General features: G+C 73.2%; 107 protein-coding genes (1 of these 107 only partly in view). 63 read left to right on the forward strand and 44 right to left on the reverse strand.

Annotation, left to right across the window (positions count from 1 at the left end):
- The first annotated feature begins 36 nt into the window (after nt 1-36).
- The 6 genes from AC07AW_RS27135 (at nt 37) to AC07AW_RS27160 (ending at nt 5,088) form a co-directional block, all read left to right on the forward strand.
- The gene (locus AC07AW_RS27135) at nt 37-615 is read left to right on the forward strand and encodes an isochorismatase family protein (protein WP_478818061.1); all 579 of its coding nucleotides are present in this window, start codon (nt 37-39) and stop codon (nt 613-615) included.
- A 239-nt stretch (nt 616-854) separates the two neighbouring features.
- Complete coding sequence (locus AC07AW_RS27140; protein ID WP_478818062.1) at nt 855-1,889, forward strand: hypothetical protein; 1,035 nt, start codon at nt 855-857, stop codon at nt 1,887-1,889.
- Between the two features lie 178 nt (nt 1,890-2,067).
- On the forward strand, nt 2,068-2,454 hold the full coding sequence (locus AC07AW_RS27145) for an ArsR/SmtB family transcription factor (protein ID WP_478818063.1): 387 nt from the start codon (nt 2,068-2,070) through the stop codon (nt 2,452-2,454).
- Between the two features lie 74 nt (nt 2,455-2,528).
- Nucleotides 2,529-4,178, forward strand: coding sequence for a SulP family inorganic anion transporter (locus AC07AW_RS27150; protein ID WP_478818263.1), 1,650 nt, complete (start codon nt 2,529-2,531; stop codon nt 4,176-4,178).
- Between the two features lie 8 nt (nt 4,179-4,186).
- Nucleotides 4,187-4,573, forward strand: coding sequence for an STAS domain-containing protein (locus AC07AW_RS27155; protein WP_478818064.1), 387 nt, complete (start codon nt 4,187-4,189; stop codon nt 4,571-4,573).
- A 155-nt stretch (nt 4,574-4,728) separates the two neighbouring features.
- Complete coding sequence (locus AC07AW_RS27160; protein WP_478818065.1) at nt 4,729-5,088, forward strand: ArsR/SmtB family transcription factor; 360 nt, start codon at nt 4,729-4,731, stop codon at nt 5,086-5,088.
- 13 nt (nt 5,089-5,101) lie between these two features.
- On the opposite strand, the gene AC07AW_RS27165 is transcribed toward AC07AW_RS27160, so the two are convergent.
- From AC07AW_RS27165 to AC07AW_RS27175, 3 genes are all read right to left on the reverse strand, one after another.
- The gene (locus AC07AW_RS27165; RefSeq protein ID WP_478818066.1) at nt 5,102-5,632 is read right to left on the reverse strand and encodes a carboxymuconolactone decarboxylase family protein; all 531 of its coding nucleotides are present in this window, start codon (nt 5,630-5,632) and stop codon (nt 5,102-5,104) included.
- Nucleotides 5,633-5,726: 94 nt separating this feature from the next.
- Nucleotides 5,727-7,346 (reverse strand): FAD-dependent monooxygenase, encoded by a 1,620-nt coding sequence (locus AC07AW_RS27170; RefSeq protein ID WP_478818067.1) that lies wholly within the window; start codon nt 7,344-7,346, stop codon nt 5,727-5,729.
- 111 nt (nt 7,347-7,457) lie between these two features.
- On the reverse strand, nt 7,458-8,375 hold the full coding sequence (locus AC07AW_RS27175) for a helix-turn-helix domain-containing protein (RefSeq protein ID WP_478818068.1): 918 nt from the start codon (nt 8,373-8,375) through the stop codon (nt 7,458-7,460).
- Here AC07AW_RS27175 and AC07AW_RS27180 point away from each other — a divergent pair.
- Together AC07AW_RS27180 and AC07AW_RS27185 are read left to right on the forward strand one after the other, a co-directional pair.
- Nucleotides 8,374-8,859: a DUF2000 family protein gene (locus tag AC07AW_RS27180; RefSeq protein ID WP_478818069.1), complete on the forward strand. Its 486-nt coding sequence runs from the start codon at nt 8,374-8,376 to the stop codon at nt 8,857-8,859. The two genes, AC07AW_RS27175 and AC07AW_RS27180, sit on opposite strands and share 2 nt — an antisense overlap.
- Nucleotides 8,860-8,963: 104 nt before the next feature.
- Nucleotides 8,964-11,936, forward strand: a complete 2,973-nt coding sequence (locus tag AC07AW_RS27185; RefSeq protein ID WP_478818070.1) for a helix-turn-helix transcriptional regulator — start codon at nt 8,964-8,966, stop codon at nt 11,934-11,936.
- Here the strand turns inward: AC07AW_RS27185 and AC07AW_RS27190 are convergent.
- Both AC07AW_RS27190 and AC07AW_RS27195 read right to left on the reverse strand, forming a co-directional pair.
- Nucleotides 11,918-13,573, reverse strand: coding sequence for a serine/threonine-protein kinase (locus tag AC07AW_RS27190; protein WP_478818264.1), 1,656 nt, complete (start codon nt 13,571-13,573; stop codon nt 11,918-11,920). The two genes, AC07AW_RS27185 and AC07AW_RS27190, sit on opposite strands and share 19 nt — an antisense overlap.
- A 53-nt stretch (nt 13,574-13,626) precedes the next feature.
- Nucleotides 13,627-15,234, reverse strand: a complete 1,608-nt coding sequence (locus AC07AW_RS27195; RefSeq protein WP_478818071.1) for a hypothetical protein — start codon at nt 15,232-15,234, stop codon at nt 13,627-13,629.
- A 267-nt stretch (nt 15,235-15,501) separates the two neighbouring features.
- Between AC07AW_RS27195 and AC07AW_RS27200 the strand changes: the two genes are divergently transcribed.
- Nucleotides 15,502-17,562 (forward strand): SpoIIE family protein phosphatase, encoded by a 2,061-nt coding sequence (locus tag AC07AW_RS27200; RefSeq protein ID WP_478818072.1) that lies wholly within the window; start codon nt 15,502-15,504, stop codon nt 17,560-17,562.
- Nucleotides 17,563-17,568: 6 nt separating this feature from the next.
- Here AC07AW_RS27200 and AC07AW_RS27205 read toward each other — a convergent pair whose 3' ends face one another.
- The 3 genes from AC07AW_RS27205 to AC07AW_RS27215 form a co-directional block, all read right to left on the reverse strand.
- A complete protein-coding gene (locus tag AC07AW_RS27205) occupies nt 17,569-18,186 on the reverse strand; it encodes a DinB family protein (RefSeq protein ID WP_478818073.1) in 618 nt (205 codons plus the stop codon).
- Nucleotides 18,187-18,592: 406 nt separating this feature from the next.
- Nucleotides 18,593-18,985: a TOBE domain-containing protein gene (locus AC07AW_RS27210; protein ID WP_478818074.1), complete on the reverse strand. Its 393-nt coding sequence runs from the start codon at nt 18,983-18,985 to the stop codon at nt 18,593-18,595.
- A 104-nt stretch (nt 18,986-19,089) separates the two neighbouring features.
- Nucleotides 19,090-19,569: an Lrp/AsnC family transcriptional regulator gene (locus AC07AW_RS27215; RefSeq protein WP_361742527.1), complete on the reverse strand. Its 480-nt coding sequence runs from the start codon at nt 19,567-19,569 to the stop codon at nt 19,090-19,092.
- A gap of 158 nt (nt 19,570-19,727) precedes the next feature.
- On the opposite strand from AC07AW_RS27215, the gene AC07AW_RS27220 reads away from it, so the two are divergent.
- From AC07AW_RS27220 to AC07AW_RS27230, 3 genes are all read left to right on the forward strand, one after another.
- Nucleotides 19,728-21,809, forward strand: a complete 2,082-nt coding sequence (locus AC07AW_RS27220) for a SpoIIE family protein phosphatase (RefSeq protein ID WP_478818075.1) — start codon at nt 19,728-19,730, stop codon at nt 21,807-21,809.
- 276 nt (nt 21,810-22,085) lie between these two features.
- The gene (locus AC07AW_RS27225; RefSeq protein ID WP_478818265.1) at nt 22,086-23,579 is read left to right on the forward strand and encodes an FUSC family protein; all 1,494 of its coding nucleotides are present in this window, start codon (nt 22,086-22,088) and stop codon (nt 23,577-23,579) included.
- A gap of 243 nt (nt 23,580-23,822) precedes the next feature.
- Nucleotides 23,823-24,878 (forward strand): lactonase family protein, encoded by a 1,056-nt coding sequence (locus tag AC07AW_RS27230; protein ID WP_478818076.1) that lies wholly within the window; start codon nt 23,823-23,825, stop codon nt 24,876-24,878.
- Nucleotides 24,879-24,964: 86 nt separating this feature from the next.
- Here AC07AW_RS27230 and AC07AW_RS27235 read toward each other — a convergent pair whose 3' ends face one another.
- Nucleotides 24,965-25,888 (reverse strand): sirohydrochlorin chelatase, encoded by a 924-nt coding sequence (locus tag AC07AW_RS27235; protein ID WP_478818077.1) that lies wholly within the window; start codon nt 25,886-25,888, stop codon nt 24,965-24,967.
- A 179-nt stretch (nt 25,889-26,067) separates the two neighbouring features.
- Nucleotides 26,068-27,063 (reverse strand): N-acetylglucosamine kinase, encoded by a 996-nt coding sequence (locus tag AC07AW_RS27240; protein WP_478818078.1) that lies wholly within the window; start codon nt 27,061-27,063, stop codon nt 26,068-26,070.
- Nucleotides 27,064-27,151: 88 nt separating this feature from the next.
- Here AC07AW_RS27240 and AC07AW_RS27245 point away from each other — a divergent pair, with 88 nt between their 5' ends.
- Entirely contained in the window at nt 27,152-27,829 is a 678-nt protein-coding gene (locus AC07AW_RS27245) for a uracil-DNA glycosylase (RefSeq protein WP_478818079.1), read from the forward strand.
- 39 nt (nt 27,830-27,868) lie between these two features.
- Here the strand turns inward: AC07AW_RS27245 and AC07AW_RS27250 are convergent, their stop codons facing one another.
- The 3 genes from AC07AW_RS27250 to AC07AW_RS27260 form a co-directional block, all read right to left on the reverse strand.
- Nucleotides 27,869-28,411 carry an RICIN domain-containing protein gene (locus tag AC07AW_RS27250; RefSeq protein WP_478818080.1) on the reverse strand — a complete coding sequence of 181 codons (543 nt, stop codon included), beginning with the start codon at nt 28,409-28,411 and terminating at the stop codon, nt 27,869-27,871.
- A gap of 127 nt (nt 28,412-28,538) precedes the next feature.
- A complete protein-coding gene (locus AC07AW_RS27255) occupies nt 28,539-29,621 on the reverse strand; it encodes a WD40/YVTN/BNR-like repeat-containing protein (protein WP_478818081.1) in 1,083 nt (360 codons plus the stop codon).
- A 364-nt stretch (nt 29,622-29,985) separates the two neighbouring features.
- Nucleotides 29,986-31,065, reverse strand: a complete 1,080-nt coding sequence (locus AC07AW_RS27260) for an NADH:flavin oxidoreductase/NADH oxidase (protein ID WP_478818082.1) — start codon at nt 31,063-31,065, stop codon at nt 29,986-29,988.
- A 122-nt stretch (nt 31,066-31,187) separates the two neighbouring features.
- On the opposite strand from AC07AW_RS27260, the gene AC07AW_RS27265 reads away from it, so the two are divergent.
- Nucleotides 31,188-31,541 carry an ArsR/SmtB family transcription factor gene (locus AC07AW_RS27265; RefSeq protein WP_478818083.1) on the forward strand — a complete coding sequence of 118 codons (354 nt, stop codon included), beginning with the start codon at nt 31,188-31,190 and terminating at the stop codon, nt 31,539-31,541.
- A 42-nt stretch (nt 31,542-31,583) separates the two neighbouring features.
- On the opposite strand, the gene AC07AW_RS27270 is transcribed toward AC07AW_RS27265, so the two are convergent.
- Complete coding sequence (locus AC07AW_RS27270) at nt 31,584-32,231, reverse strand: DUF305 domain-containing protein (RefSeq protein ID WP_478818266.1); 648 nt, start codon at nt 32,229-32,231, stop codon at nt 31,584-31,586.
- Nucleotides 32,232-32,515: 284 nt separating this feature from the next.
- Between AC07AW_RS27270 and AC07AW_RS27275 the strand changes: the two genes are divergently transcribed.
- Nucleotides 32,516-33,946, forward strand: a complete 1,431-nt coding sequence (locus AC07AW_RS27275) for an LVIVD repeat-containing protein (RefSeq protein ID WP_478818267.1) — start codon at nt 32,516-32,518, stop codon at nt 33,944-33,946.
- A 14-nt stretch (nt 33,947-33,960) separates the two neighbouring features.
- Here the strand turns inward: AC07AW_RS27275 and AC07AW_RS27280 are convergent, their stop codons facing one another.
- The 4 genes from AC07AW_RS27280 to AC07AW_RS27295 all read right to left on the reverse strand — a co-directional run bounded on the left by AC07AW_RS27280 (nt 33,961) and on the right by AC07AW_RS27295 (nt 37,111).
- Nucleotides 33,961-34,584, reverse strand: coding sequence for a TetR/AcrR family transcriptional regulator (locus tag AC07AW_RS27280; RefSeq protein WP_478818084.1), 624 nt, complete (start codon nt 34,582-34,584; stop codon nt 33,961-33,963).
- A 129-nt stretch (nt 34,585-34,713) separates the two neighbouring features.
- Nucleotides 34,714-35,397, reverse strand: a complete 684-nt coding sequence (locus AC07AW_RS27285) for a phosphatase PAP2 family protein (RefSeq protein WP_478818085.1) — start codon at nt 35,395-35,397, stop codon at nt 34,714-34,716.
- A gap of 99 nt (nt 35,398-35,496) precedes the next feature.
- Nucleotides 35,497-36,432 (reverse strand): M56 family metallopeptidase, encoded by a 936-nt coding sequence (locus AC07AW_RS27290; protein ID WP_478818086.1) that lies wholly within the window; start codon nt 36,430-36,432, stop codon nt 35,497-35,499.
- A 118-nt stretch (nt 36,433-36,550) separates the two neighbouring features.
- Nucleotides 36,551-37,111 (reverse strand): DUF5134 domain-containing protein, encoded by a 561-nt coding sequence (locus AC07AW_RS27295; protein ID WP_478818087.1) that lies wholly within the window; start codon nt 37,109-37,111, stop codon nt 36,551-36,553.
- A 171-nt stretch (nt 37,112-37,282) separates the two neighbouring features.
- Here AC07AW_RS27295 and AC07AW_RS27300 point away from each other — a divergent pair, with 171 nt between their 5' ends.
- The 5 genes from AC07AW_RS27300 (at nt 37,283) to AC07AW_RS27320 (ending at nt 41,945) form a co-directional block, all read left to right on the forward strand.
- Complete coding sequence (locus AC07AW_RS27300) at nt 37,283-37,834, forward strand: GNAT family N-acetyltransferase (RefSeq protein ID WP_478818088.1); 552 nt, start codon at nt 37,283-37,285, stop codon at nt 37,832-37,834.
- Nucleotides 37,835-37,991: 157 nt separating this feature from the next.
- The gene (locus tag AC07AW_RS27305; RefSeq protein WP_478818089.1) at nt 37,992-39,398 is read left to right on the forward strand and encodes a DUF6421 family protein; all 1,407 of its coding nucleotides are present in this window, start codon (nt 37,992-37,994) and stop codon (nt 39,396-39,398) included.
- A 35-nt stretch (nt 39,399-39,433) separates the two neighbouring features.
- The gene (locus AC07AW_RS27310; RefSeq protein ID WP_478818268.1) at nt 39,434-40,195 is read left to right on the forward strand and encodes an SDR family NAD(P)-dependent oxidoreductase; all 762 of its coding nucleotides are present in this window, start codon (nt 39,434-39,436) and stop codon (nt 40,193-40,195) included.
- Complete coding sequence (locus AC07AW_RS27315) at nt 40,192-41,271, forward strand: threonine aldolase family protein (protein WP_478818090.1); 1,080 nt, start codon at nt 40,192-40,194, stop codon at nt 41,269-41,271. Before AC07AW_RS27310 ends, AC07AW_RS27315 begins: the two co-directional genes overlap by 4 nt.
- A gap of 74 nt (nt 41,272-41,345) precedes the next feature.
- Entirely contained in the window at nt 41,346-41,945 is a 600-nt protein-coding gene (locus tag AC07AW_RS27320) for a transglutaminase-like domain-containing protein (protein WP_478818091.1), read from the forward strand.
- A gap of 28 nt (nt 41,946-41,973) precedes the next feature.
- Here AC07AW_RS27320 and AC07AW_RS27325 read toward each other — a convergent pair whose 3' ends face one another.
- Nucleotides 41,974-42,696, reverse strand: coding sequence for a lysophospholipid acyltransferase family protein (locus AC07AW_RS27325; protein ID WP_478818092.1), 723 nt, complete (start codon nt 42,694-42,696; stop codon nt 41,974-41,976).
- 223 nt (nt 42,697-42,919) lie between these two features.
- Here AC07AW_RS27325 and AC07AW_RS27330 point away from each other — a divergent pair, with 223 nt between their 5' ends.
- The 6 genes from AC07AW_RS27330 to AC07AW_RS27355 all read left to right on the forward strand — a co-directional run bounded on the left by AC07AW_RS27330 (nt 42,920) and on the right by AC07AW_RS27355 (nt 49,365).
- Nucleotides 42,920-43,231, forward strand: a complete 312-nt coding sequence (locus AC07AW_RS27330; protein ID WP_030686007.1) for a TlpA family protein disulfide reductase — start codon at nt 42,920-42,922, stop codon at nt 43,229-43,231.
- A 197-nt stretch (nt 43,232-43,428) separates the two neighbouring features.
- Nucleotides 43,429-43,959: a flavin reductase family protein gene (locus AC07AW_RS27335; protein ID WP_478818093.1), complete on the forward strand. Its 531-nt coding sequence runs from the start codon at nt 43,429-43,431 to the stop codon at nt 43,957-43,959.
- A 200-nt stretch (nt 43,960-44,159) separates the two neighbouring features.
- The gene (locus tag AC07AW_RS27340) at nt 44,160-44,945 is read left to right on the forward strand and encodes an electron transfer flavoprotein subunit beta/FixA family protein (RefSeq protein ID WP_369142806.1); all 786 of its coding nucleotides are present in this window, start codon (nt 44,160-44,162) and stop codon (nt 44,943-44,945) included.
- A 56-nt stretch (nt 44,946-45,001) separates the two neighbouring features.
- Nucleotides 45,002-45,964, forward strand: a complete 963-nt coding sequence (locus AC07AW_RS27345; protein ID WP_478818094.1) for an electron transfer flavoprotein subunit alpha/FixB family protein — start codon at nt 45,002-45,004, stop codon at nt 45,962-45,964.
- Between the two features lie 156 nt (nt 45,965-46,120).
- On the forward strand, nt 46,121-47,413 hold the full coding sequence (locus AC07AW_RS27350) for a DUF6986 family protein (RefSeq protein ID WP_478818095.1): 1,293 nt from the start codon (nt 46,121-46,123) through the stop codon (nt 47,411-47,413).
- Between the two features lie 71 nt (nt 47,414-47,484).
- Nucleotides 47,485-49,365, forward strand: coding sequence for a serine/threonine-protein kinase (locus tag AC07AW_RS27355; RefSeq protein WP_478818096.1), 1,881 nt, complete (start codon nt 47,485-47,487; stop codon nt 49,363-49,365).
- 10 nt (nt 49,366-49,375) lie between these two features.
- Here AC07AW_RS27355 and AC07AW_RS27360 read toward each other — a convergent pair whose 3' ends face one another.
- Nucleotides 49,376-50,410, reverse strand: coding sequence for a LacI family DNA-binding transcriptional regulator (locus AC07AW_RS27360; RefSeq protein WP_478818097.1), 1,035 nt, complete (start codon nt 50,408-50,410; stop codon nt 49,376-49,378).
- A 208-nt stretch (nt 50,411-50,618) separates the two neighbouring features.
- On the opposite strand from AC07AW_RS27360, the gene AC07AW_RS27365 reads away from it, so the two are divergent.
- Nucleotides 50,619-51,575: an ROK family protein gene (locus AC07AW_RS27365; protein WP_478818098.1), complete on the forward strand. Its 957-nt coding sequence runs from the start codon at nt 50,619-50,621 to the stop codon at nt 51,573-51,575.
- A 7-nt stretch (nt 51,576-51,582) separates the two neighbouring features.
- Here AC07AW_RS27365 and AC07AW_RS27370 read toward each other — a convergent pair whose 3' ends face one another.
- Entirely contained in the window at nt 51,583-51,819 is a 237-nt protein-coding gene (locus AC07AW_RS27370; RefSeq protein WP_478818099.1) for a hypothetical protein, read from the reverse strand.
- A gap of 137 nt (nt 51,820-51,956) precedes the next feature.
- Here AC07AW_RS27370 and AC07AW_RS27375 point away from each other — a divergent pair, with 137 nt between their 5' ends.
- The gene (locus AC07AW_RS27375) at nt 51,957-52,991 is read left to right on the forward strand and encodes an NUDIX hydrolase (protein WP_478818100.1); all 1,035 of its coding nucleotides are present in this window, start codon (nt 51,957-51,959) and stop codon (nt 52,989-52,991) included.
- Between the two features lie 95 nt (nt 52,992-53,086).
- On the opposite strand, the gene AC07AW_RS27380 is transcribed toward AC07AW_RS27375, so the two are convergent.
- Together AC07AW_RS27380 and AC07AW_RS27385 are read right to left on the reverse strand one after the other, a co-directional pair.
- Nucleotides 53,087-53,788, reverse strand: coding sequence for an MBL fold metallo-hydrolase (locus AC07AW_RS27380; protein WP_478818101.1), 702 nt, complete (start codon nt 53,786-53,788; stop codon nt 53,087-53,089).
- A gap of 84 nt (nt 53,789-53,872) precedes the next feature.
- Nucleotides 53,873-55,237, reverse strand: a complete 1,365-nt coding sequence (locus AC07AW_RS27385) for a M20/M25/M40 family metallo-hydrolase (protein ID WP_478818102.1) — start codon at nt 55,235-55,237, stop codon at nt 53,873-53,875.
- Nucleotides 55,238-55,582: 345 nt separating this feature from the next.
- Between AC07AW_RS27385 and AC07AW_RS27390 the strand changes: the two genes are divergently transcribed.
- Nucleotides 55,583-56,836, forward strand: coding sequence for a geranylgeranyl reductase family protein (locus tag AC07AW_RS27390; RefSeq protein ID WP_478818269.1), 1,254 nt, complete (start codon nt 55,583-55,585; stop codon nt 56,834-56,836).
- Between the two features lie 41 nt (nt 56,837-56,877).
- Here the strand turns inward: AC07AW_RS27390 and AC07AW_RS27395 are convergent, their stop codons facing one another.
- On the reverse strand, nt 56,878-57,381 hold the full coding sequence (locus tag AC07AW_RS27395; protein WP_478818103.1) for a nitroreductase family deazaflavin-dependent oxidoreductase: 504 nt from the start codon (nt 57,379-57,381) through the stop codon (nt 56,878-56,880).
- A 130-nt stretch (nt 57,382-57,511) separates the two neighbouring features.
- On the opposite strand from AC07AW_RS27395, the gene AC07AW_RS27400 reads away from it, so the two are divergent.
- The 4 genes from AC07AW_RS27400 (at nt 57,512) to AC07AW_RS27415 (ending at nt 60,857) form a co-directional block, all read left to right on the forward strand.
- Complete coding sequence (locus AC07AW_RS27400) at nt 57,512-58,207, forward strand: TetR/AcrR family transcriptional regulator (RefSeq protein ID WP_478818104.1); 696 nt, start codon at nt 57,512-57,514, stop codon at nt 58,205-58,207.
- Nucleotides 58,208-58,414: 207 nt separating this feature from the next.
- Complete coding sequence (locus tag AC07AW_RS27405; protein WP_478818105.1) at nt 58,415-59,716, forward strand: sensor histidine kinase; 1,302 nt, start codon at nt 58,415-58,417, stop codon at nt 59,714-59,716.
- Nucleotides 59,713-60,378, forward strand: a complete 666-nt coding sequence (locus tag AC07AW_RS27410) for a response regulator transcription factor (RefSeq protein WP_478818106.1) — start codon at nt 59,713-59,715, stop codon at nt 60,376-60,378. The genes AC07AW_RS27405 and AC07AW_RS27410 overlap by 4 nt, the downstream gene beginning before the upstream one ends.
- An 83-nt stretch (nt 60,379-60,461) precedes the next feature.
- On the forward strand, nt 60,462-60,857 hold the full coding sequence (locus AC07AW_RS27415; protein ID WP_478818107.1) for a DUF3224 domain-containing protein: 396 nt from the start codon (nt 60,462-60,464) through the stop codon (nt 60,855-60,857).
- Between the two features lie 47 nt (nt 60,858-60,904).
- On the opposite strand, the gene AC07AW_RS27420 is transcribed toward AC07AW_RS27415, so the two are convergent.
- Together AC07AW_RS27420 and AC07AW_RS27425 are read right to left on the reverse strand one after the other, a co-directional pair.
- A complete protein-coding gene (locus AC07AW_RS27420; protein WP_478818270.1) occupies nt 60,905-61,651 on the reverse strand; it encodes a maleylpyruvate isomerase family mycothiol-dependent enzyme in 747 nt (248 codons plus the stop codon).
- A gap of 33 nt (nt 61,652-61,684) precedes the next feature.
- Entirely contained in the window at nt 61,685-62,932 is a 1,248-nt protein-coding gene (locus tag AC07AW_RS27425; RefSeq protein WP_478818108.1) for an MFS transporter, read from the reverse strand.
- Between the two features lie 136 nt (nt 62,933-63,068).
- Here AC07AW_RS27425 and AC07AW_RS27430 point away from each other — a divergent pair, with 136 nt between their 5' ends.
- Together AC07AW_RS27430 and AC07AW_RS27435 are read left to right on the forward strand one after the other, a co-directional pair.
- Nucleotides 63,069-64,295 (forward strand): ROK family protein, encoded by a 1,227-nt coding sequence (locus AC07AW_RS27430; RefSeq protein WP_478818109.1) that lies wholly within the window; start codon nt 63,069-63,071, stop codon nt 64,293-64,295.
- 116 nt (nt 64,296-64,411) lie between these two features.
- Nucleotides 64,412-65,326, forward strand: a complete 915-nt coding sequence (locus AC07AW_RS27435; protein WP_478818110.1) for an LLM class flavin-dependent oxidoreductase — start codon at nt 64,412-64,414, stop codon at nt 65,324-65,326.
- 24 nt (nt 65,327-65,350) lie between these two features.
- On the opposite strand, the gene AC07AW_RS27440 is transcribed toward AC07AW_RS27435, so the two are convergent.
- Nucleotides 65,351-65,833: an SRPBCC family protein gene (locus AC07AW_RS27440; RefSeq protein ID WP_478818111.1), complete on the reverse strand. Its 483-nt coding sequence runs from the start codon at nt 65,831-65,833 to the stop codon at nt 65,351-65,353.
- Between the two features lie 85 nt (nt 65,834-65,918).
- On the opposite strand from AC07AW_RS27440, the gene AC07AW_RS27445 reads away from it, so the two are divergent.
- Nucleotides 65,919-66,695: an SAM-dependent methyltransferase gene (locus AC07AW_RS27445; protein ID WP_478818112.1), complete on the forward strand. Its 777-nt coding sequence runs from the start codon at nt 65,919-65,921 to the stop codon at nt 66,693-66,695.
- A gap of 27 nt (nt 66,696-66,722) precedes the next feature.
- On the opposite strand, the gene AC07AW_RS27450 is transcribed toward AC07AW_RS27445, so the two are convergent.
- On the reverse strand, nt 66,723-67,280 hold the full coding sequence (locus AC07AW_RS27450; protein WP_478818271.1) for a DUF4865 family protein: 558 nt from the start codon (nt 67,278-67,280) through the stop codon (nt 66,723-66,725).
- A 52-nt stretch (nt 67,281-67,332) separates the two neighbouring features.
- On the opposite strand from AC07AW_RS27450, the gene AC07AW_RS27455 reads away from it, so the two are divergent.
- From AC07AW_RS27455 to AC07AW_RS27470, 4 genes are all read left to right on the forward strand, one after another.
- Nucleotides 67,333-67,680 carry a recombinase family protein gene (locus AC07AW_RS27455; RefSeq protein WP_478818278.1) on the forward strand — a complete coding sequence of 116 codons (348 nt, stop codon included), beginning with the start codon at nt 67,333-67,335 and terminating at the stop codon, nt 67,678-67,680.
- Between the two features lie 316 nt (nt 67,681-67,996).
- Nucleotides 67,997-68,368 carry a hypothetical protein gene (locus AC07AW_RS27460; RefSeq protein WP_478818113.1) on the forward strand — a complete coding sequence of 124 codons (372 nt, stop codon included), beginning with the start codon at nt 67,997-67,999 and terminating at the stop codon, nt 68,366-68,368.
- Nucleotides 68,369-68,464: 96 nt separating this feature from the next.
- Nucleotides 68,465-68,947 carry a hypothetical protein gene (locus AC07AW_RS27465; RefSeq protein WP_478818114.1) on the forward strand — a complete coding sequence of 161 codons (483 nt, stop codon included), beginning with the start codon at nt 68,465-68,467 and terminating at the stop codon, nt 68,945-68,947.
- A 14-nt stretch (nt 68,948-68,961) separates the two neighbouring features.
- Nucleotides 68,962-69,336: a hypothetical protein gene (locus AC07AW_RS27470; RefSeq protein ID WP_478818115.1), complete on the forward strand. Its 375-nt coding sequence runs from the start codon at nt 68,962-68,964 to the stop codon at nt 69,334-69,336.
- 54 nt (nt 69,337-69,390) lie between these two features.
- On the opposite strand, the gene AC07AW_RS27475 is transcribed toward AC07AW_RS27470, so the two are convergent.
- The gene (locus AC07AW_RS27475; RefSeq protein WP_478818116.1) at nt 69,391-69,603 is read right to left on the reverse strand and encodes a hypothetical protein; all 213 of its coding nucleotides are present in this window, start codon (nt 69,601-69,603) and stop codon (nt 69,391-69,393) included.
- A gap of 725 nt (nt 69,604-70,328) precedes the next feature.
- Between AC07AW_RS27475 and AC07AW_RS27480 the strand changes: the two genes are divergently transcribed.
- The 7 genes from AC07AW_RS27480 (at nt 70,329) to AC07AW_RS27510 (ending at nt 75,600) form a co-directional block, all read left to right on the forward strand.
- A complete protein-coding gene (locus AC07AW_RS27480; protein ID WP_478818117.1) occupies nt 70,329-70,466 on the forward strand; it encodes a hypothetical protein in 138 nt (45 codons plus the stop codon).
- A 370-nt stretch (nt 70,467-70,836) separates the two neighbouring features.
- Entirely contained in the window at nt 70,837-72,804 is a 1,968-nt protein-coding gene (locus AC07AW_RS27485; RefSeq protein WP_478818118.1) for a transglycosylase SLT domain-containing protein, read from the forward strand.
- Nucleotides 72,805-73,113: 309 nt separating this feature from the next.
- Nucleotides 73,114-73,356, forward strand: coding sequence for a hypothetical protein (locus AC07AW_RS27490; RefSeq protein WP_478818119.1), 243 nt, complete (start codon nt 73,114-73,116; stop codon nt 73,354-73,356).
- Nucleotides 73,328-73,852, forward strand: coding sequence for a DUF6879 family protein (locus tag AC07AW_RS27495; RefSeq protein ID WP_478818120.1), 525 nt, complete (start codon nt 73,328-73,330; stop codon nt 73,850-73,852). The genes AC07AW_RS27490 and AC07AW_RS27495 overlap by 29 nt, the downstream gene beginning before the upstream one ends.
- Nucleotides 73,853-73,855: 3 nt before the next feature.
- The gene (locus tag AC07AW_RS27500) at nt 73,856-74,701 is read left to right on the forward strand and encodes a helix-turn-helix domain-containing protein (protein ID WP_478818121.1); all 846 of its coding nucleotides are present in this window, start codon (nt 73,856-73,858) and stop codon (nt 74,699-74,701) included.
- Between the two features lie 300 nt (nt 74,702-75,001).
- Nucleotides 75,002-75,226: a DUF7848 domain-containing protein gene (locus AC07AW_RS27505; protein ID WP_478818122.1), complete on the forward strand. Its 225-nt coding sequence runs from the start codon at nt 75,002-75,004 to the stop codon at nt 75,224-75,226.
- A gap of 164 nt (nt 75,227-75,390) precedes the next feature.
- Nucleotides 75,391-75,600 carry a DUF397 domain-containing protein gene (locus AC07AW_RS27510; RefSeq protein ID WP_478818123.1) on the forward strand — a complete coding sequence of 70 codons (210 nt, stop codon included), beginning with the start codon at nt 75,391-75,393 and terminating at the stop codon, nt 75,598-75,600.
- Nucleotides 75,601-75,953: 353 nt separating this feature from the next.
- Here AC07AW_RS27510 and AC07AW_RS27515 read toward each other — a convergent pair whose 3' ends face one another.
- Entirely contained in the window at nt 75,954-76,544 is a 591-nt protein-coding gene (locus AC07AW_RS27515; protein ID WP_478818124.1) for a TetR/AcrR family transcriptional regulator, read from the reverse strand.
- Nucleotides 76,545-76,693: 149 nt separating this feature from the next.
- Here AC07AW_RS27515 and AC07AW_RS27520 point away from each other — a divergent pair, with 149 nt between their 5' ends.
- From AC07AW_RS27520 to AC07AW_RS27530, 3 genes are read left to right on the forward strand one after another with little or no spacing between them, the layout of a single operon-like run.
- Nucleotides 76,694-76,993: an SHOCT domain-containing protein gene (locus tag AC07AW_RS27520; protein WP_478818125.1), complete on the forward strand. Its 300-nt coding sequence runs from the start codon at nt 76,694-76,696 to the stop codon at nt 76,991-76,993.
- A complete protein-coding gene (locus AC07AW_RS27525) occupies nt 76,990-77,769 on the forward strand; it encodes an ABC transporter ATP-binding protein (protein ID WP_478818126.1) in 780 nt (259 codons plus the stop codon). The genes AC07AW_RS27520 and AC07AW_RS27525 overlap by 4 nt, the downstream gene beginning before the upstream one ends.
- Nucleotides 77,766-80,315, forward strand: a complete 2,550-nt coding sequence (locus AC07AW_RS27530; protein WP_478818127.1) for an ABC transporter permease — start codon at nt 77,766-77,768, stop codon at nt 80,313-80,315. Before AC07AW_RS27525 ends, AC07AW_RS27530 begins: the two co-directional genes overlap by 4 nt.
- A gap of 33 nt (nt 80,316-80,348) precedes the next feature.
- Here the strand turns inward: AC07AW_RS27530 and AC07AW_RS27535 are convergent, their stop codons facing one another.
- Nucleotides 80,349-80,942, reverse strand: a complete 594-nt coding sequence (locus tag AC07AW_RS27535) for an ATP-binding protein (protein WP_478818128.1) — start codon at nt 80,940-80,942, stop codon at nt 80,349-80,351.
- Between the two features lie 172 nt (nt 80,943-81,114).
- Nucleotides 81,115-81,438, reverse strand: a complete 324-nt coding sequence (locus AC07AW_RS27540) for a hypothetical protein (RefSeq protein ID WP_478818129.1) — start codon at nt 81,436-81,438, stop codon at nt 81,115-81,117.
- A gap of 185 nt (nt 81,439-81,623) precedes the next feature.
- Between AC07AW_RS27540 and cds1 the strand changes: the two genes are divergently transcribed.
- Entirely contained in the window at nt 81,624-82,754 is a 1,131-nt protein-coding gene (cds1, locus tag AC07AW_RS27545) for an L-cysteine desulfhydrase Cds1 (protein ID WP_478818130.1), read from the forward strand.
- Here cds1 and AC07AW_RS27550 read toward each other — a convergent pair.
- The 3 genes from AC07AW_RS27550 to AC07AW_RS27560 all read right to left on the reverse strand — a co-directional run bounded on the left by AC07AW_RS27550 (nt 82,714) and on the right by AC07AW_RS27560 (nt 84,829).
- Nucleotides 82,714-83,214: an SRPBCC family protein gene (locus AC07AW_RS27550; RefSeq protein ID WP_478818131.1), complete on the reverse strand. Its 501-nt coding sequence runs from the start codon at nt 83,212-83,214 to the stop codon at nt 82,714-82,716. The genes cds1 and AC07AW_RS27550 overlap by 41 nt on opposite strands.
- Before the next feature lie 350 nt (nt 83,215-83,564).
- Nucleotides 83,565-84,005 (reverse strand): SRPBCC family protein, encoded by a 441-nt coding sequence (locus AC07AW_RS27555; RefSeq protein WP_478818132.1) that lies wholly within the window; start codon nt 84,003-84,005, stop codon nt 83,565-83,567.
- On the reverse strand, nt 84,002-84,829 hold the full coding sequence (locus AC07AW_RS27560) for a DeoR/GlpR family DNA-binding transcription regulator (RefSeq protein WP_478818133.1): 828 nt from the start codon (nt 84,827-84,829) through the stop codon (nt 84,002-84,004). Before AC07AW_RS27560 ends, AC07AW_RS27555 begins: the two co-directional genes overlap by 4 nt.
- Before the next feature lie 134 nt (nt 84,830-84,963).
- Between AC07AW_RS27560 and AC07AW_RS27565 the strand changes: the two genes are divergently transcribed.
- Complete coding sequence (locus tag AC07AW_RS27565; RefSeq protein ID WP_478818134.1) at nt 84,964-87,375, forward strand: hypothetical protein; 2,412 nt, start codon at nt 84,964-84,966, stop codon at nt 87,373-87,375.
- On the opposite strand, the gene AC07AW_RS27570 is transcribed toward AC07AW_RS27565, so the two are convergent.
- The 5 genes from AC07AW_RS27570 to AC07AW_RS27590 form a co-directional block, all read right to left on the reverse strand.
- Nucleotides 87,345-89,750: a right-handed parallel beta-helix repeat-containing protein gene (locus AC07AW_RS27570; RefSeq protein ID WP_478818135.1), complete on the reverse strand. Its 2,406-nt coding sequence runs from the start codon at nt 89,748-89,750 to the stop codon at nt 87,345-87,347. The two genes, AC07AW_RS27565 and AC07AW_RS27570, sit on opposite strands and share 31 nt — an antisense overlap.
- A gap of 205 nt (nt 89,751-89,955) precedes the next feature.
- Nucleotides 89,956-90,564 (reverse strand): Rv1733c family protein, encoded by a 609-nt coding sequence (locus AC07AW_RS27575; protein ID WP_478818136.1) that lies wholly within the window; start codon nt 90,562-90,564, stop codon nt 89,956-89,958.
- 105 nt (nt 90,565-90,669) lie between these two features.
- Complete coding sequence (locus AC07AW_RS27580; protein ID WP_478818137.1) at nt 90,670-91,503, reverse strand: MOSC domain-containing protein; 834 nt, start codon at nt 91,501-91,503, stop codon at nt 90,670-90,672.
- A 53-nt stretch (nt 91,504-91,556) separates the two neighbouring features.
- The gene (locus AC07AW_RS27585) at nt 91,557-92,051 is read right to left on the reverse strand and encodes a DUF6643 family protein (RefSeq protein WP_478818138.1); all 495 of its coding nucleotides are present in this window, start codon (nt 92,049-92,051) and stop codon (nt 91,557-91,559) included.
- Between the two features lie 347 nt (nt 92,052-92,398).
- Entirely contained in the window at nt 92,399-93,862 is a 1,464-nt protein-coding gene (locus AC07AW_RS27590) for an MFS transporter (protein ID WP_478818139.1), read from the reverse strand.
- Nucleotides 93,863-93,927: 65 nt separating this feature from the next.
- Here AC07AW_RS27590 and AC07AW_RS27595 point away from each other — a divergent pair, with 65 nt between their 5' ends.
- The 4 genes from AC07AW_RS27595 to AC07AW_RS27610 all read left to right on the forward strand — a co-directional run bounded on the left by AC07AW_RS27595 (nt 93,928) and on the right by AC07AW_RS27610 (nt 97,550).
- Nucleotides 93,928-94,710 (forward strand): ArsR/SmtB family transcription factor, encoded by a 783-nt coding sequence (locus tag AC07AW_RS27595; RefSeq protein ID WP_478818140.1) that lies wholly within the window; start codon nt 93,928-93,930, stop codon nt 94,708-94,710.
- A gap of 154 nt (nt 94,711-94,864) precedes the next feature.
- On the forward strand, nt 94,865-95,578 hold the full coding sequence (locus tag AC07AW_RS27600) for a hypothetical protein (RefSeq protein ID WP_478818141.1): 714 nt from the start codon (nt 94,865-94,867) through the stop codon (nt 95,576-95,578).
- Nucleotides 95,575-96,873: a phytanoyl-CoA dioxygenase family protein gene (locus tag AC07AW_RS27605; protein WP_478818142.1), complete on the forward strand. Its 1,299-nt coding sequence runs from the start codon at nt 95,575-95,577 to the stop codon at nt 96,871-96,873. The genes AC07AW_RS27600 and AC07AW_RS27605 overlap by 4 nt, the downstream gene beginning before the upstream one ends.
- 41 nt (nt 96,874-96,914) lie before the next feature.
- The gene (locus AC07AW_RS27610; RefSeq protein WP_478818143.1) at nt 96,915-97,550 is read left to right on the forward strand and encodes an FkbM family methyltransferase; all 636 of its coding nucleotides are present in this window, start codon (nt 96,915-96,917) and stop codon (nt 97,548-97,550) included.
- A gap of 31 nt (nt 97,551-97,581) precedes the next feature.
- Here the strand turns inward: AC07AW_RS27610 and AC07AW_RS27615 are convergent, their stop codons facing one another.
- Nucleotides 97,582-98,760, reverse strand: coding sequence for a glycosyltransferase (locus AC07AW_RS27615; protein WP_478818144.1), 1,179 nt, complete (start codon nt 98,758-98,760; stop codon nt 97,582-97,584).
- Nucleotides 98,761-98,818: 58 nt separating this feature from the next.
- Between AC07AW_RS27615 and AC07AW_RS27620 the strand changes: the two genes are divergently transcribed.
- The 7 genes from AC07AW_RS27620 to AC07AW_RS27650 all read left to right on the forward strand — a co-directional run bounded on the left by AC07AW_RS27620 (nt 98,819) and on the right by AC07AW_RS27650 (nt 105,843).
- Nucleotides 98,819-99,613, forward strand: a complete 795-nt coding sequence (locus tag AC07AW_RS27620; protein ID WP_478818145.1) for a glutamate racemase — start codon at nt 98,819-98,821, stop codon at nt 99,611-99,613.
- Between the two features lie 74 nt (nt 99,614-99,687).
- Nucleotides 99,688-100,260 carry a hypothetical protein gene (locus AC07AW_RS27625; RefSeq protein WP_478818146.1) on the forward strand — a complete coding sequence of 191 codons (573 nt, stop codon included), beginning with the start codon at nt 99,688-99,690 and terminating at the stop codon, nt 100,258-100,260.
- 100 nt (nt 100,261-100,360) lie between these two features.
- The gene (gene lnt, locus AC07AW_RS27630) at nt 100,361-101,959 is read left to right on the forward strand and encodes an apolipoprotein N-acyltransferase (protein ID WP_478818147.1); all 1,599 of its coding nucleotides are present in this window, start codon (nt 100,361-100,363) and stop codon (nt 101,957-101,959) included.
- A 60-nt stretch (nt 101,960-102,019) separates the two neighbouring features.
- The gene (locus tag AC07AW_RS27635; protein ID WP_478818148.1) at nt 102,020-102,502 is read left to right on the forward strand and encodes an NUDIX hydrolase; all 483 of its coding nucleotides are present in this window, start codon (nt 102,020-102,022) and stop codon (nt 102,500-102,502) included.
- 55 nt (nt 102,503-102,557) lie between these two features.
- Nucleotides 102,558-103,397, forward strand: coding sequence for a 3-hydroxybutyrate dehydrogenase (locus AC07AW_RS27640; protein ID WP_478818149.1), 840 nt, complete (start codon nt 102,558-102,560; stop codon nt 103,395-103,397).
- A gap of 68 nt (nt 103,398-103,465) precedes the next feature.
- Nucleotides 103,466-105,358, forward strand: a complete 1,893-nt coding sequence (locus AC07AW_RS27645) for a helix-turn-helix domain-containing protein (RefSeq protein WP_478818150.1) — start codon at nt 103,466-103,468, stop codon at nt 105,356-105,358.
- Between the two features lie 317 nt (nt 105,359-105,675).
- Nucleotides 105,676-105,843, forward strand: coding sequence for a hypothetical protein (locus AC07AW_RS27650; RefSeq protein WP_189803978.1), 168 nt, complete (start codon nt 105,676-105,678; stop codon nt 105,841-105,843).
- A 74-nt stretch (nt 105,844-105,917) separates the two neighbouring features.
- Here AC07AW_RS27650 and AC07AW_RS27655 read toward each other — a convergent pair whose 3' ends face one another.
- From AC07AW_RS27655 to AC07AW_RS27665, 3 genes are all read right to left on the reverse strand, one after another.
- The gene (locus AC07AW_RS27655; protein WP_478818151.1) at nt 105,918-107,288 is read right to left on the reverse strand and encodes an MFS transporter; all 1,371 of its coding nucleotides are present in this window, start codon (nt 107,286-107,288) and stop codon (nt 105,918-105,920) included.
- Between the two features lie 318 nt (nt 107,289-107,606).
- Entirely contained in the window at nt 107,607-108,323 is a 717-nt protein-coding gene (locus AC07AW_RS27660) for a hypothetical protein (RefSeq protein WP_478818152.1), read from the reverse strand.
- Nucleotides 108,324-108,341: 18 nt separating this feature from the next.
- A protein-coding gene (locus tag AC07AW_RS27665; protein WP_478818153.1) for a ricin-type beta-trefoil lectin domain protein crosses the window boundary here: on the reverse strand, nt 108,342-111,702 show its 3' portion. Its footprint extends 3,851 nt past the window's final position; 3,361 of the gene's 7,212 nt are visible here — the last part of the coding sequence; its start codon lies beyond the right edge, outside the window; the stop codon is at nt 108,342-108,344.

Raw genomic sequence — 111,702 nt, forward strand, 5'->3', positions numbered from 1 at the left:
GTGGCGGGCACGGCCGGTGAGCGTGATGATGACCGGATGACCCAGCGCGCGCTGCCCGTGGATGCCCTGATCGTCGTCGACGTGCAGTCGGCCTTCGTCACCGGCGACGGGGCCGTGCCCGCCGCCGAACGGCTCGTCGACCGGACGACCGACCTGATCGCCCGGGCCCGGCGGGACGGGGCGTTCATCGCCCACCTGCAGAACGACGGGCCGCCCGGCGCCGAGGACGAACCGCACACGCCCGGCTGGGAACTCCACCACCCGGTGCGGCCCGGCCTCACCGAGGTGGTGATCCGCAAGCCCCACGACGACGGCTTCCAGGAGACCGCCCTCGGCGCGGTGCTGGGTGACGCGGGGGTGCGGGCGGTCGCCGTCTGCGGCGTGATGTCGGAGATGTGTGTGCAGGCCACGGCCCGTACGGCCCTGGCGCTCGGCTACCGGGTGGTCGTCCCGCACGACGCGCACGCCACCCAGGACATCCCGGCGGCGCCGGGCATCAGCGAGGCCGTACCGGCCGTGACCGTCTCCCGCGTCGCGGCGTACGCCCTCGGCAGCGACGCGGAGACGACCGTCCCGGCCGCCGACGTCACCTTCACGGCCCCGAAGGCGCCCTGAGGTCGCGTACGCCGCGTCGTCGTGCCGAGCGAACCCGTGCGACAGGCCGGGGGAGCGCGGAAGAGCCGGCGGCGCCCGCCGGCGCGCCCGGTCACCTCGGCGACGGCCGCCCGGCGTTGCCGGGGCCGGGAAGGCGCGGGGCCCGTGCGGTTGCCCGGTTCCGCCCTGGATGAACGGTCTTCCCGCGGCGGACGCTGAGCGCGCACGCGTGCTCGGCGAGAGGCAAGGGGGGACCCCGGATGAGGCATGTGCCGTTGTTCCGCTGGGTGGTGACGCTCGGTCTGATCCTGATGGGGTGCTCCGTCGTCCTGTACACGGTCGTGCCGGACCCTCCCGGCGGCGCCCTTGCCGCACTCGCCGACGGACTCGGGACGGGCGGGTTCCTCCTCGCGGGCGGTGGCCTCGCCGGCGGGGTGATGCGTGCACGGCTCCGGCCGGGCGGCCTGCATCGGCGCCCCGGCCGTGGGGCGGAGCTGATGAGGGACGTCGCCGCACTGGTGACTCCCGGCCACCGCCGGGTCTTCCGCCGGGCGACTCTGCTGAGGGAGACCGCCGCCCTCGTGGCCCGGGACTACCGGCAGGCCGTGGACGCGGTCCGTACGGCGTGGGCCCCTTCGCACCGGGCCCTCGTGGACGCGGAACTGGCCCTGATGCCGGTCACCCGGCTCAAGCGGGTGGCCGGCAGGGCCTTCCCCGCCGGCGAGCTGGCCGAGCACGGCGTGCACACCGTCCGGGACGTGCTCGACGCCCAGGAGTGGGGCCTCGAACACGCCGGGGTGAACCGGCGCGTCGCGCGGTCGGCGGTCGCCGCCGCGCGGAGGCTCGCCCAGGAACGGGCCAGGTCCGTGACGGTACGGATCGAGGCGGACGGGCCGGAGGCGGGCACCGCGGCGGTGCTCGGCGCCCTCAGGGTCCTGGTGGAGGCCGGGCCGCGGGCGAAGGGAGCGGCGGAGCGCGGAGCGGCCGTGGCCGCGCGCCTGGACACCCTGCTCGCCGAGGCGGCACCGGCCGTCCGGTTCGGACCCATGCTGACCGCGGGTCCGGGCCGGATCCGGCGCGCCAGGGCCGCCCTCGCCGAACTGCGCCGGCTGCTGGACCGCGCCGAGCGGGACGGTCTCGCCCAGTCGTTCGCGCAGGCCTCCGTCGACCTGCTGCGCGGGCCGGACGCCGATCCCGCCGGACTGGCCGCATGGGTCGACTTCACGTCACGGCCCGAGAGGTACCACGCCCTTCTCTCGAAGTTCGCGGACCGGAGCCTCTCCTGGGGCGACTGACCGGCATCCCGGGCCGAGTGACCTGCATCCCGGCCAGGACCACCCCTTGGCGCGGCTCAGCCCCAGGGCTGCGAAATCCGTGAATTGCATAATTCTGCAATTACATACATCCTGGTCCCGCTGCGCCCGCAGGTAGCCGCGGGCGCAGCACCCCGCCCACCTCGCCGGAGGAGAGCCCGTGCCGGTCCCGCTGTACCAGGCCAAGGCCGAGTTCTTCCGGATGCTGGGCCACCCGGTCCGCATCCGGGTCCTCGAACTGCTCCAGGACGGGCCGATGCCCGTACGCGAGCTGCTCGCGCGGATCGAGGTGGAGCCCTCGGCGCTTTCCCAGCAGCTCGCCGTGCTGCGCCGGTCCGGGATCGTGACGTCCACCCGTGAGGGTTCGACCGTCGTCTACACGCTTGCGGGCGGTGACGTGGCCCAGCTGATGCAGGCCGCCCGGCGGATCCTCACCGAGATGCTCGCCGGCCAGGGGCAGCTCCTCGCCGAACTCCTCGGGAGCGGGAGCGGGAGCGAGCCCAGAAGCGAGCCCAGGAGCGAGACCGGCGCGGGTGTGGGCCGGTGACCAAGACCAAGCCCGTGGCCGGAGCGTGGCGCCGGGTCCGTGCCCTGCTGCCCGTCCGCGCGGACCTCGTCGCGATGACCCGCACCCCGCGCCGGGACCTGGTCGCCGGACTGACCGTCGCCGTCGTCGCCCTGCCCCTCGCGCTCGGCTTCGGAGTCTCCTCGGGCCTGGGCGCCGAGGCGGGGCTCGTCACGGCCGTCGTCGCCGGGGCGCTCGCCGCGCTCTTCGGCGGCTCCAACCTCCAGGTCTCCGGGCCCACCGGCGCCATGACGGTGGTCCTCGTCCCGATCGTGGCCGCGTACGGCCCCGCCGGCGTGCTCACCGTCGGCCTGCTGGCCGGCCTCATGCTCATCGCGCTCGCCCTGGCCCGCGCCGGACGCGCCATGCGGTACGTCCCCGCCCCCGTGGTGGAGGGTTTCACCCTGGGCATCGCCTGCGTGATCTTCCTCCAGCAGGTGCCGAACGCCCTCGGCGTCGCCCGGCCCGAGGGCGAGCGGGTCCTCGCCGTCGCCTGGCGTGCCGTCGAGTCCTTCGCCGCCGCCCCGAACTGGACCGCGCTCGGACTCTCCGCGGGCGTCGCGGCGGTCATGCTGGCCGGCGCGCGACTCCGGCCCGGCCTGCCGTTCTCCATCCTCGCGGTGATCGCCGCCACCCTCGTCGCCCGCGTCTTCGACCTGCCGGACGCCACCCCCATCGGGGACCTCCCCTCCGGTCTCCCCGCACCCTCCCTCGCCTTCTTCGACCTCTCCGCGCTGTCCTCGCTGCTCGCCCCCGCCGTCGCGGTGGCCGCGCTCGCCGCGCTCGAATCGCTCCTCTCCGCCACGGTCGCCGACGGCATGACGGTGGGCCAGCAGCACGACCCCGACCGCGAACTGTTCGGCCAGGGCGTGGCCAACCTGGCCGCGCCCCTGTTCGGCGGCGTCCCGGCGACCGCCGCCATCGCCCGTACGGCGGTGAACGTGCGGACCGGCGCCGCCTCCCGGCTCGCCGCGCTCACCCACGCCGCCGTCCTCGCGGTCGTCGTCCTCGCCGCCGCGCCGCTCGTCTCGGAGATCCCGCTCGCGGCGCTCGCCGGGGTCCTGCTCGCCACCGCGATCCGGATGGTCGAGGTCGGCTCGCTGCGCGCGATGGCCCGGGCCACCCGCTCCGACGGCGCCGTCCTCGTCCTCACGGCCGTCGCCACGCTGGCCCTCGACCTCGTCTACGCGGTGATCATCGGCCTGGTGGTCGCGGGCGCCCTCGCCCTGCGCGCCGTCGCCCGGCAGGCCCGGCTCGACCGGGTGGACCTGCGGTCCGAGCTGCCGGGCGAGCACGGCGACGAGGAACACGCCCTGCTCGCCGAGCACATCGTCGCGTACCGCATCGACGGCCCGCTGTTCTTCGCCGCGGCCCACCGCTTCCTCCTGGAACTCTCGGAGGTGTCGGACGTCCGGGTCGTCGTCCTGCGCCTGTCCCGGGTCACCACGATGGACGTCACGGGCGCCCTCGTCCTCAAGGACGTCGTGGAGCGCCTCGACCGCCGCGGCGTCGCCGTGCTCGTCTCCGGCGTGCGGGACGGCCAGCGGCGGGTCCTCGACTCGGTGGGCGCGCTGGACGTCCCGCGCCGGGCCGGACACGAGTACGCCACGACCCGCGAGGCGATCGCCGGGGCGCGCGCCCACCTCCAGGGCGCCGGTCTGCTGCCCGCCCGCGCTTCCGCTGTGACCCCCGTACGAGAGGGATGACGACGCACATGACCATCGAATGGCGCTACACCGTCCAGCAGGAGCTCGGGGTGCTGTCCCTGGCCGGGTTCCTCGGGGCCGACGCCGTGGGGCGGTTCACCGGGGCCGTGGGGTGGGCGGTCGCGCGCGGCACCGGACCGGTCGTCCTCGACCTCACCCGGCTGCGCGGCTGGTCGGTGGGCGGACAGCTCGCCGTCGCCGAGGCGGCCGTACGGCTGCGGGCCGTCGGCCGGAGCCTCGAACTGGCCGCGATCCCCGCCGACGGCTCCCTCGTGCCGGCCGGCGACGAGCCCGCCGTCCCGGTCCACCGCGACCTGGCCGCCGCGCTCGCCGCCCACCGGGGCGCGGGCACCGAACAGCGCGCCTGGCACAGCGACGCGTGGCCGAGCGCCTGACCGACGTGACCTGACCTAACCTGGCCTGCCCCGACGTGACCTGACCTGACCTGAAGCTTCCTGTCCGCCCCCGTGTGCGACCCGCCGGCCCGGAGGGGTGAGGATGGGGGCATGGTGCAGAGTGCTGGGTCGACGCGAGGCGCGGGGTGGGTGCGATGAGTACGCCGCTCTACCAACTGAAGGCGGAGTTCTTCAAGACGCTGGGGCATCCCGTGCGCATCCGGGTCCTGGAGCTGCTGAGCGAGCGCGAGCACGGGGTCGCCGAGATGCTCCGCGACACCGGTGTCGAAGCGGCCTACCTCTCCCAGCAGTTGGCCGTGCTGCGCCGGGCCAACCTGGTCGTCGCCCGCCGCGAGGGCACGGCCGTCTACTACGCGCTGACGAGCCCGCAGGTCGCGGAGCTGCTGCGGGTCGCCCGTACGATCCTCTCCGGCGTGCTCGCGGGCCAGGCGGAACTCCTCGCCGACCTCCGGGCGGCCGGCCCGGCCCGCGCGTCGCGGGAAGCGGCCCCGTGACCAGCCTCCGCTGTCAGTCCTCGGACTCCGGCTGGATGCCCGCGAGGAGGTTGAAGGCGCCGGTCAGCAGGTTGAGCGTGACCACGCCGACCACCTCGGCGATCACCCGGTCGCTCCAGCCGTGCGCCCGCACCTCGGCGACGTCCTCGTCGGAGAGGGCGCCCGGTTCGGCGAGGACCCGCAGCGCGAGGCCGATGAGGGCGGCCTCGCGCGGGTCGGTCGACGTGCCCTGACGGGCGAGTTCGATGTCGGTCTCGGTCAGGCCCGCCGCGCGGCCCGCCTCGCGGTGCGCCTCGCGGCAGGTGCCGCAGCCGATCCACTCCTGGACGGCGAGCGACAGCTTCTCGCTCAGGGCGCGGGGGATCTTCACCCTTTTCATGGCGCGCGAGAGGCTGAGATAGCCGTCGAGCAGCGCGGGCGAGTGCGCCATCGTGGACACCATCTCGCCGACGGAACCGTGCCGTTCGACGATGTCGGTGAGCAGCTCGCGTGCGCGGCCGGGGGCCTGCTCGGGGGCGAGCGCGGTCAGCCTTCTCGTGGTCATGGAACCTCTCCTATGGATACCCTTGGGGGTATAACGCGGAGGTGGGGGGAGAGGTTCCCGAGCCGCCTGGGGTACGGGTGTCAGGGGGCCGACCTCAGTCGCGCCGGGCCGTGGAACACCCGGCTCCGCGGGGGTCGGGCGCGATCGCCGCGAGGTAGTCGCGGAGCAGGGTGGTGCGGGCGAGCGGGGCGACGAGTCCCACGTATCCGTCGGGCCGGACGAGACACAGGTCGTCGGGGTGACAGAGCCTTCCGGCCTCGATGCGGTCCCGGGGCGTCACGGGCAGGATCCGCACCGGCGCGGGGAACCGGACGCACGTCTCGCGCAGGGCGTCGAGCACCCGGGGCTCGGCCCGGGCGGCGTGCAGGACCAGCGTCCAGCGTTCGTACGCGAGGAGGGTGTGCAGCCGACGGACGACGGGACTTCCGCCGGCGGTGACTCTGGCGTCCGGCGCGCGGTCGCCCGCGCGCGGGCCGCGTCGGCGGCGCCGGGCGGGGCGGTGCCAGGACAGCGAGCCGCTCCGGTGGTTGCGGCGCAGGTCGCTCGGGCGCAGGTCGAGCCGGCGCTGTAAGCCGCGCCGGGTGAGGGTGCCGGGCACCGTGGCCGCGAACGCCCGGTGGCCCAGCGGGGGCAGGGGCAGCTCCATGAAGTCGAAGCGCATCTCGCGGACGTACCGCACCGCCGTCCGCCGCTGCTCCTCGCCGTACGTGTCGAGAAGCCGCTCGTCCGCCTGCCCCCGGTGCACGGCGGCGAGCTTCCAGGCGAGGTTGTGGGCGCCGAGGATGCCGACGTTCGTGCCGTGGCCGCCGACCGGGGCCCAGGCGTGCGCCGCGTCCCCGGCGAGCAGCCCGCGCCCGTGACGGAGCCGGGTGGCGACCCGGTCGTCGAAGCCGGCCCGGTCCAGCCGGAGCGGCTCCGTCGTGTCCAGGCGCAGTCCGGGCATCCGGGCGGTGTCGGCGACCAGGTCGCGCAGTTCGGCCGGGGTCGGCGCGGCGGTCGGGGTGGGGTCGGGATCGTCGCGGAAACAGAAGAAGCGGAAGCCGCCGCCGGGCAGCGGGAAGAGGAGCAGCGAACGGTGCGGGGTCAGGAAGAGGTGTCCGCGCCCCGACCGCTCGCCGAGCGGCCAGGTGGGGCGGGCGTCGCCCTGGACGACCTGGAGTCCTCCGGTGCGGTGGCGGCCTTCGAAGGTGATGCCGAGCCGGTCCCTGACGACACTGGCCGTGCCTTCGCAGCCGACGATCCACGGAGCGGCGGCGGACTCGACCACGCCGTCCCCGTGGCGCAGCGTGAACGCGGCCCGGTCCTCGTGGAGCCTGACGTCCGTCACCTCGGTGTTCCACTCGACGTGGGTGCCGAGCCGGGCGAGTTCCTCGCACAGGAGGCGTTCGGCGTCGTGCTGCTCGATGGTGAGGGGGCGGGCGTGGGCGGGGAGCGCCCAGCCGGTGGTGAGCTCGCCGAGGAAACGGTCGCGCGCGTGGATCGTGACGGCGTCCAGCTCCACCCCGTGGCCCCGGAGGAGTTCGTCGACCCCCAGGGCGTCGAGTGCCTCACGGGCCCGCGCCCAGAGCACCAGGGCACGGGCCTCGCGCCGGGCGGCCGGCGCCTTGTCGACGATCCGTACCCGCAGCCCCAGCCGGCGCAGGGCGATCGCGAGCGTCAGTCCGACCGATCCGGCCCCGACGACGCACACGTCCACGTCCTTGCCTGTGTCCACTCGGCCCCCGCTTCCCGCTCGCGTTTCCCGGCGTTCAGGGTGGGGGCGGAAGATCGGCTTCGACAGGGCGTGCGACGGGGGCGCTGGAGTCACTGCGACCAGGCGGGATGACTACCTGTGCATCATCTGGTCGGTTTGGGTGACGATGGGCGGAATTCGGCCGTCCGCAGGGCCGGGGAGGGCGTATGTGGCGCGTTCGTCCCTTTTCCAGGCAGGATCACCCGCCTTCCGCGCGGCGAAGCGCCCCGGGGTGGTGCCCACGATCCGCTTGAACGAGCGGTTCAGATGCGACTGGTCGTAGAAGCCGGTCGCGGCCGCCACCTCGACCGGCGGCTTCCCGTCGAGCAGCAGGCGCCGGGCCCGGTCGATCCGTCGGGCCGTCAGGTACTGGTGCGGTGCGATGCCGAAGGCCCCGCTGAACGCCCGTACGAGATGCGCCGGATGGGCGTGGAGCAGCAGGGCGGCCTCGTCCAGCGTCACGCCCTCGACGAGGCGCGCGTCCAGGAGCTCCCGCAGGCCGTGCGCCACGCCGGGATCGGCCGCACGCGCCGGCGTGAGGAGCCGGGGCCGCAGATGGCCGCGCAGCCGTTCGCCGATGAGAGCGAGACGGCTCTGCGCCTCCAGCGCGTCGCCCGGCTCCGTGAGCGCGGTGTGCAGCTGCCCGACGCGCCGCCGCAGCAGCGGGTCGACCAGGTCGGGCGCGTCGACCGCGGGACCGATGAAGCTCTCGTCCAGCTGCGTCAGATCCAGGTACAGGACCCGCTTCCGGAAGCCGTCGGAGGTGGCGGGCGAGCCGTTGTGCGGGACCTGCGGCGGGAGCAGGGACACGGTGTCGCCGGGAGTGCCGCGCTCGTGCCGGTCGAGGTCGTAGCGGACCGCGCCGTCGTCGACGATGAGCAGCGTCCACACGTCGTGCACATGCATCGGGTACGCGTGCTCGGTGAACCGGGCGTGGAACACCTCCACGACACCCGGCACGCGCGGGCGCCACGCCGAGACCTCCTGACGGGTCATCGTGTGGGCCACCATGCAAGGAATGTACAAGACCGCGCCGAGGGGCCGGCGGCAGTCTCGGAGCATGACGACGACCGACAACACCCCCGTACGCTTCGACACCAAGATCGCCGTGCTGCTGCGCGAGGACCTGGAGACCTGGCAGCGGCTGAACGTCACGGCGTTCCTGGTCAGCGGCCTCGGCACGGAGCTCCCCGAGGTGATCGGCGAACGGTACGCCGACGCGGACGACACCCCGTACCTGCCGATGTTCCGCCAGCCCGTCCTGGTCTTCGAGGGGACCAAGGAGACGCTGACCGCCGCCCACGGCCGGGCCCTCTCTCGCGGGCTGCCGCGCGCGGTGTTCACGACCGACCTCTTCACCACCGGCAACGACCGGGACAACCGTGCCGCCGTACGGGCCGTGGGCGCGGGACAGCTCGATCTGGCGGGGATCGCCGTGTACGGGCCGCGCAACGCCGTGGACAAGGTGCTCAAGGGCGCCAGGATGCACCCCTGAGCGGGCCTGCGGGAGCTCCGTACCTCGCCACCGGCCGAGACCGTTGTCGGTGGCGTGCCGTACAACTGAGAGCGGGGGAAAGAGCAGGACAGGGGGACTGTGACATGGAGGCTTTCGCGGACCTCGGGCGCGTCGACCGCGCGCCCTTCGTCGGCCGGAACCGGGAACTGGACCGGCTCGACGCCCTGTCGCGCGCAAGGAACGGCGGCACCGGTCCGGTGGCCGTGGACGTCACGGGCGAGCCGGGCATCGGCAAGACCCGCCTGCTGACGGAGTTCGCGGTACGAGCGAGGCGCCGCGGGGCGGCGGTCCTGCACGGGGCGGCGGTCCTGCACGGGCGGGCGGGATCGGCCGCCGGGGACGGCACCCCCTTCCAGCCCTTCGTGGACGCCTTCGCCGACCTCGACCACCGCGACCGCGCCACGGCCCCGGACCTGGCGGAACTCGCGGAGCTGGTCGAGTGCGCCGGGGCCGGGGCCGGGGCCGGGGGCGTTGGAGTTGAGGGCGTCGGAGTCGAGGGTGCCGGAGCCGAGGGCGTCGGAGTCGAGCGCACCGGCGTCGAGTGCGCCGGACAAGTGCGGTCGATCGCGGTGGCGGTGGGGCGGGTTGCGGCACCCGGTCTCGTGCTCGTCCTCGACGACCTCCAGGAGGCGGACCCCGACTCCGTCGCGCTCCTGGACCACCTCCTCCGGCACCCGCCGAGGTCGCCCGTCCTTCTCGTCCTGGCCCGGCGCGAGCGCCAGACCCCACCGGCCCTGGCCTCCGTCCTCGCCCGCGCCCAGGACACGGGCACCCTCACGAGCCTCCAGCTGACCCCACTGACGCCGGAGGACTGCGCCGAGGGCCTCGGCCCCGGGCTGCCACCGGAGCAGGCGCGGGAGATCCACACCGCCAGCCTCGGCAACCCCCTCTACTACCGGGCCCTCACGGCCGCCCGCACGTCCGCCGCCGGCCCGGCGGCCGCCCCGCTCACCGAACTCGCCCCGCTGCACGGGGCGGAGCGCTCGCTGGTCGAGGCGATCGCGGTGCTCGGCACCCACGCGACCACCGAACTGCTGACGGCCGTCACCCGGGACGACGACCCGAACCCTTCCCAGGAGGCGGCGGTCGGCGCGCCCCTGGGCGAGTTGACGCGGAGGGACCTCGTGCGGGGCGGGCCCGACGGGCGCGTTCTCACGCTACGGCATCCCGCACTGCCCGAGCTGCTCCTCGGCGCGCTCGACCCCTGGCGCCGCCGCGAGCTGCACCGGCGGGCCGCCGCCGCGCTCGCCGGGGCCGGGGCTCCCGTGACCGAGCGCGCCCCGCATCTCGTCCGGGCCACGGCCGTCTGGGACCCGGACGCCGCCGCCGAGTTGACGGAGGCCGCCGAGCGGATCGCGCCGGCCGACCCCGCTCGCGCCGCCGACTGGCTGGGTGCCGTGCTCCACCTGCTGCCCGACGCCCCCGAACACCACGACACCCGCAGCGAACTGACGCTCCGTCGAGCCCGCGCCCTCGGCTCCGCGGGGCGCGTCGCGGAGAGCCGGGACCTCCTCCACCACCTCATCGACGCCACCCGCGGCCAGGAAGGCGGAGCCGCGGAGGCGGAGCTGCGGACCTCGGCCGTACTGCTCTGCGCCTTCATGGAGCGCCACCTCGGCCGATACCCCGAGGCGGACGCCCTGCTCCGCCGCGAACTGGAGCGAACCCCCGGCCCCCGGCCGGACCTGCGGACCTGGCTCGTCGTCGAGTGGGGCTGCCGCGCCCTGTTCGCCGCCCGCTACCCCGAGGTCCGCGCCGTGGTCACCGAGAACCTCCACGAGGCCCGGCGGCGCCGCGACGACGCGGGGACGGCCGAACTACTGACCCTGGCCGCCCTCGGCGAGGTGTACGAGGGCGAGACCGCCGCCGCCCGCGCCCACGCCGCCGGGGCAGCGGCCCTCACCGACGCCCTCACCGACGGCCGGCTCGCCGACCACGCCGAGTCCCTGGTGCGCCTCGGCTGGAGCGAGGCCTTCCTGGAGCGGTACGGGGCCGCCGAGCGGCACACCACCCGGGGCATCGCGATGGCCCGCCGCGCCGGACGCCCCTTCGCCCTCTCGCAACTCCTGCTCTGCTCGGCGTACGTCCACCTCCTGACCGGCAGGGTCGGCACCGCGCTCGACCGGGCCGAGGAGTCCCTCGCGGTGGCCCGCTCCCTCGGCGGCGCCGAACTGATCGGGTTCAGCGGGGCGATGCGGGCCACCGTGCTCCTGTACGCCCGCCCCCTCGGCGACCCCGAGGCGCGGAACGCCTCCGAGGAGGCGGCCGCGACCGTCGGGACCGCCGAGGGCTGGTGGGCCACGCAGGCCCGCTGCATGCTCGCCCACGCCCTTCCGCTCGACCAGGACCCGCACCGGGTCCGGGAGGTCCTCGTGCGCGCGGGCGGCGACCGTGACCTCTCCCGGCTCCAGCCCTCGCTGCGCCCCGGCTATCTCGAAGTCCTCACGGCCGCGTCCCTCGCCGCCGGGGACCTGCCGGAGGCCGAGCGGATCGCCCGCCGGGCCCTCGCGGAGGCGGAGCCGCTCGGCCTGCCCGTCCAGCGAGGTGCGGCGCGCCGCGCCTGGGGCCGGGTCCTGGCCCGGCGGGGCGAGCCGGCCGCCGCGGCCCGGGAGTTCACCGAAGCCGCGCGGGACAGCGCGCGCGCCGGGGCGGCCCTGCGCGAGGCCCACAGCCTGCTCCTCGCCGCCCCACACCTCCAGGCCTCGGGCGACGCGCCGCAGGCCGCCGCCGTCTGGCGCGGGGGCCGGCGGCTGGCCGCCGACTCCGGCGCCCGCATGCTGCTCGACCTGGCCGACCGCACCCGTCCCGCGCCGCCCCGCGACGAGGCTGCCGGCGGCCGGCTCGCCGTCCTCACCCCCCGCGAGCGGGAGATATCGGCCCTGGTGGCCGAGGGACTCACCAACCAGGCCGTGGCCGACCGGCTCTGCCTGAGCCCCCGCACGGTCGAGAGCCATGTCGCCCGGGTCTACCGCAAGACGGGCGTGGAGACCCGCGCCGGACTGGCCTCGCTGGTCGTCAGGGACGAGACGGTGGGCCGTCAGTCCTTGCGGGGGTAGGTGGCGGTCACCCGGCCCTTGGCGTCGGCCGTCAGATACGCCACGCCGTAGGTGTCGGACAGGTAGACGCTCAGCCCCGCCTCGCTCCCGAGGAGCGTCGAACCCGGGGTGACGACGAGGTAGCGGCTCGTCGGCTCGTCGACGCCCAGCTCCTTGTCGGCCCGCTTCATGAGCGCCGGCAGCGCGTCCCACGCGAACGCGTCCAGGTCGGCCGGGACCGAGCCCGGGAAGGCGGTGCCGCCGGGGCCCTGCCGGACGGCCACGTCACCGCCCCGGTACATGTACCGGTCGTACCGCTTCGTACTGCCCTTGACCAGCGACTCGGCCACCGCGTAGTCCGGGTACACGACGAACCCGGTGACCTTCGCCCCGCCCGAGGCCGCCTTGACGGCGGCCACGGCGGTCCGGACCCCGTCGGCCGTGAGCAGGTCGAGTTTCTCGGGAGCCGTCTCCTCGGCGGGTGCCGACGACGTCCCGGGGCGCCGCGAGGGAGGCGCGGTGCTCGGCCCGCTCCCCGGGTCGGCCGGCCGCCACTCCCCGTTCATGACGGCCACCGGAACCCCGACGGCGAGCACGACCACGGCGGCCGACCCCAGGAACCGGGCGAGGCGCCCCCGACGCCGCCGCCCGACGACGGGCACCGGATCGGCCCCCACCGGATCGGCCCCCACCAGATCGGCCCCCACCGGCGTGGTGGCCGGGGCGCTGTCGGAAGTGGAGGCGGAGGCGGAGGCGGAGGGGGAAGCGGGGGCAGAGGGGGAAGCGGGGGCGGTGGCGGCCGGCGGCGCCAGGCGGAACGACGTCGTCCCGGCGCCTTCAGAGGCTGTCGTCCCGCCGCCTCCCGAGGCCGTCGCCGCTTCGTCCGACGGCTCCTCCGACCCGACCGCCGCCAGCGCGCGGTCGAGTTCCTCCGCGTCGGGACGGGCGGCGGGGTCCCGTACGAGCAGCCGCGTCAGGACGTCGGTGAGCGCACCCGCCCGCAGGGGAGCGGGCACGTCGTCCGAGAGGACGGCGGCGAGGGTGGCCAGCGTGTTCTCCCGGCGCAGCGGATGACGGCCCTCCACCGCCACGTACAGCAGCATGGCGAGGGACCAGAGATCGGCGGCCGGGCCGCTCGTGCCGCCCCGGATCCGCTCGGGCGCCATGTAGTCCGGCGAGCCGATGATCGAACCCGAGGCCGTCAGGACGGTGGACTCGCGGATCGCCGCGATGCCGAAGTCGGTGAGCACCGGCCGCCCGTCCGGACGCAGCAGGACGTTGGCGGGTTTCACGTCGCGGTGCTCGATGTCCCGCTCATGGGCGGCGCGCAGGGCGGACAGCAGCTCGCGGCCGAGCGCGGCCGCCTCGGCCGGAGTCATCGTGCCCCGATCGAGCCGGTCCTGGAGGGAGCCGCCGGTGACCAGCTCCATCACGAGCCACGGGTAGGTGCCCTCGCCCGCGTCCACGATGTGATGGATCGTCACCACGTTGGGGTGGTCGATCCTCGCGAGCGCACGCGCCTCGCGCAGCACGCGCGCCCGCAGGGTCCTGGCCCCCTCGACGTCGTGATCGGCCATCGCGGGGTCCGGTGGACGCACCTCCTTGAGCGCCACGTCACGGTGGAGGGCCAGGTCACGGGCGCGCCACACCGTGCCCATCCCGCCGCCGCCCAGCCGCTCCACCAGTTCGAAACGGCCGTCGATCACTCTGCTCACACGCACCCCTGTACTCGTGTCACACCCTGCTCCTCGGGGCGCCGCCGCCCGCCCGGCCCGGTCCCGGTTCCGACCCCGCCCACCTCGCCGTACACGTTCACCCCGTAGCGCCCGGGCGGCCCGTACGGCTCGGGGAGTGCGCGGAGCCAGGCCCGGGCACCGCCCGGCTCCCCGTCGCCCCGCCGCCCGCGCCTCGCCTCCCGCCGGGCCTCCTTCTCGACCACCGCGGCGGCGGCCGCGCCCCGTACTCGCCCCACCTGCCGGGCCCGGGCGCGCAGGGAGCTCGCCGCGGCGGCGTGGTCGCCGACCGACCGCCACAGGTCGGCGGCCCGCCCGTAGGCGCGGGCGGCCTTCTCCGGCGAACCGGCCGCGCCCAGGGCGTGCGCCGTGAGCCGGCTCAGGGCCGCGCCGTGGCGCCGGTCCTCCCATCGGCGGACCTCCGCCGCCGCCCGCGCGAACTCCCGTGCGGCCCGGCCGGGTTCGCCGAGACGCAGCGCGCAGTACGCGAGCCAGGCCCTGGCCCGTACACGCGCCGCCTCGTCGCCGTCGCCGTCCTCGGCAAGCCCGGACAAAGCCGCCTCCAGGACGCCGCAAGCGTCACGCCAACGGCCGCGCTCCGCCTGCGCGATGCCGAGCGCGAGGCGCGCGAGGGCACTGAGCTGTCTGTCCCCGGCCGCCGCGTCGGCATGCCGGACGGCCTCCCCGAGAAGCGCCAGGACCTCCTCGTCCCCGGCCGGCCCGGCAGTGGCCCCGGCGAACGTCCGCGCGAGGGCGAGGCAGAGCCGTGCCCGGTCGGCACCACGCGGGTGCGTGGCGGAGGCCGTCGAGCCGAGGGCGGCTCGGAGCACGGCCGCCGCCTCCCGGTGGGCGCCGGTGGCGCGGAGCATCCCCGCGAGAAGGAGCTCGCTCTCGGCGGCCGGCCGGAGCCGGCCTCCGGCGTGGTGATCCGCCACCGCGGCCCGCAGCAGGCCGAGGGCGGCGGCCGGGTCGTCGGGCGCGGTGACACGGCCGAGCAGCGCCCGGGCCTCGGCGAGCGTCCCGAGGACGGCGGGGCCCGCGCGGTGCGGCGCGGCGAAGGCGATCAGCCGTACGAGCTCCCGGCGCAGCGCGGCGGCCGCGGCGGCCGGGTCGGGGCCGGTGTCGAGCAGGTCCGCCCGGGCCCGGCAGCGCAGCAGCAGTACCGTCGCGGTCTCGGCGGCGGTGGCCCGCCCGGCGGTGTGCAGGGCGGTCGCCCGCTCGCCCAGTTCCGCGAGTCCGGCGCAGACCGTGGCACCCGGTTCCGGGCCGCTGAGCAGCGCCCGTGCCCGCGAGACCAGTGCCTTGCCGCGCTGACCGGCCCGCTCGTGCAGGTCGGCGGCGCGGGAGAAGAGCGGGCCCGCCGCCGGTCGTGCCCGGCCCCGGCAGTCGAGCGCGGTCGCGTCCAGGGCGTGGGCGTGGTCACCGGGCGTGAGGGAGCCGCCCGCGCGCCGCAGGGCCGTCGCCGCCCGTTCCCAGGCGCCGCCCGCCGAGGGATGTCCGTCGGCGGTGAGCCGCCGGGCCCGGTGGAGCAGCTCGTGCGGGTCCTCCGGTTCGCGGCGGAACTCGTCGGGCGAGCGGCTGCTCATGCGGGCTGCTCCGGAGGGCAAGGGGGGAGGGGCGGAAGGTCCGTACGCGGCGGTCGGACCGAACACACAGGCCGGACCGACTCTCGCACCCCCGCGCCGCCCCGCACATCCGTAGAACTACGGAACTCTCACCCCGCACCCCGTCGGCGGGAACACCGCTCCGTACCGAACGGCCGCACTGCGCAGCGCCCGCCGACAGCTCCTCGGATAGGGTGATTCGGTAGGGATTGAGCCCCCTGGGGCCAGGCCGATGCGTAGGTCGATGCGTTGGAGACTCACCAGTCGTCGAGCAGGGTTCCGCAGCCGCCCCGGGCGGCCGTCGGGGACGCGGGTGTGCTCCGCGAGCTGCTGCCGATCGCCCTCTGGCGGGAGGACGCCGAGGGGCGCATCGTCGAGTGGTCGCTCGCCGCGCAGGACCTCCTCGGCCACCGGCCCGAGCACGTCCTCGGCCGGCTCGCGACCCCGCTCCTCGTCCCCGACGCGAACCGTGAACTCGCCGACCGGCTCACCGACCGCGTCCAGGCGGGCGAGACCATGGTCGGCACGCTGCCCGTCCGCCACCGCGACGGCCACACCGTCGCCATGGAGATGTGGATCGTCCCGGCCGCCGACCCGGACGGACGCCCGGGGGCGATGCTCATCGCCGTGGAGACCTCCGAGGTCCTGCGGATGCGGGAGAACCTGGCGGCGATGGAGAGCCTCTTCACCCAGTCGCCCATAGGGCTCGCCCTGCTCGGCCCCGACCTGCGCTTCCTGCGCGTCAACGACGCCCTCGCGCGGATGAACGGCGTGTCGGCCGCCCGGCACGTGGGTCACCGGCTGACCGAGGTCGTGCCCGGCGTCAACGCCGCCTCGCTGGAGTCCCTCATGCGCGAGGTCCTGGAGAGCGGTACGGCCGTCGTGGACGCCCGCCGGGTCGGCCGTACCCCTGCCGATCCCGACCGCGACCACATCTGGTCCTGCTCGTACGCCCCGCTCGTCGACCGGGCCGAGCGCCGGCCGCTCGGGCTCATCGCCTCCCTCGTGGACATCACCGAGAGCCAGGAGGCGCACATCGAGGTCGAGCGTGCCCGCCACCGCTTCGCCCTGCTCGCCGAGGCCGGCGCCAGGATCGGCACCACCCTGGACCTGAAGCAGACGGCCGAGGAGGCCGTCGCCTTCCTCGTGCCCCAGCTGGCCGACTCGGCCGACGTGCAGATGCTGGAGTCCGTCCTCGAACCCGACGATCCGGCGGCCTCCACCCGGGGTGTGCTGCGGCGCCTCGCGGCCCGCTTCCCCGACCCGACCGCGCCCACGTCGCTCCTCGCCCCGGGCCAGACCTTCCAGATCCCCCTCGACTCCGTGTACGAGCAGGTGGTCGTCCACGGACGGCCCACGAACCTCTACGCCTCCGACATCCCGAAGCTCTTCACCGACCCGCGCACCGAGTCGCTCCGCACCTACCTCTCCGCCCGCATCGGCTCGGCCCGGCTCGTCCCCCTGGTGGCCCGGGGACAGGTGCTCGGGGCGGTCACGGTGACCCGGCTCCGCACCCGTGAGCCCTTCGACGCGCAGGACTGCGTCCTCATCGACGAGGTCGTCGCCCGCGCCGCCCTCAACATCGACAACGCCCGCCTCTACACCACCCAGCGGGAGGCCGCCCTCACCCTCCAGCGCAGCCTCACCAACAGCGAGCTCCCCGACGTCAAGGGCCTCGAACTGACCGGCCGCTATCTCCCCGCGAGCTCCCACGACGTCGGCGGCGACTGGTTCGACGTCATCGCGCTGCCCGGCGGCAGGACGGGCCTCGTCATCGGCGACGTCATGGGCCACGGCATCCACGCGGCGGCCGTCATGGGCCAACTGCGCACCGCCGTACGGACCCTGGCCCGCCACGACATCGCACCGGCCCGCATGCTGAGCTCTCTGGACGCCGTCGTGGCCGACCTCGGCGAGGACGAGATGGCGACCTGCGTGTACGCGGTCCACGACCCGGCCGACGGAGGCTGGGTCATCGCCCGCGCGGGCCATCCGCCGCCGGCCGTCGCCACCCCGGACGGCACCATCACCTTCCTCGACGGACCGCCGGGCACACCGCTCGGCACCGGAGCCCACGACTTCGGCACGGAGGAGGTCGTCCTGCCCGGGGGCGGACTCCTCGTCCTCTACACGGACGGTCTCATCGAGGCCCGCGACCGGGACCTCGACCAGGGCATGCGGCAGCTCGCGGCGGCGCTGCGGCCGCTGGACCGGCCCCTGGACACGCTGTGCGACGAGGTCATCGGGCGGCTCCTCGCGGGAGCCGCCCAGGACGACGTGGCGATGCTCCTCGCCCGTACGACCCGCTGAACCTTCTTAGGGGAGCAGCCGGTGGAGGTCCCGGAGGAGGGCGATCTCCGCGCCGTGGTGCAGGAGTTCCTGGTTGACCCACCAGACGATCTCCAGGAAGGGGTTCTCCGCGTCGCTGCCGTGCGGGTAGGTGCAGTGGCCGACCGTGTCGAGTGCCTTGTCGTCGACGGACAGCAGCGCCTCGCGCCAGGCGTCGGCGGCGGTGTCGAAGGCCGCGAGGGCGGTGGCGGCGTCCCCGCTGACGGGGAAGTCGTCACGGGTCAGGCTGCGGCTGCCGTTCGTGTGGTCGGCGCGCAGCGCGAGCATCTCGGAGAGGTGGCTCAGCCGCCAGGCGATCGTCGTGAACGGCGGCGGCGTGGGGTGCGGCGGAGGCGTCGTGTCCCGGCCCCACTCCCCGGCGCCGACCAGGAGGGTCGCGCGTGCCCCGGGGCCGTCGGCGTGCCGCCGGACGGACCAGCAGCCGGGCGCCGGCTCCCACAGGTACTCCGCGTCGGTCATCGGGCCGACCTCGACGTCCGTACCGTTGCCGCTGTCCATGACCGGCCCCGCCATCCGGTCGGCGAGCCGCTTCCGGGCGAAGTCGAACTGGTCGAGTAGGGGGACGAGCCGCTCGGGCAGGGACACGGGACGCTCCGGATCGCACGGGGACAGGGCGGTCGAACCCTGCCACAGGCGTCTGCGGGTCGCACGCGAATATCGGTGCCGGTCAGGGATGTTGAGGCCCCGTCACGGAACCACTGCGGCTGGGGCTGTCACGGGGCCACGGCGGCTCACGGCGGCGCGGGGCCGTCACGGAACCCCTGCGGGCCACGGCGGCGTGGGGTCGGCACGGAACCACTGCGGGTCACGGCGGCGTGGGGCCGTCACGGGGCGACGGCGGGGCACGGCAGCGCGGGGCCCGTCCGTCACGGAAGTCACTGCCACGGCGGTGTGGGGGCTGCCCGTCCCCCCGGACTCGGGCAGACCCCACACCGCCGGCTCCGGGCCCGCGATCCCCGGGACATCCGGAGTTCCGCGTCCCGGAGGGTTTTCAGGTCCGGTCGATGTGCACGCTGGTCGACTTCACACGGGCGGTGGCCTGCATGCCGACCTCCAGGCCCAGCTCCTCCACCGCCTCGCGGGTGAGCAGCGACACGAGCCGGTGCGGACCGGCCTGGATCTCGACCTGGGCGGCGACGTCGCCGAGCTTGACGGCGGTCACGATCCCGGGAAACGCGTTGCGGGCCGAGGTGTAGGGCTCGTCGTCCCCCTGGGCGCCCTGTCCGACCTCGATGGAGAAGGCGGCCAGATCGCGGCCGTCGATGAGGCGCCGGCCGTTCTCGTCGCGGTGGGTCGCCACACGACCCGCGTCGGCCCAGCGGCGTGCCGTGTCGGGGCTGACGCCGAGCAGGCGTGCCGCCTGCCCGATGGTGTAGGACTGCATGTCGATCACGTTAGGCGGTAAAGGATCTCATCTGCAAGGGATCGGCGATCGTCTCATGGCATCTGCCAGCCCACTTGGAGGAACCGACCAACGGACGCGGTGGCTCACGCCGTCCCCGAACGCCGCCCGACCGCCTCGACCAGCGGAAGCAGCCGGTGCGCCACCCGCTCGCGCAGCGCGATCTCGGTCCGGGTGCGGACCACTCCGGGCAGCTGGATCAGCCGCTGGATGACGTCCTCCAGATGCCCGGCGTCGCGGGCCACCACCCGGGTCAGGAGATCGCCGCCGCCGGTGATGGAGAAGGCCTCCACGATCTCCGGCACGGCCGCGAGCGCGTCGCCGACCTCGTCCAGATGCCCCTGGGTCACCTCGACGTGCACGAAGGCGAGCACGGGGTGCCCGAGGGCGGCGGGGGAGAGGACCGGCCCGGTCGCCGTGATCACCCCGTCCCGCTCCAGGCGGTCGATCCTCGCCTGCACGGTGCCCCGCGCCACCCCCAGGATCCGCGCGTACTCGCGCACGCTCGTCCGCGGCTGTTCGATCAGCAGCCGCAGGATCCGCGTGTCGAGTTCGTCCACCGCCATGCTCCGTCGGCCTCCTTCGCCCCGCCTCGTCCGATTTCCGACTGTACCCATGGCGTCGGCGGACACCGCTGCTCCGTTCGCGGGGCGGACGGATCTGGGAGAGGCTCGTCGGGATCGGCTGAGGCGCGGCCGTGCACGTCCGGCGGGAGCGACGACGAGTGGACGCATACCGTGAGCAGGAGCAGGCGGTTCCCCCGCACGGGGGCGGCGAACCCTGGGGTGCGGCGACCGCATGGGGCGAAGCCGTCCTCGACGCCGTCTTCACCCAGTCCGACATCGGACTCCACGTACTGGACACGGATCTGCGCATCGTCCGGGTGAACGCCGTCGTCGCCGGGCTCCACGGCGTCCCCGCGGACCGGGTCCTCGGCATGCCCGCGGTCGAGGCGTACGCCGCGTACGCCGGTGTGCACATCGACGAGGCCGTCCTGCGGGAGGTGCTCGCGACGGGCCGCTCCGCGACCGACCGGCTCGTTGCCGGACACTCACCGGGCGCCGAGCACCCCGAGCACGTCTACTCGGTCTCCGTGCACCGCCTCCAGGACGGCGCGGGCCGGGTGCTCGGCGTGGTCGTCACCAGCATCGACGTCGCCGACCGCGAACGGGCGCAGGCCCGGCTACGGCTCCTGCACGACGCCCACGAGCGCATTGGCACCCGCCTCGACGTGGAACGCACCGCCCGGGAGCTCGTCGACGTGACCGTGCCCGCGTTCGCCGACTCCGTCGTGGTCGCCCTCACCGACGCCGTCCTCCGCGGCCAGGACCCGGCCCTCCAGTCCCGGGACACGGTCCCGCTGCTGCGCTGCGCCGCCACCGGCAGGACGGAGCACGGGCCGGAGGTCCCGGAGGCCGGCGCCATGCTGCTGCCGGGGATCTTCGGGGACCGGCTGCCGACGGCGGAAGACCCGTTCCCTCCGGCGGGGACGGGCGACGGACCGGCGACGCGCCTCGTCGTGCCCCTGACGGTACGGGGGCAGATCTTCGGCGCGGTCGCCTTCCGGCGCCTCGACGACGCGGAGCCGTACGACCCCGACGACCGCGCCCTCGCGGACGCCCTCGCGTCCCGTACGGCGAACTGCCTGGAGAACGCCCTCCGGTACACCCGCGAGCACATCGTCATGACCGCCCTGCAGAGCTGGCCGCCGCCCCGGGAGGAGGCCACCCAGAGCGCCGTCGACGTCGCCCGCCGCCACCGGCCCGGCGGCAGCGGCGCCGGCTCCTGGTGCGACGTGATCCCCCTGCCGGGCGCGCGCGTGGCCCTCGTCGTGGGGCAGGTCGAGTCCCCGGGGCCCGGGGCCGTCGCCACCATGAGCCGGCTGCGGACCGCCGTGCACAGCCTGAGCACGCTCGACCTCGACCCGCACGAACTCCTCGCCCGTCTCCACGCGACGACGCTCCGGCTCGCCGCGGAGGGCGAGGAGACGCCCGGGGCGCGAACCGCCGCGCCGATCGCTCCCGGGGCCGGCCCCGGGGCCCTCCCCGACACCGCCCCCGTCGACCTCCACCCCACCGCCGGCTGCACGATCGCCGTCCACGACCCCGTCGACGGCCGGCTCGACATCGCGCGCGCCGGTGCCTCCCTGCTCGTCGTCGTCCACCCCGACGGGTCCGCGGACACCCGGCCGCTCGACGAAGGGCCCCTGCTGGGAGGCGAAGGCCCGCCGTTCGCCTGCGCGACGCTCTTCCTCCCCGAGGGCAGCACCCTCTGCCTGGCCTCCGCCGGCGAAGGGCCCCGGACGGAGGACCTCATGGCGGCCCTCGCCCACCCGGAGCGCGACCCGGAGGCCATGGCCGACGACGTGGAACGCCTCCTCGCCCCCGACCGGGTCCTGCTCCTCGCCCGCACCCGCCATCTGCCGCCGGGCGAACTCGCCGAGTGGGAGGTGCCGTACGACCTGTCCGCCGTGGCCACCGCGCGGGCCCACGTCGAGGACCGCCTCCGGCGCTGGAACCACCCCGCCGACCCGTTCACGGTGACGCTCGTCGCCAGCGAACTCGTCACCAACGCCCTTCGCTACGGCGCCGCCCCCGTCACCCTCCGCCTCATCGCCGACGGCCCGTCCCTCACCTGCGAGGTGACCGACGCCGGCCAGGCCGCACCCCACCTCCGCCACGCCAAGGCCGTCGACGAGGGCGGCCGCGGCCTCCTCATCTGCGCCTCCCTCGCGGACAACTGGGGCGTGCGGTACACCGACGACGGAAAGACCGTATGGGCCGAACTGGGCGGGAACGACGCCTAGCGAGAGGGCCCGGTGGTCCGTTGGTCCCCCGGTGGCCCGATGCGAGCGGAAAGCGCTGGGCCAATGGCCCAGTGGTCCGGTGTCGAGTTGAGCCAGCGGCACCCGGATGGTTTCCTTGTCGTATCCAGGTACTTTCGGCGCCGCGCAGCGCCGGGGCGGCGACGAGGCCGGTCCGGACCGCGGCGCCTTCGTCGTGTCCGCGTGCTCCCACCACCCCGGGACCCCACGCGACAGGCGGAAGGCAAGACAAGGGGGCGGCTCACCGCCGTGAAGAGGATGTTCGTGGCGCCGGATCCGGGGCGCGTCAGGCTGAGGAACTCACTGCGAGCCGTCATGGGGATCGCGCTCGCCGTCACACTCGCGGAGCTCGCCGGGCTCTCGCTGACCGCCTCCATCACCGGTGGCCTCGCCGCACTGCTCGCGCTGTTCACCGTGACCGACACCACCGTCCGCGCCCAGGCCGTGACGACCCTGCTCCTGCCGGCCGCCGGATTCCCCGTGCTCGCCGTCGCCACCGCGCTGCACGACCTGACCCCGCTCCGCGACCTCGCCTTCCTCCTGGTCGTCTTCTGCGGCGTGTACGCCCGGCGCTGGGGCCCGCGCGGCCACGCGCTGGGGATCTTCGCCTTCATGAACTTCTTCACCACCCAGTTCCTGCACGCCGTGCCCGGCCAGCTCCCCGAGCTCTACGCCGCCGTCGGCATCGCCCTCGCGGCGGCCGCCACGGTGCGCTTCGTCCTGTGGCCGCTGGAGCGCCGTACGCCCCCCGCCGCCGCCCCGGCCCCGCTGCCCGGCTCCGGCCTCTCCCGCGTGACCACCCGGCAGGCCGTGCAGGCCGCGGCCGCCTGCGCCGTCGCGCTCGGCATCGGCCAGGTGCTCTCCGAGGACCGCTGGTACTGGGCCGTCGGCACGACCTGGTGGATCTTCGTGAACACGGTGTCCCGGGGCGAGACGCTCGTACGGGGCTTCCGCCGGGTCCTGGGCACGGTGATCGGTATCGCCGTCGGCATGGTCGTCGCCATCCCGCTGCACGGCGCCCCCGCGCCCACGGCCGTCCTGGTCGCCCTCTGCGTCTTCGGGATCTTCTACGCGGCGCCCGTCTCGTACAGCTGGATGATGCTCGCCGTCACGGTGATGGCCGGGCTGCTCTACGGACTCCTCGGCGTGCTCGACCCGGCGCTGCTCGTGCTGCGCTTCGAGGAGACGGCCGTCGGCGCGCTCTCCGCCGCGCTCGCCGTGCTCCTGATCCTCCCGGTCACCACGCACGCGATCAACGACGCCTGGATCCAGCGGGCCCTGCAGGGCGTGCGCGCCGCCACCTCCGCCTCCCTGCGGCGCCTGTCCGGCGACCCGGACGCCGACCCGACGCCGCACGCCGCCGAGCTGGAGCTGCTGCTCGGCCGCGTACGGCTCTCCCTCGCGCCGCTGGTCCATCCGCTCAGCCCCTTCCGCGGCCGGAAGGCCCGGGCCCGCCAGGTCCTCGCCCTCCTCGACGAGTGCGCCGACGAGGTGCGGGGGCTCACGGCGGTGGCGGCCGACCCGGCCGCGAGTCACGACGCCCGGCTCGCGGCGGCCTGCTGGCGCGTCGAGGCGGCCGTGGAGCGGCTGACGTCGCCGGACGGCGGCCGCGCCGCCGACCACGACGTGCCGGCCGCCACCCCGGCTGCGGGACACGGCGCGCTCGGCCACGTCAGCGGTCTGGAGAAGCTCCTCGCCGCACTGGACGAACCGCTGCGCACACCCCCGGGCTCCCTGCTCGTCCGCTCCTGAGGCCCTGAGGCCCTGAGGCCCTGAGGCCCTGAGGCCCTGAGGCCCTGAGGCCCTGAGGCCCTGGGGTCCTCGGGTCCTGGGGCTCTGGGGCCGGCCGGAAGTGCGCTTCCGACATCCGCCGGCCCCGCCCGTCCGCCTCCGAGCGCCCACGCTCCCCGCTTTGGTCTAGACCGCCTGCTACCGTCGGCCCGACGAGACGACGGCCGGTCGCCCGCGACCGGCCCCGGGGACAGGGGAGGCGCCGTGGGCGGCACAGGGACGGATCAGGGCCGGAGCGGGGCACGGGCGTACATCGGCTCCTTCACCTCGGCGGGCGGCCGCGGCGTCCTCGCCGCCGACGTGGACCGGGAGACCGGCGCCCTGACCGTCACCGGCGCCAGCGACGCCGTCCCCGACCCCTCCTTCCTCGCCCTCGCCGGCCCCGTGCTCCACGCCGTGTCCGAGACCGACGCGGGCGCCGTCGCCGCCTTCGACGTGACCGGACCCGCGCCCCGGCCGCTCGGCGCCCCCGTCCCCGTCGACGGCGCAGGCCCCACCCACCTGGCACTGGCCGCCGGACACCTCCTCACCGCCAACTACACCTCCGGCAGCGTCACCGCCCTGCCCCTGGCCGACGACGGCACCGCCCGCCCCGCCACCGCCGTCCTGCGACACGAGGGCAGCGGCCCCGTCGCCGACCGCCAGAGCGGCCCGCACGCCCACCAGGTGCTCCCCGACCCCAGCGGAGAGTGGGTCGTCAGCGTGGACCTCGGCACCGACTCCGTACGGATCTGCGCCCTCGACCCCGCGACCGGGCGGCTCACCCTCCACGGCGAGACCGCCCTCCGCCCCGGCACCGGACCGCGTCACCTCGCCTTCCACCCGGCCGGCACGCACGCGTACGTCCTGAACGAGCTGGAGCCCACCCTCACCGTCTGCCGCTGGGACGCCACCAAGGGCGTGCTCGAACCGCTCGGCGAGACCCCCGTCGTCCCCGAGGGCGCCACCGACCCCAGCTACCCCTCCGAGGTGGTCGTCGCCCCCGACGGCCGCTTCCTGTGGGCCGCCGTGCGCGGCGACGACACCCTCGCCGTGCTCGCCCTCGGCGCGGACGGCGCCGAGGCCCGTCTCGTCGCCACCGTGCCCTGCGGCGGCGCCTGGCCCCGCGACCTGACCCTCGACCCCGTCGGCCGGCGCCTGTACGCGGCGAACGAGCGTTCCGGCGACGTCACCTGGTTCACTCTCGACCCGGAGACCGGCATCCCGTCGCGTGCGGGTTCGATCGAGGCCCCCGCGGCCTCCTGCGTCGTCTTCGGCTGAGTCGCCGGACTCCCGCCGGACACGACGAAGGGCCCGCACCGGACGATTCCGGAGCGGGCCCTTCCGTACGGAGCGGGGTCGTGGCCTCAGAGCGAGGGCGCGCCCTGCGGCTGCTGCGGCGGAATGCCCAGCGCGGCCGTGTACTGCGAGAGCACCAGCTTGCCGATGGCCGGGTAGGCACCCAGCGGCTCGGCGGCCGCGCACCCGGCCTCCTTCGACGCCTCGTCGAGGAGACCGTCGGCCAGCTCGGGACCGATCAGGTACGGGGCGAGGGCCAGCTGCTCCGCACCGGCGGCGCGCAGCTGCTCGGCCACCGAGGCGATGGAACCCTCCTGGTCGAGCGCGGCGGCCATCACCGGGACGGCGAGGCGCGCGGCGAGCAGCATGCCGGTGATCCCGGCGGCCTGCACGGCCTCCTCGCCACCGACCGTCGCCAGGATGATGCCGTCGGCGGCCGTCGCGACCGTGAAGAGACGGGCGCGGTCGGCGCGGGCCAGACCGGCCTCGGAGAGACGCACGTGCAGCGCCTCGGCGAGCAGCGGGTGCGGGCCGAGGACGTCGGTCAGCTCGGCGGTGTTGCCGCCGTCCATCAGCGCCTGGCGGACCTGGCGCATCTGGGCGCTGTCCGGGCCCGCGAGCAGCGGGACGACGACCGCGGCCGGGCCCGTCGGGGCGGTGGCCTCGCGGCCGGCGGCCAGGGCCAGCTCGTACCGCTCGGTGCGCAGCGTCGCGGCCGCCGTCAGGACGTTCGCGAGCGAGGGGTACTCGGTGTCGTCGCCCTCCAGGAAGCCGATCGCGGCCTCCAGGCCGGGCAGCTCGGAGCGGGCGATGCTCACGACCTCTTCGGCCAGTGAGCGTATGGCGGCGGACGGCGCGCCGGGCACGGCGAGAACCAGTGCGGGAGCGCCCTCGGGCGCCGCCGCGGGTTCGGGGCGACGGTGCCGCCCGGACTGGCGGGGTCGAGGCATTCGTACAGGCAGGCCGGAAGCAGGCCCAGTGGGGGAGCTCATGGCGCCGCATGCTACTGGTTTCGCCCCCCGCGCCGTTGGCTGAGGTGCGGTCACGTGCCTTCTGCCCCTCTATGTCCGCTCTCGGTCCCGGCTTCCGTTCCGTTTCAGCTCCTGCTCCACCTCGCCCCGGCCTCCTCCCGCCCTCGCCCACCACCTCCCACCAGGGCGGACGACCCCGCCTAGTCCGCCCCGGCGCCGAACAGCCGGAGCAGTGAGGCGTCCTCCGGCAGGCGCAGCGCGCCGGAGGCGAGTGCGGAGGCGAGGGCGACCGCGCCGGCGAGCGGATCTCCCGCCGGCTCCACCGTCCGGGCCCGCGGCAGCAGCTCCCCGAGGGCACTTCGCAGCGGTACGAGGAGGGGGTCGCCCATCTTGAAGAGCCCCCCGGTGAGGGCCACCAGGGCCCCCGGCCCCGCCGGACACGCGGCCTCGGCGGCTTCGGCGATGTGCGCGCCGGCCCGCGCGAGGATGCCGGCCGCCACGGGATCCGCGGCCGCGCACCGCGCCACCTCGGGGGCGAAGGAGGCGAGCACCGCAGGACGGTCCGTACGGGGGTAGAGCACGCCCGGCAGTCCGGCCGCCGGCCCGAAGAGCTTCTCGGCCCCGGCGAGGAGCGCCGCCGAGCCTCCGCGCCGCCCGTCGTGCGCGCGCATCGCCGCCTCCAGGCCCGCCCGGCCGATCCAGGCGCCGCTGCCGCAGTCGCCGAGCAGGTGCCCCCAGCCGTCGGCCCGCCGCCAGGACGTCAGATCCGTGCCCAGCGCGACCAGACCCGTACCGCCCGCGACGACGACGCCCGGCCGCTGCCCGAGGGCCCCGGCGTACGCGGTGACCGCGTCGGCCGCGAGGGTGACCCGGCGTACCCCCCACGCCTCCGTGAAGGCCCCCGGGAGTTCGGCCCGCAGCTCGTCCCCGAGGGTCGCCATCCCGGCGGCGCCCACGGCCACGGCGAGCACCGGCCGCGAGCGGAAGGGCTCCCTGAGGTCCCGGACGGCGGGCAGGACCTGCTCCAGGAAGTGCCCGGCGGAGATCCCGCCGGGGCCGGTCCGCACCGGTTCGCGCGAGGCGCGGTCGGCGAGGACCTTTCCGCTCGCGGCCTCGGCCAGGGCGATCCGAAGCCCCGACCCGCCGGAGTCGACGCCGACGACAAGGCCCTCGGAGGGTTCGTTCACGGAGACCACGGTGCACCATCCTCGAAGACGTGCGGGGGAGCGGGCTGAGGTCCGGGCCGGACCGGGTTGTCACTGTAGGCCGGTAGAGTGACGGACCGTGACAGCGCGACCCTTGAACGAACTGGTGGAGCCCGGTTGGGCGGAGGCCCTGAGCCCCGTCGCGGGGCGTGTCGCCGCGATGGGCGACTTCCTGCGGGCGGAGATCGCCTCGGGCCGGACCTACCTGCCCTCCGGGCCGAACGTGCTGCGGGCCTTCCAGCAGCCCTTCGACGAGGTGCGGGTCCTGATCGTGGGTCAGGATCCCTATCACACACCGGGGATGCCGATGGGGCTCAGCTTCTCCGTCGCCCCCGAGGTCCGCTCGCTGCCCCCCAGCCTGGAGAACATCTTCCGGGAGCTGCACACCGACCTCGGCCTGCCCCGGCCGTCGAACGGCGACCTGATGCCGTGGACCCGCCAGGGCGTCCTGCTCCTCAACAGGGCGCTGACCACGGCCCCGCGCAAGGCGGGCGCGCACCGGGGCAAGGGCTGGGAAGAGGTCACCGAGCAGGCCATCCGCGCGCTGGCCGCCCGCGGCAAGCCCCTGGTGTCGATCCTCTGGGGCAGCGACGCCCGCAGGGCTCGCCCGCTCCTCGGCAACCTGCCGGCGATCGAGTCCGCGCACCCGTCCCCGATGTCGGCGGACCGGGGCTTCTTCGGCTCCCGCCCGTTCAGTCGGGCGAACGAGATGCTCCTCGGCATGGGCGCCCAGCCGGTGGACTGGCGCCTGCCGTGACCGTCGCGGGCGCCGGGTGGACCGGCGCCCGCTCCGGGGCTACACCATGGTGAAGGAGAACTTCTGGTTGGCTCCGTAGTGGCAGTCCCACAGGCGGGCCACCGCGCCCGCGCTCTGGCTCCAGTCCGCGATCTCCAGGCACTTACCGGCGGCGTACTCGTAGGACGGGTAGATCAGGCCCGAGTTGCCGTACCAGGTCTGGTTGGCGCCGTAGTGGCAGTCCCACTGGTTGGCGGTGGCGCCGTTGTACGTCGCCCAGCCGCCGATCTCCAGACACATGCCGCTGTTGACGTTCACGTACCAGTACGGCCCCGTCGACGAGCCGGTCATGTAGTACTTGCGCCACTTCTGGTTGGCGCCGCCGGTGCACGGCCACTGGCGCACCGCCGCGCCGTTCGACTTGCTCCAGTCGGCGACCTCCAGGCACATGCCCGGGGCGTGCTGCGGGCTGATCGTGTACGTGAAGTCGTAGACGCGCGACTCGGCGTGGGCCGGGCCGGCCGTCACGCCGAAGACGAGGCCGAGGGCGGCGGCGAGCACGAGCAGACCGCGCCGGGCGCGGACGAGGGGACTGGGCTTCATGGTCCTCTGCAATCAGGAAGGACCCGGCCGACGGCCGGGAAACGCCGCTCATGATCGCATGCCCGTGCGAACGAACGCCCTTGTCTTCGGCGGTACTTGAGTAACCCCGGCGGAATCTGTGGTTCCGTCAGATCACCGCCGCCCGCACGCACAGCACGTCCGGCAGGTGCTCCGCGAGCAGCTGCCAGCTGTCCCCGTCGTCGGCGCTCGCGTACAGCTCGCCGTTCCGGTTGCCGAAGTAGACGCCCGCCGGGTCCGCGTCGTCCGTGCACAGGGCGTCCCGCAGTACCGTGCCGTAGTGGTCGCCCTCGGGCAGGCCCCGGGAGAGCGGCTCCCAGGTCTCGCCGGCGTCCGTCGTGCGGTAGACACGGCAGCGGTGGCCCGCCGGCACCCGGTCGGAGTCGGCGGTGATGGGGAAGACATAGGCGGTGTCGGGGCGGTGCGGGTGCGCGGCGATCGCGAACCCGAAGTCCGAGGGGAGCCCCGAGCCGATGTCGGTCCATTGCGCGCCGGCGTCGTCGCTGCGGAAGACCCCCCAGTGGTTCTGGAGGTAGAGCCGGTCCCTGTCGCCCGCGTCCTGGGCGATCTTGTGGACGCACTGTCCGAACTCGGGGTTCGGGTCGGGCAGGAAGACGGCGGACACACCCTGGTTGGAAGGCGCCCACGCGGCCCCGCCGTCCTGCGAGCGGAACACCCCCGCGGTCGACACCGCGACCGTCAGGGCGGCCGGGTCGCGCGGGTCGGTGACGACGGTGTGCACGGCCTCGCCGCCTCCGCCGGGCACCCACTTCGAGCGTGTGGGGTGCTCCCAGAGCGGGCGGACGAGCTCGAACGACTCGCCGCCGTCCGCCGACCGGAAGAGCGCGGCCGGTTCGGTCCCCGCGTAGACGACGTCGGGGGAGTGCCCCGGTGCCGGGTGCAACTGCCAGACACGCTCCAGGGAGGCCCCGGTGTCCTCGGGGAACTTCACCGCCGGCCGGGCCGGTTCGGTCCAGCTCGTGCCGAGGTCGTCGGAGTGGAAGACGGACGGGCCCCAGTGGGCGCTGTCCCCGCCGACGAGCAGCCGCGGGGCCGGCCGTCGCGTGTCGATGGCGACGGAGTACACCGCCTGCGCGGGGAAGGCGGGATCGTCGAACTCCCACCGTCCGTCGTGTCGCCGGCCGATGAAGAGACCCTTGCGGGTGCCTACGGTGAGGAGTACGTCGGGCATGGCTGCCACCTCCAGGACGCCGTTGTCGCGGATACGGGCCAGTCTGCACCCACCCACTGACAACGGCCCCCACAGACACCCCGGCCCCGGCCGGGGGTGCGTCAGGCGCCCCCGCACCCGCCCCGGCGTGGGCCCGCCCGACGCCCCGGCATGGGCGCGTCAGGCACCGGGCATCCGCCCCGGCGTGGGTCCGCCCGACGCCCCGCATGGGCCGCCCCGCGCCCGGCACCCGCCCCGGCAAGGGCCCGCCCCCCGGTGCCGCCCTGCGCCCGCCCCGCCCTGCGCCTGCCCCGGCAAGGGGGCCCCGCCCCACGCCCGGCACCCGCCCCGGCAAGGCCCCGGCGGCACCCCGTCCCGTCCCCGTTCAGATCGCCCAGGCGTACTGCGAAGGCGCCGGGGTCGTCGCGCCCAGTTCGCGGGCCGCTCGGCGGGGCCAGGAGGCGTCGCGGAGGAGTTCGCGGCCGAGGAGGACCGCGTCGGCCTCGCCGTTGGAGAGGATCTTCTCGGCCTGCTCGCTCTCGGTGATCAGGCCGACGGCGGCGACGGGCAGCCCGGTCTCCGCCTTGACGCGGGCGGCGAAGGGCACCTGGTAGCCGGGGCCCACCGGGATCTCGGCCGGTCCGCCGTTGCCGCCGCTGGAGACGTCGAGGAGGTCGACGCCGTGCTCGCGCAGCAGCGCGGCGAAGCGGACGGTCTCGTCGACGGTCCACCCCTGCTCCTCCAGCCAGTCGGTGGCGGAGATCCGGAAGAGGACGGGCAGCTCCTCGGGCCAGACGGCGCGCACGGCGTCGACGACCTCCAGGGCGAGGCGGGTCCGGTTCTCGAACGAGCCGCCGTAGGCGTCCGTGCGGTGGTTGCTGTGCGGGGAGAGGAACTCGCCGATGAGGTAGCCGTGCGCGCCGTGCACCTCGACGATCTCGAATCCGGCCGCCAGTGCGCGCCGGGCCGCGTCCGCGAACTGTCCGGTGATCTCCCGGATCCGGTCCACGGTCAGCTCGGTGGGCACCGGGTAGCCCTCGGCGAACTCGACCGGGCTGGGGCCGACGGGCTGCCAGCCCTCGCCCGGATCGACCGGGCCGCGGCCCTCCCAGGGGCGGTTGGTGGAGGCCTTGCGTCCGGCGTGGCCGATCTGGATGCCGGGCACGGTGCCGTGCTCCTTGAGGAAGCCGGAGATCCGCCGCAGTCCCTCGACCTGGGTGTCGTTCCAGAGGCCGAGGTCCGCCGGGCTGATGCGGCCCTCGGGGGCGACGGCGGTCGCCTCGACGAGGATCAGTCCGGCGCCGCCGGTGGCGCGGGCCGCGTAGTGGGCGAAGTGCCAGTCGCCGGCGACACCCGCGTTCGGCCCGCTCGTCTCCGCCGAGTACTGGCACATGGGCGCCATCCAGACCCGGTTGGGCACGGTCACGGACCGGAGGGTGTAGGGCTCGAACAGGGCGACGCTCATGACGGACTCCGTTTCGGGATGCCTCGAAGGTACTCGTACGATACTCATCGTAGTACGGCACCTGTCAAACTACGAGGTTCCTCGTACAATGGCCGCATCCCGGATGAAGTGGAGCCGCCGCCATGACGACCACCACCAGCCCGCGCGTCCTCGAACACCCCACGCGCGACCAGATCCGCCTCGAAGAGGTGCTGCACGCCCTCTCGGACACCGTGCGTCTGCGGATCGTGCAGGACATGGCGCGCGAGGACACCGAGCTCAGCTGCTCGTACTTCGACCTCCCGGTCACCAAGTCGACGACCACGCATCACTTCCGGGTGCTCCGGGAGAGCGGTGTCATCCGGCAGATGTACCGGGGCACGGCCAAGCTCAACTGCCTGCGCAGGAGCGACCTCGACGCCCTCTTCCCCGGTCTCCTCGACTCCGTCCTCGCCGCCGCCGGCGCCCAGGCCGGGCGCGAGGGGGAGACGGCCTGACGGCCGCCGTCCCCACGGGAGTCGCGACGGTGAGGCCCCCGGCTACAGGGAGCGCATCCGGTTGATCTCCGAGGTCTGCTGGGCGATCACGTCGTTCGCCATCTCCTCCACGAGGACGTTGTTCCCCTCGCTCAGCACCTCGGCGGCCATCGTCACGGCCCCCTCGTGATGCGCGATCATCAGCTTCAGGAAGAGCTCGTCGAAGGCCTTGCCCTTCGCGTTCCGCAGCTCCGTCAGCTGCTCCTCGGTCGCCATGCCCGGCATCGAGTGATGGTCGTGCGCGCCCTGTTCACGCGAACCGCCGTTGTTTTTCAGCCAACCTTCCATCGCGTCGATCTCCGGCCGCTGCGCCGCGGCGATCCGCTCGGCGACCTTCTTCACCTGCGGCGAGGACGCCCGCTGCGGGGCCAGCCCCGTCATCGTCAGGGCCTGCTCGTGGTGCACGGTCATCATCTGCACGTACCGGAAGTCCGCCCCGTTCGGGCTCTCGTCGGGAAGCAGCCGGGCCGCCTCCTCGGGGGATATCCGCCGGCCCGGTTCACCGGGCTTCCCCGGTGCCACCACCGCAGGCCCCGTCGAGGCCCCGGCCTGCGGCGCGTCCTTGTCGGGCCCCGACTCGCAGGCTCCCAGGGCGAGTACGGCGACGGCGGACAGGGCCGCGGCGACGACGGCACGCTGACGGCGGATCAACAACGCGACCTCCAGGTGTTCTTGCGGGACAGTGACCGTTCCTAGCACCTTTCTCCGGGGGGCCGATCAAAAACCTTCATTACGTCTGTGTTGCCATCTGTTGAGATGTGCATGGCACGGAAGATACTGCCGGGGTCCCAACACCCGTTCAAAGCTGAACGGATACCAGGGAGGACGGAGTGACTTCGTTGCGTACCCCGCGTTCCACGTCCGACACGCGTGACCCGCGTGCCCGCATCAGACGCCTGGGCGTGGCATCCGCCGCCGCCGGGCTGCTCGCCACCATGCTCGTGGCAGGACCCGCGACCGCCAGCCCCGACCCCGGAGACACCGGCCCCGTACAGGGCGCGGTCTCCTCCCAGCAGGCCGACGAGGCGCGCGCGGCCATCCAGAGCGGCGAGATACCCGGCGTGGACGAGATCGTCCACAGCCAGAACATCGAGCACCTGGCGAACGTCCCCAAGGACGCCCTCAAGAGCCTCAACTCGGACCTCGCCTTCCAGGGCAAGTACGCCTTCGCCGGCAACTACGACGGCTTCCGCATCTTCGACATCAGCGACCCGAAGGCCCCGAAGACCGTCACGCAGGTCCTCTGCCCGGGCTCCCAGAACGACGTCTCGGTCTCCGGGAACCTCCTCTTCCTCTCCACCGACTCCTCCCGAAGCGACAACTCGTGCGCCAGCACGACGCAGCCCGCCTCGGTCAAGGAGTCCTGGGAGGGCATGAAGATCTTCGACATCAGCGACATCACCAACCCGAAGTACGTCGCCTCCGTCGAGACCAACTGCGGTTCCCACACCCACACGATCCTGCCCAAGGGCAAGAACGTGTACATCTACGTCTCCTCCTACTCGCCCAACGCGGCCTTCCCGGACTGCCAGCCCCCGCACGACGGCATCTCCGTCATCAAGGTGCCGCGCAAGGCGCCCGAGCAGGCGGCGGTCGTCAACTTCCCCGTCCTCTTCCCGGGCGAGGGCCCGGACGGCGGCGGCAACCCGGGTGCGCCCACCAACCCGGGCGTCTCCAAGACCACCGGCTGCCACGACATCACCGTGCTTCCGTCGGAGAACCTCGCGGCCGGCGCCTGCATGGGTGACGGCATCCTCTTCGACATCAAGGACCCCGAGCACCCGCGGGTCATCGACCGGGTCCAGGACAACGTCAACTTCGCGTTCTGGCACTCCGCGACCTTCAACCAGAAGGCGAACAAGGTCGTCTTCACCGACGAGCTCGGCGGCGGCGGCGCCGCCACCTGCAACGCCCAGGTCGGCCCCAACCGGGGCGCCGACGGCATCTACGACATCGTCGGCGAAGGCGACCAGCGCAAGCTCGTCTTCCGCAGCTACTTCAAGATCCCGCGCCACCAGGCCGACACCGAGAACTGCGTCGCCCACAACGGCTCGCTGATCCCGGTCAAGGGCAAGGACCTCATGGTCCAGGCCTGGTACCAGGGCGGTGTCTCCGTCTGGGACTTCACCGACTCCTCCGCCCCGAAGGAGATCGCCTACTTCGAGCGCGGCCCGCTGTCCGCCACCACCATGGCGACCGGCGGCTCGTGGTCCGCGTACTACTACAACGGCTACATCTACTCGAACGACATCGCGAAGGGCTTCGACGTCCTGAAGCTCTCCGACCGTCGTACGGACCCGGCGAAGCGGATCCGGATGGACGGCCTCAACGTCCAGACGCAGCCGGACTACTTCGACGACTTCTAGGACCGATCACCGCTTCACGACCGTGGCGCGCCGTCGGGCGGACCCCCGTCCGGCGGCGCTCCCGCCTCCCAGTCGAGGCCGTACCGGTGGAACAGCTCCGACCGCAGGCGCGCGAGCGGCATCGGGGCCCCCGGCAGCAGCACCGCCACCACCGCGCCCATCAGCAGGGCGCGCAGCAGCGGATAGTCCGTGTCCACGTCCGCCGAGCCGTACCGCGTGACCGTGTCCCGCAGCAGGAAGGCCAGGCGCTGCTGCTCCTCGCACTGCACGAATCCGTCGGCCTGCAGGATGCCCGCCATGTGGGTCCGCATCAGGGTGGGCCGCGTCACCGCGAGTCCCAGTATCGCGTCGATCGCGCGGGCGAGACGCTCGCGGCCGTCCTCCGTGCGCGGCTCCCGTTCGAGCGCCTCCTCCAGGGTCAAATGCATCAGCCGGTGCACCGCCGCCTGGAGCAGCACCCGCTTGCCGGGGAAGTAGTACGAGATCAGCCCCCGCGCCGTACCGGCCCGCTCCGCTATGTCGCCGAGCGTGGTCGCCTCGTAGCCGTGGGCGTCGACAAGGTCCACGGTGGCCTGGAGAATCCGCTCCCGCGACCGGCGCCGAAGCTCTTCATTGACCGATGGGCTACGCGGGGACATGCTGGACTCCTGCGTTGACTGGCTGCCGGCCAATATACTCGGCGCATCCCGTCGGCATGCCCGTGTGGCATACCGACGGGGATGCCGTCTGTTCTGGGCGACACGGGGGATCGTCCAGAACAGGCGGCTTCATCGTCTTTCTCCCATTCTGCTCCCGCCGCCTTCACCCTCGGGGGAGCGGCGTGCCGCTCGGCGCCGATCGCTCCACCGGTACGTGAGCACCGCCGCGGCCACACAGCACCAGCCCAGCAGCCAGCCCTCGACCACGTCCGAGGGCCAGTGCACGCCCAGGTAGACCCGCGTCCAGCCGACCCCGAGCACCGAGACGACGGCGGCGCCCGCCAGGGTGCCCCAGCCGCGCCACTCCGCCCGCCAGTGCAGGGCGAGCACCCACAGCAGCAGCCCGCAGGTGACCGTCGCCGTCATCGCGTGCCCCGACGGGAAGGCCGCGTACCGCGCGGCGTCGACCGGGTCGGTCCAGTACGGACGGTCCCGCCCCACCAGTGCCTTGAGGGCCTGTTGGAGCCCGACGGCCAGCAGGCTCGTGCCGGCCACCCACAGCGCCGCCCGCCGGTCCCCCCGCCACCACAGCAACACCGCGGCAGCGGCGGCCAGGGCACGCATCGTCCACGGGTCCCACACCCAGTCGGTGAGGATGCGGTTGAGGTGGGTGAACCCGGGGTGGGCGAGCGCGCTGCGGTGGAGCGCCTCGGCGACCGACCGGTCGAAGGAGAGCAACGGCGCCCACCCCACGGCGACGAGCACGAGCAGAGTCAGGGCCAGGACCCCGGAGACCAGGGCGGAGGTGCGCATGCGCCGATCCTGCCCGACGACCGGCTCCGCGCCGCCCTCCGGACGGCCGGCGCGCGTCGCCGCCCGGGCCGCGGTGGCCGCGCGCGCCGTCACCCGCGGCTATCCCAGCGCACGCAGCGCCGGGACGAAGGCCACGAGTACGGGGACCACGGGCACCAGGGACGCGGCCGCCGTCAGCCGGAGCCGGCGTCCGGCGGTGAGGCGGGGCGCCGCGGTGAGCAGCCGGTTCACCCGCTGCGGCAGATGGGCGGCGGGGCCCGGGCCGGGACCGAACACCCCTCGGTCCTCGTTCAGTTCGACCAGCGCGAGCGCGATCGTCAGCCGCCCGAAGCGGCGCGAGGCCACGTCGTCGGCGGCCAGTTCCACCAGGCGGTGCATCTCCTCGCGGAAGGCCGCGAAGACCGGGATCCCCGGGAACCCGGCGGCCAGCGCCCCCGAGCTGTGCAGCAGCCAGTCGTGCCGGGCCCGGGCGTGGCCCTGCTCGTGCGCGAGGAGCGCGTCCAGCTGACGCCCCTTCAACCGCCGCAGCGCCGCCGTCGTGATGACCAGCTGCGGAGTGGAGCCCGCCATGAACCAGGCGTCCGCCCGCTCGCCCTCCAGGACGACGAGCCGCTCGCTGCCCGGCCGCTCCCCGGGCAGCAGGGGCGCGCGCACGAGCAGATCGCAGTGGCGCTGCCGGCGCCTGGCGCGGGCCCGGCCGATCTCCCGGCCCAGCATCGCCCCGGACCAGAGCCCGCCGGCCGCCAGGGCCACCGCGAGCACCGCGGACCAGGGCCCGGACGTGCCGAGTTCGTACGCGTCGACCACCGCGCGCGGCGCGCCCGCGAAGACCTGCCCCCGCACGGCCTGCCAGGCCGCGGAGGCGCTGAACGTCATGGAGAGCGCGAAGCTCAGCAGCACGGCGGCCACCACGCACTGCCACACCCACAGGGCCACCACGGGTTCTCGCTCCGCCCAGTCCGCCCGGGACAGCAGCCGGGGGGCCGCGAGGGCGGTCAGGACGCCGAGCAGGAACAGCGCGAGGGAGACCCACATGGCGTCAGCCTATGAGCGCGGTACGCGCCGGGGTACGGTCGCGCACGGCAAGTGACATACGCCACGGTTTGGTTGGCCGGAAGGCGCGGGCCCCGGGCCGGATCTCTTCAGCACCCCCTCACAGGGTCACCAGCATCCCGAGCATCGCGAGCGCCATCGAGAGCCGGCAGGCCAGCGTCAGCTCCGGCCGGGTCGCCCAGGCGGGACCTGGGCCGCCGGCCGCCGCCGCCAGGGGGACGAGCCGCGCCCCGGAGCGGAGCACGTACGCCACGTAATAGAGGAGGAGCCCGCCCGTCAGCACGGGTATGCCTCCCGTCGCCCCCGCCGTGTGCCCCGCGTGCGCCCCCGCCGCGCCGGGCGCCGCCATCGCCACCGTCATGTAGACCATGGCGAGCGAGCCCACCAGATGGTGCAGATGGTGGCCGCCGCGCCGCACCGAGTGGAGACCGTGCAGCGCCGCCGCGCCGAACACCGCCGCGTACACCGCCAGGACCCACTCCGGCGGGGTCAGGACCGCGGCGGGCAGCGCCATGGCCGCCATCCCGAAGCCCATCACCGCCTCGCCGCGCGCGGCCTTCCGCTCCTCACCGGCGCAGGCCCGCATCCGCACCAGGCAGTACCCGCCCGTCGCCGCGCACAGCGCGACCATCAGCCACCCGGACAGGGCCGGTCCGTGCACGGCACACCTCCCCCTCGATGCCGTCCCCTCCAGGGAGGGATGCCCGCCCCGGGGACGCCGCACGCGGGCGCACGGGCGCGCACAGGCGTACGAGGGGAGCGGAAGGCGCGCGCGTTAGGCTCGGGACGATCGCGCACGCCGATCGTCAGCGCCCGAGGGGAGCCCCGAAACATGGACACCGCCACGTCCCAGGACACCGGCCGGATCAGCTACCGCGAAGCGGTCCTCGACGACGTCCCCGCGCTCGTCCCGCTCGTCGAGTCGGCCTACCGGGGCGACGCGAGCCGGGGCGGCTGGACCACGGAGGCGGACATCCTCCAGGGGCAGCGCACCGACCCCGAGGGCGTGGCCGCGGTCATCACCACCCCCGGCAGCCGGCTCCTGGTCGTGGAGCGCGACGGCGAGCTCGTCGCCTGCTGCCAGCTGGAGCACCGCGGCGAGGCCGCCTACTTCGGCATGTTCGCGGTCCGTCCCGAGCTGCAGGGCGCGGGTCTGGGCAAGCAGATCATCGCGGAGGCCGAGCGCCGAGTGCGCGAGCTGTGGGACGCGCGCGAGATGCACATGACGGTGATCTCCGTGCGCGAGGAGCTGATCGCCTGGTACGAGCGGCGCGGCTACCGCCGTACGGGCCGGACGACCCCCTTCCCGTACGGCGACGATCGCTTCGGCCTGCCCCAGCGCGACGACCTGGAGTTCGAGCTGCTGATCAAGCCGCTGAGCTGACCTGTACGGCGGAAGAGTGGCTTCGACCCTGACGGACAGGAAAAACTTCTGCCGTCAGGGGGGTCGCACAGGATAATTTCTCTTGGCTCCTCTTGTGGGAACCACGCGTCAATGGTTACGTTGTTTTGACGCAAGGTTCTCCTGTGGAGGAAGAGGCATGACGGAAATTCTTGTGCAGGACGTGACCGGTGGGGCGATATCCACCGACGCCCGCGTGATCGACCACCCGGCCTGGGCCGAGCTCAAGAATGCCGTGGAGGAGATCCGTCCCTGGCAGAGCGCCGACGGCTCCATCGACTTCGAGGCCGAGGGCGCCCCCGCCCGCGCGCTCGTCGAGCTGGCCGTGGACCGCCTGGCCGCAGCGGTCGAGCAGCTCTCCCCGCTCGTCCCGCACGACGGCGCCTACCACCGCGCCCTCGTCGCGGACCTGCGCAAGTGGGTCGAGAGCGGCTTCACCGTGCCGGACTTCCTGGACTCCCTCATGGAGTTCCACCCGGCCGCCGGCCGTGCCGACGGGCTCCAGCACCTCGTGCTCTTCCCGATGTACACGCAGAACGGCAACCTCGACCGCAACTTCGAGGCCGTCGTGCTCCGCATGGTCTGGCCGGAGTGGCTCTCCGAGCTGGAGCGCACCCGCTACGACAACCCGGGCTTCTGCGGCATCACCTTCGAGGACTTCACCGCCGGGTACGACACCAACTCGGCCGTCCTCTTCCCGGAGACCGTCGCCGTCCGCGAGGTCCCGGAGCGCTTCACCTGGGGCGGCATCTTCTGCGACCGCGAGGCCGCGCGCTTCCGCAAGGTCACCGAGGCCGCCGTCGACACCCTCGGCGTGAAGCTGCCCGAGGACATCGCCGTCATGCTGGGCGACCAGAAGCGCTGCGAGCAGGCCTTCGCGCTCTGGGACCTGGTCCACGACCGCGCCCACAGCCGCGGCGACCTGCCCTTCGACCCCTTCATGATCAAGCAGCGCCAGCCCTTCTGGATGTACGGCCTGGAGGAGCTCCGCTGCGACCTCACCGCCTTCAAGGAGGCCGTGAAGCTGGAGGCCGAGGGCAACGCGCACGGCCGTGACGTGCAGTACGCGGTCCTCTTCGACCGGATGTTCCGCTTTCCGCTCACCGGCGACCGCAACCGCAACTACGACGGTCTGGGCGGCCAGCTCCTCTTCGCGTACCTCCACAAGAACGACGTGGTGCGCTGGACGGACAACATCCTCACCATCGACTGGGACCGGGCCCCCGAGGTCACCAACCGCCTCTGCTCCGACATCGAGACCCTCTACCGCGAGGGCATCGACCGCCCGAAGCTGGTCCACTGGTTCAAGGCGTACGAGTTCGTCACCACCTACCTCGCCCCCCACCCGGGATCGAAGTGGGCCAAGGGTCCCGACGCCCTCGACCTCTCCCTCCCGCCGCGCAAGCTCGTCGACGACGTGCTTCCGGACGAGTTTCCGCTCAGCATGTTCTTTGAGGCCCTCGCCAAGAAGCTGAAGGGCGTGATCGCCGACACCAAGGGCATCACCGCCGCCGACGTCCCGAGCACCGAGCGGGCCGCCGCGTGAGCGACCTCACCGAGCACACCGAGGAGGCGTCGCCCATGATCTCCAACGGAAACGGCGGACCGCTCGACGGCGCCGTCATCGCCGTCGCCGGCGCGGCAGGCCCTGCGGGCCGTGCCACGCTGCTGCGCCTGGCCGAGGCGGGTGCGACGGTCGTCGCCTCCGACGCCGACCCGGCGCGCCTCGCGGAGGCCGTCGACGCCGCCCGCTACGCCCACGGCGGAGCCAAGGTCATCGGCGACACGGTCGACCTCCTCGACCTGGACGCCACGCGTGACTGGGCCGCGAAGACCGAGAAGGAGTTCGGCCGGATCGACGGCCTGGTCCACCTCGTCGGCGGCTGGCGCGGCAGCGCCTCCTTCACGGAGACCGACCTCAAGGACTGGGACTTCCTGGAGAAGCTCCTCATCCGCACGGTCCAGCACACCTCGCTCGCCTTCCACGACGGGCTGCTGCGGGCCGGCGGACGCGGCCGGTACGCCCTGGTCAGCCAGTCCGGCGCGCACAAGCCGGTCGCCAACAACGCCGCGTACAACGCCGGCAAGGCGGCCGCCGAGGCGTGGACCCTCGCCATGGCGGACTCCTTCCGCAAGCTGGGGGGCGACGAAGGCCCGCAGGCTGCTGCTGCCATCCTGGTGATCAAGGCATTGGTGCACGACGCCATGCGCGCCGAACGCCCCAACGCGAAGTTCGCGGGCTTCACCGACGTCAAGGACCTGGCGAACGAGATCGCCGGACTCTGGGACAAGCCCGCCCAGGAAGTGAATGGACAGCGTCTGTGGCTGACCCCCAAGCCGTGACCGCGGCACTCGGCCCCAGGACCGACGCACGTCGTCACCACGACCCGTCGGTCCGGGGTTTCGCCAGCGACAACTACGCCGGCGCCCACCCCGAGGTCCTCGCGGCCCTCGCCCTCGCCAACGAAGGCCACCAGGTCGCCTACGGCGAGGACCAGTACACCGATCACCTCCAGCGGATCATGCACAGCCACTTCGGCCCCACCGCCGAAGCGTTCCCGGTCTTCAACGGGACCGGGGCGAACGTGACCGCGCTCCAGGCGCTCACCGACCGCTGGGGCGCCGTCATCTGCGCCGAGACCGCCCACATCAACGTGGACGAGGGCGGCGCGCCGGAGCGGATGGGCGGCCTCAAGCTGCTCACCGTCCCGACCCCGGACGGCAAGCTCACCCCCGAGCTGATCGACCGGCAGGCCTGGGGCTGGGAGGACGAGCACCGGGCCATGCCCCAGGTCGTCTCGATCACCCAGAACACGGAGCTCGGCACCGTCTACACGGTGGAGGAGATCCGCGCGATCGTCGAGCACGCCCACTCCAAGGGCATGAAGGTGCACCTCGACGGGGCCCGCATAGCCAACGCGGCCGCCTCGCTCGACGTGCCGATGCGCGCCTTCACCAACGCGGTCGGCGTGGACGTGATCTCGTACGGCGGGACGAAGAACGGCATGCTCTTCGGAGAGGCCGTCGTCGTCCTCAACCCCGACGCGGTCAGCCACATGAAGCACCTGCGCAAGCTGTCCATGCAGCTCGCCTCGAAGATGCGCTTCGTGTCGGTGCAGCTGGAGGCCCTTCTCGCGAAGGACCTGTGGCTGCGCAACGCCCGCCACGCCAACGCGATGGCGCAGCGTCTCGCCGCGGGCGTGCGTGAGGTCGACGGGGTGGAGATCCTCTACCCGGTGCAGGCCAACGCGGTCTTCGCCCGCCTCCCGCACGGGGTGAGCCGACGCCTGCAGGAACGGTTCCGCTTCTACTTCTGGGACGAGGCCGCCGGCGATGTCCGCTGGATGTGCGCCTTCGACACCACGGAGGACGACGTGGACGCCTTCCTCCAGGCGCTGAAGGAAGAGATGGCCCGCTGACAAGGGCTGCATAGATATACGGCCGGACGGAATGTCATTGACTCCGTCCGGCCGTTTTCATAGGGTCGTCCCGCATGGAACTCATCCAGCAGGACCCCGACGTCGACGCGTACCTCGCTGCGAGTGAGGCCGTCGACCATGAGCACCCGCTCGTCAGGGAAGTGTCCGACCGCCTCGCCGACGATCATCCCGAGGCATACTCATACGCCGAGGCTGCCTTCGGGTACGTCCGCGACACCATCCCGCACTCCATGGACTCCGGCGATCTCCGGGTCACCTGGCGCGCCTCCGACGTCCTGGAGCGGCGCACCGGCATCTGCTACGCCAAGTCCCACGCGTACGCCGCGCTCCTGCGGGCCCGCGGTATCCCCGCCGCCCTCTGCTACCAGCGGCTCACCGAGGACGACGGCTCGGACCCGGTGATCCACGGCCTGGTCGCCGTCCTGCTGCCCGGCGAGCGCGCCTGGGCCCGGCAGGACGCGCGGGGGAACAAGCCGGGCGTCGACGCCCGGTTCTCGCTGGGGGAGGAGCGGCTCGCCTGGGCCGTCCGGCCGGAGCTCGGCGAAGTGGACTACCCCGAGCTGTACGCCGCGCCGCACCCGGCCGTCCTGGGCGTCCTGAAGGCCGCCCGGGACCGCCCGTCCCTCGGACGGACGCTCCCGACGGTGCTCTGACCCGGGCGGCCGTGCAGGAACGGTTCCGTCAGCCGGCGTCCTTGACCTGGGCCGGCGTGGGAGCCGTACCGCCGAGGTGCGCGGGAATCCACCAGGTGTCGCTCGCGTCCTTCGGCCGCACCGGGTAGGCACGCTGCGCGGCCTCGAGCAGCTCCTGGACGCGCTCGCGCAGCCGCCGGGTGATCGCGCCCGCGTACTGGTCGGCGGGGGCCTCCACCGGCTCCCCGACGCGGATCGTCACCGGGATGTGGCTCCGCTTGAAGTTCCGCGGCCGGCCCTTCGTCCACACCCGCTGGGTGCCCCACAGCGCCATCGGGATCAGCGGGACGCCCGCCTCCTGCGCCAGGCGCGCCGCACCCGTCTTGAAGCTCTTCAGGGTGAAGGACTGCGAGATGGTCGCCTCGGGGAAGACACCGATGATCTCGCCGGCCCGCAGCGACTCCAGGGCGTGCTTGTAGGCGTGCTCGCCCTGGGTGCGGTCCACCGGGATGTGCTTCATGCCGCGCATGAGCGGCCCCGAGATCTTGTGCTTGAAGACCGAGTCCTTCGCCATGAAGCGCACCAGGCGCTTCTGGGGGAGGGCGGCGAGACCGGTGAAGATGAAGTCCAGGTAGCTGATGTGGTTGCTCACGAGCACCGCGCCGCCGGTCTTCGGGATGTGCTCCGAACCCTGCGTGTCGATCTTCAGGTCGAGCGCCTTGAACATGGTCAGAGCGGCGCCGATGACCGGTCGATAGACGAGTTCTGCCATCGGAGAGGAACCTCTTCTTCATGTGCCCGGAGCGTGTTCTCCCGGCGAAGTTACGCGGCCGTAGGTTTTCGGCTTTGGGCAGATCGTGCCCCATGTGCGGCCCCGTGACCAGTCCAGACGGCTTCGTACGGGGAGATTCTCGTCACTCGCGGTGGTCGTGGCGGGAATCGATCGGCCCCGTGGGACGCTGCACCGGAGGAACGGGAGAGCGAAGGGGAGCGGGATGACCGAGGTCCTGGGGCCGGAGGCGCTGGGCGCCGCACTGGGGGAGCGGGCGACCCTCGTCCAGTTCTCGACGGCCTTCTGCCAGCCCTGCCGGGCCACCCGCCGCACCCTTGCCGAGGTCGCCGCGATGGTGCCGGGCGTGGGGCACGTGGAGATCGACGCCGAGGAGCGCCTCGACCTCGTGCGTGAACTCGGCATCGCCCGTACCCCCACCGTCCTCGTCCTCGACGCCGCCGGGCGGGTCGTCCGCAGGGCCGCCGGACAGCCCCGCAGGGCGGACGTCATCGCCGCGCTGGGCCGCGCGGTCTGACGCCGTGACACTTCTCCCACATCCCGGTACGCACTTGACTGCACCGTCCACCGATCGTCACCCTGACGGAGTGCCTATAGAACTCCTTCTCTACGGCCGGGCCCACGTGGATCTGGCCCGCAACGCGAGCGCGCGCTGTCCGGGTGTCTGACCACCCCAGGACCCCTCTCATGTCGCCCTCGCAGAAGGACAACTCCATGACGGTTACGCCGGACCTCCAGCTCAGTACCGTTCCCACGATCGGCGCACCCCGGCAGGCCTCTCCCGATCTGCTTCGCTCCGTCTTCCGCCGGCACGCGGCCGGAGTCGCGGTCATCACCGCGCACGGCGAACGCCCCGTCGGTTTCACCGCGACCTCCCTCAACTCCGTCGCCGCCGAGCCCCCGCTGATCTCCTTCGGTGTCGGCACGGGCTCCTCCAGCTGGCCCGTGGTCTCCGAGGCCGAGTTCATCGGCGTGCACATACTCGGCGAGCACCAGCAGGAGCTCGCGGCCACCTTCGCGCGCAGCGGCGCCGACCGCTTCGGCGAGGGCACCCGCTGGAGCATCGGCCCCGAGGGTGTCCCCGTGCTCGACGGCGTCCTCGCCTGGCTCGTCTGCCGCGTGGTGGCCCGGGTGCCCGCCGGGGACCACCGGATCGTCATCGCGCAGGCGGTCGCCGGGGACCCGGACGGGGCGGGCCGGCCGCTCCTCTACCACCACGGCCGCTTCAACGCGCTGCGCGACTGAGGGTTCCCCTGCGCGCCGCTCTCCGCGCGTTGGCAAGGTCACATGCCTGAGCGCTTGCTCAGCGGTAACGAACTGGGTGTACTGGCGAGTAATATTCGGCTCGGGGCGTCTGGCGCCCCGACCGGAAACCCGCCCTTCAGGCGCCTATGCTGCGAGCAACAAGGCAGCCCAGTTATGACCGATGCAGTAGGAGAGCCGGCGTGAGCTTGAGGATCGTTGTCTGTGTGAAGTACGTGCCCGACGCCACCGGCGACCGGCACTTCGCCGATGACCTGACCGTCGACCGCGACGACGTCGACGGCCTGCTGTCGGAGCTCGACGAGTACGCCGTCGAGCAGGCCCTGCAGATCGCCGAAGAGGCCGACGACGCCGAGGTCACCGTGCTCACGGTCGGCCCCGAGGACGCCAAGGACGCCCTGCGCAAGGCGCTCTCCATGGGCGCCGACAAGGCCGTCCACGTCGAGGACGACGACCTGCACGGCACCGACGTCATGGGCACCTCGCTGGTGCTCGCCAAGGCGATCGAGAAGGTCGGCTACGACGTCGTCATCGCCGGTATGGCCTCCACCGACGGCACCATGGGTGTCCTCCCCGCGATCCTCGCCGAGCGCCTGGGCGTCCCGCAGGTCACCCTGCTCTCCGAGGTCAAGATCGAGGACGGCGTCGTCACCGGCCGCCGCGACGGCGACACCGCCTCCGAGCAGCTGGAGGCCTCGCTTCCGGCCGTCGTCTCCGTGACGGACCAGTCGGGCGAGGCCCGCTACCCGTCCTTCAAGGGCATCATGGCCGCCAAGAAGAAGCCGGTGGAGTCCCTGGACCTCTCCGACCTCGACATCGAGGCCGAGGAGGTCGGCCTGGAGGGTGCCTGGACCGCGGTCGACTCCGCCGCCGAGCGTCCGGCGCGCACCGCGGGCACGATCGTCAAGGACGAGGGCGAGGGCGGCAAGCAGCTCGCCGAGTTCCTCGCGAGCCAGAAGTTCATCTAAGGCTCCCGCGAGCCGCTCAGACCGCCCCCTTTTCGTTCGCAGGAGATTGAAGTCCCATGGCTGAGATTCTCGTCTACGTCGACCACGTCGACGGAGCCGTCCGCAAGCCCACCCTGGAGCTGCTGACCCTCGCCCGCCGCCTCGGCGACCCGGTCGCCGTCGCCCTCGGCAACGGCGCCGCCGACACCGCCGCCGCGCTCGCCGAGCACGGTGCGGTGAAGGTCCTCACCGCCGACGCCCCCGAGTTCGCCGACTACCTCGTCGTCCCGAAGGTCGAGGCCCTCCAGGCCGCCTACGAGGCCGTGTCCCCGGCCGCCGTGCTCGTCCCGTCCTCCGCCGAGGGCAAGGAGATCGCCGCCCGCCTCGCGGTCCGCATCGGCTCCGGCATCATCACCGACGCCGTGGACCTGGAGGCCGGTGACGAGGGCCCGGTCGCGACGCAGTCCGCGTTCGCCGCCTCCTTCACCACCAAGTCCCGTGTCTCCAAGGGCACCCCGGTCATCACGGTCAAGCCGAACTCGGCTCCCGTCGAGGCCGCCCCGGCCGCCGGCGCCGTCGAGGCGCTCGCCGTCTCCTTCTCGGAGAAGGCCCACGGCACCAAGGTCACCTCCCGCACCCCGCGCGAGTCGACCGGCCGCCCGGAGCTGACCGAGGCCGCGATCGTGGTCTCCGGTGGCCGCGGCGTCAACGGCGCCGAGAACTTCGCGATCATCGAGGCGCTCGCCGACTCGCTCGGTGCCGCCGTCGGCGCCTCCCGCGCCGCCGTCGACGCCGGCTGGTACCCGCACTCCAACCAGGTCGGCCAGACCGGCAAGTCGGTCTCGCCGCAGCTGTACATCGCCTCCGGCATCTCCGGCGCGATCCAGCACCGCGCGGGCATGCAGACCTCGAAGACCATCGTCGCCATCAACAAGGACGCCGAGGCTCCGATCTTCGACCTCGTCGACTACGGCGTCGTGGGCGACCTCTTCGACGTCGTCCCGCAGCTCACCGAAGAGGTCAAGTCCCGCAAGGGCTGATGACCTGCGGTTCTGTCGGTCCCGGGGGCCGCACGGCGATCTGTCGCCGTGCGGCCCCCGGCCGTTTCGGACAACCATTGACTCAGGTCCCGACGGCCTACTAACTTCGCTATACGGATTGTTGATTCCGTGAAGCGGAAAACAGGAGGATGCAGGATGGGTCAGCAGGAGAAGGTGTCGACGAGCCTCGCAGGCGCGGTCAGCGAGGGCATCAGCGCCTCCCTCGCAGCGGTGGACGCCGAGCTCGACCGGCGCTACCCGGGAGACCCCGGCACCCGCCAGCCCGTCCACACCGTCTACGTCCCCGGCAACGTCTTCGACGCCGGCACCATCCGCTCCTGGGGCGACCAGGCACTCGCCGCGCTGGACGAGCACGCCCCCGACGCCGCCTCCTTCGCCGCCGTCCTCGGCCTCTCCGACGACCTCGCCGAGGACGTCTACGGCCGCGTACGGGCCAAGCTGGAGCGCGAGCCCATCGAGGACCTCCGCGTCGACTTCGAGGACGGCTACGCCGGCCAGGACGAGGACCAGGACGCCGCCCGCGCCGCCCGCCTGATCTCGGAGGCGTACGCGAACGGCACCGCCGCCCCGTACATGGGCATCCGGATGAAGTGCATGGAGTCCGCCGTACGCGACCGCGGCATCCGCACCACCGACGTCTTCCTCACCGGCCTCCTGGAGAACGGCGGCCTCCCCGACGGCCTCGTCCTCACCCTCCCGAAGGTCACCTACCCCGAGCAGGTCTCCGCCTTCGTCCGCCTCCTGGAGGCCTTCGAGAAGGCCCACGGCCTCGACGCCGGCCGCCTCGGCTTCGAGATCCAGATCGAGACCAGCCAGTCCATCCTCGCCAGCGACGGCACCGCCGCCGTCGCCCGCATGATCGGCGCCGCCGAGGGCCGCGCCACCGGGCTGCACTACGGCACCTTCGACTACAGCGCCTGCCTCGGCGTCTCCGCCGCCTACCAGGCCAGCGACCACCCGGCCGCCGACCACGCCAAGGCGATCATGCAGGTCGCCGCCGCCGGCACCGGCGTCCGTGTCTCCGACGGCTCCACCAACGTCCTCCCGGTCGGCTCCACCGAGCACGTCCACGAGGCCTGGCGCCTCCACTACGGCCTCACCCGCCGCGCCCTCTCCCGCGCCTACTACCAGGGCTGGGACATGCACCCCGGCCACATCCCCACCCGCTACGCGGCCGTCTTCGCCTTCTACCGCGAGGGCTTCGAGACCGCCGCCAAGCGCCTCTCCGCCTACGCCAACCACGCCGGCGGCGACGTCATGGACGAGCCCGCCACCGCCAAGGCCCTCTCCTCCTACCTGCTGCGCGGCCTCCAGTGCGGCGCCCTCGACACCGCCGAGGTCGACGCCCTCACCGGCTTGACCCGCGCCGACCTCGACCGCTTCGCCGCCCCGCGCCGAGGCGACCTCACCGCCACCACTGATCGCTAAACGGTCACTTTCCCGCCAACTGCCCCGTACTCTTGTCGAGTTCGCATGATCGACAGGGGGACGGGGCAGCGGTGTCATCGGGGGAGAACGAGCGGCTCGCGGGCCGCTACAGAGTCGTGCGACAGCTCGGACGCGGAGGCATGGGCGTCGTCTGGCGGGCCGTCGACGAGGTACTCGGCCGCGAGGTGGCCGTCAAGGAACTCCGTACGTACTCGGACGCGGCCGCGCCCGAACTGGCCGACCTGCGCCTGCGTATGACCCGCGAGGCACGCGCCGCCGCCCGGGTCCGCCACCCCGGAGTGGTGGCCGTCCACGACGTCACCGAACACGAGGGCCGGCCGGTCATCGTCATGGAGCTCGTCGACGGGCCCTCCCTCGACGACGTCCTCGGCGAGCGCGGCACCGTCGCCCCTGCCGAGGCCGCCCGCATCGGCGCCCACGTCCTGGAGGCGCTGGCCGCCGCGCACGACGTGGGCGTCCTCCACCGGGACGTGAAGCCCGGCAACATCCTGCTCGACCGTTCGGGCCGGATCGTCCTGACCGACTTCGGCATCGCCACGATGGAGGACCCCGGCGACGGCTCCGCCACCCACCTCACCCGCAGCGGCGAGATCGTCGGCTCCCTCGACTTCCTCGCCCCCGAGCGCGCCCAGGGACAGGACCCCGGGCCCGCGTCGGACGTGTGGGCGGTGGGCGCGACCCTGTACGCGGCGGTCGAGGGCTCCTCGCCCTTCCGCCGTACCTCGACCTGGTCGACCCTCGCCGCCATCGTCACCGAACCCCTCCCGGAAGCCCGCCGGGCCGGACCCCTCGCCCCGGTCCTGCTCCGCCTCCTGGACAAGGACCCCGCCGCCCGCCCGACCGCACGCGAGGCGGCGCGACTGCTCGCCGAGTTGGGGGAGACGGCGCCGGAACCGGAAGGTGCCGTGGCCGCCCAGGAGACGCCCGCACCGCAGCCGTACGCGAGTCCCGTGGCGCCGCCGAACCCGTACGCCACTCCCGTCGAGCCGAACCCGTACACCGGGACTGCCGCGGGTCCGGCGCAGACCCCGCCGCCCGCCGGTGCCTTCGGCCCGGCCCTCCCCGTGCCGCCCGCACAGCCCGACACGGGCACGGGCGGCCGCGCGGCGACGCGAGCCGCCCGCCGCGCCGGGACGAAGCCGCGCCGGGGGAACGTGCTGATCGCCGCGACCGTGGCCGCCGTCCTCCTGGCCGGGGGCGGCATCACGTACGCCCTCATGGACCACGGGGACGGCACGCGGGCCGCCGGCGACACCCAGCAGGACGGCGACCAGGGCGCCGCCGGGGGTGACCCCGGCCGCGTCCTGGACCCGGGGAGCAGCGCCGCGCCCTCGGGACAGCCGGGCGGCACCGCCACTCCCTCCGCCGGTACCACCCCCTCCGGCCGGGCGTCGGGCGCGGCGGCCGGCGGAGCACCGGGGACCGCCGGTCCCGGCACGGACGGTTCGGCGGCGGGCTCGGCGGCGGGCGGCGCCGGTTCGGACACCGCGTCGGGGGCGGGCGGCGGGGGAGGCACGACGGCCCCGGGCGAGCCCGGCGAGGGCACCACCACGGCCGGTGGCACGACCACGGCCGGCGGTACGAGCACGGTCGGCGGCTCCTCCGGGGGCGGTGCGACCACCGCTCCCACCACCGAGGCCCCGCCGCCCGCCTCCGGCTGCACCGCCTCCGGCTCCTCCGCGACCTGCCAGGTCGTCCGGAGCGCCACCACGACCCGGTACGACGGAGGCGAGATGGGCACGGTCGGCGCCGGCCCGCACTCCTTCTACTGCCAGGTCGACCTCGACCGGACCGAGACGTACGGCGGAAGCACCAGCCGCTGGTTCGCCCGCACCGACGACGACAGCGGAAACACCAACGTCTACCTCAGCGTGCTCCACCTGTCGGGCGGTGCGGGCGGCGGCCCCGTGGCGGGTCTGCGTATCTGCTGAGCGACGGGCCTCAGACGGCCGGCGGCGCGATCTCGCCCGATCCACGGGCGAGCAGCGTCGTGCCGAGCACCAGCCGCTCCGGGGCCTCGTCGGCCCCGTCGAGGCGACGGAAGAGACGCTCGGCCGCCGTCCGGCCCAGGGCGGCGGCGTCCTGGGCGACGACGGTGACGCCGAGCAGATCGGCCAGTTCGATGTCGTCGAAGCCGACCAGGGCGACCGGCCGCCCGTGCCGGGCGAGGGCCCGGACCACGGTCACGGTGACCCGGTTGTTCCCCGAGAACAGGGCCGTCACGGGTTCCGGCGCCGCCAGCATCTCCCGTACCGCCGTGCTCACCCGCTCCGGGTCGGTGGACCCGAGGGAGATCCAGGCGTCCCGGACCGGGAGGCCCGCGTCCTCCATCGCCGCGCGGTAGCCGCGCAGCCGCTCGGCCGCCGTGTGGATGCGGGGACGGTCGCCGATGAAGCCGATCCTGCGGTGGCCGTGCGCGATCAGATGGGCCACGCCCGCGCGTGCCCCGCCGAAGCTGTCGGAGAGGACGGCGTCGGCGTCGATCCGCCCGGCGGGCCGGTCGACGAAGACCGTGGCGACACCGGCCCGCATCTCGGGCTCCAGATACCGGTGGTCGTCGCCTGCGGGGATGACGATGAGACCGTCGACCCGGCGCGCGCAGAGCGCGAGCGCCAACTCCTGCTCCCGGTCGGGGTCCTCGGCGCTGGAGCCGTTGAACAGCAGGGCCCCGTGCGCCCGTGCGACCTCCTCGACCGCGCGGCTCAGCGGCCCGTAGAAGGGGTCGGCGAGGTCCTCCAGGACCAGTCCGACGGTCGCCGTCCTGCCCTTGCGCAGGACCCGCGCGCTGTCGTTGCGGCGGAAGCCGAGGGCCTCGATGGCCTCCCGCACCCGGCGCTCGGTGTCCGGCGTGACGCCCGGTTCGCCGTTGACGACCCGGGACACCGTCTTGAGGCCGACGCCCGCCCGGGCGGCGACGTCCTTCATCGTGGGCCGATTGCCGTAGCGGGGCTCGGTGCGGCGGGCGATGTCGGCCACGGTGCGCGGTTCCTCCGAGGTGTCGTGTCTGGGATGTCGTGCAGGGGTGTCGTGTCTGCGGTGTCGAGTACGGGGTGTCGAGTACGGGGTGTCGAGTCGATCTCGGTTCGAGCATAGGGCCTGGACAACGTTGTCAATGCGGGAAAGACCGTGGAGACTGTACGGAACGACCTCCCGCCCCCGGCCGCCGACTGGAGACTGCGCACCCATGCCCACCGACCCCGCCACGGGCCTCGTCGCCGCCCTCGACATCGGGGGCACCAAGATCGCCGGCGCCCTGGTCGACGGCGAGGGCCGCATCCTCGTCCGTTCGCGGCGGTCCACGCCCGCGCGTGAGGACGGCGAGACGGTGATGGCGGCGGTCGAGGCGGTCCTCGCCGACCTGGCGGCCTCCCCGCTCTGGGAGTCCGCCCGGGCCGTCGGCATCGGCAGCGCGGGACCGGTCGACGCCTCCCGAGGGACCGTCAGCCCGGTGAACGTGCCCGGCTGGCGCGACTACCCGCTCGTCGAACGGGTCCGCCGGGCGACGGCCGGCCGGCCGGTCACCCTCGTCGGCGACGGCGTCGCCATGACGGCCGCCGAACACTGGCTCGGAGCGGCCCGGGGCCACGACAACGCCCTGTGCCTCGTGGTCTCCACGGGCGTCGGCGGCGGACTCGTCCTCGACGGCCGGATCCACCCCGGACCCACCGGCAACGCCGGTCACATCGGCCACATCCCCGTGGACCTGGACGGTGAGCCCTGCGCGTGCGGCGGACGCGGCTGCGTCGAGCGCATCGCCGCCGGCCCGCACCTCGCCCGCCGCGCCCTGGAGAACGGCTGGCGGCCCGGGCCCGACGGCGACGTCTCCGCCACCGCCGTGGCCGCCGCCGCGCGCGCCGGGGATCCGATCGCCGTCGCCGCGTTCGCACGCGCGGCGCAGGCGCTCGCGGCGGGCATCGCCGCCACCGCCGCCCTCGTCGAGATCGACATCGCGGTCGTCGGCGGCGGGGTGGCGGGCGCCGGCGAGCTCCTCTTCGCCCCACTCCGGCGCGGCCTCGCCGCCTACGCCACGCTCTCCTTCGTCCGGGACCTGACCGTCGTCCCCGCCGTCACGGGCACGGACGCGGGGCTGCTCGGCGCCGCGGCGGCGGGGAGGGGCGCCTGGGGCTGCTCAGCGTCCTGACCTGGATTCAATATGCGGATCCGGGATCCGGGATCCTGGATCCGGGATCCAACTCCGGCATCCTGGATCCGGGATCCAACTCCGGCGTCCGCTGTTCGACGATCACCAGGAACGCGTCGGACTCCAGGTCCATCACGACGCGGGCCGGCACCCCCTCCTCGCGCCGTGCGCCGGCGAACTCCTCCGCCGGCCAGCTGCCCCGCGGGCCGCCGGCCGGAAAACGTTCGAGAACCGTACGACTCATCTCCGCACCCCCTCGTGCTTGCCGTTCTCAACGACGGTCGCCCGGAAGTGTCACGCACATGCTGAGACATGTGTTCGTGGTTTCCGTGGCAGGGTGTTGCGGGCAAGCCACTGGGGGCTATCGAAGAGGGGGAAGACGTGATCGTCTGGATCAACGGTACGTTCGGCGCGGGGAAGTCCAGCACCGCGCGCGAGCTGGTCGATCTGATCCCGAACAGCACCCTGTACGACCCCGAGCTCACCGGCGGGGGGCTGCGCCGGCTCCTCCCGGCCAAGCGGCTCGCCGAGGTCGAGGACTACCAGGACCTGCCGATCTGGCGCCGTCTGGTCGTCGACACCGCCGCCGCCCTGCTCGCCGAGGTCGGCGGCGTCCTCGTCGTCCCGATGACCCTGCTCCGCCAGGAGTACCGGGACGAGATCTTCGGCGGGCTCGCCGCCCGCCGCATCGAGGTGCGCCATGTGCTGCTCGCCCCGGAGGAAACGATCCTGCGGGAGCGGATCGACGGTCGTTCGGAGTGCGGCGACCCCGAGGTTGACGCACGCGTACGGGAGTGGTGCCACCAGCACCTGCCGCCGTACCGCGCCGCCCTCGACTGGCTCGCCGCCGACGCGTACACGCTCGACACCTCGGCACTCACCGCGGCCGAGGCCGCCCGGGCCGTCGCCGACGCGGTCCGGGCCGGGCAGGTCGCGCCCTGCGGCATCGTCCAGACGCCCGAGCCGACGGGCGAGACCCTCGCCGCCGGTGTCCTGCTCTTCGACGAGCAGGACCGGTTCCTGCTCGTCGACCCGACCTACAAGCCCGGCTGGGAGTTCCCCGGCGGCGTCGTCGAGCCCGGCGAACCCCCGGCCCGGGCCGGCATGCGCGAGGTGGCCGAGGAGATAGGCCTCGAACTCGACGCCGTCCCGCGCCTGTTGCTCGTCGACTGGGAGCGCCCGCAGCCCCCCGGCTACGGCGGGCTGCGCCTCCTCTTCGACGGCGGCACGCTGCGTACCGCCGACGCCGAGCGCCTCCACCTGCCCGGCGCCGAACTCCGCGGCTGGCGTTTCGTCACCGAGGAGGAGGCCGCGGAGCTGCTGCCCCCCGTCCGGTACCGCCGCCTGCGCTGGGCGCTCCGCGCCCGCGAACGCGGCACGGTCCTCAACCTGGAGGCGGGCGTCCCGGTGGGCTGAGGGTGGTGTCCTGGCGGGCCCGCCACGGGCCCGGGCCGACCCCGCCCGCCGGACCCGCCTTACGCCGGGGCCGACCGCCAAGGCCGGCCCGGCCCTTACGCCTGAGCCTCCGCTGCCGCCGCCGTCAGCCGCTCCGCCGTGTCCGTGGTCACCGGCGCCCCGTGCCCGCAGCACAGCACCGAAGGGGTGAGTTTCGCCAGGGTCCGCATCGACTCCAGGGCGAGCGCGCGGTCGACGTGGAAGACGCCGAACATCACGTCCGGCACCGAGGCCACCGTGTCCCCGCTGAACAGCACGCCGTGGCGCGGCAGATGGACGGCGATCGAGCCGGGGGTGTGGCCCGGGGCGTGCACCACCACGGCCCCGTCACCGAAGCCGAGCTCCTCGCCGTCCTCGACCTCCCGGTCGACCCGGGTCGGCGGCGCCTCCGGCGAGGTCAGACCGTGCGCGAAGATCGGGCGTTCCCAGTCCAGGAGGTCGGGCTCCGGGACCGGGACCTCGCCCCGGATCACCGGCGCGTCGAGCCGGTGCGCGAGGATCTCGGCCCCGTGCCGGTCCGCCAGCTCCTGGGCCGAGCCCACATGGTCCCGGTGACAGTGGGTCAGCACGATCCGGCGCAGCCGGTCCGGGTCCAGGCCCGCCGACCGTATCGCCGCGTCGATGCCGTCCGCCGTGCCGGCCCAGCCGGCGTCGATCAGGGTCAGTTCCTCCTCGTCCTGCCACAGGTAGGCCTGGCCGATGGAGAAGTCGAGGAGGTGCAGTCGCGGGGTGATCCGGGTGAGTTCGATGGATGCCATACGGCGAACCTACGCATCCGCGCAGGTCCGCCGTATGTTTCTACGCTCTCGGCGAGCTTCGCCGAGCGCTGAACCGACCCGTCGTCAGGCCTGCTTCGAGCGGGCGTAGTTGACGAGGAAGTGCGCCTCGGCGACCGAGAGCCGCTCCAGCTCCTCCGGCGAGACGGACTCGTTCGGCGCGTGGATCTGCGCCTCGGGCTCGCTCAGACCGATGAGGAGGATCTCCGACTCCGGGTAGAGCGAGGCCAGGGTGTTGCACAGCGGGATCGAGCCGCCCATGCCGGCCGTCTGCATCTCCTCACCGGGGTACGCGATCCGCATCGCCTCCGCCATCGACGCGTACGCCGGGCTGGAGGTGTCCGCCTGGAACGGCTGGCCCTGGCCGACCTGCTCCAGGGAGACCCGGGCGTCCCACGGGGTGTGCTTCTCGATGTGCGCGAAGAGCAGCTTCGTCACCTCGGCCGAGTCCTCGCCCGGCGGCACCCGCAGGCTGATCTGCGCACGCGCCGACTTCGGGACCGACGGGGTCGCGCCGGCCACCGGGTGGGCGTCGATGCCGATGACCGTGACCGCCGGGCGCGCCCAGATCCGGTCGGCGACCGTGCCGGCGCCCGGCAGGGACACGCCCTCGAGCACCTTGGCGTCCTGGCGGAAGTCCTCCTCCGGGTACTGGAGGCCCTCCCAGACCTGGTCGCCCGCGAGGCCGTCGATGACGGTGGAGCCGTCGGGGCCCCGCAGCGAGTCCAGGACGCGGATCAGCGCGGCCAGCGCGTCGGGCGCGGCGCCGCCGAACTGACCGGAGTGCAGATTGCCCTCCAGGGTGTCGATCGTGACCCGGATCATCGTCATGCCGCGCAGGGTCGCGGTCACGGTCGGCAGGCCGACACGGAAGTTGCCCGCGTCGCCGATCACGATGGCGTCGGAGGTGAGGAGCTCGGGGTGCTGCTCCGCGTACCGCTCCAGACCGCCGGTGCCCTGCTCCTCGGAGCCCTCGACGATGACCTTGACCGTCACCGGCACGCCGCCGTTCGCCTTGAGGGCGCGCAGCGCGAGCAGGTGCATGATGAAGCCGCCCTTGCAGTCGGCGGTGCCGCGCCCGTACCAGCGGCCGTTCCGCTCGGTCAGCTCGAACGGCGGGGAGAGCCACACGGACTCGTCCAGCTTCGGCTGCACGTCGTAGTGGGCGTACAGGAGGACGGTCGGCGCGCCGGCCGGGCCGGGCAGGATGCCGTACACGGCCTGCGAGCCGTCGGGGGTGTCGAGCAGCGCCACGTCCTGGAAGTCCTCGGCGCGCAGGGCGTCCGCGACCCAGTTGGCGGCGGCCTCGCACTCGCTGCGGGGCGCCACGGCCTCGTCCGCCACCGACTCGAAGGCCACCAGCTCCGTGAGCTCGGCCTTGGCCCGGGGCATCAGTGACCGGACGGTCTCGGCGATCGGATTCGAGGTCATGGGCACGCTCCTGGTGGGTGCGACGTTACGACGTGAGGACGACGTTCGCCGTATGTCGTGGTACGGCGAACGCACCGTCGATCCTACGGGCGGGGTGCTGGCTACCGCGCCGTAGGATGCGTCAGGAGCAGACCACCGGTCGGATCAGGAGCAGAAGCACACGTGAGCAGCGAGCACGCAGAGAACGCCGGTCCGGAGCACACCGAGCCCGGAGGCGCGGCTCCTGAGGCCGCCGGGAGCGCCGCGGAGGGTACGGACGCGGTGCCGGCGCACCTCCCGGATGACGAGGCGTCGGACGAGGTATCGGCCCGGGCGGCCGACGAGTCGGCCGAGGTCTGGGACGTCGTGGTCGTCGGTGCCGGACCGGCCGGCGCGTCCGCGGCCTACGCGGCTGCGGTCGCCGGCCGCCGGGTGCTGCTCCTGGAGAAGTCGGAGCTGCCCCGGTACAAGACCTGCGGCGGCGGCATCATCGGCCCCTCGCGCGACTCGCTCCCGCCGGGCTTCGAACTGCCCCTCCAGGACCGGGTGCACGCGGTCACCTTCTCCCTGGACGGCCGCTTCGCCCGTACGCGTCGCTCGCGCCGGATGCTCTTCGGGCTCATCAACCGTCCGGAGTTCGACGCGCAGCTGGTCGAGCACGCGCAGAAGGCCGGCGCCGAACTGCGGACCGGTGCCACGGTGAGCCGGGTGGAGCAGCACGGCCCGGCCGTGCCGGACCGGCGGACCGTCGCCGTCGTCCTCGCGGACGGGGAGACGATCCTGGCGCGCGCGGTCGTCGGTGCCGACGGCAGTGCCAGCCGGATAGGCGCTCATGTGGGGGTGAAGCTCGGCCAGGTCGACCTGGGCCTGGAGGCGGAGATCCCCGTACCGCCGTCCGTGGCGGAGGACTGGAAGGGGCGGGTCCTGATCGACTGGGGCCCGATGCCCGGCAGTTACGGCTGGGTGTTCCCCAAGGGGGACACGCTGACCGTGGGCGTCATCTCGGCGCGCGGCGAGGGCGCCGCCACCAAGCGGTACATGGAGGACTTCGTCGCCCGGCTCGGCCTCGCCGGCTTCGAGCCGACGATCTCCTCCGGTCATCTGACGCGCTGCCGCACGGACGACTCGCCGCTCTCCCGCGGCCGGGTCCTGGTCTGCGGTGACGCGGCCGGTCTCCTGGAGCCGTGGACGCGCGAGGGAATCTCGTACGCGCTGCGCTCCGGCCGTCTCGCGGGCGAGTGGGCGGTGCGGGTCGCCGAGTCGAACGACGCGGTCGACGCGCGGCGCCAGGCCCTGAACTACGCCTTCGCCATCAAGGCGGGGCTCGGCGTCGAGATGGCGGTCGGGCGCCGGATGCTCGCGATCTTCGAGCGGCGGCCGGGGCTGCTGCACGCGGCCATAACGGGAGTGCGGCCGGCCTGGAACGCCTTCGCCGACATCACCCGCGGCTCGGCCTCGCTCGGTGGCATGGTCCGCTCGAACGGCTGGGCCCGGCGGGCCCTGGAGCTCCTCGACAAGCGCATGGACACCACGTCCGGTGTCGGCCCGGCGGGGCGGGGCGTCAGCCCGCGCGAGCGGGCGTCCGAGCCGGAGGGTGCGGAGGCCCCGGAAGAGGTCTGACGGTCCGATCTCCCGATACGGGCTCCGCCGCCCCGGCCGCTTCACGCCGCCGGGGTGGCGGGGCCCGTCGTCGTGATGCGGAAGACGGGGTGCTTCGGCGCGATCGCCCGCAGCTCCTGCTCGGAGGAGTCGGGGCCGACGCCGTCGAAGAAGACGCCGACCTCGGCCTTCCAGCGCTTGAGGTAGGCGCGGAGCAGTGCGGGCTTGTCGTCGTCGCCGACCTCGACGGCGGTGAACTCCTGCACGTGCTTGCCGAGGTGCAGCTGCCCGCCGCCGGCGGCCCGCATGTTGTGGGTCCACTGGACGTGGCCGCGGGGGGCGACGAGGTACTGGGCGCCGTCCACCGTCAGGAGGTTGACGGGGGTGCGGCGCCATTCGCCGCTCTTGCGGCCGCGGACGGCGAGGACGCGGGAGCCCCAGACGCTGATGCCGCGGCGGGTCATCCAGGCGACGGCGCGGTTGAAGACGTTCACCGTGAACCAGCCGGGCTTCATGACGTGGGTGGCGGGGGAGGAGCCGGCGGGCTGAGCGGGCTGAGCGGACATGAGGGCCTCCTACGGCTTCAAAGTGTGAGCACTGCTCTCGCTTGAGATCAGTGTGCACGGTTCGGCGCTCACAAGCAAGAGCAGTGCTCTCGTTTCGTTCCGGTGCTCTGAAAATGGCACACTGCTCTCCATGACGACCGTTCGAGGAGCCCGCGCCCGCGCCCGTATCGAGATCACCGCCGCCATCAAGGACGAGGCCCGCACCCAGCTCGCCGCCGAAGGCGCCGCCAAACTGTCCCTGCGGGCCGTCGCCCGCGAACTGGGCATGGTGTCCTCCGCGCTCTACCGGTACTTCCCCAGCCGCGACGACCTGCTCACCGCCCTCATCGTCGACGCCTACGACGCCGTCGGCGCCACCGCCGAACAGGCCGCCGCCGAGACCGAGACGCAGCGCCCCCTCGACCGCTGGACCGCCGTCTGCCGGGCCGTCCGCGCCTGGGCCGTCGCCCACCCCCACGAGTACGCCCTCATCTACGGCTCCCCGGTCCCCGGCTACAGCGCCCCGCAGGACACGATCGTCCCCGCCTCCCGCGTCGGCCTGGTCCTCATCGACATCGTCCGCCGGGCCCACACGGGCAAGGGCGTCGCCCTCCCGCCGCTCGCCGACGCCCTGCGCCCCGAGGCCGAACGCATCCGCGCCGACATCGTCCCGGACCTCCCCCCGGCCCTCGCCGTCGCGCTCGTCGCCGCCTGGGCGCAGCTCTTCGGGCTCGTCTCCTTCGAGCTCTTCGGCCAGTTCCAGCGCGTCGTCGAGGACCGCGACACCTTCTTCGCGACGGCCGCCCGACGCCTGGGCCAGGACGTGGGCCTGCTCCCGCGCGGCTGACGCCTCCCAGCGCCGACTGCGCGGCAGCCTCGACCACCCGAGGCCGACCGCTGCTCCCGGGCGGCTGCTCCGACCGCCCGAGGCCGACCGCTGCTCCCACGCGGCTCACCCGACCACCCGAGGCCGACCGCTACTCCCGCGGGAGTACGCGCGACCACCCCGCCGGGCTGACGTGCGCGCGGGGCGGTCGCGGCTAGCGTGACCGGTATGGAAGCCGGTAGGGACGAGGAGCGGCCGGGCGGGCGCCGGCGTGAGCAGCGCCGCGAGCCCCGGCGAGGGCGGCGCCACGGGCCCTGGTCCGGGCATGGCCCCGAGCCTTGGCCCAGGCCCGGCCGTGGGCTCGGGGAGTGGAAGCAGCGGAGTGGCGGCGGAGGCCTGCCCTGGCGGTCGACGGTGCTGATCGCCGTCCTCGTCATGGTGGGAACCGGGTTCTCCGCACGGAACCAGCCCGACCGGGAGGCACTCGACGCCCTCGGCAGGACCCTGCTCCTGCTCGGGGCGGTTCCGCTGCTGTTCCGTCACCGCAGGCCCGTGCCCGTGGTGTTCGCCGTCGCGGCCGTCACCCTGGGCTACCTCGCGGCGGGCTACCCGTACGGCCCGGTCTTCGTCATGATCGCCGTCGCCTGTTTCGCGGCCGTCGTCCACGGTCACCGCACCGCCGCCTGGTGGGGCATCGGCCTGGTCTGGGCAGTCCACCTGCTGCTCTCGCACTGGCTCTACCGATGGCTGCCCCCGCCCGGCGACGGGCCCGCGCCCTGGGGCCAGGAGCTGCCGGCCGCGGCGTTCGCCGTGGCCGTGCTCGCCGCCTCCGAGGTCGTCCGGGTCCGGCGCGAGCAGTGGGCGCAGCAGCGGGTCGAACGGGCCGCCGCCGAGCGGCGCCGCGCCGACGAGGAACGGCTCCGCATCGCCCGCGAACTCCACGACGTGCTCGCCCACTCGATCTCCGTGATCAACGTGCAGGCGGGCGTCGGCCTCGCCCTCCTGGACTCCGACCCGGAGCAGGCCCGCACGGCGCTGACCACCATCAAGGCGGCCAGCAAGGAGGCGCTCGGCGAGGTGAGACAGGTCCTCGACACCCTCCGTATCCCCGGTGACGCCCCCCGCGCCCCGGCCCCCGGCCTCGACCGCCTCACCGAACTCGTCGAGCAGGCCGCCGCCGCGGGCCTCACCGTCACCGTCTCGACCGGCGGCGCCCCTGCCGCCCTGCCGCCCGGCGCCGACCTCGCCGCCTTTCGGATCGTGCAGGAGGCGCTCACGAACGTGGTGCGCCACTCCGGTTCCCGTACCGCCCGCGTACGGATCGACAACGGCCCCGGACGTCTGGAGCTGACCGTCGACGACGACGGACCCGCCACCGGCACGGAAGCGGGCGGCAGCGGCAACGGACTCGCCGGAATGCGGGAGCGGGCCGCCGCTCTCGGTGGCACCATCGAGGCGGGCGCCCGCCCGGACGGCGGCTTCCGCGTCCACGCCGTACTCCCGCTCCGCCCGGAGGGAAGCACCCCGTGATCCGTGTCCTGCTCGCCGACGACCAGTCGCTGGTACGGGCGGGGTTCCGCGCGCTGCTCGACGCCCAGCCCGACATCGAGGTGGCCGGCGAGGCCGCCGACGGCGACGAGGCGGTGGACCGCGTCCGCACCCTGCGCCCCGACGTCGTCCTGATGGACATCCGGATGCCCCGGCTCGACGGTCTGGAGGCGACCCGGCGCATCACCGACGACCCGGAGCTCGGCGAGGTCCGGGTCGTCATGCTGACCACCTTCGAGCTCGACGAGTACGTCTTCGAGGCGATCCGCGCCGGCGCCTCCGGCTTCCTGGTCAAGGACACGGAGCCGGAGGAGCTGCTGCGGGCCGTGCGCGCCGTCGTCCACGGGGACGCGCTGCTCTCCCCGGGTGTCACGCGCCGGCTCATCGAGGAGTTCGCGGCCCGCTCCAAGGCCCCGGCGGCGACGGCCGCGCTCGGCGCCCTGACCGAGCGGGAGCGCGAGGTGATGGCCCTGGTGGGGATCGGCCTGTCGAACGAGGAGATCGCCCGCCGCCTCGTCGTGAGCCCGCTCACGGCCAAGACCCATGTGAGCCGCGCGATGGTGAAGCTGGGAGCCAGAGACCGCGCCCAACTCGTCGTCCTGGCCTACGAGTCGGGCCTGGTCCGCCCCGGCTGGCTGGGCTGAGGGCCTCGGAGGTCCGGGGGATTGTCAGTGCTGTGTGCGAGGCTGCTGCGCGATACGGACGATCACGATGCGAGGGGTGCGGCATGAGCAAGAAGACCGACGGAACGTTCGACCTGACGTCCTTCGAACCGGACGTGCTCGACGAAGGCCCGGGCGCCGCGTTCGGCCGCGTCCGGATCACCAAGGCCTTCCAGGGCGGCCTCGCCGGCACCAGCACCGTGCACATGCTGTCGGTGGCCGACGTCGAGGGCAGCCCCGTCGCCTATGTCGCCGTGGAGCGATTCACGGGCGAACTCGACGGCCGCAAGGGCTCCTTCGTCCTCCAGCACAGCGCGCCCGGCAGCCAGGGCGAGAAGCTCGCGATCCGTGTCGTCCAGGGGACGGGCTCCGGTGACCTCGCGGGGATCACCGGTGACCTGGAGATCATCCAGTCCGAGGACGGCGGCCACTCCTACGTACTGGAGTACACGCTGGGCTGAACCCGGCCCCGCCCCCGGCGGATCGGACAGGCCCCGGAGACGGGGGCTCAACTCCAGGTGATCGCCGAGGTCTCCCGCCACAGCCGGGCGAGCTCCTCGTCTCCGGTCAGGGTCACGGACCCGAGGGGCGCCCGGTTCCAGAGCGCCAGGTACAGGCGGTCGACGGGCCCGCTCAGCTCCGTGTCCGCAGCGGAGCCCGCGCCCCGCTCCGTCCGGGGCGGCTCTGTCGCGGACAGGTGCACGGTCCAGACGTCCCCGGTGTCCGTGGCACGCACTCGCAGGGTGCGAGGTTCGGCGGTACGCACCCGGCTGCGGTCGCGGGCGTGGAAGGCGCGGAACAGTTCGTCGATGCCGTCGGCGGCGATCGCCGGATCCACCGGCCCCGGCCCGCTGGGGAGCGCGGACTCGGCGTCGGCGCGGTGGACGGTCGTCTCGTGGGCCTGCCGCCGTGCCCAGAAGGCGAGCGCGGAGGGTGCCGGGAGGAAGGTCCAGCACTCCAGTGCCTCGGGCGCCGCGTGCAGGGCGGCGACAAGACGCGCGTGTCCCTCGCGGAAGTACGTCAGCAACTCCTCGCCGTCGAGGGTCGTCTCGCCGTCGCCCGGGTGGTACGCGGTGCGCGCCTCGGCCACGAAGGTCGTGGCCCAGCGGTGCACCATGGCCGTGTGCCGCACGAGGTCCCGGACCCGCCACCCCGGGCAGGTCGGCACCTCGGCGTCGAGGCCGGCCTCGGCGGCCGCGTCCGCGAGGCCACGGCCGGCCGATTCCAGCGCCTCGACGTACTCCGTGATCTTCAGGGTGTCCATGGGGCGCATTCTGGCACCCCCGGGTCAACTCTCCCGGCTCACGCCCGCGTTGCGCGCCCAGTAACCCATGGCCGCCGCGCCGCCCGCGAGTACGGCGACGGTCGTGAGGGCCACCGGAAGGGAGAGCCAGTCGGCGAGGAAGCCGATCGAGGGCGGGCCGAGGAGCATGCCCCCGTAACCGAGGGTGGAGGCCGTCGCCACGCCGCCGGGGCCGGCGATCGCTCCGGCGCGGGCCACGGCGACGGGGAAGATGTTGGCGAGGCCGAGGCCGGTGACGGCGAAGCCGAGGAGCGTGGCCCAGACGTTCGGCGCGAGCGAGCCGAGCAGCATCCCCAGGGCGGCGACGGCGCCGCCCGTGACCAGGGTGCGGGTCTGGCCGAGGCGTTCGAGCAGGGCGGTGCCGGAGAGGCGCCCGGCGGTCATGGTCAGCGCGAAGACGGAGTACCCCGCGGCGGCCACGCCCGGATGCGCGTGCAGGTCCTGCGTGAGATGGAAGGCGCCCCAGTCGGCCAGGGCGCCTTCTCCGTACGCCGTGCAGAGCGCGATGACACCGAAGACGAGAACCGTACGGCGCGCGCCGGAGGACCCGGAGCCGGAGGACCCGGAGCCGGAGGGCTTGGAGCCGGACGGCGCCGGAATTGTCTCGGGAAGCACGGGGGAGGGGTGACGCAGGAGTACGGGCCCGGCGGCGGCGGTCAGGGCGAGACCGACCACGGTGAGGCCGAGGAGATGGGTCGTGGGGGACAGGCTCCCGGCGAGCAGTCCGCCCAGGCCCGCGCCGAGCATGCCTCCCAGGCTGAACGCGGCGTGGAAACTCGGCATCACCGGCCGCCGCAGCGCGGCCACGAGATCCACGGCGGCACTGTTCATGGCGACGTTGATCCCCCCGTACGCGGCGCCGAAGACGAGCAGGACGAGGCCGAGCGCGAGCGGGGACCGGGTGAGCGCGGGAAGCGCGACCGACAACGACAGGAGGACACCGGTGGCGACCGTCACGGCGTGGGAGCCGTACCGGCGGCAGAGCCGCCCGGTCAGCGTCATCGTGATCACGGCGCCCGCGGACACCCCGAGGAGGGCGAGGCCGAGGTCGCCGGCCGAGGCGCCGGTCTGCTGCTTGACGGCGGGGATCCGGACGACCCAGCCGGCGAACAGGAAGCCGTCGAGGGCGAAGAAGAGGGTCAGGGCGGAGCGGAGGCGGGACAGGGAGCGGGTGGCGGTGTCTCCGCCGGGACCCCCCGATACGGCCGTCCGTACTTTGTTTAGTAGCGGCACAAACTCAGAATAGGGTCCACCGGGGGCGGCAATCAAGCGCGGCGCCCACGGCGAGCCCCGAGGTGCGGCACCCGCCCCCGTGATCCACCTACGCCCGGGGCCACTCCGCCCGCCCGATCATGGGAGACTCACCCCCATGAACGGCAAGGCGACGACGACCCGGACACGGCTGGACAGGGGGCGTAACGCGCTCGGCCCCGCGCTGGAACTGGTGCACACCGGCAGGGCCCCGACCCGGGCCGTCCTCACCGCCGAACTCGGCGTCACCCGAGCCACGGCCGGCGCCGTCGCCGCCGAGCTGGAGGCCCTCGGCCTGATCCGCGTCGACTCCAACCCCGGTGCCGCCGCCGGCTCCCAGGGGCGGCCCTCGCACCGCCTGGCCGTCGACGAGAAGGGCCCCGTCGCCCTCGCCGCCCAGGTCCACGCGGACGGCTTCCGCGCCGCCCTCGTCGGCCTCGGCGGCACCATCGTGGCCACGGCCCCCGGCTGCGTCACCGTCTCCGCGGACCCCGCCCAGGTCCTCGGCGCGGTGGTCGACGCGGGCGCCGCGCTCCTCGCCGAGAGCGGCCGCCGCTGCGTGGGCGCGGGCCTCGCCGCGCCCTCCGCCGTCGCCGAACCCGAGGGCACGGCCCTCAACCCGCTCCACCTCGCCTGGCCGGCCGGAGCGCCGGTCCGGGAGATCTTCGCCGAGCGCGTACGGGCCGCCGGCATCGAAGGCCCCGCGTTCACCGGCAACGACGTGAACCTCGCCGCGCTCGCCGAGCACCGCCACGGCGCGGGGCGCGGCGCGAGGGACCTGCTCTGCGTGGCGACGGGCCACCGCGGCGTCGGCGGGGCGCTGGTCCTCGACGGCCGTCTGCACACCGGCAGTTCGGGCCTGGCCCTGGAGGTCGGCCACCTCACGGTGAACCCCGAGGGCCGTCCCTGCCACTGCGGCAGCCGCGGCTGCCTGGACGTCGAGACGGACCCGCTCGCGTTCCTCACGGCGGCGGGCCGGACCCCCGGCCCCGAGGTCTCCCTGCTCCAGCAGTCCCGTGACCTGCTGCGCACCAGCCCCGACGACCCGGGTGTCCGGGTCGCCGTCGGGGAGCTGATCGACCGCCTGGGTCTGGGCCTTGCGGGCCTGGTGAACATCCTCAACCCGGACCGGATCATCCTCGGCGGGCTCCACCGCGAGCTCCTGGACGCGGACCCCGAGCGGCTCCGTGCGGTGGTCGCGGACCGCAGTCTGTGGGGCCGCAGCGGCGGGGTGCCGATCCTCCCGTGCACCCTGGACCACAACAGCCTGGTGGGCGCGGCCGAACTGGCCTGGCAGCCGGTGCTGGACGACCCGCTGGCGGCCCTGGGCCGCGAGGCGGCCTGAGGGCGAACCCCGCCATGTACCCCCGCCCCCGCCCCCGGCAACCGGTTGCGGTTCGCATCGCGAACTAATACGGTTCGTATCACGAACTTAATGAGTCGTGGGGGAAGGACGAGACAATGACCGAACGACAGGTGGTCTTCGGCTTCGGCGCGCACAGTGGCTTCGAGGACGGCCCGGAGCTGCTGCGCCGCGTGCGGCAGGCCGACGACGACGGGCTCGACCTCTTCTCGCTGTCGGACCATCCGTACCTCGGCGGACGCCTGGACGCGTACGCCTCCCTGGGCTTCCTCCTGGGCCGTACGACGCGGATCGCGGGCTTCGCCAACGTCACCAACCTGCCGACCCGCCCCGCCCCGGTGCTCGCGCGGACGGTCACGACGCTGTCGGCGCTCAGCGAAGGCCGGGTCGTGCTGGGCATGGGCGCCGGCGGGCTGTGGGACCGGATCGCCGACATGGGCGTGCCGAAGCTCTCGCCGGGCGAGGCCGTCGAGGCCTTCGAGGAGGCCATCGTCCTGATCAAGAAGCTGTCGGGCGGGGGCCCGCCGGTCACGTTCGAGGGCCGTCACCACCGGGTGCGCGACCTGGAGACCACGCCCGTCGCGGCCCCGCCGGTCTGGACCGGCTCGAACGGCCGCAAGTCCCTGGCCGCGACGGGCAGGGTGGCGGACGGCTGGATCCCCGGCCACGCGGCGGACTGGCTCAGCGAGCGGTACCGGACCTCGCGGCCGGTCATCGACGAGGCGGCGGAGTCGGTGGGGCGCGACCCGCAGGAGATCCGGACGGTCTACAACCTCCCGGGGCGCATCACGGAGCGGCCCCTGGCGGCCACCCGCGATGGGGAGGGGCGCTGGATCGGAGGCTCGGCCGACCAGTGGGTGGAGGAGCTGACCGGAGCCGTCCTGGACCACGACGCGTCGGGCTTCATCCTGTTCTCGCCGGGCGGCGGCGCGCAGGACGTCGACGCGCTGGCCCGCTGGGGCGGTGAGATCGTCCCGGCAGTGCGCGAGGCACTGGCGAAGGAACGCGGCTGACGAGCTGCAGCCTGCCGGAAGGGGTCACCCCTGAACACCCCCGGGATCAGGACGCCCCTCCGCGAGCGCGGCCAGCCGGTCGAGGGCCATGCGCGTGCCGGTCTCGTTCTCGGCGGCCGGAACGGCGTCCGGGACCCCCTCGTGGACGACCCGCACCTCGGTCCCGCCGCCGATCTCGGTCAGCGTCGTCGTGACGATCATGGTGCCGTGCAGCAGGGGGTCGGGCGTCTCGAACTCGATGCTCTCGACGACCCGTTCGTACGGGACGAGCTCCAGGAAGGTGCCGTGATAGGTATCGGTGCGGGCCCCCGACTTCCCGGCGCCGTCGGGCGACTCGTATCGCAGCGACACCCGGAAGGCACCCCCCTCGCGCGCCTCGAAGGCGTGGACCTCGCAGGTCATGCCGTACGGAACCCGCCAGCGGGCGACGGCGTCCGGATCGAGGAGCGAGCGGTAGACGACCGAGGCGGGGGCGGCGATGTGCCGGGACACGCGCGTGGTGTACACGCCTCTCAGGTTATGTCCGCACCGGGGAGGCCGCCGCCCGAAAACGGGTAGGCGGCGGACGCGGCACGGCGTAACGTTCCGCTTCATGATCACTTCCGACTCGGCGACCGAACTCCCTCCGCGTCTCGGCAGCCTCACCTTCCACGGCCCCCTCTCCGAGGCCCGGGCCACCCGCCTGATCGAGCGGCTCGCTGCCACCGCGCCCGCCGATGCGCTCGACATCGGCTGCGGCTGGGGCGAGTTGCTCCTGCGCCTCCTGGAGGCGGCCCCGGCCGCGAAGGGCGCCGGGATCGACATCAACGCCGAGGACCTGGCCCGCGGCCGGGCGCTCGCCGAGGAGCGCGGGCTCGCGGACCGCGTGACCTTCGTCGAGGAGTCGGCGCTCGGCACGGACCGGGGCCCCGTGGACGCGGTCCTCTGTCTCGGGTCGAGCCAGGCGCTCTGCGACCCCGAGCTGCCGTACGACCCCGCGGCCGTCCTGCGCGAACTGCGCCGGCTCGTCCGGCCCGGCGGGCGGGTGGTGCTCGGCGAGGGCTTCTGGGAGCGCACGCCGACGGAGACGGAGCTCGCCGGGATGTGGCCCGGTGCGAGCACCGGCGACCACTTCTCCCTCGGGGCCCTCGTCGACCTCGCCATCGAGGCGGGATTCCGTCCGGCGTGGATCGAGACGGCGAGCGCCGAGGAGTGGGAGGAGTTCGAGTCCGGCTACCGGTACGACACCGAGGTCTGGCTCGCCGCGAACCCCGACCACCCGCTCGCCGCGGAGACGCGCGAGCGCGTCGACCGGCAGCGCTCCAACTGGCTGAACGGCTACCGGCGCGTGCTCGGCATCGCGTACCTCACGCTCGTGGCGGTGGCCTGAGGGTGGAAGCCCGGCCCTGACGGCCGCTCACCACTGCCGCCCGGCACCCAAGGCCGCCCGGCCCGGCGCCGAAAGATGCAGCACCCGGAAGCGCTCGCCCTCGTCGGCGGGCGCCTCCGGGCCCGCCCACAGGGTGAAGGTGAGCAGCTCCCAGTGGCGCGGGTCCACCGCGAGGGCGGAGGCCACCACCCCGTCCCGCCGCGCCTCGCGCGCGTGCCGGGCCACGGCCTCCGTCACGGCCTCGCCCGGCGGGACCGCCTCGCCGAGCGGGGTCCTGCGGCGCGTCGCGGCACCCGGCGCCGACGCGGCCGCCGGCCCCTCCTCGTACGACAGGCCGGTCCAGTGCTGCACCACGGGCCGGCCGAAGTCGTTGACGAGGCCCTGGAAACCCGGGCCCCAGAGGAAGGAGTTCATGCCCTCGGGGGTGGCCCACAGGTAGAACGGCGCGTACTGGTTCACGGGTGATCCGGCGTCCCGCTCCCGGACCAGATAGGCCTTCAGGCCGAGCCCGGGGAAGGCGTCCAACAGATGGCCCTTGGTCGCCACCCGCTTGTGGATGATCTCTATGTCGTAGTCGGCGGGCAGGGCTGTATGGGCACCCTTGCATGTAGTGCACGTTTGAGGGAAGGGAGTGCCCGTGCCGCAAATCGACCTGTACTTGCGTAAGTCCGCGATCACGCGTCAGCGCGAGCGCGCGCTGACGTTCCGGGCTCAGGAGGATCGGGGACGCAAGTGGGCCACGGAGAACGGGTACGCGGTCCGGAAGGTCTGGGCAGACAACCTGAGCGCTTACAGCGACACAGTGCGCCCGGAGTTCGAGCCGTCGTGTGCCGCGAACTCTCCTCCGCGCCTCGACTGGCTCCGTCACGGGGGCGACGACTTCAAGCGCTGTCCACCGGACGGCGCTTCTTCTTTTTGCCGGTACCCGACCGAACGGCTGGACGGCTGGACGACAGAACAGCGGAGACATCATGCGAACCCTTGACGTACTGACGCCCCCTCGCCGGACGTGCCCTGACTGCGAACGCAGCCTCCCTGTGACATCTGACCACTTCCATAAGGGCAGCCTTCGTGCCGACGGCTTCACTCGACGGTGCGCTGACTGCCGGAACGCCATCGCCCGCGAGCGATACGCGCAGGCGCCTGAGGAATGCGCTGCGCGTGTGCGTGAGCGCCGACGCGAGCGCACGGCGTACTTCGAGGCCGTAGGCCTGTACGAGGCCGCCTGAGAGGCGTACAGCCCAACCCCAGAGCTCCTGTCCGTTGGCGGGGCTCAGCCATTACCACCCAAGAGAGGCCAGATGAACGAGAACCCGGAGCTTGCTGCCGCCCTGGCGCAGGTCCCAGACATCAAGCGCACCGCTGACGTCCATGAGACGGCGACGAAGCTCCTGGCGCAGCACCCGGCCGGCGAGGAGCCGCAGGAGGCGCGACAGCGGGTCATCAGGGAGACGGTCCACGACTTCGCGAGCACCGGCGCATGGCCGGTAAACGCAGGCGAGCGTGCCGCCACGGCGTACACGGAGGCGCTTGCGTGGGAATCAGAGCGCATCGCACTGCGAGAGGCTGTGGAGTTCACCCAAGAGCTTGCCGCGGACACGCGTGACGCGCTGTCAGGCGAGGCGCTCGCGTTTCTGGGACGACGCCTGACTGACGTCCTGAGTGACGCGTAGAGCGCCGCTGAGAAGCTCGGAGACGTCGCCACGGCCGACGAGGCGATCCGGGCAGGCGGTAGCGTCCTGCGGGCTTGGAGCACCCTTCAGGGGCTTGTGACTGACGTCGCGAACGTGCGTGCGGCACAGTGGGAGATCCTCGTCCCGCCGCTTCGCCGTCACCAGTGGGCCGGCGACGACCCGAACCGGAGCAAGCTTCAGGCGTGGAGGCGCGCCGGGCATGGTGAGGTGACTGGGCTTCGCTTGGACGGGGTACCAGAGTTCGCGCTCGACGCGATGCGGCATCGCCGTTACACGGTCAACTACGTTTCCTGGCTTGCCCGTTCAGGTGCCGCTTACATGCCGGAGTCCGATGTGGCGGACGAGGTGGAAGCCTCTGCGCCCGCTCCCGTGGTCTATGACGATCACGGCCCCGTGCGCGACATGTCGCCCATCGAGACGCCCATCCCCGCGCCGAAGCCTGCCGACGTCTTCCCGCACTCCCGCGCGGCGCACATGGACTTCAGCGCTCCGGCGCCTGAAGCGCCGACGGCGAACGCCACTCCAGGCGACCCCGTACCGCCGACCTACCGCTACTGACAGAGAGGTCCCACATGGAACCCGAAGAGAACCCACAGCAGCCACACCCCGCCGAACTGGAGCTCGCCCGACTCCGCGCCGGCCTCGCTGCCGGCCTGACCGTTGAGCAGAGCGAGCGACTCCGAGGAAGTACGGTCGAGGAGTTCGCGGCCGACGCTCAGGCCTTCGCTGCGGAGTTGAGTGCAGCCAATCCGACGTCGCCCGCACCGCGATCCGGCGGAAACTGCGGATCCGACGTCGGGAGTGGTGGCGGCACGGTCGCGGCCGGCGCTGCCGCATATCGAGCCGCGCACGGCCTGGACGACGACGGCAGGCGGCCGGAAAAGAAGCCGGGGCCGACCGGTAACCGCAATCCGTTCGCGGAGAATGGTTACACCCTGGAGCGCTGAGCGGTTAGATCCGTCGGAGGGGCAACCCTTGCCGGGCTGCCCCATCCCGAGGCATTAGCCGCGCTTGAGGTACTGGAGCACGATAAGGCCCGCCCCAGCGACGGCGATAGAGGCAGTTCCGGCCTTGGTGACAGCATCAAGGATGGCGTCACCAAGTTGGGTGACGACAATAAAAGAGAGAAGGCCGACCACAACGCTAACGAGGGCCACGATGATGAGATCGCGAACCGGGTGTGCGCAGGTAGTGGTGGTGCCGCTGGACGTCACGCTGTTTCCTCCCGAGTGTCACTGACGCATATGCATGGAGACGCACCTCACCTATGGGTGAAGTCTCCAGTCGGGAGCTGACAAGCCAGCTCCCGAGCCTGCGCCGTGATGGCGAGGCCAATGAACGTCAGTTGGACGCCTTTCGAATTCGGGAAGGGTTAGGCGCGTGCGAAGGTTTCCAGCCGGTACACGCAGTCGGCAACATACAGTATGGGCAACGGAGTTGCAACGGGCGGTAGTTCGGCAACTGAGCCGCGAGCCGGCTTCACGGCCAAGATCGACTAGCCAGGCCAGGGGGGTGACCCCCAGCCGGCCCCCCCAGACCGTACAGGTGCTGGTCCTCTCTGTCTGTACGGGTCTGGGGATCCGGCGCAAGGTGCCTCCTGGGGCCCTCTAGAGGCCCCTCAGGCGCCCGCCAGGGGCTCTCCGACGATCCGCATGCGATGGATCGCGCCTCCTGAACGATCAAGAATCCTGCGGCGACGGCCTGATGAAGTGTGGCGTCGTCGCAGGTCAGAGCACGTATAGCCGTTACACCCCGAAGGGCTCGTAGCCAATGTGCTACGGGCCCTTCGGTGTTTCCCCAGACACTTGAGAGGTACTCAATGCCCGCTGACCCGACCGAGCCATGTGCCCGTCAGGGCTGCACCTTCCTGCCCCTACTCGTGCCAGTACGTGACTGGCTCCTGCCGACGAACTTTTGTAGCGACGCCTGTGCTGACTTCATGTGGCTGGAGCGCACTCTTGCTGCCGCTCCCGTCGTCGACGCGACGCCGGATGCACTGGTGGCCATGGAGGAGCTGCGTCAGCTCCTCGACGCACGCCAGGAGCCCAACGACGTCGGACCGCTGGTGAAGTTCTGATGGCAACCGACATGGACATCGTCGGTACTACCGGCGTTGACGTGGTGCCGATCGCGCCCAACTTCCACCGGAAGCTGGAGCGCATCGTCATTCCTGCCGCGGACCGAGTCGGGCAGCAAGCGGGCCGGATCCTGGGGGATCACATTGCTGACGCGATGGTCCGACAGGTAACTCCCGCGCTCTCACAGTCGATCAACTCCGGCGGACGTGCAGCCGAAGCGTCGGCGACGAGGCAGGGATCCGACGCCGGCGGCGCCTTCGCTCGATCGCTGAAAGCCAAGCTGACGATTGCGTTCCGATCGATGCCCCGACTTGAAGTCGGCATCAGCGACACGGGCGTGGCGCCGAACTTGCCCGCCTCCGCGCTCGTATGGAGACCCTGGCGGGCAAGACGATCGGCGTCGACGTCTCGGTGGCAGCTGCTGAAGCAGAGATTCGCCGCATCGAGGCGGAGCTCGAACGGCTCGGAGCCTCCCACCCGAATGTGGCCGTCCGAGCCGACACGGCGACCGCCCGCGCGGCGCTCGCTGAGCTCCGGGCAGAGATCGCGGCCGTGGATGCCACTGACGTCGACTTGGACGTCCACGTCGACACGACTGGCGCCAGATCGGCGCTGATGTCGCTCGGGATCCAGATGGCCGCCCTGATGGCCATCCCTGTGGGCCCTGTCATTGCCGCGGGGCTTGGTGCTGTCGTCTCCATGGCGACGGCTGCGGGAGCCGGCATCGGAGCTTTCGCACTGGCGTCCGTCCCCGCCGTCAAGGGCGTGGCGGAAGCGTTGAAGGCGCAGACGGCCGCGCAGGAGGACGCCGCCAACGCTGCCGTCCGTGGCGCAGCTTCGACCGCTCGTGCAGCGTCTCAGGCCGCATCGCAGGCACTCCAGATGGCAGGCGCACAGGCGTCCCTCGCGACGGCTCATCGGAACGCGGAGCGCCAGATTGTCCAGTCGAACCGGGCAATCGAGGACGCCGAACGAGCCCTCGCGCAGACCGGCATTCGTGTCGCTGAGCAGCGCCGGCAGGCGGCCGAGAACGTCGAACGCGCGGAGCGTTCCCTCGCTGACGCCACCCGCGACGCTCTGAAGGCGGAGGCAGATCTCGCCACAGCTCGCCGCGAGGCTGCGAAGGAACTGGCAGACCAGCGTAAGGAGCTATCTGCCCGCCTGGAGGACTCCTCGCTCAACGAGCGGGACGCCGTCCTCCGCGTCAAGGAAGCGCAGGAGGAACTGGCCCGGGTCATGAAGGACCCGAAGGCCACGCAGCTCCAGCGCGACCGTGCGCAGCTCGCGGCCGACGAGGCGGAGCACAATCTCCAGCGGCAGCGCAAGGAGATTGCGGAGCTCAAGACGGAGACGCTCCGCGCGTCGAAGGCCACCATCGCTGGCTCTGAGCGTGTCATCAGCGCTCAGGAGCGCGTGGCCGATGCGCAGCGGAAGGTCAAGGATGAGGCGAAGTCCCTCGCCGACGCGCAGAGGGCCGCTGCTCGGGCACAGGTCCAGGCGGCGCAGGAGCTCACCGACGCTCAGCGTCGTGTGGCGGACGCGGTGGAGAACTCCGCCAACGCTCAGGTAGCGGCTGCGGAAGCCATCGCGTCCGCGGAGCGTGGCGTAGCGGCTGCCCGCCTGTCGGGTGCCTCCGCGACGTCGACGGCGATCACGAAGCAGGACGAGTATCTCCGGGCACTGGCCAAGCTGACGCCGGCACAGCGCGAGCTCTACGACTCGATCGCAGGCCCGCAGGGCATCAAGACCGCCTTCAAGGACTGGTCGACGTCGCTCCAGCCACAGGTGCTCCCGGCAACGGGCAACGTCACCGGCCCCCACCTTCACCTGGAGGCGCGGAAGAACGGCGTCAGCGTCGACCCCATGCCGTTCCTGACGGGTGGCGGGGGAGGCGGCTCCGGCGTCGAACGCTGGAGGACCGTCGTTCTCCAGGCACTCCGGATGACTGGCAACCCGGCGCAGTACGCGGACCTCACGCTTCGACGGATGAGTCAGGAGTCGGGCGGCAACCCGAACGCCGTCAACAACTGGGACATCAACGCGAAGAACGGCACGCCGTCGGTTGGCCTTATGCAGGTCATCAAGCCGACCTTCGAGGCGTGGGCCGGTCACATGCGGAACGTCGGCCCGAAGCTTTTCGGAGTGTCGACGAACCCCCTGGCGAACGTCTACTCGTCGATGCGCTACGCCATGAGCCGCTATGGCTCTCTCCCGACGGCGTACAACCGCCCCGGCGGATACGCGACGGGTGGCTTCCCCGGAGTCGGCGAACTCGCGTGGGTTGGCGAGCACGGGCCGGAGTTGGCAAACGCGCTGACCTACGGACGCATCACCTAACGCACACCATCACGCGCCCCGCGGAACCCGACATGGGCCGCGGGGCGCCCCCATCTCTGAGAGAGGTATCACCATGAACGCCACTACGCCGATCAAGGCTCAGCCAACGCTGTGCGCGCACTGCGGCTCGGCCGTGCCGCAGACTGAGGGAACGGGCCGGCTGAAGCGCTACTGCACTCCCGAACACGGACGGCTCTGGCGACGCCACATGCGGGCACTGGGCTTCCCGGTCTAGGCGCTCTTGACGGCCGCTCCCGCAGGCGTGATGGTCGTAGAACTCTGCGCAACTTCAACGACCTTGGAGCAGCCATGTCGCTACGTTACGTAGGTAAGGACCCGAACAGCGAAGAGGAGAACTGCCCGAGCGTCCTCGTCGACGAACAGACGGGGGACTACGTCCTCCAGGGCTGGACGGCGGATGACGTGACCGTCACGCAGTGCGAGCAGTTCGGCCCGATCGCGCTGAACGAGTCCGTGATCCGAATCCCCGCGCGGATGACAGAGCTGCTGAAGGAGGCGATTCGTGTCAACGAGCATCCCGACGTTCGCTGAGCTCTTGGCCAAGACGTCGCGTCACGCTCTGCACCTGGAGATGCGAGACGTCTATGGCGTCGAGTCGGAGGACGTGGCCTTCGCCCAGTGGAAGGCGGGGGCGGCGCGAGACTTCAGCGACCGCTCGTCCTGGTGGTCGAACTTCCACCAGCTCATTGCCGACAGCGTGGGCAGGGGTGTTCAGGTACGCAGGGCGCGTGTCATCTCTGAGCCCGTCTCGGACTACATCCGGTTCGAGCACGCTGGAACGGTGAAGAATCTTGCCGCAGGTGAAGACGTCCGGTGGCTATCCAGGAGCGCCGCATCGGACATCATGCTCCCTGGTAACGACGTGTGGATCTTCGACGACTTCGCGCTGAAGTTCGGGATCTTCGACGGCGACGGCCGCCACGTCGGAGGCCAGATGTCCTACGATGCCGACCTAGTTCAGCGGTGCACGAACGCGTTCAACATCGTGTGGGAGCGCGGTACTCCACACAGCGAGTTTGAGATCTGAGGCATGTCTGAAGCCCCGTCCGCCCGCATAGAAGAGGCTCGCCAGCGCGTTGCTAAGCGTCTTCGCGATCTTCGCCTAGACGCAGGGCTGACGGGGCAGGACATCGTCGAGCGCACGGGTTGGCAGAAGTCGAAGGTGTCCCGGCTTCAGAACGCTGTGACGCCCCCGTCTACTGACGACGTTCGCATGTGGTGCCGTGTTTGCGGGGCCGAGGATCAGGCGCCCGACATCATCGACGCAGCGCGTACCGCGGACAGCATGTACTCAGAGTGGAGGCGTCGGAACCGCCACGGGCTGAGGTCCATGCAGGTTGCGCGGGCGAGCATCCACCGTGACACGGCACAGCTGAGGGTGTACAGCTCCACGCTCATCCCCGGCTTGCTCCAGACACGTGCCTACGCCGTGGCGCTTCTCGCAGACATCGCACGCACAAAGCGCATCCCCGACGACTCTGAGGCGGCTGCGGATGCGCGCGTTGAGCGGTCGAACATCATCCGGGAGCCCGGCCGCACCTTTGCTTTCGTAGTGGAAGAGGCGGCACTCCGGCGTCATGTTGGAGGCCCGGACGTGATGACCGAGCAGCTTCTCCACCTACTCGACGCCGCCCGGTACCCCGCCGTCTCGTTGGGCGTCATTCCTGCCGGCGCGCCTGCCCGGTGGCCGCTGGAGACATTCACGGTGTACGACGACGAGAAGGTGTTCGTCGAGCTCCTCACGGCCGCACTGACGATCACTGCACCGTCGGAGGTAGCGCAGTACGTAGAGGCCCACCTTGAAATGACGCGTGCTGCCGTCTTCGGTCCGGACGCATATCGGATCATCGCGGGGGCCATTCCCGCGCCGTCGTAAGCCGCGTAGAACTCCATAGAACTGCGTGGAACCGAGCAAGCCACGCCCCCTACCGTCAGAGACGAAGAGGGGACGGTGCGCAATGGCGGAAGAACAGTGGCAGCCGATGAAGAGTCGGTATGCAGTCGACTCAGAGGGACGTATCGGCCGGGTCGTCGAGCGATACGCGGGCAGCGTGTACTTGCGTCCCCCAGGGGGAGGGCGGGAGTGGACCGCGCCGCCCGAGTCGCTCCGCGCCCCGACGCCCGCGGAAATGGCACAGGTGCGCATCTTCACCACTCCTGTGCCAGCGGTGGAGTCGTGAGCGCCGTTCTGCGGTTCGTGGAGCATCGAATCACGAGACACCCCGACTCTGAGCCGACCTTCACCGCCCGGTGTCTTAACCCGGATTGCGGCTGGTCCGTTGCCCCCACGGCTGACGGGGAACGGGCCGACGTCGACTGGATGAAGCACAAGGGACGGACAGGGCACAGCATCTTCGCCCGGACATGCGAGACCGTCGCGGTCGTCGTCCCGGCCGAATAGAGCTCCGCTCCTTCGACGCTTGGGGAAGCTCTTCGGAGGAGCGGGTTAGACCCGCGCGGTGCGGCTCGCGACCGCCCGCGTCGGGAGCGGGCGGGGGTGCCCGGTGAGGTCGGAGTGCCCCCGTCCGTGCAATACCCGACGTATCGACGAGAGGGGAATCCACCATGGCCAAGCGGCCGGAGTTCGAATTCGTCAAGACCGAGGCGTGCCGGGATGCGCGCGTGGGGAATTGCCCGGAGGTGGCAACCAACGTCCCGGGCGTCGTCGCCCTCCGGGACAGCAACAACCCGCTTCACGTCCTGGAGTACTCTGCGGCGAACTGGGCGGTTCCGTCGGCCGCCGTCAAGGCCGGCGAGTACGACCTGACCGACTGAGAGGTCACCATGCCGCAGTGTCCCCGGTGCGCCCAACTGGGCCTTCAGGATCCTGTCTCCGGGGCTCTGTGGTGCGCGGCGTGCGGGTCGTTCTACGGCCTCCAGCAAACCCCCTGTAGCGGCCTGTGGAGCCAGCGAACGCACGCAACTCGTAGCCCGGTCCGTCGGCGAGCGCACTGACTCTGACGGGCCCCTGACTGCCCCTGTCGTCCTTCTCCCCAGTGGAGGGCGGCGGGGGCTTCTTCATGTTTGCGCAGGTCACCGACCGTGGTAAAAGGGTGTCCCGTTGACTAGGGTGATCTCGTACTGCATCGCGTGCAAGGCAAGAACTCCGATTCTCCGGGTGTCAGGGGTCAGACCGAGGCGGCGCGCGGGCGGAGCAGGGCGAGCAGACCGCGTACGGCGGTGTCGAAGGGCGCCCGCGAACCGGTCGCGCGGGCCAGCACGTACCCGCCCTGCACGGTCGCGAGCACGGCCGCCGCGATCTCCTCCGGATCGAGGGGTCCGCTCAACTCGCCGCTGTCCAGGCCCTCCTGGACGACCTCGGCGATCCGGCCGCGCACCCGGCCGAGCACCTCCTCGACGGGCGCGCGCAGCTCCGGGTCCGCGATGACCTCCGGGTCCATGGTCAGCCGCCCCACCGGACAGCCGCGCAGGACGTCGCGCTCGCGCAGCAGATACGCCTCGATGCGGGCGTACGCCGGACCCGCACCGCCCAGGACCGCCTCGGCCGCCGCCCCCAGCTCCTCGGCCGAGCGCCGGATCGCGGCGAGCGCCAGGTCCTGCTTGCCGGCGAAGTGGTGGTACATGCTGCCCTGACCGGCCCCCGCCGCCTGCTGGACGGCCTTGGGGCTGGTACCGACGTAACCCCGCTCCCACAGCAGCTCGCGGGTCGCCTCGATCAGCCGCTCCGAGGTGTTCATGCTCATGACGGCACTGTACATACCAGTAGGTACAGAACGGAAGGAGCCCGAAGGCGCCCGCCGTACTCCCGCCGTCGTACGCGAGAAGCCGCTGCCCGTACGACGACCCGGACCCCCTCCCGGAGCGAGTCTCGAATCACCACCGGAGACCACCGAGGAGCTGAACCCTCATGAACACACTCGCCCACGCCGGCCCCGGCCCATGGGTCCTCTTCTTCCCCCTCGTCTGGGCCGCCGTCGTCATCGGGATCATCACCGTGGCCCGCCGAGCCGGCTGGCGCCGCGGACGCGACTTCCGGCCCGGCGGGGACTTCCGCCGCGACAACGGACCGGACGAGAACTCGCCCATCGCCCTGCTCGGCCACCGCTTCGCGGCCGGAGAGATCGACGAGGACGAGTACTGGCGGCGCCTGAGCGTCCTGGAGGAGCAGTTCGGCCGCGCCGCCAACCCCAAGGGGCGACGGACATGACCACTCCCGCCCCGCTCCCCGCCGCCCGCGTCGTCGACGCCGTGAAGGTCTACGGGCGCGGCGACACCGAGGTCAGGGCCCTGGACGGGGTGAGCGTCGACTTCCCCGCCGGCCGCTTCACCGCCGTCATGGGCCCGTCGGGCTCCGGCAAGTCCACCCTGATGCACTGCGCCGCCGGACTCGACACCCTCACCTCCGGCGCCGCCCTCGTCGGCGACACCGACCTGTCCACGCTCGACGACCGGCGCCTGACCCTGCTGCGCCGCGACCGGATCGGCTTCGTCTTCCAGGCCTTCAACCTGCTGCCGACCCTCACGGTCGCCGAGAACATCACCCTCCCGCTCGACCTCGCGGGACACACCGTCGACCGGGAGAGATTCGACCGGCTCGTCGACACCGTCGGTCTGCGTGACCGGCTCCACCACCGGCCGAGCGAACTCTCCGGAGGCCAACAACAACGCGTCGCCGTCGCCCGGGCCTTCGCCGGCGACCCCGACGTCGTCTTCGCCGACGAACCCACCGGCAACCTCGACTCCCGCTCCGGCGAGGAGGTCCTCCGCCTGCTCGGCCGTACGGTCCGCGACACCGGTCGCACCGTCGTCATGGTCACCCACGACCCGGTCGCCGCCGCCCACGCCGACGAGGTGATCTTCCTCGCCGACGGCCGGCTCGTCGACCGCATGACGGGCCCCACGGCGGACCGCGTCCTCGACCGGATGAAGGCCTTCGACGGGGGAGCGGCGGTACCCGCCCTGACCCACGGAGGCGCGCCATGAACACCCCCGCCACCCTCCGCCTCGCCCGCTCCTCGCTCCGGGCGCACCGGCGCCGCTTCCTCGGCACCTTCGCCGCCGTCCTCCTCGGCGTCGCCTTCCTCACCGGCACCCTCGTCATGGGCGACACCCTCCGCGCGAGCTTCGACTCGATGTTCACGAGCGCCACCCGCGGCACCGACGCCATCGTCCGCAGCTCCGTCACCGTGACCGCCGCGGGCGAGACCCAGGGCACCCGCGGCCCCGTCGACGCCGCCCTCGCCGAGCGCCTCTCCCGGGTACCCGAGGTCGCCGCCGCCGCGCCGCGCATCGAGGGCGCGGGCCAGCTCCTCTCCGCCGACGGCAGCCCCGTCGGCGGCAAGGGCCCGCCCACCCTCGCGGGCAACTGGATCGCGGACCCCGCCCTCAACCCGTACCGCCTCGCCGAGGGCCGCGAGCCGAGCGCCCCCGGCGAGGCCGTCGTCAACCGGGGCGCGGCGAAGACGGCCGGTCTCGCCATCGGCGACACCACCGTCCTGCGCACCCCCGACCCGGTGAAGATCACCGTCGTCGGCCTGGCCACCTTCGGCGGCGCGGACGGCATGGGACAGGTCACCTGGACCGGTCTCACCCGCGCCGACGCCGAGAAGTACCTGACGGCGCACCCCGGGGAGGCGACGAGCATCGCCGTACGCGCCGGGCCCGGCGTCTCCCAGGAAGAGCTGGTCGCCGCGCTGACGCCGGCCCTCCCCGACGGTGTCGAGGCGATCACCGGTCAGCAGGCCGCCGAGGAGAACACCGAGATGGTCTCCGGCCGCTTCCTCGACCTCTTCACCACCTTCCTCCTCGTGTTCAGCGGGGTCGCCGTCCTCGTCTCCGTCTTCACGATCCACAACACCTTCGCGGTCCTCGTCGCCCAGCGGACCCGCGAGAACGCCCTGCTCCGCGCGATCGGCGCCGCCCGCCGCCAGGTCGTCACCGGCACCCTCGCCGAGGCGCTCGCCGTCGGACTCCTCGCCTCCCTCGCCGGGCTCCTCGCCGGGATCGGCGTGGCCGCCGGGCTCCAGGCGCTGTTCCCCGCGATCGGCTTCCCCTTCCCCGAGGGCGACCTCGTCGTCTCCGGCACCTCCCTCGTCCTGCCGCTCGGTGTCGGGCTCGCCGTCTGCGCCGGTTCGGCGCTCCTGCCGGCCGTACGGGCCGGGCGCACGGCCCCACTGGCCGCGCTCCGCGAGACGGACGTGGACGCCTCGGGCACCTCACGCCGCCGCGCGCTGACCGGCGGCGCCCTGCTCGCCACCGCCGTCGGCACCGTCCTCGCCGGTGTCCTCGGCACGCCGTCGCTGTGGCTCGCCGCGACCGGCGCGGCGCTGGCCGTCGCCGCGTTCGTGGTCCTCGGACCCGTCGCCGCCTCGCTCGCCGTACGGGTGCTCGGCCGCCCGCTGCGCGGGGTCAACCGGGGCCTCGCCCGCCGCAACGCCCTGCGCAGCCCGGGCCGTACGGCGGCGACCGCCACCGCCCTGATGATCGGCGTCGCCGTCGTCACCCTCTTCACGGTCTTCGGCGCCTCCCTGAAGGCGACCATGGACCGGACCGTCGACCGTTCCTTCGCCGGGGACGTGGCCATCGGCGCGCCCTCGTTCGGCGCGGGCGGCAGCGGGCTCAGCCCCCGCCTCGCCCCGGCGGTCGCCGCGCTGCCCGAGGTCGACACGGCCGTGGGCCTGGGGCGCGGCGTCGCGGACGTGGACGGCCGGGGCCGCGCGGTGACGGTCACCGACCCGGCCGCGCTGGCCCGGGTGCTGGACCTGGGGGAGGTACGGGGCTCCCTGAGCGGACTCGGTACGGACGGGCTCGCCGTCGCCGCCGACGAGGCCGCCGACTCCGGTCTGACGCCCGGCCGGACCGCCGTCCTCACGTTCACCGACGGCAGTCGGCACACCTTCACGGTCCGCGCGGTGTACGAACGTGCCGACCTCGCGGGCGACTACCTCGTCACCCGGGAGGCCTGGGCCCCGCACCGCACCCAGGACGCCGACCGGCTGGTCGCCGTGGACTTCGCGGACGGTGTCGGCGCCGAGGAGGGCAAGGCGGCCGTGACGAAGGTCGCCGACCAGTACGGCCATCCGGAGGTGCAGACCCGGGAGGAGTACGCGGAGGCCTCGGCGGGCGGCATCGACATGATGCTCACCCTCGTCTACGCGCTCCTCGCGCTCGCGGTCCTGATCGCGCTGCTCGGCATCGCGAACACGCTGACGCTCTCCGTCCACGAACGGACCCGGGAACTGGGCCTGTTGCGGGCCGTCGGACAGACCCGGGCCCAACTGCGGGCCATGGTCCGCTGGGAGTCCGTCCTGGTCGCCGCCTTCGGGACGGTCGGCGGGCTCGTGCTCGGCGGCTTCCTCGGCTGGGTCCTCGTCCGCGCCACGGGCGACAGCGCGTTCGCGTTCGCCGTACCCACCGCACGGCTCGCGATAGTGGCCCTGGTCGGTCTGGTGGCGGGAGCCGTGGCGGCCTGGAGGCCGGCGCGGCGGGCGTCCCGCCTGGAGATCCTCCGGGCGATCGCGACGGAGTGACGGACGCGCGGCGGCTGCGCTCCCCGGGGTCGGTCAGCCCGCTCGGCCCGCCAGGACCGGGCGGGCGACCGACGGGGCCGGCACCGGTTCGGCCGGCGAGCTGAGCGGCACGCCGGGGAGCCGGCTGTAGCCGACGCCCGCGAAGGGGGCCTCGATGCCGACGCCGAACCCGGCGCGCGCGCACTCCTCGACGGGGTCGCCGACGGGCGGCGCCGTGAGGGTGAACCACACGACCTTGCCGTCGGCGCCGCACGGCCGGATGCCCCAGCTCTCGCTGACCGCACCGACGATGGCGAGCCCGCGGCCGGAGGTGGCGAGCGCGTCGAGGTCGTCGACGGGGTCGAACACCTCCGTGTGGCAGACCTCGGGGAGGCGGGGATCGTGGTCCCGGACGGAGACGGTGAGACGGTCGAGCAGCAGCTCGAGCTCGACCGTGCAGTGCTTGTCCGGTCGGGCGTGGCGGTGCACGTTCGTCAGAAGCTCCGTCACACCGAGAACGGCCTGGTCGACCAAGGCGTCCAGCTGCCAATGTCGGAGATGTGCGGAGATGATGCGGCGGACCTGTCCGATCCGCGACGGCAGGGCCTGAAGCTCCACCGCGTAGTACCTGCTCGGCTCGCTGATCACGGCTGCGACTCCCCGAAGTGGTCCGGAAGAAGACGAAGATTCGGATCTGTCATGCGGTACAGAAGGGGCGGTGACCCAGATCGCAGCGTCACCACCGCAGAACCCTCAGTGAGGTGGGTTCCAGCCTGGACCAGCCGTGACCGCCTCGCAACTCGCCGCGAGCCGTCGCAGCTCAGGACCGTCCCGCGGCCCTCTTCAGCGCGGCGAGGAACCGCCCCGACGTCTCCGCGTCCCCGCCGTCACGGCCGCGGTCGCCGTCGGCGTGCAGCGTCAGCCGGTACCGCGTGCCGTTCACGGTCGCCACCGTCTCGTCCGCCTTCGCGAACCACGGCCGCCCCGCCCGTACCGCCGAGACCGGCGCACTGTCGATCTCGCTGCCGTAACTCGTGAGGAGCGCGAGGCGGCCGTCCTCGATCCGCACCTCTCCCGCGCGCGTCAGCGAGCGCGGCCAGCGTGCGATCCGTACACCCCTGGCGCTGAACTCGGGCTCCGCCATGCCGATCCGCCCCTTTCACCCGGTTGCCGTACCCAGTGTGCCGGGCCCTCGCCGCCCGCACCAGTAGCCCTGCGGAAGGGCTTCCACAAGGCAGGCCTATGGATCGTCAAAGGGAACGTTTGCCCAGGTGGGAGCGGTATTGTCGGCACTGGGGGACCCGCGAGGAGACACGAGGAGAGCGACGGATGAGCACCACCCACGAGACCGCGGCCGCGGCGGCGGCCACCGTCGACGTCGACCGCAGCGACCCGGCGTACCGGTCGTGGCTGAAGGAGGCCGTGCGCAAGGTCCAGGCCGACGCCAACCGCTCCGCCGACACCCATCTGCTGCGCTTCCCCCTCCCCGAGAAGTGGGGTATCGACCTCTACCTCAAGGACGAGTCGACCCACCCCACGGGCAGCCTCAAGCACCGCCTCGCCCGCTCCCTCTTCCTCTACGGGCTCTGCAACGGCTGGGTCCGTCCCGGAAAGCCCGTCATCGAGGCGTCCAGCGGCTCGACCGCGGTCTCCGAGGCGTACTTCGCGAAGCTCATCGGCGTTCCCTTCATCGCCGTCATGCCCCGCACGACGAGCCCCGAGAAGTGCCGGCTCATCGAGTTCCACGGCGGTCAGTGCCACTTCGTCGACGACTCGCGCACGATGTACGAGGAGGCCGCCGCCCTCGCGGAGCGCACCGGCGGCCACTACATGGACCAGTTCACCTACGCGGAGCGGGCCACCGACTGGCGCGGCAACAACAACATCGCCGAGTCGATGTACGAGCAGCTGAAGCTGGAGCGCTACCCGGAGCCCGCGTGGATCGTCGCCACCGCCGGCACCGGCGGCACCTCGGCGACGATCGCCCGCTACGTGCACTACATGCAGCACGACACCCGGATCTGTGTCGCCGACCCCGAGAACTCCTGTTTCTTCGACGGCTGGACGCACCACGACCCGAACGCCACCGCCGACTGCGGCTCGCGGATCGAGGGCATCGGCCGCCCCCGCATGGAGCCCAGCTTCGTGCCCGGGGCCGTCGACCGCATGATGAAGGTCCCCGACGCGGCGAGCGTCGCCGCCGTCCGCGCTCTGGAGACCGCGATCGGCCGCAAGGCGGGCGGCTCCACCGGGACCGGCCTGTGGAGCGCCTTCAAGATCGTGGCCGAGATGGTCGCCCACGAGCGCACCGGCAGCGTCGTCACCCTCATCTGCGACCCCGGCGAGCGGTACCTCGACAAGTACTACTCCGACGACTGGCTGGCCGCCCAGGGTCTGGACATCGCCCCGTACTCCGCCGCTATCGAGCGGTTCCTCGCGACGGGGGCCTGGCCGGAGTGAGCCGCCGGTCCAGCCGGCGCGCCGCGTCCCGGAAGGAGAACCCCACGCCCGGCGCCGCGAGACGCAGCGCGAGCCGGAACGGGGTCGCGCCGTCGGCGGCCATGGTCCAGCGCATCCGGGTGCCCGTCCCGGCGGGGGAGAGGGCCCACTCCTCCGCCATCGCGGTCACGCCGGGGGCGTTCGTCGCGTCGACCCGGTAGGCGTAGCGGAGGTCGGGCTCCGAGGCCAGGATCGTCTCGTCGAAGGCGATCCCGCCCCGCAGCCGGACCGTCCGGCCTCCGCCGTCGCCCGTCGGAACGGCGGAGGTGACGGCCGTGAACCAGGCCGGCAGGCTCCCCACCTCCACGGCGAGGGACCGGTAGACGGCGGGTGGGGGTGCGGCGAGGGTGGCGGTGAAGACGAGGCGGACGGGCGCGGACGCGGTGAAGTCGAGCTCCACCGGCCTCAGTCGACGTGCCATGGGCCCTCCCGGGGGACGCGATCGGAGGAAGCACCTTAGCTGACGCGCTGTCAACAGCCCAGGCCTCCGCGTGAGCCGCGGCCGGCCGGGCGGCGCCCTCCGCGTGAGCCCGTGCCCATGCGGGGCGGCGCGCACCGCCGTGTGGGCAATCGTCCCGCTGGGGCGGGACGGGTGGGCACACGGGACGGCGCCCTCTAGCGGCGCCTCCGCGTTCCGAGCCTGGACCCGCACCACGACTGCGCTGCACCAAGGGGTGCGGGTCAGGGCGCGGAAGCTTCTGGCGCCGGCAGGGCGCTGGTCCGTTGTGCCCACCCGTTCCGCCCCAGCGGAACGATTGCCCACAACGGGGGTCACCGGTCTTGGAGGAGGCCCTCAAGTGCTCGGCCGAAGACGGCGCGGCCCGCTCGGGCCAGCACGGGGTCGAAGGCCTTCGGTACGCCCCGTACCGCGAGGTCCTCCGTCCAGAGCACCCGGCTGCCACCGCCCCGCGTCCCCGTCACCTCCACCTGCGCCCAGCCCCGTACCACCCGGCCGTATTTCTCCAGGCGGCAGACGGCCGAACCACCGGCCGCCGGGGGCTCCCAGCGCACGACCTCCATCGGGTCGTCGAAGGACAGCGGGCCGATGCCCGTGCGGGCGGTGAAGCGCGTCCCCGTCCCGTTCGGGCCCGGTGTCAGGACTACCGTCCGGGTCAGCGGCACCTGGCGACCGTGCGCCGGCCAGTCCGTGAGCCGGCGCCACACCTCCTCCGGACCCAGCGGCACCGTCCGTTCGACCCGGAAGAGGGTCACGCCTCGGCCTCGCCGGGCAGCATGAGTCCCGGCAGGTGTTCCGCCACCTCCGCGCGGACGCCCTCCGGCAGGCCCCGGTCCGTCACCCACGTGTCGACCTCGTCCAGGGAGGCGAAGGAACTCAGGCCCACCGTGCCCCACTTGGTGTGGTCGGCGACCACCACGACCCGCCGCGCCGAGCGCATCAGGCAGCTGTTCGTCTCGGCCTCCGCCAGGTTCGGCGTCGAAAGGCCGGCCTCCACCGAGATGCCGTGCACCCCCAGGAACAGCAGGTCGAAGTGGAGCGAGCGGATCGCCCGGTCGGCCACCGGTCCCACCAGCGCGTCGGACGGCGTGCGGACCCCGCCGGTCAGGACGACCGTCGCCGCCCCGCGCCGTGCCTCGCCCCCGGCGCCGGTCTGCTGCGCCTCGTGGAAGACGTCCGCGACCCGTACCGAGTTGGTGACCACCGTCAGGTCCGGCACGTCGAGCAGGTGCCGGGCGAGCGCGTAGGTCGTCGTCCCGCCGGACAGGGCGATCGCCGTCCCCGGCGCGACCAGGGCGGCCGCCGTGCGGGCGATCTCGTCCTTGGCGCTCGGTTCGAGCACCGACTTGGCCTCGAAGCCCGGCTCGTGGGTGCTCGCCTCGACCACCGGAACGGCCCCGCCGTGCACCTTCGCGACCATGCCCTGCCGGGCCAGCGCGTCCAGGTCGCGGCGGATCGTCATGTCCGAGACGTTCAGACGCCGGGTCAGTTCGTTGACCCGTACGCCGCCACGCCGCCGTACCTCGTCGAGGATCAGGGCACGCCGCTGCTCCGCGAGGAGGTTCTGGTTGTCAGTCACCGCCGGGGCCGGTCCTTCCGCAGGAGACAAGGGGATGAGTGTCGGATTCGGTGAGAGTCCGTGCGCGGTCGCACGGCCTTCCGCGATCCTGTTGCCGACGTCGCATCTTCCCACTCTGAGAGGAAGTCCCCTCAGTGTCCCCTGCCACATCTGCCCCGGAGAGCGGGGGCGCGGCGCTCGAACTCCTCGTCCACGGAGTCGGCGGAGCGACCCCCGAGTCGATGCTCGACGACCCCAGGACCGTCCGGGTCACCGGCGACCGGACCGCCGCCATGTTCCGGCGGGGCGAGGACCTCGACGCCGAGGACCACCCCGAGCGGTACGCGGCGCGTCCCGTCCCGGAGGCGTACTGCTGGTCCAATCTGACCTCCGGCGACGGAGCCCGCGCCCTGTGGCTGCTGCTCCTGCCCTTCATGGTGGCCAACCTGGCGCACTGGATGCGGCCGCCCGCCGAGGGCAGGCCGGGGCTCGTGCGGCTCTACGGGGTCCTCGTCCGCCTCGTCGCCCTCAGCCTCACCGTGCTCCTCACCGCTGCCGCCTGCGAGGTCGCGCTCGACCTGACGGCCTGGCAGTGCGCCGCCCTTCCCGCCTGCACCGACGCCTACTCGTGGCTCGGTTTCCTCTCCGAGGGCCGCGGCGGCTGGTGGTCCCCGCCCGGCCGCCGTCTCGCCCTCGCCGCGCTCGTGCCGACCGCGCTCGTCGGACTGCTCTGGTATCTCTCGAACCGGACGTGGAGCGCGTACGAGGCGCAGCGCCCGCCCACCGGGTACGACGCGCCCGTCACGGAGCCGCGGGCGGACACGGCGGACACGGCGGACACGGCCGACACGGAGGCCGCGGACGCCGCCGACCCCGCCGGTCCCGTCGAGCTCCGGCCCGCGCTCGGCCGCCCCGGCTTCTGGTACGGCCGCCGGCTCGTCGCCCGTCTCCGGGCGGCCCACACCGCCGCCGGTTTCCTCACGGTCGCCGCCGCCCTCGTCACGGCCACCGCCCGCCACGACGCCGGCACCCCAGGCCTCCGTACGGTTCTCGGCTGGGTCCTCCAGGCGGCCGTCGCCGTCCTCGCCGTCGTCGTGCTCTGGGTCGTCTGCCGGCGCGGCCGCAGCGAACGCCGGCTCGACCTGCGCATCGAACGGGCCCTCGTCTCCTGGCTGCCCGCCGCCTCCCTCGTCCTGCTCGCGCTCACCGCCGTGCACGCCGGCTGGTCCCGCCCCGGCCGGACCTCCTCCGGCACCCTTCCCGGCGACGCCGTCTTCGGCGCCCTCACCCTCGTCCAGGGCGGTCTCGTCGTCGCCCTCGGCGTCGTCGCCCTGCTCCTCCAGCGGCCCCGCAGGGACCCCCGCACCGCGCTGCGCGGACTCGGCGGGCCCGCCGTCGCGATGCTCGCCTGCGCGCTCGCCGGGGTCATGTCCGGGGGAGTGGCCCAGCGCGTCGCCGACTGGCTCGACGGCCCGGCCGCCCGGGGCGGCGTACGCATCGGCCCGCCCGTCCTCCTCAGCTGGCAGGCCTCGGTCATCCCCGTCCTGCTCCTGCTGCTCCTCGCCCCGGCCGCCCTCCTCGTCGTACGGACGCTCCTCGACGCCCGGCGACTGCGCTCCTCCGTCGAGGACGACTACGACGCCGACGACGAACGCGACCCGGTCCGTACGGGGCAGATCGCGGCCGGCCGGGCCCGCGCCTCGCTCACCGACTCCGCGCCCGTCCTCGTCGGCGTCGTCTCCGGCGCGACCCTGCTCCTCGGGGCCGCGTCCGTCGCCGGTGCCTGGGCCAGCGGGAACGTCCCGGGCCGGGCCTTCGACGGGGCGCACCCCGCGATCGCCTCCCTCGCCTCCGCGACCCAGGCCCTCGGCTCCTGGATGATCGGCCTCGGCTTCCTGCTGTTCGTCACCTGGGGCCGCCGCGCCTACAAGGACGCCTCGGCCCGCCGCACCATCGGCATCCTCTGGGACGTCGGCACCTTCTGGCCCCGCGCCGCCCACCCCTTCGCCCCGCCCTGCTACGCCGAGCGCGCGGTCCCCGACCTCACCTGGCGGATGAGCTCCTGGACCCGCGGCACCGGCGGCCGGCTCGTCATCTCCGGGCACTCCCAGGGCAGCGTCCTCGCCGCGGCCGCCGTCTGGCAGCTGCAGCCCGCCACCCGGAGCCGGGTCGCCCTGCTCACCTACGGCTCACCCCTGGAGCGGCTCTACGGCCGCTGGTTCCCCGCGTACTTCGGCCCCGAGGCGCTGCGTGCCCTGAACCGTACGGTGCACTGCTGGAGCAATCTGTACCGCGCCACCGACCCGATCGGCGGCCCCGTCAGGGTGCCCGCCGAGGACGGCCGGCCGGCCGTCGACGGAGCGGTGCTGCTCGACCCGGTCGCGTACGGCCGCACCCGCGCGCATCCGCTGCCCGAACCGATCCTGGGCCACTCCGACTACCAGGCCGATCCGGCGTTCGCCCGCCACCGCTCCGAACTCCTCGACCGGCTCCCGCCGGCCCTTCCCCACCAGCGTGTGGCGAACGAGGAGGCCGGTCAGGGGAGTTCGGGAAGGTCCTCCGGGTAGAGCAGGGTCAGGTCGTCCGTGCTCGCCTCGGCGAGCGCGGCGACCCGGCCCGCGTGCCGCTCCACCATCGACTCGAAGGTCTGCCGCGCCGTACGGCCGTTGCCGAAGGCCGGGCCCTTGGGGAGCTTCTCGAAGTACGTGAGCAGCGCCTCGTCCGTGCCCGGGGAGAGCCGGTACTCGTGCTCGTCCGCCTGCTGGCCGACGATCCGGAGAAGTTCCTCCGGCTCGTAGTCGCCGAAGGTGATGGTCCGTGAGAACCGCGAGGCCACACCGGGGTTGACGGTGAGGAAGCGCTCCATCTCCGCCGTGTATCCGGCGACGATGACCACCACCGCGTCCCGGTGGTCCTCCATCAGCTTCACCAGCGTGTCGATCGCCTCGCGGCCGAAGTCCCGCCCCGAGTCCTCCGGTGACAGCGCGTACGCCTCGTCGACGAAGAGGACTCCGCCGCGTGCCCGGTCGAAGGCCTCCTGCGTACGGATCGCCGTCGAGCCGATGTGCTCGCCGACCAGGTCCACCCGGGAGACCTCCACCAGGTGCCCGCGCTCCAGGACCCCGAGCGAGGCGAGGATCTCGCCGTACAGCCGGGCGACCGTCGTCTTGCCCGTGCCGGGGTTGCCGGTGAAGACGAGATGGCGGCGGACCGAGGCCGCCTTGAGTCCGGCCTCCTGGCGTCTGCGCCCCACCTCGATCATGTTGGTGAGGGTCCGCACCTCCAGCTTGACGCTCTCCAGACCCACCAGGGCGTCCAGTTCGCCGAGCACGTCCTGCGAGGAACGGGCCTCGGGCGCGGCTTCCGGAGGGGCCGGCGCGGCCACCGGGGCGCGCGGTGCCGGCACCGTGCCGAGCAGGCCCGCCGACTGGGTGGCCGTCAGGACTGTGCCGCCGTCGGGCACGGAGGAGCGGACGGCGCTCTCGTCGCTGGTGCAGTCCTCCGCGCTCGCGCCCTCCTCGGGGAACTCGTAACCGCCGCGCGCGCACCGCTCCGTACGGCACTTGCGCAGGGTGGTGCGGCAGCCGTCCGTGACGTGGAAGCCGTACCCGCCGCTGCCCGTCACCCGGCAGCCGTGGAAGGAGCCGCGGCCCTCCGCCGACACGTAGAAACCGGCCTCGGCGGGCGAGGTGACCGTGCACCGGTCGATCGTGGGGTCGGCGCCCTTGGTGACGATGACGCCGGTCTGCACGGAGTCGATCGTGCAGCCGCCGAGGGTGCCGCCGCTGCCGTGGTCCCGGAACCAGGCGCCCGTGGAGGCCTCCCGGATCCGGCAGTCGTCGAGCTGGGCCGTGGCCCCGTCGCTCACCGACACCGCCGTGTTCCGCACCTGCGTCAGATCGCTGTCGACGACGTCGACGCGCGAGCCCCGGTCGAGGACGAACAGCGCGTCCGGTACGTCGTGCACCCGGCAGGCGTCGAGGACGGCGGTGGCCCCGTCGCTGACCCACACCGCCGGGTAGTCGCCCGTACTGTCGTGGATCTCGCACTGGTTGGCGTCCACCCGCGTCCCCGGGTCCCACACCGACAGGCCGTTGCGCCCGAAGCGGCGGACGGTGGACCGGGTCAGCGTCAGGACGGAGCGCGAGCGCAGGTCGACCGCGTTCTCCGGGACGTCGTGGATGTCGCAGTCGGAGAGGGTGAGCACCGCGTCCGTGTCGAGCGTGATGCCGTCGGCCGAGGTGCGGTGCACCGAGGAGTCGGTGAGGTGGGCGGTGGCGCGGGCCGCGATCTGCAGACCGGCGCCCTTGATCTCGTACACCTCGCAGCCGACGCCCTCCAGACCGCTGCCCTCGCCGGTCACGGCGATCCCCGCGCCGGAGGCGTGGTGCACCCGGCAGCGCTCCAGACGCGGATGGGCCCCGCCGCGCACCGAGACGCCCGCCTGACCGGCGGAGACCACCTCGCACTCCTCGAACACCCCGCCCGCGCCGTCGAGCACGGCGATGCCGACCCCGGCCGGGTTGTCGACCGTGCAACGACGGACCGTGGGCCGGGCCGCGCCCCGCACCTCGATCCCGGCGGCCGAGCGGGTCATGATCCGCAGATCGAGCAGTTCGGGCGTGCCGTCCTCCACGAGCAGCGCGGGCGCGGCGACGTCCTGCCCCTCGATGTGCAGGTCCTGCACGGTGACGGAGGCGCGGAGAGTCAGCGGCACCCCGTCCGGGGGCGCGATCCGCACCGAGCCGATCCCGCCCTCGGGGCCGCGCAGGGTGACGGCCCGCCGCACCACGAGGTTCTCCCGGTAGGTGCCGGGCGCGACGGTGAGCACGTCCCCGTCGCCGGCGGCCTCCAGGGCGGCGGCGAGAGAGGGGTACTCACCCGTGCGGCGCCGCCACCGCGATGTGCCGGTGTGCGTCACCTGGACCGTGCCCTGTGCCATGGGTGTGTCCTGCCCCCGCCTCATGCCTCGCCGCTGATCCGATGCCCCACCGTAGCGCGCGCGGCGCCGCCGGGTTGACGGGTCGCCGGCCCGCAGCCCCACCGGCGGCCGACGGCCACCCAGCACGCGTCACCGCCGGTCCGGGGCGGTCGGGTTCGGTCGCCGAGCGATCGAACCCGAACCCCCAGCGGGGTGGGTGCGGGGTTCAGCTTCCCGTGCCCGTGCGGCCCCAGTCGGGGCCTGCCGCCGCCCACGCGCGGTCGAGGCGTGCGTACCGCCGCAGCTCCAGCCTGCGGACCGCGAGGCGGCGGACGAGCTCCACCAGGAGACCGGTGAGGAGCGCGGCCGTCAGACCGGCGATGATCGCGTGCGCACGCGCCGTCCCCGCCTGCATCGGCGGCGGCACCGGACGTCCGTCCGGGTCCGTCCAGAGCCGGAAGGCGGCGCCGGGCGCGGAGTGCTGCCGGGCCGTCGCCACCGTTCCCGTGCGGACCGAGCCGTCCGGCGCGGTCCAGCGGGCCACGACGGAGCGCCGCAGCCGCTCCTCCCCGGGGGTCTCGACGGACCGGGGGCCGCTGACGGGTCCGTCGGCGAGCCGCACCACCCGGGCCGTCGTCGGCAGCCGCTGCTCCTGCTGCGTGCGGACCGCGCGCGACAGCGAGCCGTATGCGGACGTGCCGGCCGCCCAGCCGGTCAGCGGCACCGCGAGACAGAGCAGTACGGCCGCCGCGAAGGCGACCCACGCCTCGACGAGATCAGTGGTCCGGCGCAGGGGATTGTGCCGCCAGCGCCAGAGTCCGATGGCTGCACGCACGTATGGACCCCCTCGTTGTTCACCGCTCCTCCAACGAGTGTGCCCCGGTGCCTGGTTCCCCGCCTGTCGGCCGGGCGAAGTGTGATGCGAACCCCCGGGCCGTCCTCAGTCCAGGATCTTCACGGTGTCACCGACCCGGACGGTGCCGGTGTGCTCGGGGACGAGGTTCTGGCCGAAGATGACGCGGCCGTCGCTCTTGCGGTGCCGGGCCAGGGTCCGCAGGGGCTCCTTGCCGCGCTCGGCGGTGAGCTGGTTCGTCGTGGTGACGACGCAGCGCCCGCAGGGCCGGGCCACCCGGAAGGTGACCTCTCCGACGGCGATCCGCGTCCAGCCGTCCTCCGCCCAGGGGGCGGTGCCCTCGATCACCAGGTTCGGCCGGAACCGGCTCATCGGCAGGGGGCCCTCGTCGGCGTGGTCGCCCTGGGCGATCAGGGAGTTGAGGGCGTCGAGCGAGGAGACGGTGGTGACGAGCAGCGGATAGCCGTCCGCGAAGCTCACGGTCTCGCCGGGCAGCGCGTAGTCGGGGTCCACGGGCCGCCGGTGCTCGGGCGCGTCCATGTGCACGAGCCGTACGTCGCTCTCCAGGTACGCCGAGAGCCAGGCGGCCGCGGCGGCGTCGGCAGGGACCGCCTCCACGAACTGGTCGAAGATCTCCACCGTGATCGTGGGCGTGACTGGTGGGGGCTTCGGTACCTCGACCTCCAGCGTCGGGTGGCCGGGAGCGGACAGGGAGATCCCGCCGCCGGGCAGCGGTTCCGCCGTGGCCAAGGCCATCCGGGGGTGACGGCGTTGGGTCACGACCGTGTTCGAGGCGTCGACGACGGTCCAGCGGCGGTCCCCGGCGAGCCCCCAGGGCTGCACCTCGGCCTCCGCGCGGGCCAGCGCGCGCATGGCCTTCACCGGGTGGACGTGGACGGAGCGGAGTACAGGAGTAGGCATGTCCTCATCCTGCCAGCCGCCCCGGCCCCGACGGAGGCCGGTGGCGAAGCCGGTCAGTAACCCCCGCCCTGGTAGGGGCGGTTGTACGGGTCGTCGTACGGCGCGGGGGCCGGGACCGGCGCGGGCCGGGGGGCCGCCGGACGCATCGCCTCGTAGCCGGCGGCGGCCGGGCGGGGCTGCTGCGGGTACTGGCCGCCCGGGTAGCCGCGCGGGGCCACCTGCTGCTGCGGGATGTACGGGGCCGGGGCGGCCTGCAGCGGGACGGGGGCCATCTGCGCCGAGGGCTGCGGGTAGCCGTACCCGCCGCCGTACGAAGGGGCGGGCTGCGGGCTGGGCGCCGCCGGGAGGGCGGGCAGCGCCGCGGGGAGCGCCGGCAGATAGGAGCCGCTCGCGGGGAAGCTGCTGCCGGTGTCGTAGGCGGCGGGCACTCGGATCGGGGCGATCTGAGGCGTGCCCCGCTCCGCGACCAGGGAGTCGTAGATCGGGGTGTCCGGGAAGGACGGCGCGGTGTGGAAACCGCCTCCATAGGTGGAGCGGGGGGAGGTCATGGCACATAAGTTAAGCCCACGATGTGCTGGTTGGGGAGCCCCTATCTTCGGGTCATCCGTTTTACGCTGGTTTTGGCGGCCTGACCTGCTAAAACATTGTTAAAGGCTGCGTTAACGGCGGGGGCTTTTTCCTTCCGTCGGGGGACATCTGTCAACGCCGACCCGGGTGACGGACTTTCGATCTTGAGTGCTCGAAACTCAGGATTATCGAGCTATTACCGACCGTAACTGCGACCGCCGTGTCGGCACGTATCGGGGCCCCGTCCTTCTTGTGAAGCGGCAGACGGCACATCCTTGTGAAGCGACGGCACATCCTTGTGAAGCGGCGGGCGGCACATCCGGTCCGCTCACGCCGCCCGGGTGACCCCGGTACGGCGCCCGGCGACCGCCGCGAGGCCCGACGCCAACAGGAACGCCGCCGCGGCGATGACCGCCGAAACGTGCAGCCCGCCGGTCAGGCCGGCCTCCCCGCCGATCAGCGTGCCGAAGAGCGCCACGCCCATCGCGCTGCCCACCTGGCGGGACACGTTGAACACCGCTGACGCCGTACCGGCCCTGTCCGCGGGGCTCGCCTCCATGACGGCCACGGTGGCGGCCACCACGGTGACCGGTGTCGCGAGCCCCGTCGCCATGAGCGCGAAGAGCAGCACGGGGTAAGGGGTGTCGGGGCCCGCCGCCAACCAGCCCAGGAAGCCGGCGCTCCCGAGGAGCAGCGCCCCGGCCATGGGCGCGTACGGACCGCTCCGGGCGGTCAGACGGCTCGACAGCGGCGCCGCGAGGAAGCCCATGCAGACCGACGGCAGCAGGGCGAACCCCGTGCTCAGCGCGCTGAGCTGACGTTCCTGCCGGAAGTACAGCGTGGCGACGAACAGCAGCCCGTAGTAGCCGAAGCTCAGCAGCAGACCGATGAGGTTCGTCGCGGTCAGCCCGGCCTCACGGAAGAGCGACGGCGGCAGCAGCGGTCGCCTGCCCTCCGGCCGTACCGCCGCCCGCTTCTCCAGGCGCAGTTCGACGGCGACGAAGGCGGCCAGGCACACCACGCCCCCCGCGAACAGCACCAGCACCTCCGGCGAGGACCAGCCGGCGGGCCCCGCCTCGTTGAGCGCACCGGCCACGCCGAGCAGCCCGAGCACGCCGAGCAGCAGACCGGCAGGATCCGCCCGGCCCGGCCGGGCCCTCGGACCCGGGGCGGGTACGTGGCGCAGAGTCAGCAGCGCCGCCACCGCGGCCACGGGCAGGTTCACCCAGAACACCGCGCGCCAGCCGAACCCCGCGACCAGCAGCCCGCCGACCGCGGGTCCGGCACCGAAGGCGACCGCCGAGACGAGCCCCCAGTGGCCGACCGCCCGAGCGCGCTGGGCCCGGTCGGGATAGGCCGCCCGCAACAGGGCGAGCGACGCGGGAACCAGCAGCGCGGCCCCAGCGCCCTGGACCAGTCGGGCCGCGATCAGGACCCCCGTCGAGGGCGCGAGGGCGCAAGCCGCCGAAGCGGCCGCGAAGATCCCGAGCCCGGCGAGGAACAGCGCCCGATGCCCGAAGCGGTCACCGAGTCCACCGCCGACCAGCAGCAGCCCCGCGAAGAAGGCGCTGTACCCGTCGACGATCCACTGCAGGTCGGACGAGCCGGCGTCGAGCGAATCGTGGACGGCGGGCACGGCCACGTTCACGACCGTGACATCGAGCATCACCAGGAAGTATCCGAGGCTCAACGCGATGAGCGGCGGCAGCGACAGGGACGGACGGTCCGGCATCGGATCGACGGAGGAGGCGGGGGCACGCGCGGGGGAGAAGGAGGGACCGGTGGATGTCATGCGATCCAGTCTTGAGGCGCAACACTTCGCCGACGGTCTAAATGTCCCCGGCCTACGCTTGCCGCATGGCAAGGACGACGACCGGTCGATTCGAGGACCAGGTGCACCATCAGCCCGACATCGCCCGGGCCGCACAGCTGATCGCCGATCCCTCCCGCGCCCGGATGCTGAAGGCGCTCGGCGACGGCCGCGCACTGGCCGCCGGTCTGCTCGCCGCGGAGGCCGGGGTGAGCGCCGCGACCGCGTCCGCCCATCTGAGCAAGCTCGTCGAGGCGCGACTGGTCACCATGGAAAGCTCGGGCCGGTGCCGGTACTACCGTCTGGCCGACCCCGACGTCAGCCTCGCCCTGGAGGCGCTGGCCGTCATCGCGCCGCCCCTCCCGGTCACCTCCCTGCGCGAGAGCAGCACCGCCGGCGCCCTGCGCCGCTCCCGCACGTGCTACGACCATCTCGCCGGCCGACTCGGCGTCGACCTGCTGGACTCCCTGCTCGCCGGTGGCCTGCTCACCGGGCACGACGGCACCCACCGCCCCGAGGAGTCCGTGCGCGACGGGACGTCCGGATACGGCCACGACGTCGACTACCGCCTGACCGCCACGGGCCGGGAGTCGCTGGCCCGTTTCGGCGTCGACCTGGACCTGCTGCCGGCCCGCCGGCCCCTGATCCGCTACTGCGTGGACTGGAGCGAGCAGCGCCACCACCTCGCGGGTGCGGTCGGCGCGGCGCTCACCGCACGGCTCTTCGAACTGCGCTGGCTGCGTCACGGCTCGCGCCCCCGGGTCGTCCATGTGACCGAGGCCGGAGCCGACGGCCTGGCCGACACCTTCGGTCTGCGGCCGGCGGACTGACCCGGGGTCACCGGGCGCGTCGTCGACCGTCGTAGTGAACGAGGGGCCGAAATAGGACAGATATGCGCCTCTTGTTCCTTTGGGGTGGATACATTCCGATCGGCCGGGCTGCCCGTATGAGCGGCGGCGTCGTGACGAGCGGGAGCGAGCAGGCGTGGACCTCAAGGACAGGGACGGCGGACGGGCGACGACGGCACTGGGCGGTGCCGCGGTGGCGCGCAGGGTGGACGCGCTGTTCAAGGCGATGGCATCGGACTTCCTGCTCCGCGAGCAGTTCGTCACCGACCCCGCCCAGATCCTCGCGGAGTACGTCCGGGGCGAGCGCCTCGAACCCGGGCGGGCCGAGGACACCAACCGGCTCGTCTACGCGGTGATGTCCAACCCGGGCCTCGTCCGCTGGATCCGGGACGTCGCCCGGCGGCCCCGGCATGATCGCGCGGACTCGGCCGCGGTCCTCACCGACTTCGGCCGCGCCGTGGTCGACAACGGAGCCTCGCACGTCGTGACCGCCCTCGTCGCCGGCGGAGCGGGAGTCCTCGACGGGCCCCTCGTGGACGTCATCGCCGACAGCGGCATCTTCGGCGCGAGGACCTCCACGGAGGTGAGCGGGACGCAGATGTCGACGGGCGGGAGCGGTACGGATCCGTTGACCGAGTCGAGTGGTACGCATGTGTCGATCTCGGCGACCGAGGTGAGTGGGACGCAGATGTCGACGGGCGGGAGCGGTACGGATCCGTTGACCGAGTCCAGCGGCACGCACGTCTCCTCCGGCGGTGCCCCCGCCCTGGTGGCCCTGCGTGCCCTCATGCAGTACTCCGTCGAGCTGCGCGAGAACGGGCTCCTCGACCGTCCCGTCGGCACCCGGTGACCACCGCCGAAGCGGCCGAGCCGGCCACCCTCTCCGAAGCCGAGCTGCGGGAACGGACCGTCCGGCTCGCCCGGCTCGGCCGCGCCGACGACTGCGCCGAGCTGTGGCTGCGGCCCGGCACCGCCACCGAGGAGAACCTGCGCTGGCTCGACGCCACGGCCTGGCAGGCCATGGACGCCCACGACTTCACCACGGCCGGGGAGCTGGGCCGGCTGCACGCCCACGTCCGCTGGCGCAGCGGCGCCACCCCCGACGGACGCCCCGCCGTGCCCCCGGACGCCCTGCGGCCGCCGCCCGTCCCGTACCTCTCGGTCCCCAAGCTGCGCCACGACGTCGAGCAGCTCCGCCACCTCCGGGCGCGCGGACTGCTCGGCGCCGGGTACGACACGGTCGTCGCCGCGTACGAGACGATCGCGGAACGGCTCGCCGCCGAGGGCCGTTTCGGCCAGGTGCCGATGACCCCGGCGGACACGGCGGCCGTCGGTCACGTCTACAACCGGCTCCTCCACCTCGGCACCGCGCCCCGCCTCGACCGGGCGCTGGGGGACGGCTGGGACCCGGGCGCCGTCGAGGAGGCGTACCTCGCGGACCGCTGCGGCATCGTCGTGATCGACGACCTGCTCAGCCCGCGGGCCCTGGAGTCCCTGCGCGCCTTCTGCCTGGAGTCGACCGTGTGGTCGGCCAACCGCTACGCCCACGGCCGGCTCGGCGCCTTCTTCCGCGACGGCTTCAACTGCCCCCTGCTGCTCCAGATCGCCGAGGAACTCGCCGGCGCGCTGCCCCGGGTCATCGGCGACCGCTATCCGCTGCGGCAGCTGTGGGCCTTCAAGAACGGCCCCGATCTGCCCCGTTCCGGCCACACCCACGCGGACTTCGCGGCCGTCAACGTCAACTTCTGGATCACCCCGACCGAGGCGAACCTCGACCCCGACAGCGGCGGCCTGGTCGTGCACCGCGCCGACGCCCCGCCGGACTGGGACTTCGACACGTACAACGGGCGGCCCGACGTCATCGGCTCGTACCTGGCGTCCCACGGGGTGGACGCGGTCCGTGTCCCCTACCGGGCCAACCGGGCCGTCCTCTTCAACTCGGACCTGTTCCACGGCACCGACGGGGTCCGCTTCCGGCCCGGCTACGAGAACCACCGCATCAACATCACCCTCCTGTACGGCGAGCGGGAGGACGACGTGGACCACCGCAACCCGCAGCGCGACCTCGCCGCCGGGTCCCGCGCGGGCGGCGGCACCGCGGCCTGGCGTTCCGCCGCCTTCGGCCGGACCAGGGCCCGATGCTGAGGGGGGCGGCCAGTCCGTCGCAGTACGGGCAGGACCTGTTCGTGCTCCACGCCCTGAACGGACTGCGCGGAGGCTTCTTCCTCGACGCGGGAGCCTCCGACGGCGTGGACGCCAGCAACACGCACCTCCTGGAGACCGCGTACGGCTGGTCGGGGATCTGCGTCGAGCCGAATCCGCTGCTCTACGCGGAGCTGGTGCGCAACCGCCGCTGCCACCGCGTCAACTGCTGTCTGTACGACAGGACCGGCGAGGTCGACTTCGTCGAGGCCGGCACGGTCGGCGGCATCCTCGACGCCTACCACCCGGCCCTCCTCGCCTGCGCCCGCGACGTCCTCGGCACATCCCCCGGCGCGCCGCCGCCGACGGTCCGGCGGCCGGCCAGGACCGTGCGGTCCGTGCTCCGCGCCTGCGGCGCGCCCCGCGTCCTCGACTACTGGAGCCTGGACACCGAGGGCTCCGAGCTCGCCATCCTGAGGAGCTTCCCCTTCGACGAGTACGCCGTCCGCGTCCTCACGGTGGAACACAACTGGCTGCCCGCCCGGGCCGAGGTACGGGGCTTCCTGGAGGCCCGCGGCTACCGCTGGGCCGCCGAACTCGGCTGCGACGACTGCTACGTGCACCCGTCCGTGAGCCCTCCGCCCGAGCGCGCCTGGCGCAGCGCCGCCTGGCGGCGGTGAGAGGGGGAGGCCCTCGGGCGGACCGGGCCGTTCACCGGTCCGGTGCCGCCTCCGGGCGGGCGTACGTCCGGCCCTTCCACGCCGCGCCCCGGCCCCGGTAGTGGAGGACCGCCGAGTCCACCGTCATCAGCAGGTACAGGAACGCGGTGAACGGCAGCAGCGGGGCGAGCCACAGCGGCTGCCGGTAGTAGCGGAGCATCGGCACGTACGTCCCCGCCATCACCGCCCACGCGACCCCGCCCGCCCAGGCCGTCACCGCGTCCCCGCCCCACACCCCCGCCACCAGGGCCACCGGCGGCACCAGATAGACCAGGGCGAGACCCGCCACCGTCCCCGCGAGCAGCAGCGGGTTGTGCCGCAGCTGCGCGTACGCGCTCCGCGTGATCATCCGCCACAGCTCGCCGAGCCCCGGATACGGACGGACGCTGTCGACCCGCTCCGCGAGCCCCAGCCAGATCCGGCCCCCGGCCCGCCGCACCGCCCGCGCGAGCGACACGTCGTCGATCACGGCCTGCCGGATCACCTCCGGCACGTTCGCCGCCACCGCCGTCTCCGTCCGCAGCAGCACACAGCCGCCCGCGGCGGCCGTCGCCAGCGGACGCGGCCGGTTGATCCAGCGGAACGGGTAGAGCTGGGCGAAGAAGTAGACGAACGCCGGCACCACCAGGCGCTCCCAGAAGCTCGCGACCCTGAGCCGGGCCATCTGCGACACCAGGTCGAGATCGTTGTCGACGGCCGCCGCGACGAGCCGCCGCAGACTGTCCGGCTCGTGCGCGATGTCCGCGTCCGTCAGGAGGAGGTACTCCGGTCCCCGCGCGCGTGCCCGTGCCATGCCGTGCCGCAGCGCCCACAGTTTCCCCGTCCAGCCGGGCTCCGGCTCTCCCGGCGACACGACGGTCAGCGGCAGCCCGCCGTACCGGCCGGACAGCTCCACGGCGAGCTTCCCCGTACCGTCCGTACTCCCGTCGTCGACGAGGAAGACCTCCGCGGTCCCCGGATAGTCCTGTACGAGGAGGGAAGGCAGGCTCAGCGGCAGCACCTCGGCCTCGTCCCGCGCCGGCACGACGACGGCCACCCCCGGCCACGCGCCGCGCCGTGTCCCACGCGCCGGCGGCAGCCGCTGATCGGTGCGCCAGAAGAAGCCCTGGCCGAGCAGCAGCCAGACCCAGGCGGCGAGGGAGACGATCGAGAACCATGCGAAGGTACTCATTCGCGGCAGTCTGCCCCAGATCGCGGGGGGCGCAAGGCACATCGGCTAGGGTGACCGGGTGAAGATCGCGCTCATGGACTCCGGAATCGGCCTCCTGCCCGCGGCCGCCGCGGTGCGGCGGCTCCGGCCGGACGCGGATCTCCTCCTCTCCAACGACCCCGACGGCATGCCGTGGGGTCCGCGCACCCCCGAGGACCTCACCGGGCGCGCCCTCGACGTCGCCCTCGCCGCCGCCGAGCACCGGCCCCAGGCGCTCATCGTGGCCTGCAACACCGCCACCGTGCACGCCCTGCCCGCCCTCCGCGCCGCCCTCGAACCGGACATCCCCGTCATCGGCACCGTGCCCGCGATCAAGCCGGCCGCCGCGGCCGGCGGCAAGGTCGCCATCTGGGCCACCCCCGCCACCACCGGCAGCGCCTACCAGCGCGGACTCATCCGCGACTTCGCCGACGGCGCCGAGGTCACCGAGGTGCCCTGCCCGGGGCTCGCCGACGCCGTGGAGCACGGCGACCGGGACGCCGTGGACGCCGCCGTCGCCGCAGCCGCCGCGCTCACCCCGACCGACGTCCGCGCCGTCGTCCTCGGCTGCACCCACTACGAACTCGTCGAGGAGCGGATCCTCGCCGCCCTGGAGGCCCGCCGCCGGGCCGGGCTGCCGCCGATCGTCTTCCACGGCTCCGCCGACGCCGTCGCCGCCCAGGCCCTGCGCCGGATCGGCGCCGAGCCCGCGCCCGACGCGGACCCCACCGGCACCCTCTCCGTCCTCCTCAGCGGACGGCCCGGGCAGCTCCCCGCCGCGGCCCTCGGCTACGCGGAGGGCCGCACCCTCGCGGCCACCGCCGCCGCGCACTGACGTCCCTCACCGAGCGTCACCGGGCGACCTCGCTCCGGCGCGCTGCGCCGCCCGATCCTGGGTACTCTCCCCCTATGAGGGAGCACTCCCCGAACCCGAACCCACGCGCCGACGAGCCGGCACCGGCCGTCTGGACCGGCCGCGCCACCAACCGCTTCCAGTGGGTCGCGGCGGTCGCCGGCGCCGCCTGCATGGCGCTGGGCATCACCCTCGCCGTCGAGTCCGCGTGGACCTCCGGCATCGCCGCCCTCCTCATGGCGGTGATCGGCTGCGTCGCGGCCGGACTGCTCGTCCTCTTCGGCACCCTCGCCTTCGTCCACGTCGCCGTGAAGGTCGACGACCTCGCCATGGAGGTCCGCTGCGGCCACATCGGCGTGCCGCGCCGCCGCATCCCGCTCGCCCAGGTCGTCGGCGCCGACTTCGCGCCCAGCGTCACCCCCCGCCAGTGGGGCGGCTGGGGCTACCGCTGGCGGCCCGAGAAGGGCACGGCCGTCGTCGTCCGGCGCGGCGAGGGCCTGGTCCTGCGCCTCGGCGACGGCCTCACCTTCACGGTGACCGTCGACGACGCCGAATCCGCGGTCCGCGTCATCCGCGCCCGCCTCCGCCACCCGGCGCCGCCGGTCCCACCTGCCGCGACCGGTGTCTGACCGGGCGGACGAGACACCCCCGCGCACCGCCCGCAGGACGCCCCGCGGGCGGGCCGTACCGCCCTCCTCGCGGACAGGGACGACACGTAGACTCCCCAAGGTGAGCGCCACCATCACCCCCGTCGACGCCCCAGGACCCGACACCGCACCCACGCCGGTCTCCCGGCTCCGGCGGTTCGTGCGGCCAGGGGCGGCTCTGCTGTCCGGGTTCCTGCTCTACCTGAGCTTCCCGCCGCGCCCCCTGTGGTGGCTCGCGCTGCCCGCCTTCGCCCTGCTCGGGTGGACCCTGCGGGGCCGCCGTCTCCGCGCCGGGTTCGGCCTCGGCTACCTCGCCGGACTCGGCTTCCTGCTGCCGCTCCTCGTGTGGACCGGCGAGGAGGTCGGCGCCGGTCCGTGGCTCGCGCTCGCCGCCGTCGAGGCGCTCTTCGTGGCCGCGGCGGGCCTCGGCATCGCGGCCGTCTCCCGGCTCCCCGGGTGGCCCTTCTTCGCCGCCGGGGTGTGGATCCTCGCGGAGGGGGCACGCGCGCGCGTGCCCTTCGGCGGCTTCCCCTGGGGGAAGGTCGCCTTCGGGCAGGCCGACGGCCTCTTCCTGCCCCTCGCCGCCGTCGGCGGCACCCCGGTGCTCGGCTTCGCCGTCGCCCTCTGCGGCTTCGGCCTGTACGAGGCGTACCGGCAGTTCCGCGCCTACCGGGCCACCGGCACCGTCCCGCGCGGACCGCTCGCCGCCGCGGCGCTCGCCGTCCTCGTCCCGGTCACCGGCGCCCTCGCCGCGCTGCCCCTCGTCGACGACTCCGCCGAGGACGGCACCGCCACCGTCGCCGCCGTCCAGGGCAACGTGCCGCGCCTCGGCCTCGACTTCAACGCCCAGCGCCGGGCCGTCCTCGACAACCACGTGGCCCGCACCCGCGAGCTCGCCCAGGCCGTCAAGGAGGGCCGCGAGCCGCAGCCCGACTTCGTCCTGTGGCCGGAGAACTCCTCCGACATCGACCCGTACGCGAACGCCGACGCGGCCGACGTCATCGACGGCGCCGTGCGGGAGATCGGCGTGCCCACCGTGATCGGCGCCGTGGTCACCCCCGAGACCGGCAAGCTCCGCAACACCCTCATCGAGTGGGACCCCGAGCGCGGCCCCGTCGCCACGTACGACAAGCGGCACGTCCAGCCCTTCGGCGAGTACATCCCGATGCGCTCCTTCGTACGGATCTTCAACAGCAACGTCGACCGGGTGAGCCGCGACTTCGGCGCCGGTACGAAGGTCGGCGTCTTCGACCTCGCCGGTACGAAGGTCGGCCTCGCGACCTGCTACGAGGCGGCCTTCGACTGGGCCGTGCGGGACACCGTCACGCACGGGGCCCAGCTCATCTCCGTCCCCAGCAACAACGCCACCTTCGGCCGCAGCGAGATGACCTACCAGCAGCTCGCGATGAGCCGGGTGCGCGCCGTCGAGCACAGCCGGTCGGTCGTCGTGCCCGTCACCAGCGGCGTCAGCGCGATCATCCGCCCCGACGGCGAGATCGTCGCGCAGACGAAGATGTTCACCCCGGACGTCCTCGTCGAGAAGGTGCCGCTGCGCTCCTCGCAGACCCCCGCGACCCGCCTGGGCACCCTGCCCGAGGCCCTCCTCGCGGTGCTCGCGGCGGCCGGTCTCGGCTGGGCCGGCGCCCGCGCGGTGCGCGCCCGGCGCACCCCGGCCGCCTGAGGCTCCGGAGCGGCCCGATGCGCCCCCGGCCCCGATCCGCAGATGATCTAGGGTCGGGGCATGGGTACTCCTGACTTCATCCGCGAACTGCGCAAGACGGCCGGCCACCAGCTGCTCTTCCTGCCGGGCGTCAGCGCCGTCGTCTTCGACGACCGGGGCCGGGTCCTGCTCGGCAAGCGCGCCGACAACGGCCTCTGGGCGCTCGTCGGCGGCATCGTCGACCCGGGGGAGCAGCCCGCCGACGCGGTGGTGCGCGAGGTGTACGAGGAGACCGCCGTGCGCTGCGTGCCCGAGCGGATCCTGCTCGTGGAGACCCTGCGCAAGCCCGTCGTCTACCCCAACGGCGACATCTGCCAGTACCTGGACGTCGCGTTCCGCTGCCGGGCCGTCGGGGGCGAGGCGCGGGTCAACGACGACGAGTCGACCGAGGTCGGCTGGTTCGAGGTGGACCGGCTGCCGGAGATGAAGCGCTTCTCGTACCTGCGGATCGAGAAGGCGCTCGCCGATGAACCCGCATGGTTCCGCACCACAGCAACCGACTGAACTATGGGCTCGACACACATCGGTGGGGGAGAGGCCCGTTCATAGGCTGCGGAGCATGAGCGCCCCCATCACCGTCCCCGGCACCGAGCCCGGTGCGGACGTCGCCTCGCCTCTGCCCCGCGCCGCGGGCCTCGCCCTCGACCTCACCGGCCGCACCGCGCTCGTCACCGGCGCGGCCGGCGGCATCGGGCGCGCCTGCGCGCTGCGGCTCGCCGCCGCCGGGGCCCGGGTCAGAGCCGTCGACCGGGCCGCCGAGGGCCTTCGGACCCTGGCCGAGGAGGCCGGCGCGCTTCCCGGCACCCTCGAACCCCACCTCCTCGACCTGACCGACCTGGACGCGGCGGAGGCCGCGGCCGCCGGCACCGACATCCTCGTCAACAACGCCGGGATCCAGCTGGTCCGCCCCATCGAGGAGTTCCCGCCGGACGTCTTCCACACCGTCCTCACCGTGATGCTGGAGGCGCCCTTCCGGCTCATCCGGGGCGCCCTGCCCCATATGTACGGCCAGGGCTGGGGGCGGATCGTGAACCTCTCCTCCGTCCACGGACTGCGCGCCTCCGCCTTCAAGTCCGCCTATGTGGCCGCCAAGCACGGCCTGGAGGGCCTCTCCAAGACCGCCGCCCTCGAAGGCGCCCCGCACGGGGTCACCTCCAACTGCGTCAACCCCGGCTACGTCCGCACCCCGCTCGTCGAAAGCCAGATCGCCGACCAGGCCGCCGCCCACGGCATCCCGCCGGAGCGCGTCCTCGCCGAGATCCTCCTCAAGGACTCCGCGCTCAAGCGGCTCATCGAACCGGAGGAGGTCGCCGAGGCCGTCCTCTACCTCTGCACCCCCCAGGCCTCCTTCATCACCGGCAGCTCCCTCACCCTCGACGGAGGCTGGACCGCCCACTGACGAAGATCCCTGTGCAGCTTGTCCACAGGGGTGGTGCGACCACACGTACGGCAGGTATCCCTGTGTCCATGTCCCACGAACACGTCTCCTACCTGGAACTCCTCGCCCGGGGAGCGGCGACGGAGGCCTACGACCGGCCCGTGCTGCTCGCCCGCGCGAGCGGCGCGGGCCCCGAGGCGCTGGCCGAACTCGAAGAGGCCAAGCAGCTCGCGCTGCGGGTCCGGGCCGAGCTGGAGGGGCGGCGGCGCCGCGAGGCGGAGCTCTCCGCCCTCTTCGCCACCGCCCACGACCTCGCGGGACTCCGCGACCTCGACGCGGTGCTGCACGCCATCGTGCAGCGCGCCCGGTCGCTCCTCGGCACCGAGGTCGCCTACCTCAGCCTCAACGACCCGGCGGCCGGCGACACGTACATGCGGGTCACCGAGGGCTCCGTCTCCGCCCGCTTCCAGCAGGTCCGACTCGGCATGGGCGAGGGGCTCGGCGGCCTCGTCGCCCAGACCGCCCGCCCGTACGTCACCGAGGACTACTTCGCGGACCCGCGCTTCCAGCACACCCGCACCATCGACGCGGCCGTACGGGACGAGGGCCTCGTCGCCATCCTCGGCGTGCCGCTCAGCCTCGGCAGCCAGGTCATCGGCGTGCTGTTCGCCGCCGACCGCAGGGCCAGGGTCTTCGAGCGCGAGCAGGTCGCGCTCCTCGGCTCCTTCGCCGCGCACGCCGCCGTCGCCATCGACACCGCCAACCTGCTCGCCGAGACCCGCTCGGCCCTCGCCGAGCTGGAGCGGGCCAACGACATCATCCGTGAGCACAGCGCTGTCATCGAGCGTGCCTCCGAGGTCCACGACCGGCTCTCCGAGCTGGTCCTGCACGGCGGCGGCGTCCACGACGTGGCCCACGCCGTCTCCGAGGTCCTCGGCGGGACCGTCGAGTTCACCGAGGCGGGCGCCGGCTCCGCCCGCCGCGCCGGGGGCCACGCGGTCCGCGAGGGCGACGACTGGGTGGCCGCCGTCTCCGCCGGCGGCGAGACGCTGGGCGCACTCGTCCTCCACGGGCAGCCCGAGCTCGACCCCGTCGACCAGCGCACCCTGGAGCGCGCCGCCCTCGTGACCTCCCTGCTGCTGCTCGCCCGCCGCTCGGCGGGCGAGGCCGAACAGCGGGTACGGGGCGAGCTCCTCGACGACCTCCTCGACGCCCCGGACCGGGACCGCCGCCTGCTGCGCGAGCGCGCCGCCCGCCTCCGTACCGACAGCGAGGCCCCGCACGTCGTGCTCGCCGCCCGTGTCGACCGGGCCGCCGGCGACGCCGCAGACCCCGACGCGGGCAACCGCGAGAGCGCCGACCGCCGGCGTCTGTGGTCGGCCGCCTCGCACCTGGCCGCCACCCGCCGCGGACTCGCCTCGGCCCGCGACGGCGGAACGGTCCTGCTGCTGCCGCTCGGGCCGGGGGAGAGCGCCGCCGACCTCGCCCGCCAGACCGCCCGGAGCCTCGGCGGCACCCTGCGCGAGCCGGTCACCGTCGGCGCCTCCGCTCCCGTACGGACGGTCCTCGACCGCCCGGACCAGGTGGCCGTCGCGTACGAGGAGGCCCGCCGCTGCCTGGACGCGCTCGTCCTGCTGCACCGCTCGGGCCAGGGCGCGGCCGCCGAGGACCTCGGCTTCCTCGGCCTCCTCCTCGCCGACGGCCGGGACATCGACGGCTTCGTGGGCCGGACGATCGGTCAGGTCGTCGACTACGACCGGCGCCGCGGCACCGACCTGGTCCGCACCCTGGACGCCTACTTCGCCAGCGGCATGAGCCCGGCCCGTACCAAGGACGAACTCCACGTCCACGTCAACACGGTGGCCCAGCGCCTGGAGCGCGTCGGCCGGCTCCTCGGACCCGACTGGCAGTCCCCGGCCCGCGCCCTGGAGATCCAACTGGCCCTGCGCCTGCACGCGATGTCGTCGGCCGTCGCCCGCTGAACGGCGGGGACGCGTCGCGTCGGTGAGATCAAGCCAATGAGTTGGCGGCTTAACTTCGGTGTCTGGCAGCAGAATTGACGAGCAGTTAGCCTGGCCGCAGATACCGACACGCCTGTTCGGAGGTCTCATTGGCTGCATCGCTCGCAGCGTGGCCCCGGCCGGCCGGCTTATGCCGGACGCGCTGACCGGTCCCCACCATGGAGCACGTCCCACCTCGGTGAGGTGTGCCCTGTCCGAGCGAAGAACAAGTCAATGGAGGCACCCTCGTGTCGGCTCATGCCACTCAGTCGAACGTCTGCAGGCATCCCGGACGTGACGTGGCGATCGTCGCCCTGTCCGCCGTCGTCGTGGCCCTCGTGGCCGTTGTCGTCGTCATGGCGGTGAACGGCGGCCCCCTGGCCATCCTCGGAGCGGGTGGCACCAGCCTGGCCGCGAGCTTCACCGTGGGCATGGGCGTTCTGCAGCACCTCAAGCCCGGCAGCTAGACCCCACCGACACCGAGCGGCCCCCTCCGCCGGATGGGCGGAGAGGGCCGCTCGGTGTCGGTGCCGGGCTCCGGTCAGACGTCGGCGCGGACCGGGGCGGCGGCCTGCGGGGCGTCCTCGGCGACCTCGGACAGGTCGCGGTCGCGCGTCTCGCGGGCGCAGGCGATCGCGACGACGGTGAGCAGCGCGGCGGCGATCACGTACAGGGCGATCGGGGTCGAGCTGTCGTAGTCGTCGAGGAGCGCGACCGCGATGAGCGGCGCGGGCGCCCCGGCGGCGACGGAGGAGAACTGGGCGCCGATGGAGGCGCCGGAGTAGCGCATCCGGGTCGCGAACATCTCCGAGAAGAAGGCCGCCTGCGGCGCGTACATCGCCCCGTGCAGGACCAGGCCGACCGTGACCGCGAGCAGCAGGGAGCCGAAGCTGCCGTGGTCGATGAGCAGGAAGAACGGGAACATCCAGGCCCCGACGCCGACCGCGCCGATCAGATAGACCGGGCGGCGGCCGATCCGGTCGGAGAGCGCGCCCCAGGCGGGGATGACGGCGAAGTGGACGGCGGAGGCGATGAGGACGGCGTTGAGGGCGGTCTGCTTGGTGAGCCCGACCTGGGTGGTCGCGTACACGAGGATGAACGCGGTGATCACGTAGTACGAGATGTTCTCCGCCATGCGGGCGCCCATCGCGATCAGCACGTCCCGCCAGTGGTGCCTGAGCACGGCGACCAGCGGCATCTTCTCGACCTGCCCGGCGAGCGCCTTGCGCTCCTCGGCGGCGGTGAGCGCGGCCTTGAAGACGGGCGACTCGTCGACGGAGAGCCGGATCCACAGGCCGACGATCACGAGGACGCCGGAGAGCAGGAAGGGAACGCGCCAGCCCCAGGAGGCGAAGGCGGCGTCGGAGAGCAGCGCGGTCAGCGCGGACAGCGCACCGGTCGCGAGCAGCTGCCCGGCCGGCGCCCCGGTCTGCGGCCAGGAGGCCCAGAATCCGCGCCGCTTCGCGTCGCCGTGCTCGGACACCAGCAGGACGGCGCCGCCCCACTCGCCGCCGAGCGCGAAGCCCTGGACGAGGCGCAGCGTCGTCAGCAGCACCGGAGCGGCGGAGCCGACGGTGGCGTGCGTGGGCAGCAGTCCGATCGCGAACGTCGCCCCACCCATCAGGAGCAGGCTCAGGACCAGCAGCTTCTTCCGCCCGAGCCGGTCCCCGTAGTGTCCGAAGACGAGCGCCCCGAGCGGCCGCGCCGCGAACCCGACCGCGTAGGTCAGGAACGACAGCAGCGTCCCGACCAGCGGGTCGGACTCGGGGAAGAACAGCTTGTTGAAGACCAGCGCGGCGGCGGACCCGTACAGGAAGAAGTCGTACCACTCGATGGTCGTGCCGATGAGACTGGCGGCGACGATCCGCTTGAGGGATCCGGGGGGCGTGGGAGCGTGAGTTGCGGCGGCCATGTGCACCACTTCCGAGCGGGTGACGGGGACGTGTTCGTGTCGCCACACCGTAGAAACCCGCAGGTCACAGGCGTATGTGGTGGGACGCCATAGTTAGGAGAGCGAGGGTGCGCGCTGTCCCCATGCCCGGCCCGCTGAGCCCCAGCAAGCGGCGCTTGCCGGGGCGAATGGGCGGGTGTCAGGTTTGCCGGCAAGAGCAAGCAGCATCATGCTGGCAAGGACACCGAAGGCCGAGGTCAGAGCGCTGATGCGGTGTGTCACACGGACATCGTCATCAACGACGACCTCGGCCATCGGAAGTGTTCCGAACGAACCGGCCTAGCCGTGGTACAGCACGCGCACGACCATGGCCTCGGGCGGCAGGCCGTCCAGGTAGGTGTTGAACCAGGCCCGGCGCTCGTCGCCCGCGATACCGACCCAGGTGCCGTCCAGGGTCAGCAGGGCGGGCGTGGGCAGGACGTCCGCGGCCTCGCGCGCCACATATGCGGCGCGGTCGGTCCCCAGCAGGTCCTGCGGTTGGCTGCCCACCCGGTCCCGGAGTTCCGGCCGGTCGTGCAGCGCCTTGATCGCGGGCTGGGCGGCGTACTCCGCCCAGACGTCCCCGTGGGAGCGGCCCGCCGGATCGGCGAGCCACCGGTCCCGGAAGACTCCGAACGGCTGCGCGGCCGGGTGGGCGGCGGCCAGCTCGTGCCAGTCGGCCCAGTTCCGCTCGGCCTGCTCGGCCGCGGGCCGCCGCGCCGCTTCGAGGTCGAGCAGCCCGCGCGGGCCGCCGTCGCACAGCCCGGGAGGCAGCACACGCGGGCCCGTGGAGAGCTCCAGCTCCTCCCGGACCAGCCGCGGGTCACCCTCGTGACCCGCGACCACCGGGAACTCGCAGCCCGCTCCGGACACGTACCAGTAGTCCCACTCGCCGACCCAGTCGGCGGGCATGTCCTCCCGCTCGTACCGGTAGGGCGCCATGGCCCGCTCGATCGCCTGCTGGAGGTCGGCCGGTTCGCAGGGCGGCAGGCAGACCGTGACCCGTTCCTTCGCCATGTCTCTCGTCGCCTTCCGTTACACCGGGGGGTTGTAGACCGGGCCGCACGGCGTGGTGATGCCGCCGTCACAGCCTTCGCTGACCATCTTGATGCCCTCGTAGATGAACAGGATGTCTCCGAGGACCCCCGCCGCGCCGAAGAGCTTGCCGAGCCGGCTGGTGCCGCCGCCGCCACGGCCGCCGCCGGACCGTGCCGGCAGGTCCGCAAGCATCTTCTTGGCCAGGGCCTGGTCCTCACCGGGGAGGGTGGTGACGGTGCCGCCGCCGGGCAGCTTGCGCACGAGCGGCGCGACACGGTGCGTGTCGAAGGTTCCGTCGGGATAGATCACGCGGACGTTGGAGTTGCCGACGAACTTGTCCCGGATGGCTTCGGCCTGGTCGAAGTTCTCGGCCACGAACACCACGTTCGGCGACTGCGCCTTGACGTTGGGATCCATCTTGTTCTTGATCGTTTTCTCCGTCCCGTCGGCACCCCCCGGCCTGGTCATGTCCGCGGTGCTGTCGGTGGCGTCCCAGGTCTCGACGCTGACGATCTTGTTGTCCTTCCAGGTCACCTTCACGAAGTCGGCCGTGGTGCCCATGATCGAGTGGTTTCCGTTGGCATCGTGCATCAGCGCCTTCTGCTGCTTGATGACGCCGTTGTCCTCATCGCCCCACAGGTACTGCGAGCCGTTGCCCGTCTTGGAGTCGTAGTACTGGCCCGCCTTGACGAGGTCCTCGTTCATGTACTTGAAGGCGGTCTGCTCGGACGCCTTTGCCTTGGGGTTCGTCTCCCGCACGGTCAGCGGGACGCCCCGGTCGTTGTAGATGACGGTCTTTCCGTTGACCTTGCCCTGCGTGAGCGCCAGGGACGGCTGCACGGAGGGCGGCGGCGACGCCGAGACGATCTTGCCGCCGGAGCAGACCGCGACCCTCTCCCAGCACTCGATGGGCATCAGTCCATCGGGGTCGGACTTCGTGACCGGGTTGTTGTTCGTGTACGCGTACCCGTTGATCTGCAGCGGATCGGTGAAGTCGATCAGCGGGTCGGCCGACAGGAACCGGCCCGTCGCCTGGTCGTACTCGCGGGCGCCGAGGTGCGTGAGGCCCGTGGCGGAGTCGTCGATTCCGGTACCGAGGTAGGACCGTTTGTTGACCCACGAGTTCGGCTTGGTGCCGCGCGTCTCACCGAACGGCTTGAACTGGCGGCGGGTCACCGCCTGGCCGGCCGTCAGCTCGACGGAGGTCGTCGCGGTTCCGACGGCGTCTCCGAGCAGGGCCGTCAGCTTGTGGTTCGTGGTGGCACCGTTGGTGCTGACCCGGACCACGGACGGGGCACCGTGCTGGGAGTACGTCCGCGCGGCGCGGATCACCTTGCCGTTGGGGTCGGTCGACAGCTCGGTCTCACCGATGTGGAGGACCGTGCCGCCGGCCGAGTTCTGCAGCAGCCGGTTGCCCTCGGCGTCGTAGACGTACGTCTCGCGGTCCGCGACGGTCCACTGCTGGTCGGCGTCGGTGGGGTGGCAGTTGCCCACCGCGAGGTTGGTGCTGTTGGCGTCGGTGGTGCCGGGCACGTAGAGGCATCGGCCGGAGGCCACGTGGTAGATGCTCTTGTCGGCCCGGACCGTGAACTTCTGCGCCGCGCTGCCGTCACAGGCCCCGAGCTGCACGAGGTTGACGTTCACCAGCGCACACTTGCCCTTGATGCGCAGGGTGTCGCCCGTCGTGGACCACTTCTGCGGACCCTGGTTGTGGCACGGGTAGATCTGGATGGCGGTGCCGTCGGTCGTGGCGCCGGCTTCGAGGTCCAGGCACCTGCCGCCCACACCGATGATCGCGCCTTCGCCGTCGCCGAAACCGGTGACGGAGGTGAGCTTGTTCTCCTCGCTCCACGTCAGGCTCTGCGAGCCGCCGGGCAGCGTGCGCTGCGTCTGGTTGCCCCCTTCGAAGACGAAGGAGGAGTCCGTGCCGGTCGCGCGGTCGACGCCGGCGAGGGCGTGCGGCTGGGTCAGCACCGGCGGTGTGGTCCCGTTGCCCGGGGTCGTCATGCCGTAGCTGTACGTCCGCTTGTCGTCGGCCGCCGGGGACGCCAGGTCGTGCTCGGTCATCGACGCGCGGTTTCCGGCGACGTCGAAGGTGAACGACTGCCAGTAGCCGCCCCGGTTCGGGGTGACCGTGGCGGAGGCCGGCCCGGCGGCGGTGATCGACGCGGTCAGCTGGCTGCTCGGGGCGGTGCCGTCGGTCAGCGTGCTCGGAGCGTCCGCGACCGGGCCACCCGAGGTCCCGCCGTCGGCCTGGTAGCCCCAGGTGGCGCCGGAGGAGGACTTGCAGCCGGTCTTGCCGGCCGCCAGACCCGAGGTCCAGGCGTGGACCAGCTCACCCAGGTAGTCGTACGTGAAGCACTGGTTGTCCCAGCTCTCCGTGGTGCCGTCCACCTCCTTGCGGGCGGCCGAGGTGAGGTTGCCGGCCTGGTCGTAGGAGAGGTAGGTGCCGGAGATCCGGTGCGAGTCCGGGGTTTCGCGGTCCCAGACGGTGCGCTGGAGGCGGCCCGAGCTCTCGTCGACGAAGTTCGTGGTCCACACCCGGTTCGGCTGCGACCCGCTCACGGTCCGCAGCGGCTCCCCGAACGCCGAATAGGTCACGTCGGTCGTGTACCAGGACTGTCCGGAGGTGGACTCCGGGAGATCGTCCTCGTTGTAGCGGGTGATCAGCTTCTCGGCGGCCAGCCCACCGGCCGCCGGGAGGGTGGCGGTGAGGACCTTTCCGCTGCTGGTGTAGGTGAAGCCGTACGTGTACGTGCCGGCGACGCCGGTGGTCAGGTTGTTCTCGGGGATGACCACCTCACGGCCGGTCGGCCGGTACTCGACGTCGTAGCCCGTGACCCGGGAGACGTAGTCGCCCGTGGCGTCGTGCCGGACGGAGCTCACCGGCTTGCCCAGCGCACCGGGCATGTCGTAGGTGAACTCCTTCACCGGGGCCGCGGTCGCCGAACCCTGGCGCACCGCCACGATGCGGTTGAGCGCGTCGTACTGGGTGTACGTGGTGCCCTTCGGTCCGGTGGCGCTGATCTGCCGGTCGAGGTCGTCGTACTCGAACGAGCCGGCACCGATGTCCGGGTCGACGGACGACTCCAGGCGGCCCCGGGTGTCGTACGTGTACGACCAGACGTTGTTCGCGGCGTCCTTGATCTCGGTGCGGTTGCCGCGGGCGTCATAGCCGTAGTACGTCGAGCGCCACTTCGACTGGGCCTTGTCGGTCGAGTGGTCGATGCGCACGGTGCGCCCGAGGACGTCCGTGACGGTGCGGACAGCGGGGGCGGCACCGCCGCCGGGACGCGCGATGGTCCAGTCGTCGCCGTACTCCGTGACGTCCGAGGCCACCGCACGGCCTTCCTGGAGC

It is taken from the genome of Streptomyces sp. NPDC044003, assembly GCF_056435185.1.

What these genes read in the sequence shown, in the direction of transcription:
- AC07AW_RS27370 (WP_478818099.1), bottom strand. Translation starts at nt 51,819, where the DNA reads ATGAGTCGTACGGTTCTCGAACGTTTTCCGGCCGGCGGCCCGCGGGGC.
- AC07AW_RS27310 (WP_478818268.1), top strand. Translation starts at nt 39,434, where the DNA reads ATGATCTCCAACGGAAACGGCGGACCGCTCGACGGCGCCGTCATCGCC.
- AC07AW_RS27405 (WP_478818105.1), top strand. Translation starts at nt 58,415, where the DNA reads ATGGAAGCCGGTAGGGACGAGGAGCGGCCGGGCGGGCGCCGGCGTGAG.
- AC07AW_RS27380 (WP_478818101.1), bottom strand. Translation starts at nt 53,788, where the DNA reads ATGGCATCCATCGAACTCACCCGGATCACCCCGCGACTGCACCTCCTC.
- AC07AW_RS27320 (WP_478818091.1), top strand. Translation starts at nt 41,346, where the DNA reads ATGGAACTCATCCAGCAGGACCCCGACGTCGACGCGTACCTCGCTGCG.
- AC07AW_RS27485 (WP_478818118.1), top strand. Translation starts at nt 70,837, where the DNA reads ATGGAGACCCTGGCGGGCAAGACGATCGGCGTCGACGTCTCGGTGGCA.
- AC07AW_RS27445 (WP_478818112.1), top strand. Translation starts at nt 65,919, where the DNA reads ATGATCACTTCCGACTCGGCGACCGAACTCCCTCCGCGTCTCGGCAGC.
- AC07AW_RS27195 (WP_478818071.1), bottom strand. Translation starts at nt 15,234, where the DNA reads ATGAGCAGCCGCTCGCCCGACGAGTTCCGCCGCGAACCGGAGGACCCG.
- AC07AW_RS27165 (WP_478818066.1), bottom strand. Translation starts at nt 5,632, where the DNA reads ATGACCACGAGAAGGCTGACCGCGCTCGCCCCCGAGCAGGCCCCCGGC.
- AC07AW_RS27155 (WP_478818064.1), top strand. Translation starts at nt 4,187, where the DNA reads ATGACCATCGAATGGCGCTACACCGTCCAGCAGGAGCTCGGGGTGCTG.
- AC07AW_RS27330 (WP_030686007.1), top strand. Translation starts at nt 42,920, where the DNA reads ATGACCGAGGTCCTGGGGCCGGAGGCGCTGGGCGCCGCACTGGGGGAG.
- AC07AW_RS27190 (WP_478818264.1), bottom strand. Translation starts at nt 13,573, where the DNA reads ATGGGCACGGTGTGGCGCGCCCGTGACCTGGCCCTCCACCGTGACGTG.
- AC07AW_RS27430 (WP_478818109.1), top strand. Translation starts at nt 63,069, where the DNA reads ATGAACGGCAAGGCGACGACGACCCGGACACGGCTGGACAGGGGGCGT.
- AC07AW_RS27585 (WP_478818138.1), bottom strand. Translation starts at nt 92,051, where the DNA reads ATGACCTCCCCCCGCTCCACCTATGGAGGCGGTTTCCACACCGCGCCG.
- AC07AW_RS27490 (WP_478818119.1), top strand. Translation starts at nt 73,114, where the DNA reads ATGTCGCTACGTTACGTAGGTAAGGACCCGAACAGCGAAGAGGAGAAC.
- AC07AW_RS27590 (WP_478818139.1), bottom strand. Translation starts at nt 93,862, where the DNA reads ATGACATCCACCGGTCCCTCCTTCTCCCCCGCGCGTGCCCCCGCCTCC.
- AC07AW_RS27580 (WP_478818137.1), bottom strand. Translation starts at nt 91,503, where the DNA reads ATGCCTACTCCTGTACTCCGCTCCGTCCACGTCCACCCGGTGAAGGCC.
- AC07AW_RS27525 (WP_478818126.1), top strand. Translation starts at nt 76,990, where the DNA reads ATGACCACTCCCGCCCCGCTCCCCGCCGCCCGCGTCGTCGACGCCGTG.
- AC07AW_RS27500 (WP_478818121.1), top strand. Translation starts at nt 73,856, where the DNA reads ATGTCTGAAGCCCCGTCCGCCCGCATAGAAGAGGCTCGCCAGCGCGTT.
- AC07AW_RS27350 (WP_478818095.1), top strand. Translation starts at nt 46,121, where the DNA reads ATGGGTCAGCAGGAGAAGGTGTCGACGAGCCTCGCAGGCGCGGTCAGC.
- AC07AW_RS27215 (WP_361742527.1), bottom strand. Translation starts at nt 19,569, where the DNA reads ATGGCGGTGGACGAACTCGACACGCGGATCCTGCGGCTGCTGATCGAA.
- AC07AW_RS27160 (WP_478818065.1), top strand. Translation starts at nt 4,729, where the DNA reads ATGAGTACGCCGCTCTACCAACTGAAGGCGGAGTTCTTCAAGACGCTG.
- AC07AW_RS27660 (WP_478818152.1), bottom strand. Translation starts at nt 108,323, where the DNA reads ATGGCGAAGGAACGGGTCACGGTCTGCCTGCCGCCCTGCGAACCGGCC.
- AC07AW_RS27185 (WP_478818070.1), top strand. Translation starts at nt 8,964, where the DNA reads ATGGAGGCTTTCGCGGACCTCGGGCGCGTCGACCGCGCGCCCTTCGTC.
- AC07AW_RS27260 (WP_478818082.1), bottom strand. Translation starts at nt 31,065, where the DNA reads ATGAGCGTCGCCCTGTTCGAGCCCTACACCCTCCGGTCCGTGACCGTG.
- AC07AW_RS27275 (WP_478818267.1), top strand. Translation starts at nt 32,516, where the DNA reads ATGCTCGTGGCAGGACCCGCGACCGCCAGCCCCGACCCCGGAGACACC.
- AC07AW_RS27435 (WP_478818110.1), top strand. Translation starts at nt 64,412, where the DNA reads ATGACCGAACGACAGGTGGTCTTCGGCTTCGGCGCGCACAGTGGCTTC.
- AC07AW_RS27415 (WP_478818107.1), top strand. Translation starts at nt 60,462, where the DNA reads ATGAGCAAGAAGACCGACGGAACGTTCGACCTGACGTCCTTCGAACCG.
- AC07AW_RS27470 (WP_478818115.1), top strand. Translation starts at nt 68,962, where the DNA reads ATGGAACCCGAAGAGAACCCACAGCAGCCACACCCCGCCGAACTGGAG.
- AC07AW_RS27480 (WP_478818117.1), top strand. Translation starts at nt 70,329, where the DNA reads ATGTGGCTGGAGCGCACTCTTGCTGCCGCTCCCGTCGTCGACGCGACG.
- AC07AW_RS27325 (WP_478818092.1), bottom strand. Translation starts at nt 42,696, where the DNA reads ATGGCAGAACTCGTCTATCGACCGGTCATCGGCGCCGCTCTGACCATG.
- AC07AW_RS27385 (WP_478818102.1), bottom strand. Translation starts at nt 55,237, where the DNA reads ATGACCTCGAATCCGATCGCCGAGACCGTCCGGTCACTGATGCCCCGG.
- AC07AW_RS27395 (WP_478818103.1), bottom strand. Translation starts at nt 57,381, where the DNA reads ATGTCCGCTCAGCCCGCTCAGCCCGCCGGCTCCTCCCCCGCCACCCAC.
- AC07AW_RS27150 (WP_478818263.1), top strand. Translation starts at nt 2,529, where the DNA reads ATGACCCGCACCCCGCGCCGGGACCTGGTCGCCGGACTGACCGTCGCC.
- AC07AW_RS27550 (WP_478818131.1), bottom strand. Translation starts at nt 83,214, where the DNA reads ATGGCACGTCGACTGAGGCCGGTGGAGCTCGACTTCACCGCGTCCGCG.
- AC07AW_RS27140 (WP_478818062.1), top strand. Translation starts at nt 855, where the DNA reads ATGAGGCATGTGCCGTTGTTCCGCTGGGTGGTGACGCTCGGTCTGATC.
- AC07AW_RS27645 (WP_478818150.1), top strand. Translation starts at nt 103,466, where the DNA reads ATGTCCCACGAACACGTCTCCTACCTGGAACTCCTCGCCCGGGGAGCG.
- AC07AW_RS27175 (WP_478818068.1), bottom strand. Translation starts at nt 8,375, where the DNA reads ATGGTGGCCCACACGATGACCCGTCAGGAGGTCTCGGCGTGGCGCCCG.
- AC07AW_RS27250 (WP_478818080.1), bottom strand. Translation starts at nt 28,411, where the DNA reads ATGAAGCCCAGTCCCCTCGTCCGCGCCCGGCGCGGTCTGCTCGTGCTC.
- AC07AW_RS27290 (WP_478818086.1), bottom strand. Translation starts at nt 36,432, where the DNA reads ATGTGGGTCTCCCTCGCGCTGTTCCTGCTCGGCGTCCTGACCGCCCTC.
- AC07AW_RS27510 (WP_478818123.1), top strand. Translation starts at nt 75,391, where the DNA reads ATGGCCAAGCGGCCGGAGTTCGAATTCGTCAAGACCGAGGCGTGCCGG.
- AC07AW_RS27595 (WP_478818140.1), top strand. Translation starts at nt 93,928, where the DNA reads ATGGCAAGGACGACGACCGGTCGATTCGAGGACCAGGTGCACCATCAG.
- AC07AW_RS27225 (WP_478818265.1), top strand. Translation starts at nt 22,086, where the DNA reads ATGTTCGTGGCGCCGGATCCGGGGCGCGTCAGGCTGAGGAACTCACTG.
- AC07AW_RS27285 (WP_478818085.1), bottom strand. Translation starts at nt 35,397, where the DNA reads ATGCGCACCTCCGCCCTGGTCTCCGGGGTCCTGGCCCTGACTCTGCTC.
- AC07AW_RS27345 (WP_478818094.1), top strand. Translation starts at nt 45,002, where the DNA reads ATGGCTGAGATTCTCGTCTACGTCGACCACGTCGACGGAGCCGTCCGC.
- AC07AW_RS27400 (WP_478818104.1), top strand. Translation starts at nt 57,512, where the DNA reads ATGACGACCGTTCGAGGAGCCCGCGCCCGCGCCCGTATCGAGATCACC.
- AC07AW_RS27135 (WP_478818061.1), top strand. Translation starts at nt 37, where the DNA reads ATGACCCAGCGCGCGCTGCCCGTGGATGCCCTGATCGTCGTCGACGTG.
- AC07AW_RS27640 (WP_478818149.1), top strand. Translation starts at nt 102,558, where the DNA reads ATGAGCGCCCCCATCACCGTCCCCGGCACCGAGCCCGGTGCGGACGTC.
- AC07AW_RS27335 (WP_478818093.1), top strand. Translation starts at nt 43,429, where the DNA reads ATGACGGTTACGCCGGACCTCCAGCTCAGTACCGTTCCCACGATCGGC.
- cds1 (WP_478818130.1), top strand. Translation starts at nt 81,624, where the DNA reads ATGAGCACCACCCACGAGACCGCGGCCGCGGCGGCGGCCACCGTCGAC.
- AC07AW_RS27300 (WP_478818088.1), top strand. Translation starts at nt 37,283, where the DNA reads ATGGACACCGCCACGTCCCAGGACACCGGCCGGATCAGCTACCGCGAA.
- AC07AW_RS27530 (WP_478818127.1), top strand. Translation starts at nt 77,766, where the DNA reads ATGAACACCCCCGCCACCCTCCGCCTCGCCCGCTCCTCGCTCCGGGCG.
- AC07AW_RS27515 (WP_478818124.1), bottom strand. Translation starts at nt 76,544, where the DNA reads ATGTACAGTGCCGTCATGAGCATGAACACCTCGGAGCGGCTGATCGAG.
- AC07AW_RS27305 (WP_478818089.1), top strand. Translation starts at nt 37,992, where the DNA reads ATGACGGAAATTCTTGTGCAGGACGTGACCGGTGGGGCGATATCCACC.
- AC07AW_RS27265 (WP_478818083.1), top strand. Translation starts at nt 31,188, where the DNA reads ATGACGACCACCACCAGCCCGCGCGTCCTCGAACACCCCACGCGCGAC.
- AC07AW_RS27635 (WP_478818148.1), top strand. Translation starts at nt 102,020, where the DNA reads ATGGGTACTCCTGACTTCATCCGCGAACTGCGCAAGACGGCCGGCCAC.
- AC07AW_RS27460 (WP_478818113.1), top strand. Translation starts at nt 67,997, where the DNA reads ATGAACGAGAACCCGGAGCTTGCTGCCGCCCTGGCGCAGGTCCCAGAC.
- AC07AW_RS27625 (WP_478818146.1), top strand. Translation starts at nt 99,688, where the DNA reads ATGAGGGAGCACTCCCCGAACCCGAACCCACGCGCCGACGAGCCGGCA.
- AC07AW_RS27180 (WP_478818069.1), top strand. Translation starts at nt 8,374, where the DNA reads ATGCAAGGAATGTACAAGACCGCGCCGAGGGGCCGGCGGCAGTCTCGG.
- AC07AW_RS27570 (WP_478818135.1), bottom strand. Translation starts at nt 89,750, where the DNA reads ATGGCACAGGGCACGGTCCAGGTGACGCACACCGGCACATCGCGGTGG.
- AC07AW_RS27365 (WP_478818098.1), top strand. Translation starts at nt 50,619, where the DNA reads ATGCCCACCGACCCCGCCACGGGCCTCGTCGCCGCCCTCGACATCGGG.
- AC07AW_RS27520 (WP_478818125.1), top strand. Translation starts at nt 76,694, where the DNA reads ATGAACACACTCGCCCACGCCGGCCCCGGCCCATGGGTCCTCTTCTTC.
- AC07AW_RS27280 (WP_478818084.1), bottom strand. Translation starts at nt 34,584, where the DNA reads ATGTCCCCGCGTAGCCCATCGGTCAATGAAGAGCTTCGGCGCCGGTCG.
- AC07AW_RS27615 (WP_478818144.1), bottom strand. Translation starts at nt 98,760, where the DNA reads ATGAGTACCTTCGCATGGTTCTCGATCGTCTCCCTCGCCGCCTGGGTC.
- AC07AW_RS27210 (WP_478818074.1), bottom strand. Translation starts at nt 18,985, where the DNA reads ATGCAGTCCTACACCATCGGGCAGGCGGCACGCCTGCTCGGCGTCAGC.
- AC07AW_RS27655 (WP_478818151.1), bottom strand. Translation starts at nt 107,288, where the DNA reads ATGGCCGCCGCAACTCACGCTCCCACGCCCCCCGGATCCCTCAAGCGG.
- AC07AW_RS27235 (WP_478818077.1), bottom strand. Translation starts at nt 25,888, where the DNA reads ATGAGCTCCCCCACTGGGCCTGCTTCCGGCCTGCCTGTACGAATGCCT.
- AC07AW_RS27540 (WP_478818129.1), bottom strand. Translation starts at nt 81,438, where the DNA reads ATGGCGGAGCCCGAGTTCAGCGCCAGGGGTGTACGGATCGCACGCTGG.
- AC07AW_RS27255 (WP_478818081.1), bottom strand. Translation starts at nt 29,621, where the DNA reads ATGCCCGACGTACTCCTCACCGTAGGCACCCGCAAGGGTCTCTTCATC.